The organism is Streptomyces sp. HUAS MS02, from assembly GCF_055702265.1.
Map to the genome: position 1 here is coordinate 1,188,978 of NZ_CM146747.1, position 112,518 is coordinate 1,301,495.

Below are 112,518 nucleotides of genomic sequence, written 5' to 3' on the forward strand. Positions count from 1 at the left end.
CTCGGGCAAGACCACGCTGCTGCGGACCATCGCGGGCGAGCTGGAGCCGGTGAGCGGCGAGTCGAGGACGCACGTCCCGACGCGGTTCCTGCCGCAGCGGCTCGACATCCTCGACGACGGGCTGACGGTCGCCGAGAACGTGGCCCGGTTCGCTCCGGACGCGACCAACAACCGGATCCGGGCGCGCCTCGCCCGCTTCCTGTTCCGGGGCGCCCGCGCCGACCAGCAGGCGGCCACGCTCTCCGGCGGGGAGCGCTTCCGCGCCGCCCTGGCCGCCCTGATGCTCGCCGAGCCCGCCCCGCAGCTGCTGATGCTGGACGAGCCGACGAACAACCTCGACATGGCGAGCGTGCGACAGCTGACGACCGCCCTGGAGGGGTACGAGGGCGCGCTGATCGTGGCCAGCCACGACCTGCCGTTCCTGGAGTCGATCGGGATCACGCGGTGGCTGCTGATGGAGGGGGGAGAGCTGCGGGCGACCACTCCGGAGGAGCTCTGGACGGCCGGCTGATCCGGGCGGCGCCGGGGGCGGCCGACCTGGGCTCTCGCCGGCCGGTCGGCTACCGCCGAGCATCTCAGGAGGGCCACAGCCTGCCCACGGGGGTTTTGTCCTGGTGGGCCGGGGCTGCATGATGGCGGACCGGCGTCGCTTCACGGGCGCCGGGAAGCCGTCGTTCGATTCGGAGTCACCCACGTGCCCAGCAAGAAGGCCCTCGTCCGCCGCCCCAGCCCCCGCCTGGCCGAGGGCCTCGTCACGCACGTCGAACGCACGGAGGTGGACGTCGACCTGGCGGTCGAGCAGTGGGAGGCGTACGGCGAGGCCCTGCGCGACCACGGCTGGGAGACGATCGAGGTGGACCCGGCCGACGACTGCCCGGACTCGGTGTTCGTCGAGGACACCGTCGTCATGTACAAGAACGTGGCGCTGATCGCGCGCCCCGGCGCCGAGTCCCGGCGGGCCGAGACCGAGGGGATCGAGGAGGCCGTGGCCGCGCTCGGCTGCTCGGTGAACTGGGTCTGGGAGCCGGGCACGCTGGAGGGCGGCGATGTCCTGAAGGTCGGCGACACCGTGTTCGTGGGCCGGGGCGGGCGCACCAACGCGGCCGGCGTCCAGCAACTGCGGGCCGCGTTCGAGCCGCTCGGGGCGCGGGTGGTCTCCGCGCCGGTGAGCAAGGTGCTGCATCTGAAGTCGGCGGTCACGGCGCTGCCCGACGGCACGGTCGTCGGGCACATCCCGAAGATGGACACCCCCTCGCTGTTCGGGCGCTTCCTGCCGGTGCCGGAGGAGGCCGGGGCGCACGTGGTGCTCCTCGGCGGCGACAAGCTGCTGATGGCGGCGAGCGCGCCGAAGACCGCCGAGCTGTACTCCGACCTCGGCTACGAGCCCGTCGTGGTCGACATCAGCGAGTTCGAGAAGCTCGAGGGCTGTGTGACATGCCTCTCGGTGCGGCTGCGCGGACTGTACGCCTGACGGGTGGTCGCCTCACCCCTTCGACCCCGGGACCTGCGAGTCCGCGGGGCCTTCGGCATGCCCGCCGAGCCCTCGGGGGACGCCGCTGATCAGCGGTCTTTACAGCACACTTAACCTACGGCATCGTAACCTACGGATTCGTAGCCTACGATGCCGTAGGTTCAGGCCGCCCGCCCGCGGCAGCACCGAACGTCCCGTTCCCTGCACGTCCCCCTGGAGCACCTGTGTCGATCACTTCTCCCCACCTCGGCAGCCCGTCCGGCGAATGGACCGACGCACGGCTGCTGTACGCCCTGGAGGAAGTCGTCGAGAAGGAACTCAACCGGCACCTGAAGGTCACCAAGGACTGGATGCCGCACGAGTACGTGCCCTGGAGCGACGGCCGCAACTTCCCCGGCTTCTTCGAGGACGGCGAAGCCTGGGAGAAGGGGCAGTCGAAGGTCTCCGAGGTGGGCCGGATCGCCCTCGTGGTGAACCTGCTGACCGAGGACAACCTGCCCAGCTACCACCACGAGATCGCCACCCTCTTCGGCCGGGACGGCGCCTGGGGCACCTGGGTGCACCGTTGGACCGCGGAGGAGGGCCGGCACGGCATCGTGATGCGCGACTACCTGCTCGCCTCGCGCGCCGTGGACCCGGACAAGCTCGAAGAGTTCCGGATGTCCCACATGAGCGAGGGCTTCGAGTCGGACAACCGGCACTCGATGCTGCACACGGTCGCGTACGTCGCCTTCCAGGAACTCGCCACGCGTGTGTCGCACCGCAACACCGGCCACCACTCCGGTGACCCGGTCTGCGACCGCATGCTGGCGCGCATCGCGGCCGACGAGAACCTGCACATGATCTTCTACCGGAACCTGCTGAAGGCCGCGTTGGAGTTCGCCCCCGACCTCACCATGCAGGCCGTCCGCGACGTCGTCGTGAACTTCCGGATGCCGGGCCACGGGATGCCCGGTTTCGAGCGGGCCGCCGCGCAGATGGCCATCGGCGAGGTCTACAACATGCGCATCCACCACGACGACGTCCTCGCGCCCGTCATCCGCTTCCTGAAGATCATGGAGATCGACGGCCTCGGCCCCGAGGGCATGAAGGCGCAGGAGGAACTCGGCCTCTACATGGGCGGACTCGACGCGGAGGCCCGCAAGTTCGACGAGAAGCTGGCGGCGCGCAAGGCCCGGATGGCGGCGCGAGCCGGGGCCTGACGCCTCGCAACGCCGGGCGCGGTCACCGGGCGGCGCGAGACGGTCCGCGGGGCGGCGCAGGGGGCGGGGCGGGGCGGCTGGATTCGAACCAGCGTGTTCCGGTTTTGGAGACCGGCGCGTCTGCCTCTGCGCTACGACCCGCCCTTGAGGGGAGCCTAGTCGTTCCCCTCACCACTCCGCCTCCCGATAGTCCTTGAGGAACACTCCCGACACCGGGTCGCCCGCCTCGCCGCGCACGATCGGGTCGTAGACGCGGGCCGCACCGTCGACGATGTCGAGCGGGGTACGGAAACCGGCGCCCGCCATCCGGTGCTTCTTGGGGGCTGGGTTCTCGTCGGTGATCCAGCCGGTGTCGACGGCGCACATGTGGACGCCCCGCTCCGCGAGTTCGGCGGCGCTGGTGCGGGTGAGCATGTTGAGGGCGGCCTTGGCCATGTTGGTGTGCGGATGCCCGGCCGTCTTGTTGCGCACGGCGAAACGGCCCTCGACGGCGGTCACGTTGACCACGTAACGGCGGGGGCGCGGAGCGGCGAGCAGCAGCGGCAGCAGGCGGTCGCAGAGGAGTGCCGGGGCGAGGGAGTTGACCAGCTGGGTCTCCAGGACCTCCGCCGGGTCGAGTTCGCCCAGCCGAGCCGACCAGGAGTTCTCCGGAGCGGGGTCGGGCAGCAGCCCGGCCTCGTCGGCCTCGCGCAGCACGACGGGCAGGGTGGCGGCGCCGGCCCCCAGCATCCGCATCGGGGTGAACCCCGGTGCCTGCCGCGCCCCTTCGGGCAGCGCGTCGTACTCCCCGGCGGCCAGCAGCGCGTACGACTCCGGCGGCCGGCGTACGGTCTGGGCCGCGTTGTTGACCAGGATGTCGAGCGGTTCGCCCTCCTGCCGCAACTGCTCGCACAGGCCCAGCACCTGGCGCGGGTCCCGCAGGTCGACGGCAACGACGGTCAGCCGGTCGAGCCACTTGGCGCTGCCGGGCTCGGCGCGGAAGCGGCGCACGGTGTCGTGCGGGAAGCGGCTGGTGACGAGCAGTTCGGCGCCGTCGCGCAGCATCATCAGCGCCAGCTGGAAGCCGATCTTCACCCGGCCGCCGGTGAGCAGGGCGCGACGGCCGCTCAGATCGGTGCCGAGGGTGCGGCGTGCGGTGTTGTCGGCGGCGCAGTCCGGGCACAGGCGGTGGTAGAACGGGTCGACCTGTCGATAGGACGCCTTGCAGACATAGCAGTGCCGCGACTTCCGCAGAACTCCCCCACTGCCCGGCGCCTGTTCCGACAGCGGGGCGTCCTCGCGCCGGTCCAGGGCTCCGGTGGCGGTCGCGGCCATCACCGCGGCGTCCGCGGCGGACTTCTCGGCGGCGAGTGCCTTGCGGCGACGCTTCCACCCGTCGCGCGCGAAGGACGCGGCGACCCGCTCGGTCCGTAGCCGCACGGGGTCGTCCACGGGCAGCGCCTTCAGCCGGCCCACCGTACGGTGGAAGGCCGCGAGTTCGTCCTCGGTGATGCGGGCGTCCTCGGTGATGCCGCCGTCGGCGCCGGTGCCGTCGTCGTCGCTCATGCGTGCCCCCGCCCCGCGTGTCCCGTGCCGTGTCGCGGCTGTTCCCGCGGCCCACGCGGCCTCCGAAGCAGTGCGGCGCCATGCGTCGGGCGCGGTGCGCCACCGTGAAGCGCGGTCCGGACGACCGGACTCGAACCGGCGTTTCCGCCCTGACAAGGCGGTGCGCCTGCCTCTGCGCTACATCCGGACCGCGCACCCGGATCCTATGCGGCGGCTCCGGGCGAGCCCCACCGATTTTATGACCGGACCGACGGGTGACCGCGCCGAGCCGCACCGCGTTCACCAGCGGCCCGCTCAGCCGTTCTCGGTGCGCCGCAGACGCAGTCTCTCCTTCTCGGAGAGCCCGCCCCAGACGCCGAACCGTTCGTCGTTGGACAGCGCGTACTCGAGACACGCGGTGCGCATCTCGCACATACCGCATATGCGCTTCGCCTCACGCACCGAGCTGCCGGGCTCGGGAAAGAAGAAGTCTGCCCCCGTCTGCGCACACAGCGCCCGCTCCTGCCAGGCACGGTCGATCGGGGTGATCGTGTCGTTGTGCATGCCAGCATCGTGCCGGGCACCGAAAAACGTTCGATCAACGCGTCATCAACGCGGCACTCCGGGGCTCGGGGGCTCCATGGTCCCCTCCCTGACCGGGGGACACACGGCGGCGCGCGGGAGGAGGCTCACGGGAGGCGGCGTGCGCCTGCTTCCACGGCGCATCCGGGGCGCGTCCGGCCGATGCGCGGGGCGGTCACGCGTACGCGGTGCCAGACTCGGCAGTACGGGCACCGGGCCCCTCGGACCTCTGCAGAGGAGCGCAGTCATGCTCACCACCCGCCATGTCACCTTATGCAGAATCCCCCGGAGCAGGGCCCGCCGTCCTGGAACATCTACGTGGGCGGCGGCAGCTACCGAACGCTTGCCCAGTGCTCCAGCCTTCAGGGTGGAGGTGTAGGGCTTCCTTTCCTAGCCGGCCCGTAGGGGCGCAGCGCCGCTGCTGAAGTCGCTCTGTCCGACAACGTGGTTGGCGGACCTGCCGCCGGACGGGCGGGAAGTCAGGCCTGTGGAGGCCTTGTAAGACCACCTCCGGGTGGCAGGGGCCCGTGAAGCAGGAACCCGAGGTGGCACCGCGTGGTGGTGCTGACCGGAATCGCGTGCGTTCACGCAGGCGAGGGAGTCAAACCTGTGTGAGCCCGGCGGGCGCCGAACCGGGGTCGATGTTCGCCGGCATCGTGCCATCGACGAGGACCCGAGCGAGGCGGGGTCCGGACCGTACTGGCTGCCGTACTTCGAGGTGGAGGACACGGACGCGGCGGTGAGCCGGGCGCTGGAGCCCGGCGGCGGCTGTCGGTTGCCGGCTGCCGGCCAACGACCTCCCGGGCGCGGGGCGTTTCGCCAAGCTCACCGACCCGTACGGGGCGCGGTTCGCGGTCATCAAGAGCGAGCAGCCGCAGGGGTAGGACCGCCGCGAGGCCGGGGCTCCTGCTCAGGGTGAGGCCGAACGCCGTTCGACTTGTCGTCAGTTCATGAACCCTGCCATGTTCTTGAGAGCGCTCTCAGTCATAAGTCTTGACGCCTCAACTTCCCCTGGGAACAGTGGGGGAACCACAGCAGGGGCCCCGTCCGCTGTGCCTCCACTCCCCCACGTCCCAGGAGGCCATCGTGATCTCCCGCCGTACGTTCCTGTCCACGACCGCCGCCGCCGTCGGCGCCACCGCCGTCGGGGGTGCCCTCGGCTCACCCGCCCAGGCCGCGCCCGCGACCTGCCAACTCGCCCTGCGCAACGCCTCGTTGCCGGGCACGGTCCGTGCATACGTCACCGGGCACGAGCAGTCGACGGGCGCCTGGGTGCTGCTGCGGGCGGACGGGAGCGTCTACCGGCCGACCTCACCGTCGGCACCCCAGACGCCGCTTCCGGTCGACTGCGCGATACCGCTCGGTGCGGCGGGCTCGGCACCCAAGGTGCTGACGCTCCCCCAGATGTTCGGCGCGCGTGTCTACTTCGTACGGGACAGCACCCTGGAGTTCTTCCTCAACCCGGGCCCCGCCCTGGTCGAGCCCGCCTTCGCGACGCCCGCAGACGCCAACTACGGCAAGACATGGTCGTTCTGCGAGTTCACGTTCAACCCCACGCAACTGTTCGCCAACATCAGCTATGTCGACCTGGTGACGGCCCTGCCGATCGGACTGACACTGGAGGGCGACGGCACGCACACGGTCGCCCCGCTGCCCGACGGGGCGGTGGAACGGATCGCCGCCGATCTGGTGGCGCAGGCGGCGCGGGACGGTCAGCCGTGGGACCGGCTCGTCATCCGGCGCGGTGACGGCAGGGTGCTGCGGGTCGTCTCACCGCAGAACCTGATGGCCCCGTACTTCGACCGGCCGGACCAGATGCCGTTCCGCTCCTACTGGAACTCCTACATCGACCAGGTGTGGGCGAAGTACCGGACGCAGGACCTGAGGATCGACCTCCAGGGCGGCCGGGGCGTCCTCGCCGGGCGGGTCTCGGGCGACACCCTCACGTTCGCCGGCGGCCACTCCTTCGCCAAGCCGACCTCGAAGGACATCTTCACCTGCAACCACGGCCCGTTCGCCAACAACCCCGGTGACCCCGACACCAGGAAGGCCCTGCTCGCCCGGCTCGCCGCAGGCTTCAACCGCTCGATCATGCTCACCCACCCCACCCAGCCGAACGGCGTGACGGCCGCCGACTACTACCGGGGGACGGTGACGAACCACTGGTCACGCGTGGTGCACGCCAACTCGCCCATCGGGTACGCCTTTCCGTACGACGACGTACGACCCGACGGGCAGCCCGACGTGTCGGGCGCGGCCCACGACGGCAATCCGCGCCGGTTCACGGTGACGGTGGGGGCCTGAGCGCTCGGCCGGCGCCGTAGGCGATCCCGCTCGCGGCGGCGACGCCGTGGCCGGGTGCGCGGGTCGGGTGCGCGGGTCGGGTGCGCGGGTCGGGCACACGGGCCGGGTGCGTGGGCCGGGCGTCCTACGCGGAGGCGCGCCGTACCAGGGTGGTCGGCAGGACCACGCTGGACGGCGTGCCCGCCGGGCCCTGACCGCCCTGCTCGTCGGGGGCTCGCCGTTCGAGGCCCCGCAGCAGCAGTCGGGCCATCAACCGGCCCATCTCCTCGATGTCCTGACGGACCGTCGTCAACGGGGGGTCGGACTGCTCGGCCACCGGCAGCATGTCGTCGAAGCCCACCACGGCGACGTCCTCGGGAACCCGGCGCCCGAGTTCCCGCAGGACCCGCAGCGCGCCGGACGCGGAGACGTCGTTGGCGGCGAAGACCGCGTCCAACTCGGGGCAGCGGCCGAGGAGTTCCCGCATCGCCCGCTCCCCGCCCGCCGGGGTGAAGTCGCCCTCCACGATCAGCCGGGGGTCGGCGTCCACCATGACGTCCCGGAACCCGTCGAGCCGGTCCACGGCGGAGGTCTGGTCCAGGGGCCCGGTGATGTGGGCGATCCGGGTGCGGCCGAGGCCGACGAGATGGCGTACGGCGTCCCGCGCGCCGCCCCGGTTGTCGCTGTCGACGTACACGGGGGTCGTGTCGCCGCGTGCGCCGTCCGCCCAGCCGGGACGGCCGCCGAACACGGTCGGGACGCCGGCGCCCCGGATCAGCGCGGGCAGCGGATCGTCGAGGTGCAGCGAGAAGGCGAGCGCCCCGTCGACGTGTCCGCCCGCCAGATACCGCCCCACCCGGGCGTAGTCCTCGGGTCCCTCGGTGAGCAGCAGTACGAGCTGGGAGTCGTGCGCGGTCAGTTCCTTGCTGATGCCCCGGAGTTGCAGGGCGAAGAAGGGGTCGGCGAAGACCCGGGTCTCCGGCTCGGCGATCACCACGGCCACGGCGTCGTGCCGTCGGGTGACGAGGCTGCGGGCGGCCTGGTTGGGTACGTACCCGAGCTCCTCGACCGCCTGCCGCACCCGCTCGACCAGGGGCTCCCGCACGCCTTCGCCGCCGTTGACGACCCGCGACACCGTCGCCCTGGACACCCCGGCACGCGCGGCCACGGCCTCCAACGTGGGACGCGACGCTGTCTCGGTCACTGCGGAACACTCCTCGGGGCGGCTCCGCCCAGGATAGCCCCGGGCAGGAGTCCCCTGAGAGCGCTCCCGGCGTAGGCCGTCCGCCGAGGTCTCAGTGGTGGTGCGCCCCGCCGGACCCCGCCGCCTCGTCGGCTCCGTCCGTCCCGTCGACCCCGTCGGCGCCGCCCGCCCGTTGCTCCCCGTGCGGCGTGTGCGGCTCGTATCCCGGGATCGTGCCGTCCGTCCTGCGCACCAGGAACAGGCCGACCATGCCCATGTCGGAGTGGCTCTGGACGTGGCAGTGGTACATCCAGGCGCCCGCTCCCACCCCTTCGCCCGCGATGACCTGGAAGCCGAAGGAGTCGGCGGGGCCGACGATCTTGTTGTCGATGACCTGGCTGGGGTCGTCGGGACCGGTGAGCATGCCGGTGCGGTTGTCGGCCCAGCGGTGACCGTGCATGTGGAAGGTGTGGTAGTACTCGCCGTGCGTGATGACGACGAACTCGACCCGGTCGCCCACGGTCGCGTCGAAGTTGGGCCCGGAGTGCGCCGGCTTGTTGTTGATGAGCAGGTCGTTGAAGACGACGGTGACGGTCTTGTCGGGCAGCACATCGCCCTTGCGACGGACGACGACAGGGCCGTAGAGACCCTTGCGGACGCCGACCGTGCCGTGTTCGGTGCCGACGACATGGTCGTGGTAGTGCCAGTAGCCTGCGCTGCCCGCACGCCAGGTGCCGTCCTTGCGGGCGCCGGGGGCGTGGGTGCGCCAGGTGTAGGTGCGGGTGCCTCCGGGTTCGACGTCGCTCCGGTTCTGCCTGGTGCCGTCGCTGGAGATCTCGTAGTCCAGGCCGTGGACGTGCAGGCTCGCCGCCACGTCCATCGTGTTCTCGAACTCGATGTGCAGGGTGTCGCCCTCGTTGAGCTCGATCAGCGGGCCCGGTATCGAGGCCTTGCCCTTCTCCAGGCCGTAGCCCATCTGCCCGTCGGGCAACTTCTCGGCGTACATCTTGATGTGCCGGACCACGCCGCCCGCCGGGGCCGTCCTCGCCTGCGTGGCGGCGCTCGCGGACCCGGAGGTGCCGACGGTCTCGACGGCCACGGACAACGATGTCGCGGCGGCCGCTCCACCCAGCAGCATCCGCCGGTTGAACCCTCGTCTGTCCATTCCGTCCATGCGGAACTCCCCACGCCGATACGGATCTTGCGGAGACGCAGCTGTGATCAACCTGTGAGACGGTAGCGGCCGCGCGACCGTTTATCCACACCCAGGACAAAGTTCAGACCATTCCGGTCATAACTCTTGGCGAGTCGCGTCGAAGCGGGCTAGCTTCCTTGGCGCTGTTGCTGTGACCGAGGAGGTGCCCATGTACTTACGAGGGTTGAGCGACGCGAAGAGACGGGCCTGGGCGGCCACCCTGACCGCCTCGGTCGTCACCGCGGGACTCCTGTCGGGTCCCGCGGCCCAGGCGCGACCGGCGCCGGAACCACCGCTGACAACGATGTCGATCAAGTCTCCGCCGGGCGGCTCCGGCCCTCGGGTGCTGATCTTCCACGGCTCCGCGGCTCCCGGGGAGGAGTCGCCCGTGGTGAACGCCGGGATCGAGGCGATCGAACGGATCGGGCTGTCCGGACCGGAAGCTGAGCGCTTCGGGGTCGTCGCCACCGACGACGCCTCCGTCTTCACCGACGAGACCCGGCTGAGCGGCTTCAACTCCGTCGTCTTCCTGACCGGCGGCGGTGACGTCCTGGATCCCGAGCAGGAGGCGGGCCTCGAAACCTATATGGAGGCGGGCGGCGGTTTCGTCGGCGTCCATGACGCGGCCCGCGCCGAACCGTACTCGGACTGGTTCACCGGGTTGATCGGTGCCCGCCCGGCGGCGTCCAGTCCCACGGCGGTGCAACGGGCGACGGTCGAGGTCGGTGACCGGCGCCACCTGGCCACCAAGAACCTGCCGACGCAGTGGAAGCGGCCCGACAAGTGGCTCAACTGGACGAAGAACCCGTCGGGTTCCGTGCACACCGTGGCCCGGGTCCGCGAGTCGACCTACCAGCCGGGCACCGGCGCCAACGGCTGGGACCACCCGGTGAGTTGGTGCCGCGACTACGACGGCGGCCGCTCCTTCTACACGGGCATGGGCGGGACCGTCTCCGCGTACGACGAGACCGACTTCCGTACGCATCTGCGCGGCGCCCTGCTGTGGACCTCCCGCCTCGCGCGGGCGGACTGCAAGGCGACCATCACCGCCAACTACAGGGCGGAGCGGCTGACGCAGCCCAACCAGCCCGGGCAGAACGACCAGATCGGTGAACCGCACGGCCTGGTCACCGCACCCGACGGGCGGGTGCTGTACATCGGCCGGGGCGGCGCCGACTCCTCCCAGCCCGTGGTCACCGACTGGAACGACCCCGACATCGGCAAGGGCAAGGGTGAGATCCACGTCTACGACCCGAGGACGAAGAAGGTCACCCTCGCGGGCGCCCTCACCGTCTTCGGCAACAAGGGCGGCGGCGACGAGCTGATCAAGGTCGAGGAGGGCCTGCTGGGCATCGAGCTGGACCCCGGCTTCCAGCAGAACGGCTGGGTGTACCTGCACTACACACCGCACGCGCGGATCGATCGTGACACCCGGACGGCCGAGCGCCGCGTCTCCCGCTTCACCCTCGACCTCGCCAGCAACAAGCTGGACCTGGGCAGCGAGAAGGTCCTGCTCAAGTGGCCGGTGCAGATCCACAGTTGCTGTCACGCGGGTGGCGGGATGAGCTTCGACTCCAAGGGCAACCTGTACATCGCGACCGGCGACAACAACTCCAGCGGCTTCAGCGCCGGTTACTCGGGCAACAACCCCCAGCCCAACTACAAGGGCCTCTCCTTCGCCGACGCGCGCCGCACCGCCGGCAACACCAACAACCTCAACGGCAAGATCCTCCGCATCCACCCGGAGCCCGACGGCACCTACACCCTGCCCGCGGGGAACCTCTTCACCGGCAAGGAGACCGCCGAGGGCGGCGGCAAGACCCGGGGTGAGATCTATGTGATGGGGGTCAGGAACCCGGCGCGGATCTTCGTCGACCGGCAGACGGACGTCCTCTACGCCGGCTGGGTCGGCCCGGACGCGAGCGCGCCGTCGACGACCTGGGGGCCCGCCAAGTACGACACCTTCGCCGCCATCACCGAGGCGGGCAACCGGGGCTGGCCGTACTGCATGGGCAACAAGCAGCCCTACCGGGACCGCAACCTGCCGGACCCGTCGAAACCGCTCGGCTGGTACGACTGCGACCACCCGAAGAACGAGTCCCCGAACAACGACGGGCTGGTCAACCTGCCCCCGGTGACCGGCAACAACATCTGGTACGCCCCGCAGGGCGGCGCCCCGGACTTCCCCCGGGACGCGAGCGGCATCCCCTCCTACAAGAACGAGGAGGCCACGTACCTGCTGCCGTGGCTCAAGGGCGGCGGCCAGGCCACCATGAACGGTCCGGTCTACCGGTACTCCGAGTCGGGCGACAACTCCGTCCGCTGGCCCGCCTACTGGGACGGCAAGTGGTTCGTCGGCGACTTCTACGACGCCGACCAGCCCCGCCACGCGGTGGTCATGGACCCGAAGAACCAGGGCGGCGGAGGGCTCCCGGTCCACGCGGAGTCCCTGAAGAAGATCGTGCCGGTCGGCGCCGACGGCATCAGGAACCTCATGGACTGGAAGTTCGGTCCGGACGGCGCACTGTACGTCCTGGACTACGGACGCGGCTTCTTCACCTCGGACGCCAAGTCGGCGCTGTGGCGCGTCACCTACACGGGCGGCGGTCCGACGCCGGCGGCCGACGAACTGGCGAGGAAGGCGGAGTGATGCGGGAAAGACGTATGTGGGCGGCCCTGGTGGCGGCCCTGCTGATGGTCCTCGGGCTCACGTCGACGCCCGCGTCCGGCCGGACGGACGGGGCGCGGGAGCAGGCCGCCGCCCAGGTGCTCACCTGGACCGCCGGCGACGACATCACCAAGTACCTGACGGCACCGCGCACCGCGGTGGCCGGTCCGGCCACCCTGGTGTTCGAGAACAGCAAGGCGACCGGCAACACCATGGGGATGCCGCACACGTTGACGTTCGACGTCTCCGACCCGGAGTACAACAACGACGTGCCGCTCAACATCCTCGCCAACCCCGGCGACGACCAGGGCGGCCGCCACACCGCCGAGGTCACGCTCACCCCCGGCCGCTACCGCTACTACTGCACGATCCCCGGGCACGGACAGATGCAGGGCATCCTCGTGGTGACCGAGGGCACCGGCGAGGACACCACCGCGCCGGAGACCTCGGCGAAGATCACCGGAACCCAGAACGCCCAGGGCGCGTACGTCGGTTCGGCGTCCGTGACGGTGAGCGCGACCGACGCGGGCGGCTCGGGTGTCGAACGGGTCGAGTACGCCGTCGGTGACGCCGGGGCCTGGCTGCCGTACACCACGCCCGTCGTGATCGACCAGGTCGGCACGCACAAGGTCCGCTACCGCGCGGTCGACAAGGCGGGCAACACGGCGGCCGAGAAGAGCGTCGGGTTCACGGTCGTGGCACCGCCGACCGACGACACGACCGCGCCGGAGACGTCGGCGACGGTGGCCGGTGAGAAGAACCCCCAGGGCGACTACGTGTCCATGGCGACGGTGACCGTCTCCGCGTCGGACACCGGGTCCGGGGTCAACACCGTCGAGTACGCGCTCGGCGACTCGGGGGCCTGGCAGCCGTACACCGCGCCCGTGATGGTGCACGAGGTCGGCACGCACAAGGTGCGCTACCGCGCCACCGACAAGGCGGGGAACGTGTCGGCGGAGAAGAGCGTCGGCTTCACCGTCGTCGCCCCGCCCGCCGAGGACACCACACCCCCGGTGACGGGCGTGACCGTCGAGGGCGACCGGAACTCCGCCGGCGCGTACCTGAGGAGCGCCAAGGTCACCGTCAGCGCCACGGACCACGGCGGGTCGGGTGTCGCCGCCGTCGAGTACTCGCTGGACGGCGGTCCCTATCTCGCGTACTCCGCGCCCGTGGTGGTCGACCGGGCGGGCACCCACACGGTCGTGTACCGGGCGAGCGACAAGGCGGGCAACACGGCCGCCGCGCGCTCGGTCAGCTTCACCGTCGTCGCGGGCGGCGGGGTCCCGGCTCCCAACTGCGCCGAGTACGACGAGCGGTTGACGGTCTTCGTCGGCATCGTCGACTCGGGGGTGCCGAACCGGGTGACGAACAACCGGTGCCGGATCAACGAGTTGATCGAGGACGAGAAGGAGTGGACGTCCCACGCGCTGTTCCTGAAGCACGTCGACACCGTCCTCGACAAGCTGTTCCGGGAAGGGGTCGTCGACCTGCGCGAGTACACCGCCGTGCAGGAGGCGGCTGAGGAGTCCGGGATCGGCAAGCCCGGCCAGACCGAGGGCTACCGCACGATCCTCGACGGCACGGCCGAGTCGTTCGCCAAGTGGCAGCAGGTGGGCGGCGGTTCGTTCGGCCTGAACGACGACGGTTCGATCACCTCCGGCACGACGAGGGCCGGGCTCGGCATGCTGTGGTTCCCCGAGCGGAAGTACGGCGACTTCTCGCTGCGGCTCCAGTGGCGGGACGACGCGCCCGGGACCGGCAACGCCAACTCCGGGGTGCTCGTGCGCTTCCCGTCGGTCCACGACCATCCGGAGGAGTCGCGGCCGGAGTGGGTGGCCATCAAGTACGGCCATGAGGTGCAGGTCCTCGACCGGCCCGACGGCGACATGTACAAGACGGGGTCGGTCTACGGCTTCGACCGGGTCGGGCTCGCCGGTGCGGGCGTCACCCAGAAGGGCACCTGGAACGACTACGAGATCAGGGTGGTAGACCAGCACTACTCGGTCTACCGCAACGGTGTCCTGATCAACGAGTTCGACAACACCGGCGGCCAGGACTTCGCCCCGCCCCGCTCGGACGACCCGGGCACGGACGGGCGACGGTTCGCCTCCGGCTACGTCGGACTTCAGGTGCACGGCACGACGGACGTCGTCTCCTACCGGGACATCCGGATCAAGGAACTGTAGGAACGTCGGCGCCGAGGCACCGTAGGGAACGTCGGCGTCAAGGAACTGTGGCGGACGTCGGTGGCCCGTACCCGCGCCGGGTGCGGGCCACCGTCACGCCTTCTTCGCCCTGCTCGGCTGCACCCGCTTCGGCTCCCCCGGCATCTTCGGGTACTCCGGCGGATACGGCAGGTCCCCCAGCCCGTGGTCGTGTTCGTCCCGCGCCGCCAGCTCCAGCAGCGCCTCCAGGGAGAACGCGTGCTCGTCCATGTCGGCGTGGACGTCACCGACCTCGGCGAACCGCCCCGGCATCGTCCCCAGGTCGAAGTCGCGCGGTACGGCGACCCCCACCTCGTCCCAGGTGAGGGGCGCGGAGACGGGGGCGTGCGGGCGGGGGCGCACGGAGTAGGCGGAGGCGATGGTGCGGTCGCGGGCGGTCTGGTTGTAGTCGACGAAGATCTTCGCGCCGCGTTCCTCCTTCCACCAGGCCGTGGTCACCTGCTCCGGCATCCGGCGCTCCAGTTCACGGGCGACGGCGATGGCCGACCGGCGTACCTGGGTGAAGGTCCAGTCGGGCCGGACCGGTACGAAGACATGCAGACCGCGGCCGCCGGAGGTCTTGGGCCAGCCGCGCAGGCCGCCGTACTCGTGCAGGACCTCGCGCAGCTCGTGCGCGGCGCGGACCGCGTCGGCGTAGTCGGTGCCGGGCTGCGGGTCGAGGTCGATGCGGAGTTCGTCGGGACGGTCGACGTCGGTGCGGCGGACGGGCCAGGGGTGGAAGGTGAGCGTGCCGAACTGGGCCGCCCAGACGACGGCGGCGACCTCGGTGGGACACATCTCGTCCGCGCTGCGGCCGCTGGGGAAGGTGATGTGCGCGGTGGGGATCCAGTCGGGCATGTTCTTGGGGGCGCGCTTCTGGAAGAAGTTCTCGCCCGTCACGCCCTCCGGGTAGCGCTCCAGGGTGGTGGGCCGGTCGCGCAGGGCGCGCAGGATGCCGGGGCCGACGGCGATGTAGTACCGGGCGAGGTCCAGCTTGGTGAAGCCGCGCTCCGGGAAGAAGATCTTGTCCGGGCTGGACAGCCGTACCGTCCGCCCCGCCGCCTCCAGTTCCACCGCTTCGCCCATGCGAGCCACGGTAGGCGGAAGGATCGAATGCCGCATACCGGGATCCTCGGCTCGCTGAAGGTCCCGGTATGCGCCGAAGTTCGCCGCGCGGCGACTCCCTGGCGGTCGCAGAATCGGAGGCATGGATCTTCCGGTGATGCCGCCCGTGAAACCGATGCTCGCCAAGTCCGTGGCGAAGATCCCGCCGGACATGCACTACGAGGCGAAGTGGGACGGGTTCCGGGCGATCGTGTTCCGCGACGGGGACGAGGTCGAGCTCGGCAGCCGTACCGGCAAGACGCTGACCAGGTACTTCCCCGAGCTGGTGGCGGCCCTGCGGGAGCGGCTGCCGACGCGCTGTGTACTGGACGGCGAGATCGTGATCGTCCGCGACGGGCGACGGCTGGACTTCGACGCCCTCACCGAGCGGATCCACCCCGCGGACTCCCGCGTCCGGATGCTGGCGGGGACGACCCCGGCCTCCTTCATCGCCTTCGACCTGCTCGCACTGAACGACGAGTCGCTGCTCGACGTCCCGCTCACCGACCGTCGCGCCCTGCTGGAGCTCGCCCTGGCCAGGGTGAGCGCCCCGGTGCACCTCGCGCCGGCGACCACGGACCGCGAGCTTGCCGAACAGTGGTTCGAGCAGTACGAGGGGGCGGGTCTGGACGGGGTGATCGCCAAGCCGCTCACCCTGCTCTACCGGCAGGACGAGCGGGCCATGTTCAAGATCAAGCACGAGCGGACGGCTGATGTGGTGGTCGCCGGGTACCGCTTCCACAAGAGCGGGCCGGTGGTCGGCTCGCTGCTGCTGGGCCTCTACGACGACGGGGGCACGCTCCAGCACATCGGCGTGTGCGCGGCTTTTCCCATGAAGCGGCGCGCGGAGCTGGTGCAGGAGCTGGAGCCGCTGCGGCTGGAGGACGTCTCGGAGCACCCCTGGGCCGCCTGGTCCGAGGAGACGGCGCACGAGACGGCGCGGCTGCCCGGCGCGCCGAGCCGGTGGTCCACGAAGAAGGACTTCTCCTGGGTGCCGCTGCGCCCCGACCGCGTCGCCGAGGTGGCGTACGACCACATGGAGAACGGTGTCCGTTTCCGCCACACGGCCCGCTTCCGGCGCTGGCGTCCGGACCGCACGGCGGAGAGCTGCACCTACGCGCAGCTGGAGGAGCCGGTGAACTACGACCTGGCGCGGATCCTCGGCCCCGGCGCGAACCGGTGACGCTCAGGGCTCCATCAGCACCTTGACCGCCCCGTCCTGCTTGCGCTGGAACATCTCGTAGGCGTGCGGGGCGTCGGTGAGCGGCACCCGGTGGGTGGCGAAGTCGTCGACGCCCAGGGGGTCGTCGTCCGTGAGCAGGGGCAGGATGTCGTCGCTCCAGGTACGGACGTTCGCCTGGCCCATGCGCAGCCGGATCTGCTTGTCGAACAGGGTGAGCAGGGGCAGCGGGTCGACCTTGCCGCCGTAGACGCCGGAGAGGGAGATCGTGCCGCCGCGGCGTACCAGTTCGATGGCGGTGTAGAGGGCGGCGAGCCGGTCGACGCCGAGGCGTTCCGTGAGCCGTGAGCCGATGGCGCGGGGCAGCATTCCGGTCGCGTTCTGGGCGAGCCGGGCGGCCGCGCTGCCATGGGCCTCGGTGCCGACGGCGTCGATCACGGAGTCGGGTCCGCGCCCGGCGGTCCGGTCCCGGATGGCGCCGACAAGTTCCTTCTCGTTGTCGAAGTCCCTGAGGTCGAAGGTCTCCACGCCCCGCTCGCGCGCCCGGCGCAACCGCTCGGGCACCAGATCCACCCCGAACACCTGCTCGGCTCCGCGCTGGAGAGCCACCCGGCAGGCCATGTCGCCGATGGGTCCGAGACCGAGCACCGCGACGCTGCCGCCGGGCGGGACGTGCGCGTACTCGACCGCCTGCCAGGCGGTGGGAAGCACGTCGGAGAGGTAGAGGAAGCGGTCGTCGGGCGGCCCCTCGGGCACCTTGATCGGTCCGAACTGGGCCTGCGGGACGCGCAGGTACTCGGCCTGGGCCCCGGGGACCGAGCCGTACAGCCGGGTGTAGCCGAAGAGGGCCGCGCCCATGCCCTCGCCGGTGCACTGGGTGGTCTCGCACTGGGTCGGGAGCCCGGTGAGACACATCCAGCAGCTGCCGCAGGCGATCTGGAACGGTACGACCACCCGGTCACCGGCCGCCAGATCGGGGACCCCGGCACCGACCTCCTCGACGATGCCCATGGGTTCGTGGCCGAGGATGTCGCCCGGCGTCATGAACGGGGTGAGCACCTCGTACAGATGCAGGTCGGAGCCGCAGAGGCCGGTGGAGGTGATCCGGATGATCGCGTCGGTCGGCTCCTTCAGCACCGGATCGGGCACGGTCTCCACACGCACGTCCCGCTTGCCCTGCCAGGTCACTGCCTTCATCGTGCCCACACTCCGTTCCCACGCCTCGGTCAGCAGGTTTCCGCCCGAGTACCCGACCCCTCACCCCCGAACCAGTCAGAAACAATCCACTATGGCCATCCATAAACAGATAAGTGCACAATCAGATGCATCATGGGCAGGATGAGTGGGATGAGCTGGATGATCGGGATGGGTGGGACGGGCACGGGGCACAAGGGGTCCCGGACGCGACGGGCCCGCCGCCGCGGCACGACCGCGGGGGCACTGCTCGCCGCCGCGGTCGCGGGCACCCTGCTGGCGGGGTGCACCACGAGCGGGAGCGACAACGACGACGGACGGGGACAGGGCACCGATCGCCGGGACGACCGGACCAGCGCCCCGCCGACCGGATCCGTGCTCGCCGTGAAGATCGACAACGTCTCCGCCGCCCGCCCCCAGACCGGCCTCGACGCCGCGGACATCGTCTACACCGAGCAGGTCGAGGGCGGCCTCAGCCGGCTGATGGCCGTGTACGCCACCCGGTTCCCCGAGGTGGTCGGACCGGTGCGCAGCGCCCGCGAGTCCGACCTGGAGCTGCTGCGCCAGTTCGACGAGCCGACCCTGGCCTTCTCGGGCGCGCAGAGCAAGCTCCTGCCGCTGATCGGCAGGGCGCCCCTGCACGCGAAGACCCCCGGGGACGCCGGCGCCGCCTACTTCCGGGGCGACGACAAGCCCGCGCCGCACAACCTGTACCTGCGCCCCGGGAAGCTCCTCGGCACCCCGCCCGGCGCCGACGCCCTCACCACCGGTTTCCGCTACGGCCCCGCCCCGTCGGGCGGCACCCCCGAGGACTCCCGCACCGTCCGCTATCCGGCCGCCCGCTTCACTTTCACCTGGTCCGCCGACAGCCGCCGCTGGCAGGTCTCGATGGACGGCAGACCGACGGTCACCACCGACGACGTCCGCGTCGCCCCGGCCACGGTGGTCGTCCAGCACGTGACCGTCCGCGCGTCACAGTTCCGCGACTTCCTCGGCAACAACACCCCGTACACGGAGACGGTCGGCTCGGGCCGCGCGGAGGTCCTGCGGGACGGCAAGGTCTTCGACGCGGACTGGGAGCGGAGTACGGCGACCGACGGCACACGGTTCACGACGACGGACGGCGAGCCGATGAACTTCGCCGAGGGCCAGGTATGGGTGGTGTACACCGCCGACCGCTCGTAGCCGAGCACCTGCCGGAGCCGACGAAAAGCGTGGCGGAGCCAGCGGAGGGTTCGTCGGAGCCAACAGGCTCGGCGGAGCCGACAGACTCGGCGGAGCTAGCGGAGTGGCGCCTCCGCCGGGCTGCGCAGTTCCTCCGCCGCGTCGGCCACCCGCCGGATCAGCTCGAAGAACACGCCCTGCTCCTCCGCCGACAGCGGGGCCAGGAACACCTGGTTCATCCGCGCCGTCCGCACCGTGAGCCTGCGATGGGTCCGCAGCCCGTCGTCCGTGAGCCGCAGCAGGAACCGTCGCCCGTCCTGCGGATCGCGCACCTTGTCGAGCAGCCCCCGGCGCCCGAGCCGACTGATGACCTCGGACATCGTGGACCGGTCGAGCCCCACCCGCTCCCCCACCGTGCGCTGGTCGAGCCCCGGTTCGGCGACGAGGCTGTTGAGGACCGCGAACTGCGGCGAGGTGATCTCCTCGGAGACCATCACGTTCCACAGCAGATAGTGGGCCTGCTGCAGCCGTCGGGCCAGGTGCCCGGGGTGGGTGGAGAGGTCCACCGCGGCCATGTGCGCTCCTCGAGTCGGGCTCGGCAATTCGTCCGTGCACTGAACGATACCTGCCACGCCTCGACGTCTGTCCATACAACGTACGGATCCGACCTGGCCTTTTCGCAGGTCTTGACGAAGGAGCTGACGAGTGGCAGCGTGAAGGAAACTTCACCCAAATACTCAGTGCCCTGATTAACCGGTCACCGGGTGTGCGGACGAGATGGGGCCTCACGGATGGACAAGGTGGTCGCCACAGCCCTGAAGGCGGTGGCCGATGCGCCGGACGGCGCGACACTCGCCGTCGTCGGCGGATTCGGGCTGAGCGGTGTGCCGAACGTGCTCATCCAGGCGCTCCACGAGCGCGGCGTCGCGGGCCTCGGAGTCGTCTCGAACAACTGTGGGGCCATGGAGTCCGGCCTCGCGGTCCTGCTCGCTGCCGAGCGGCCGCGCGCCTGCGGCGCCGGCGTCCCCGCGCTCCACACCCCGGCCGGCGTCGGCACCCAGGTCGCCGAGGGCGGGCCCTGGCGCCACGACGGCCACGGCGGCGTCTCGCCGGGCTCGCCGTTCAAGGGGGTCCGCGAGTTCGTCGGGGGCGCGACTGGCCGGAACCGCCGCGCACGAGCCGGCCCGCAAGGGCTCGGGCGTCGGTGTCGCCACGCCGTGCGTCGGCGTGGGGCAAGGACTCGCCCTCGTTCTGGACCGCTGAGCCGTGCCTGCGGCTGCCGACCGTTCGTCGCCGGTCGCGCAGCTCCCCGCGCCTTCAGGGGCGCCGCATCCATCCCGCCTTTTGACGTGAACGTCAGGAACCCCCAGGGACACCACTCATGACTCTCACCCAGCACGACATCGACCAGGAAATCGCCGCCGAACACGCGGCCTACGAGAAGCGGGTCGCCGACGGGGCGCCGGTGGAGCACCATCCGCGCCGCGACTACACGCCCTACCGCTCCTCGGTGCTGCGGCACCCGAAGCAGCCGCCGATCTCCATCGACGTCACCAAGGACCCGGAGCTGGTGGAGCTGTTCTCCCCCGCCTTCGGGGAGCGGGACATCACCGAGATCGACAACGATCTGACCCGGCAGCACAGCGGCGAGCCGATCGGTGAGCGGATCACGCTCACCGGCCGCCTCCTCGACCGCGACGGCCGCCCGCTGCGCGGCCAGCTGGTGGAGATCTGGCAGTCCAACTCGGCGGGCCGCTACGCCCACCAGCGCGAGCAGCACGACGCGCCGCTGGACCCGAACTTCACCGGCGTGGGCCGCACGCTGACGGACGACGACGGCCGTTACCACTTCACGACGATCCAGCCGGGCCCCTACCCGTGGCGCAATCACCTCAACGCCTGGCGGCCGGCCCACATCCACTTCTCGATGTTCGGCACGGCGTTCACCCAGCGGCTCGTGACGCAGATGTACTTCCCGAGCGACCCGCTCTTCCCCTACGACCCCATCATCCAGTCGGTCACCGACGACGCCGCCCGGCAGCGACTGGTCGCGACGTACGACCACAGCCTGTCCGTACCGGAGTTCTCGATGGGCTACGTCTGGGACATCGTCCTCGACGGCCCGAAGGCCACCTGGATCGAAGAAGGGCGCTGACCTGCCATGACGAAGATCGACACCAGTCACCCGGAGACGGTCCTCCCGACCCCGTCGCACACGGTCGGGCCCTTCTACGGCCACGCCCTGCCCTTCCCCGGCGGCGACGACATCGCTCCCGTCGGCCACCCCGACACCATCTCCCTCCAGGGCCACATCCTGGACGGCGAGGGCAACCCGCTGCCGGACGCCTTCCTGGAGCTGTGGGGTCCCGACCCGGACGGCAACGTCCCCCGCGTCGACGGATCCATGCGCCGCGACGCCGCGAGCGGCGGCTTCCTGGGCCGCAACGGCGTGGAGTTCACCGGCTGGGGCCGCGTCCAGGCCGACGCGAGCGGTCACTGGACCGCGCGTACGCTGCGGCCCGGCGCGCGCGGGCGGAACGCGCCCTACCTCAGCGTGTGCGTCTTCGCCCGGGGCCTGCTGGTCCACCTGTTCACCCGGATCTACCTGCCGGGCGACGACGCCGCACTGGCCGCGGACCCGCTGCTGTCCCGTGTGGACGAGGCGCGCCGGGGCACGCTGATCGCCGAGGACCGGGGCAACGGCACCTACCGTTTCGACATCCGCCTTCAGGGCGAAGGCGAAACGGTCTTCCTGGAGTTCCAGTGACTTCTGCTGACGCCGACACCGGTCTGCTCTCCCCCGGGTGGGCCGGTTCCCCGGCCGCGGCCGCGACGAGCGACACCGCTCATCTGCGGGCGCTGCTCGACGCCGAGGCCGCGCTGACCCGCGCCCAGGCCGCGCTGGGGCTGGTCCCCGCCGCGGCCGGGCCCGCGGTGACCTCGGCGGCGGACGCCGCGACCCCCGACGTCCGCTCCCTCGCGGAACGCGCGCGCGGCGGCGGCAACCCGGTGATCCCGCTGGTGGCGGACCTCACCGAGGCGGTCGGCCCGGAGTACGGTCCGTATGTGCACCGGGGTGCCACCAGCCAGGACATCATGGACACGGCGACGATGCTGGTCGCCGCGCGCACCCTCGACCTGGTCCTGGGCGACCTCGGCCGTACGGAGTCCGCGCTGGCCGCGCTCGCCGCCGCGCACCGGGACACGGCGATGCCGGGCCGCACCCTCACCCAGCACGCCGTGCCCACGACCTTCGGCCTGAAGGCCGCGGGCTGGCGTTCCCTGCTCCTCGACGCCCGGGACCGGCTTGCCGTCGTACGGGCGACGCTGCCGGCCCAACTCGGGGGCGCGGCAGGCACCTTGGCGGCGTTCACGGTCTTCGGGGCGACCGACACCCAGGCCCTGACCGCCGCCTACGCCCGTGAACTCGGCCTCCACGCCCCCGAGTTGCCCTGGCACACCCTGCGCACCCCCATCGCGGACCTGGCCGGAGCGCTGGCGTTCACCGCAGGCGCCCTGGGGAAGCTCGCGGTGGATGTGCTCGCCCTGGCCCGTACCGAGATCGCGGAGGTCGCCGAGGGCAGCGGCGGCGGTTCGTCGGCGATGCCGCACAAGGCGAACCCGGTACGGTCGACGCTCATCGCGGCGGCGGCCCGGCGGGCGCCCCACCTGGCGGCGACGCTGTACGGGGCGCTGGCGGCCGAGGACGAGCGGCCGGCCGGAGCGTGGCACGCGGAGTGGGAGCCGTTGCGCGAGCTGCTCCGGCTGGTCGGGGGCGCCGCCCGGGACGCGGTGGAGCTCACGCGGGGGCTGCGGGTGAACCCCGGCGCGATGCGTCGGCACCTGGACCTCACCCACGGGTTGATCGTCTCGGAACGGCTGGCCGCAGAGCTGGCGCCGGTACTGGGCCGGGCCCGTGCCAAGGAACTGCTGACCCGGACCGCCGAGCGGGTCTACGCGGAGGGCCGCTCGCTGGGCGAACTCCTGGCCGAGGAGCCGGAGTTGAAGGACCTCGACCTCGCGGACCTCACGGATCCCACCCGTTACACCGGCTCCGCCGGATCCCTCACCGACCGTGCACTGGAGCGACGTTGACCGACAAGCTGCTCAACCACCGTGCGGAAGGCCCGACCTCCGCTCCTCCTCTGCTGCTGGGCCCCTCCCTCGGCACGTCCACCCGGCTCTGGGACAAGGTGGCGCCCGAGCTGTCGATCACGCACCGGGTTGTCCGCTGGGACCTGCCGGGGCACGGTGGCTCCTCCGCCGGGCTGATCGGGCCGGGGGCGACGGTGGCCGACCTGGGCGCCCTGGTGCTGGGCCTGGCGGACGCGCTGGGTGTCGAACGGTTCGCGTACGCGGGGGTGTCCCTGGGCGGTGCGGTCGGTCTGTGGCTGGCGGCGCACCACCCGGAGCGGGTCTCCTCCCTGGCCGTGCTCTGTTCCTCGGCCCACTTCAACGGTGCCAAGCCGTGGCGGGAGCGGGCGGAGCTGGTGCGCCGGGAGGGGCGGCAGGGACTGGCCGGGCTCGCGGAGACGGCCGACTCACGGTGGTTCACACCCGGGTTCACCGTGCCGGAGCTGGTGGAGGACCACCGCCGGGCCGACCCGGAGGCGTATGCCGCGTGCTGCGACGCGCTCGCCGCGTTCGACATCCGCGAGGAGCTGGCCGGGATCACCGCGCCCACGCTCCTGGTCGCCGGCCGGCAGGATCCGGCGACGCCGCCCGCGCACCTGCGGGAGATCGCGGACGCGGTGCCCGGGGCGACGCTCACCGAGATCGCGGGGGCGTCGCATCTCGCCCCGGCGGAGCGGCCGGAGGCCGTACTGGCCGCGCTGCGCGGGCACTTCGACGGGTACGCGCGGCGCGGCATGGAGGTGCGGCGCCAGGTGCTCGGCGATGCGCACGTGGACCGCGCCCAGTCCCGGCAGACACCCTTCACGGCCCGTTTCCAGGATTTCATCTCCCGCTACGCGTGGGGAGAGATCTGGACCGATCCGACGCTGTCCCGCCGCGAACGCAGCATGATCACACTGACCGCGCTGATCGCCCACGGCCACTACGACGAACTGTCCATGCACATCCGCGCGGCCCGCCGCAACGGCCTCACCCCGGAGGACATCGCCGCCGTCCTCCTCCAGTCTGCAGTCTACTGCGGCGTCCCGGCGGCGAACTCGGCGTTCGCGGCGGCGCAGCGGGTGTTGGCGGAGGAGGAGGGGCAGGACTGACCGGGCCTCGGCCGGGACCTCGCCCGCCCTACCCGAGCAGGGCGAGTTCCTCCCGTGCCTGCCTGACAAGTCCGTCGGCACCGCAGGACTCGGCGAGCGTCAGGCCGCGGTCGAGTTCGGAGACCGAGCGGGTGGCGATGCCGTACTCGACGCGGGCGGCGGCGTGCTCGTAGGCGGAGGGCGAGGCCGCCAGGTACGTGACCGCCTGGGCGTAGAGGGAGGCGGCCGTGCGGCCGGTGGCGAGGGACGCCTCCAGGCGCAGGGCCTCGCCGATGGCGGTGTCCGTACCGAAGCGTTCGGCACGGCGGCGGACGCTCGCGGCGAGTTCGGCGGCACGGCGCGGGTCCTCGGTGGCGAGGGCCCGTGCGAGGGTGCTGCCCCAGGTGGCGGAGACGGGGTTGTGGTGGCCCCGGGCCGCCGTCGCCTTCTCAGCGGCCTCCAGTTCGTTGATGCCCTCCTTGATGCGCCCCTTGGCAATCAGCAACCGCCCTCGTACGGAGCGCGGTTCGGGCAGCACGATGGTGGACGGGTACGGCGGCGCGAAGTTGTACTGCTCGGCGATCGCCCAGGCCTCGTCGACGTGGCCGCGCACGAGCAGCGTGTCGACGAGGTTGCAGGTGGTGGTCCAGTACAGGGGCAGTCCGCGGCCGACTCCCTCGGCGAGCACGAGGGACTGGCGCAGCGAGGCCTCGGCGTCCCTGAGCCGGCCCCGCATGCGGTGGCCGAGCCCGACGTAGGCGTGGGCCAGCGCGAGGTGGCCTCCGCTCCAGCCGGCGGACTCGTAGGTGCGCAGGGCTTCGGTGTACAGGCTCTCGGCCCGGTCGAGGCGGTCCGCGTAGGCGTACGCGGTGGCCAGCATCAGGAGCAGTTCGATGCCCCACTCGGTGTCGGTCCAGCCGAGTCCGGGCGCGAGGCGGCCGTTGACGAGGGCTCGGTCGCAGAACTCGACCACCTCCTCGGCGTTCTCGCCCCGTGTCATCGCGTCGAAGCCCCGGAGGATGAGCAGCGCGCGCTCGGAGTTGTCCCGGCCGGTGCAGGTCGCCGCGAGGGCGGCGAGTTCCTGGGAATGGGTCGGTGGGAGTTCCTCGCCGGCGTGGACGCCTTCCCACATGTAGCGCGCGGCCTGCAGCCGCATCCGGGAGGGTCCGGGCTCCAGCCGGCCGATCTCCGCGTCCAGCGTACGGACGGCCTCGTGCAACTGGTCGTTGTGGAGCAACACCTGGGAGAGGCGGAAGACCGCGTCCACGCGCTCGGCGCTGTCGAGGCCCGGCTCGGCGAGTGCCGAGCGGAGGTATTCGATCGTGGTGGAGGGCGAGGTCAGGAGGCCGGCGCAGCCCAGTTCGTAGAGCACGCGGACCCGGACGTCCGGCTGCGGCGGCTCCTTCAGGGCACGCTCCAGACAGCGACGGGCGGCCTCGGGGGCGCCCACGGCCAGATGTTCCGCCGCGGCGGCACGCAACTGCTCGACCAGCTCGGCCTCGCCGTCCGGGTGCACCTCGATGAGGTGGCGGGAGGCCGCGGCGGCGCCGCGCCCGGATTCGGCCACGGCCGTCGCGGCGACTCCGTGGAACGCGGTGCGGATGCCCGTCGGGATCGAGTCGTAGACGGCGGTGGCGATCAGCGGGTGGACGAACTCCAGGTCCCCGGCGTCCGCCTGACGGTTGGCCGGATCCGGCTCGGTGAGGATGCGGGCCTGGGTCAGCAACTCGGCGCACTCCGCGGCCGAGTCCCGGGGCAGGCTGGCGAGACGGGCCACGATGTCGACGGTGATCCCGGTGTGGAGGATGGCCGCGGCCCACGCGAACCGCGTGGCCTCGACCCCCAGTTCCTCGAGGCGGGCGACAAGGCCGGTGCCGCGCGCCGAGCGGTTCAGGGCGCGCAGTTCGCCGGCCGAATCCTCGACCGGCTCCAGTCCGCAGTCCTTCACCTTGGCGAGCAGTTCGACGGTGTTGTACGCGTTGCCACCGGTGACCGCCCACACCTCCCGGCAGAACGGGTCGTCGGCGTGCCGGCCGACCGTGGCACGGGTGAGTCCCGCCGTGGCCTTCGGGGTGAGGGCGTGGAGTGTGGCGACGGGGCGTGCCTTGGCGGCGATCCGGCTGAGGTGGCGAGCGCGTTCGCCGGTGGCCTCGCCGGGACGGCGGGCCACCACGACCAGGACGCACATCTCGGTCAGACGGTCGGCGAGGGCGGACAGCCAGTGCAGCGTCTCCTGGTCGGCCCAGTGGATGTCGTCGATCAGCAGGACGAGCGGCCAGGCACGGCGCACGAGTCGGTTCACGGCGGCGACGAGGCCCTCGCACACGCCCTGCGGGTCCGCCTGGCCCTCGCCCGGCTCGGCCAGCCCGAGGGCGGGTCCGGCGATGTCGTACCAGTCGCCCAGGTACTCGCGGGTCTCCTCCTCCATCAGCCCCATCAGTCCGGGCTGCAGCAACTGCCGTACGACGTGGAAGGGAACGGAGGTGACGGTCTCGCCGCCGCGTGCGTACCAGACGTGGCAGCCGCGCTCCTCGGCTATCCGGCGGGCCTCGGTGAGCAGAGCGGTCTTGCCGACGCCCGCCTCACCCGTGAAGACCAGCACACTGCCGGGGGACGCCTTGTCGACGCACAGTTCGTCGATCGCCTCCGTGACGGCGGCGATCTCCGCGTCGCGCTCCCACAGGGAAGCCGAGGCTGCCCCGTCGGGCCGAGCCTCCGTCATTCCGCTACCTCCCCGTGTCGCCCAAAACGATGCACAGGTCATTGAGCGTAGCCCTCCGGCAGCCGAAGTGGAGGCCGGTCGGGGTACCTATGGCCGTGTCGGGTGACATCGGGCGGCCGGGTGGCGACGCATCCAGCCGCCCACCTGGCGCGTTGAAGATGATGGCCAGTCAACTTCCCGTGATCGAAGGCGGATTTTCCGGTTTTCGGTGGCGGGCCGTTCCCACCCCGCGAAGGAGACGGCATGAGCGCGCCCCACCCCGGCCCAGGACCCCGTTCCGGGCGGGCCGGGGGGTCTCGCAGGGCCCTGTTCGCGGGGGCCGTGGGGAACTTCATCGAGTGGTACGAGTTCGGGGTGTACGGGTACTTCGCGACGATCATCGCGGCGCACTTCTTCACACCGGAGGGCGGCGGCGAGGCCGAGGCACTCGTGCGGACGTACGCCTCGTTCGCGCTGGCGTTCTTCTTCCGGCCGGTGGGCGCCGCCCTGTTCGGCAGACTCGGTGACCGCGTCGGCCGCCGCCCGGTGCTGGTGCTGGTGATCGTCCTGATGACGGTCGCGACGACGCTGATCGGCGCGCTCCCCACGTACGACACCGTCGGCGCGGCCGCCCCCTGGCTGCTGACGCTGCTCCGGGTGGTCCAAGGACTGTCGGCGGGCGGGGAGTTCGGCGGCGCGGTGTCGGTGCTGACGGAGTTCGCGCCGACCGGCAGGAGGGGACTGTACGGGGCGTGGCAGTCGTTCACGGTGGCGCTGGGGCTGCTCGGCGGGGCAGGGGTCGCCGCGTTCCTCGCCACCGTCCTCTCCCCCGCGGAACTGGAGGCGTGGGGGTGGCGGCTGCCGTTCCTGGCGACCCTGCCGCTCGGCCTCGGCGCGCTGTGGCTGCGGTTGCGGCTGGACGAGACGCCGGCCTTCCGGCGGGAGAACGAGGAGGGAACGCCGCCGGTCCGGCCGCCGGCCCGCGAGACCGCCCGGGCCATCGCGCTCGGTGCCGGTCGCGTCATGGGCTGGGCGGCGGCCGGCTACACCTTCCTGGTCGTGCTGCCCTCCTACCTCCAGAACAGTCTGGACGCCACCTTCCGGCAGGCGCTGCTGGCCACGGTGTCGGCCAATCTCGGCTTCGCGGCCACGATCCTCCCGGCCGGCCGGCTCAGCGACCGGGTGGGCCGGCGGCCGGTCATGCTCGCAGGCGCGCTGTCCGTGACCGTGCTGGCGCTGCCGCTGCTCAACCTCCTCCAGAACCCGGGTACTTCGACCGTGGCGAAGGGGCTCGCGGTCTTCGCGGCGGGCGCGGTCGTCGGGCTGATGGCGGGGCCCGGTCCGGCCATGCTCTCCGAGATGTTCCCGACGAGCGTCCGCTACACCGGACTGGGACTCGCCTACGCCCTGTCCAATGCGGTGTTCTCGGGCTGCGCGGGCCTCATCATCACGGAGACGATCAAACGGACGGGCAGCGTGGACATCCCGGCGTACTACGCGGCCGCGACCTGCGCGGTGAGCGCGGTCGCGCTGCTGACGCTCGGTAAGTCGACTTCTGGACAGGGGAGTTGAGTGGCTATGCGGGTGATCGGACTGATGTCCGGGACGTCGTACGACGCCGTCGACGCCGCGGCGGCGGACCTCGACCTCGACGGCGACACGCTCGTCCTCAGGCCGCTGGGGCGGATCAGCCGGGCGTACGACGACGGCCTCCACGGCGCGTTGGCCAGGGCGCTGCCCCCGGCCGCCACCACCGTCGGCGAGGTGTGCCGGCTGGACACCCGCATCGGACAGGCGTTCGCGGCCGTGGCGGTCGAGGCCGACCGGCAACTCTGTGACGGAAAGGCTGAGTTGATCGCGTCCCACGGGCAGACGGTCTACCACTGGGTCGCGCGTGGCGAGGAGGGCGGGGAGGGCGCGCGGGAGAGGGGCGCTCTCGCGGGCACGGCGGGGGCGGTGGCGGAGCCCGGGACCACCGTGCTCGGCACACTGCAGCTCGGGCAACCCGCGTGGATCGCCGAGGCGACGGGGCTGCCCGTGGTGGCCGACTTCCGGGCCCGGGACATCGCCGCCGGCGGCCAGGGCGCGCCCCTGGTGAGCCTGGTCGACCTGCTGTGGCTGCGCGGTCGCCCCGGCACCCCGGTCGCCCTGAACCTGGGCGGCATCGCCAACCTGACCGCACCCGACGGCACCGCCTTCGACACCGGGCCCGCGAGCGCGCTGCTCGACGCGGCCGTGCGGGAGTCCACGGGCGGGCGGCTTCCGTACGACGTGGACGGCGCCCTGGCCGCTCGCGGCACCGTCCACCAGCCGCTGCTGCGACGCCTGCTCGACGAGCCGTACTACGCGCTGCCCGCGCCGAAGACGACGGGCAAGGAGCTCTTCCACGCCGGTTATCTGCGCGCCGCGCTGGCCGGGTTCGCGGAGCTGTCCCCGGCGGACGCCGCGGCCACCCTTACGCGGCTCAGCGCCCGGACGGTGGCCGACGCGACCCGCGCGGTGGGGGCCACGGAGGTGATCGCGTCGGGGGGCGGCACACGCAATCCGACGCTGATGCGGATGCTGGGCGTCGAGCTGGCGGGCGTACCGCTGCGGGTATCGGACGAGTTGGGGCTCCCGGCGGACGCGAAGGAGGCGTACGCCTTCGCCGTGCTGGGCTTCCTCACCGTCCACGGACTGCCGGGCACCGCGCCGCCGAGCACGGGCGCCCGCCACCCGAGCGTCCTGGGGTCGGTCACACCGGGCCGCCGGGGCTTTCCCCGCCCGGGCCGCGACGCCGAGTTCGGGCACGGGACGCCGCGGGGGCATTCGGCTCCGCCCCACGCCCCTCGACGGCCGACGCGACTCGTCGTCGAGACAACCTGAGCCGCCAACGGCCGGACCGCTGGACCGCCGGCCCCCCGAGCGCCCCCCGAACGCCCTCCGCCGAAACCGCGGCGGGCGCGTGAATATCCGCCCCTCTCATCCGGTTTTCACTCCGGCCTCATACGGTTGCCCCATGACGCAGGTGACTCCTCCCGGCTGGTACACCGACCCCGGCCAGACAAGTGACGCGCCCGCCACCGAGCGCTGGTGGGACGGCAAGGCGTGGACGGACCAGATCCGCCCCGCCGGTTCGGCCGCGGGGTTCGGTCCGCCGGCCTACCCGCAGGGCGCCGGGCCCTACCCGCAGGGGCCCGGGGGCCACCCCGGATACCCCGCATACCCCGGCCACCCGGCCCCGGCTCCCACCCCCAGGCGCGGCCTGCGTACCGGGATAGCCGTGGCCGTGGCCGCCGCGGTGCTGGCCAGCATCGGCGTGGGCGTGTACGCGCTGACCAGCAACGACGGTGGCAGCGAAGGCAGTACGACGTCCCAGGGAACCGGCGGGCAGGACGGTGGCCGGGGCGACGACGGCGGACCGGGCGGCAACTCCGGCGGCCAGGGCGGACCCGGCGGCTCCGGCGGATCCGGCGGTCAGACGCCGACGCCGGACAGGTCGGGGCAGCCGCCGCAGGAGGAGGGGTACGCCACCGACACGACCAGCGGCATCAGCATCCCCGTGCCCGAGGGCTGGGTCACCTCACCGTTGCAGGTCGGCGCGCAGGTGACGACCGAGGCGTCGTACGACTGCCCGGCCGACCCCACGAAGACGTGCACGCGCGGCGGCGCCTACTCGACACCCGCCGAGCTGCTGAAGCTGAAGGCCACGACGGCCGAGGCGGCCGCCAAGGAGGACATCGCCCAGGCCGCCGAGGACGCCTACGGCACCGAGGGCTACGGGAAGATCACCTCGCACGAGGAGCTGGCCTCCAAGGCGGTGACCGTGGCGGGCGAGAAGGGCTACTACGTCCGCTGGAAGGTGATCACGGGCAAGGGTGACGACGGCTATGTCGAGTCGCTCGTCTTCCCCTCCCCCGCCGACTCCTCGCGGCTCGTCGTCGTCCGCTTCGGCATCGACGTGAGCGACAAGGCACCCGAGCAGTCGGTCATCGACGAGATCACCAAGGGCATCAAGAAGGCGTCGATCGGCGGGGGCAGCGGCCAGGACGTGTGAGCCACCGGCCGCAGTCCGGCCCCGGCGGAAAACAGGGGCGGAGAACAGTCGGCCGGGTGGGGTTCCTCTCCGCTCCAGAGGAACCCCACCCGGCCGGGGTTACGCGCCGCCCCCGTCCCCACGGTGCGGCGCGATCAGGTCGTCGTCCGGTCGGTTCACGGACGGCGGCCTGAGCCCTATACGAGGCCGAGCGTCGGGAGCACGGCCGCCTCCATGAACTTGATGATGTACGTCTCGTCCGCGTCCCGACCCTCCAGGACCGGCCGGGCCCGCAGGACGCCGAAGATCTGCGCCGGGACGAACTCCAGCGCCGGGTGGTCGGCCGGGACCTCGCCCCGTGCCACCCCGCGGGCGATCATCGCCCGGAGCGCTTCGATCTCCGGCTCCACCAGCGCGTCGCGCAGGGCCGCCTGGAGCTCCTCGTCCTGAACGACGGCATGGCCGAGGGCCTGGAAGAGCCGTCCCTCCAGAACGTAGCCCTCCCCGGCGTGCCGGGCCACCTCACGCAGGTCACCGGCGAGGGTGCCGGTGTCGATCCCCGCGAAACGGACACTGCGGCGCGCGCGCAGCGCGGCCGCCACGAACTGCGGTTTCGTCCGCCACTGCCGGTAGAGGGTCGACTTGCTGCACCGGGTGCTCGCTGCGACGCCCTCCATGGTGACCGAGTCATAACCGCACTCACGGATCTGTTCGAGCACAGCGTCGAAGAACTCCTGCTCGCGCTCGGGCGTGAGCTTGGAGCGGCGCGAGGCGACGGCCGTCTCCGGCCCGTCCGCTGCCTGCGACGTCATGACTCGTGTCTCCTTCGGTCGTCCCCATGCCGAAAGGCCTGTCGAAACGCCACTGTACCGGAACGGCCTCGTATCGGTACAGTGCCGTATCGATACCCCACCGTTTCGGTACAGTGCCGTATCGGTACACTCTCGTATCGGTACCGGCACGTATCGGTACCACGGCGTATCGATCGCCGAAGGAACCAGCGCCAGCGAGCGCCGTCAGCGAAAGGGCCGGGGATGGAATGCCGCACCGCGCCTGCGGAAGAGCCGGCAACCGCGATACCGCGGCCGCCCCTCGTCCGTGAGTTCCTGCTCGTCGCAGGGCTCTTCCTCGTCTACAAGTTCGGTCGGCTGCTGGCCAACGGGCACACCGCCGAGGCCTTCCGCAACGCCCACGACATCTGGGACTGGGAGCGCGCCCTGGGACTGCCGGGCGAGGGCTCCGTGCAGTCCGCGCTGCTGCACGGCGACCTCGTCCACATCGCGAACGTCTACTACGCGACCGTCCACTTCCCCGCCACCGCGGCCTTCCTGGTCTGGCTGTACCTGCGGCGCCCCGGGCACTACGTCTGGGCCCGCCGGGTCCTCGCCGCGCTCACCGCCGCCGCGCTGCTGCTGCACCTCGCGTTCCCGCTGGCCCCGCCGCGGATGCTGGACGGCGCACACCTCATCGACACCGGACAGGTGTACGGGCCGACGGTCTACTCGGCGACGCCGGCGACCGACTCGCTGGCGAACCAGTTCGCCGCGATGCCCTCGCTGCACTTCGGCTGGGCCCTGATGGTCGCCGTCGGTCTTATCGCCGCGACCCGCTCCCGCCTGCGCGGGCTGTGGCTGCTGCACCCGCTGGTGACCCTGGTGGTGATCGTCGGCACCGCGAACCACTACTGGCTCGACGCGATCGTCGCCGGTGTCCTGCTGGCCGCCGTCCTCGCCGTGATCCAGCTTCCGCACCGCACGGCCGCCACCGCCGGGCAGCGCTCCGGGGCCCTCGTCCCGGCCGAGGAGCCCGTCCTGGTCGGAGCGGGACGATGAACGCCACCCTCGTCGCCGTCGCCCTGTCCCTGGTCTCCGCCGTCGCCTACGCGGCCGCCGCCGTGGCCCAGGAGCGGCTCGCCGCGCGCAGCGCCGACTCCGGGGTACGGCGGATGCTCGCCAGCGGTGCCTGGTGGAGCTCGGTCGCACTGAACGCGGGCGCCGCGCTGCTGCACGTCGTCGCCCTCAAGTACGGCCCCCTCACGGTCGTGCAGCCGCTGGGCGCGCTCACGCTCGTGGCCGCGGTGCCGCTGGGCGCGCGGGTGGCCGGACGCCGGGTCACCCGGGCGGAGTGGCGCGGTACCGCGCTCACGCTGGCCGGTCTCGCCGCGATCCTGGTCGTCGCGTCCGGGCCCGCCCCGGACGACGTGCTGAGTCTGCCGGAGGCGGTCGCCGTGGCAGGCGCTGCCGTCGCCCTGGTCGGCCTGCTCTCCCGGCCCGGCGCCAGGCCCGGACTGCGCCACGCCGGCGCCTCCGGCATGGCCTCGGGTGTCGCCTCCGCGCTCACCCAGACCGTCACGGTCGCCGCGACGGACCGCTCGGGGACCCTCCTCGATGTGGAGGTCGTCGTGGTGGCCCTGCTGGTCGCCGCGTTCGCCGTGGGCGGGCTGCTGCTCTCCCAGACGGCGTACCGAGGGGGTCTGGGTGCGCCACTCGCGGTCGTGACCCTGTCGAACCCGCTGGCCGCCGCCGTGATCGGCCTCTCCCTCCTCGGGGAGAGCCTGCGGGGCGGGGCGGCGGGGGCGCTGCTCGCGGTGGCGGGGGCCGTGGTGGCGGCGCGGGGTGTGGTGCTGCTGACCCGGGCGACACCGGAGGCCGGGACGCGGCCGATGGACCCGGCCCGGCTCCCTGGTCCCACTCCGGCGGAGGACGACCACCCGGTGGCGGCCGTCCTCGCCCTGGAGCCCCGGGCCCCGACGGAACCTTCACTGCTGCCCCGCCGCCCGGGCTCCCCGTCACCTGGGCACCTCACCCCTCTCTGAGCGGGACGGGGAGGCGCTTACCGGCGCCGAGACGCGACGGGCGAGCGCGCCCCGGGGCCGCAGGCCCTCAGGGGCGCGGGGAGCTGCGCGACCAGCCACACACGACCGCCGCCCGCCCGACCACAGATCCCCCCGAGCTACTGGGCGCGGCGTTCCTACCTCCACCCCAACGCCGGATCACTCACCCCGCCCCGCCCGTTCTCCACGTGTCCGGCGAACCTCCGGAGGAAACCCCCCTCGCCGGTGACCGTCAGGTCGTACCACCGGCGGCTGGACCGGAGGTCCACGACCTGCCGGACGCTCGCCCCGGCCCGCACCCGGACCGTGCGGGACCGCCCGCCGTACGCGCTCACGACCTTCAGACTCACCGCGGCGGACCCCTTGTTGGTGAAGGTCAGCTCCACGTCGTCGCCGACGTGCCGCGCGGTGACCTCGGGCCCACGCGTCTTCCCCGGCCCCTCGAAGACCCGCAGGAAGCCGTTCGGCCCGTGCACCGTCAGGTCGTACGCGCCGCCGGAGACGGCGGAGTCCCACGTGTCCGACACGGTCCGGCCCGCCCCCGTGGTGTACGTCCACGGCCCGTCCGTACGGTTCCCCGAGGTGACCAGGAACGCCGCGCCCGCCCTGCCGCCGGAGGCGAACGTGAGGGTGAGGGTCCCGGCCTTCGGGTCGGCCGAACCGTCCACCCGGGGCGCGTACTTCAGCGGCCGGGCGGGACGCAGCCCTCGTTCCTGCCGCGGCATGCTCGGGTCCGCCGGCACGGTGGGCCGGTAGTCGGGGTGCCGTTCCCGGTCCGGCGGCTCGTACGCGTCGGTGTCCGGCAGCGCGGCGGGCCGGCTGTCCTTGCGGGAGAAGTCGAAGGCCGAGGTCAGGTCACCGCAGACGGCCCGCCGCCACGGCGAGATGTGGGGCTCGCGCACCCCGAACCGCCGCTCCATGAACCGCAGGATCGAGGTGTGGTCGAAGGTCTCCGAGCAGACGTAACCGCCCTTGCTCCAGGGCGAGACGACCAGCATCGGCACGCGCGGGCCGAGCCCGTACGGACCGGCGACATGGGTGGGGCTGCCCCCGAAGAGGTCCGGGCCGACCTCCACCGTCGACTTGCCGCGGGAGGCGTCGCGCGGCGGCAGCGGCGGCACGAGGTGGTCGAAGAAGCCGTCGTTCTCGTCGTACGTGATGAACAGCGCGGTCTTCGCCCAGACGGCCGGGTTGGAGGTGAGGGCGTCGAGGACCTGGGAGATGTACCAGGCGCCGTAGTTCGAGGGCCAGTTGGAGTGCTCGGAGAACGCCTCGGGCGCGGCGATCCAGGAGATCTGCGGGAGCTTCCCCGCCTTGACGTCGGCCCGCAGCCGGTCGAAGTAGCCGTCGCCGGCCTTGACGTTCGTGCCGGTCCGGGCCTTGTCGTACCAGGGGTCCCCGGGCTCGGCGTTGCGGTACTTGTTGAAGTAGAGCAGCGAGTTGTCGCCGTAGTTGCCCCGGTAGGCGTCGGCTATCCAGCCCCAGGAGCCGGCCGCGTCCAGGCCGTCGCCGATGTCCTGGTAGATCTTCCAGGAGATCCCGGCCGCTTCGAGCCGTTCGGGGTAGGTCGTCCAGTCGTAGCCGACCTCGTCGTTGCCGAGGACGGGGCCGCCGCCCTTGCCGTCGTTGCCCGTGTGTCCCGTCCACATGTAGTAGCGGTTGGGGTCCGTGGAACCGATGAACGAGCAGTGGTAGGCGTCGCAGACGGTGAAGGTGTCGGCGAGGGCGTAGTGGAACGGGATGTCCTCACGCGTCAGGTACGCCATCGTCGTGGTGCCCTTGGCCGGTACCCACTTGTCGTACTTGCCGCCGTTGTAGGCGGCGTGCCCGTCGGGCCAGCCGTGCGGCAGGCCCTCCAGGAACTGCATGCCGAGATCGTCGGCCTCGGGGTGGAACGGCAGCACGTCCCTCGTGCCGTCCGACTGGTGCCACACGCTCCTGCCGTTGTCCAGCGTCACCGGATGCGGGTCGCCGAAGCCCCGAACACCTCTCAGCGAGCCGAAGTAGTGGTCGAAGGACCGGTTCTCCTGCATGAGGACGACGATGTGCTCGACATCCTCGATGGTGCCGGAACGATGGTGCGCGGGCAGCGCCGCGGCCCGCTCGATACTGGCCGACAGTGCGCTGAACGCCGTAGTGGCGCCCGCGACCTGGAGGAATCGCCGCCGGTTGACTTCAGGCATGGGTGGATGACCTCTTGTCCTGACGTGGTGCGTCGGATGTGACCTGCGCGCAAGGAATGGTCCAAGAGGAACGAACGACGGGGAAGGGTCCGTGGCGCGGGTGTGACGCGGCGGGGGCCGCCGCGCGAACAGCGTCGGGCGGCTGCGTCACGGCCGGGCAAAGCGGTACTTCCGTCTGGCGGAAGCGGTATTGCCCGGGGTCGTGCGCGGTCTGGAGTGTGGTGGCACGCGGGGTGACGTGGCTCCGCTCACAGGGTTATCAGTGTTCTCAGGGACGGGACCGCCATGCCTCACATGACCGCCTTCGCCAGGAACCAGTGGTACAGCTAGCGCACCTTTCTGACCTGCGCTTGTGTGGGGGCGATGAGGCTGTGACCTGCTAGGACGGGTTGCGGAGGCGATCGGAGGCAGTCAGAGGAAACCGCTCTGATTCGACCCCGGTTCGACCCGGGTCGCTCAGAGGCAGTCAGAGGCAGCGGCCTCTGCAACAGGCTTCTGAGGGACCTGAGTTGGCCGGTGTGGATCAGCAGTGGGCCTCTCTGGCGGTGCTCTGTTTCGACCTCGGTCGAGCTGCGATGGGGACGCCTGCCTCCACTCGGGGCCAGGCATACGAGGGCCTCCAGGACGGCCATCCTGGGGACCTTTCTGGCGCCGATGGAGGTCGGTTCCGGACACCACCCGTGGTTTTAGCGGGCCTGGGTGGCGTCCACGTTCTTGCGAGACGACCCCACCGTGCCAAACAGCACCCATCACGCCCTCCCCCAACGAAACTCCACCGAATTCCGCGGCATTCTCAGCCCCGCCCAACTGCCGTCGGCCGCGACCGATCTCATTCTGCTCGGCGACCTCACCGGCCGCTACGCCACCGGCAGTTACAGCCGACTCGCCACCGACGGCCGGACGGTGGCCTTGCGCACGGACCGGCAGGGGGCGGCTGAGCACGGGCACCGGATCACCGCGGCCATCGCCTGCCACGTGGCCCGCGCCGGCGGCACCATCGACCAGCTGACGCAGCTCCTGCTGCACCCCGACCACGAAGGCGGCCGACACGCCCGCAACATCGCCCTCCGGTCCGGTCAGACACGCGCCCTGGACTACATCCGCCGGGTCTGGGCCAACGCCACGCAAGCGGTCAGCACCACCAGGGCGCTGGACTCCCGGCACGACGCGTACGAGGTGCTCGCCGGGCTGCGGGACCGCATCGAGACCACGCCTTGGCGCGGGGAGCGGGGACGGACCGCGCTGCGGGTACTGCGCGCGCACCTGAACTTCGCCGAGATCGCGGGCGGCCCGCTGCACCACGCCAGTGAGCGGCAGACCGCGGAGGAAGCCGGGATCTCCCGCACGACGTTGCGGGTCGTCTACGACACCGTCCTCAAGCCGCAGGGCTGGCTGCGCCGGCTGCGGGTGGGCCACGGCCGGGAGGGCTCCACGTGGAACCTCGACTACGGCAGCGCCCCCGGCCACGGTGTCCCTGCTTCGCTGTCTCGTTTCCGGACCACTCAGTTCCCCCCCGACCTGGCACTTGAGGAGTGGCCCACCCCTGAGACGGCCACGGCGGCCGACATCGACTCCGCCGTCCTCGGCCGCCTGATGGGTCACGACGCCTTCGCCCACCACGGCCTCGGCAGCGCCGCCCTCATGCTCATCAGCGCTCTACACCAGCGCCCCAACCAGACCATCGGCGAGCTCATCGGTACCTCCTCGGTCTCCCGGGCGACCACCTATAGGACCCTGCGCCGCCTAGCCGACCACGGGCTCGTCAGCCACACCGGGGAGACCTGGGCCCTGGAACCGCGTGCTCTGGAGGGCTTCGGCAGCAGCCTCCCGGACGGGGATACGTGCCTCGCTGCAGAGCTGGCCCAGGGCTGGGACAAGGTAGCCGAGCATCACGGCACCGCAGGCGTGGCGGCTCGCCGGAAGGCCCTGCACGCGGCCCAACGCGCCACATATCGACAATCGTTGGACCGGCTCGCGGAGCACCGCAAGAAAGCCGTGGTGATCGTCCGCGACGGCCACCAGGTCCTGGTCCCAGCGCCGCGTCCCGACGAGATCCCGCCGACGTGGCACGCCCCGGACGGGCGCGCCCTCGACCCCGTCACAGGTCGTCCGGCCGCCGACTGGCGGGTCGCCACGGACGGCCGCCTGATCCTCATCACCCCTGCCGACCAGCGCAGTTACGACGAGCTGGCCGCCGCCCATGCCCAAGCCCTCAGCGAATGGGAGTCCGTCGCATGAACCAACGTCCCCCGGTCACCTCTGACGCGGGCGAGACAGTGACACCCGAGGCCCTGCGCAAGCAGTACGAGTCCGGTGCCACGGTCGACGAACTGGTCGCCGCCAGTGGGCTGTCGTACGGCACGGTCCTCAACCGGCTGCACGAGGCCGGGACGGTGATGCGCACGTCGTGGCAGACCCGTCGGATGCGCCAGGATCCGCAGGCGCGACAGCGTCTCGCCGCCCGGCTTCGCACCCTGTACGAGCAGCACGGCGCGACGCTCACAGAACTCGCCGCGGCCGCAGGAGGGACGAGGCGTGCTGCCCGGCACCTGCTGATCGAGGCCGGTGGGACCGTGCGCACCACCCAGCAGACGCTGCGGATGCGCGCCGCAGCGCGGGCCGTCGAGCGGCACAAGCTCGCGCTGTCCCTCCGAACGCGGTACGAGGCTGGCGCCACGGTCCCGGACCTCGCCCAGCAGTGCAACTACTCCGTGCCCACGGTCTACCGGCTCCTGCACCAGGCAGGCACCCGCATGCGGCCCCAGCACCGGCATGGCCCCACTCGCCCCGAGGGGAAACGGCCATGACCGCAACAGATAGAGATCTCGAACAGATACGAGACCTGCCCGAAGGTCATCCCGGCCACAGCCCGGCAGCACGCGCACCCCCTTCATCGGCACCTAGCCGCCACCGAACGACGGCCTTCCGCTGACCCGCACCAGTCAACGCACCCTTTCCAGTTTCAGGAGATCAAGCACACGTGAACGAGAACACCCGTACCAAGACCCTGGCGGCGGCCACAGCCCGCGCCTGGGACGCCTTCGTGATCGTCGTCGGCATGCTCAAGGGCGGCACCGGCAAGACCACCTCGGCCTGGTTCATCGCCCTCTACTACGCCGTCGTCCTGGAGCTGCCGACGCTGCTGCTGGACGCGGACGCGACCAGCCAGTCCGCCTACGACTGGTTCAAGGTTGCCCAGGCCGAGGGTTTCGAAATTCCGGCCAACCTGGTGGTCGAGCGGTACCCGTTCGACGACATCGCCGAGTACATCCGTGAGAAGCGGTCTGAGTTCGGCGCGATCGTGGTCGACGCCGGCGGCGGCAGCGCCCGCCTCTTCCACGAGGCTGTTACCGAGGCGAACCGGCTGATCGTCCCGGTCGCCCCCACCAAGATCGAGCGCCGCAAGCTCGTGGCCACCTTCGACGAGGCCGAGCGCGCCGCTGCCCGCAACGAGCGCGACGTCACGGCCCATGTGGTGCTGGTGAAGGCCGACGACCGCACCAGCCTGCCCCGCACGGCGAAGGACAAGCTGCTTCAGCCCGCCCAGGGCGAAGGCATCGGCCCGGACCGCGACGAGCCGTTCCCTCTCGCCGAGACCGTCATCCACTCCTGGGTGCACTACATGGAGGCCTTCGGCGAGATCCCGACCGAACTGAGCGAGTACGCCGAACTGATGAAGGAGCTCACCGCATGAGCGAGCGCATGAAGCCCCCAGCCCGCCGCACCGGCCGCACCCTGGGCGGCGGGACCAAGAAGGCGCCCCCGCCGCCCCCTCCCCCGGCCGCCGAGCTCACCCCCGAGCAGTACGCCGCCGAACAGGCCGCCGCCCAGGGCGAAGGCCGCCCCACTGCGAGCAAGGCGCAGGGTCAGCATGCTCCATCCAGCGCTCCTGTCGAGGCATCGGTGCGGGACCTGACCGAGACGATGGCCGAGGTGCCGCAGGCGCCCGCGGCACCATCCGCCCATCCGAGCGTCGAGGCCGCGCCGCGCAGCCTGGCGCAGGGGCCAGCTCCCCGTCAGCCGGCTCGCCCAACCGTCGCCTCCGAGGCGGGAACAGAATCTGCTGTGGAGTCGGTGATGCGGCAGGCGCTGGGACAGACCGCGGCCGCGGCCGCGGAGCCTGCCGCACCTGTGGTTCAGCCCACGCAGTCCGCCGAGCACGTCTCGCCGCGTGGGGCGTTCCAAGACACGGGCACTGCTCCGGGTGCGGCACACACCGCTGAGGTGGCGGTTCACTCGACAGTTCTTCCCGTTGCGGGAGCCACTGCGTTCCCTGTGAGTACTAGCGCAGCGAGTCCTCACCACGAGCAGCAAGCCGGTGCGGATACGCCGCCCAGTAAGGGGACGTCATGGGAGCAGGGATCGGGGCGCCCGAAGGACATCCCGGAGGTGGCAGTCGTCCTTAATCAGCGCATCATCGCGCGCGAGAGCCTGGACGCCTCGGTCCCTGCTGCGCTGAAGCTGAAGAAGCGGATCAAGCGCTTCGCGCTGGACAACGAACTCGACCACCTGCCCATGGGCGACATCGTCTCGGTCGCGCTGGACGAGTGGCTCACCACCCGCGGGTTCTGACCCGCCGTACAGCACAGGGGGGGGCGGCAGCCAGCTCGCGGAGTGCGCGACCGCCCCTTCCGCCGACTATTCCAATAGCCCAATAGGCGGCTAACTAGCCGCCTAGCCGCACTGACCGGAGCAACGTTCGTGCCCGACCTCTCCCACCACGCCCGTCGGCTACGCGACGTGGCCGACGCACTCGATGCGCAGTCCGAGCCCGCCGACGATCCGCTCACTCCCCATCCCGATACTCTCGCGGTGATCGGCAACCGCCACATCAAACGCGGACAGCTCAACTACGCCGTCCCTGACGTCCTGCAACTTCAGAGACGCATCCGTCGCTACAACGCCGACCAGGACGTTCCCCACGGCGACGTCGTCGCCCTGGCCCTCGATAGCTGGCTTCGTGCCAAGGGTTACCCACCCGACCTCGCCCTGCCCCAGGCTGAAACGCCGTGAGCGGGCAGTCGGACCAACTGCCGAGCAATGCTCAGGACTTGTGGATCAGCTCCTCTGGAGGACGCGCGAAGGGCGTACCTTCCCGAGTGAGTGATCGTCAAGTCACCGAGTAGGCCCGCGCTGCGAACGCGGGTCGGGAAGGCACGCCCGTGCTGAGCGTAGTCAATGAAGACGGCACCACCGAGGCCGGTTCCCTGATCGACGAGATCGTCCGTGAGGGTGCTCGGCGGATGCTGGCCGCTGCCCTGGAGGCGGAGGTGGACCAGTACATAGCCGAGCTCGCCGGGCAGCGTGACGAGGCCGGTCGCCGACTGGTGGTCCGCAACGGCCCGGCACCGGCCGCGGACCGTGACCACGACTGCCGGACCGGTCGAGGTGGCCGCGCCGCGCGTGAACGACAAGCGGGTCGACGCGACGACGGGTGAACGTCAGCGGTTCTCCTCGAAGATCCTGGCCCCGTGGTGCCGGAAGTCCCCGAAGATCAGCGAGGTGCTGCCGCTGCTCTATCTCCACGGCCTGTCGTCGGGCGACTTCGTGCCCGCGATGGAACAGTTTCTGGGCTCCTCGGCCGGGCTGTCGCCGGCCACGGTGACCCGGCTGACGCAGCAGTGGACCGCCGACCACGCCGAGTTCCAGCGCCGTGACCTGGCCGGATCCAACTACGTCTACGTCTGGGCCGACGGCGTCCATCCCAAGATCTTACGTCGGGATGTGGGTGACCGCGGACGGATTCATCCGCCAGGAACTGCTGCCGAACGGCCGCTACGACGAGGCCCGCGGAAACTGTCGGAGTGCCTATACCGGCCGCTACACCGTGACCGGCAACCACATCGACTACGTCGACGACATCGGCTTTACCGCCACCGGCGACATCCGCGACGGCGTTCTCTTCCACGAGCACCTGGTGCTCTACCGCGAAGGCGACGAGCGTGCCCGGCAGGGAGACATCCGGTCGCGCGGTTGACGGGTCACGCCGAATTGGTGGTGTGGCTGAGCGAAGCGGGTCCAGGAGTCTGCCGGCCCTGAGGGCGGCGAAGTCGGCGTGGGCCCGCTCGACCGCCTCAGAACCCGCCGGGCGCTCGGTCTGCCCGGCGAGTGCCGACGGTGGACGGGCTCTGCCCCTTGCGCTTCCCGATGGGAATGATCAGGTCGGGTCGAGTACCCTCTCCGGCCCCGTCGAGTGCCCGGTCTGGAAAACGTCGTCGGTGGTGAGAGGGGCAACCCGCCGTGTTTGCACCGCGGGCTGCGGTGCCGAGCCCTTCGAGCGTCGTGTGTGGATCAGCGGTGGGTCTGTGCCGGACGTTCGACGGGCTCGAGCGGCGCGGCGCGGGGGGTTTCGTTCTCAGGGTGTCGGACCGGTCTCGGGTCTTGCGGCGCGGGCGTAGCGGGCGGCGAGGTCTGCGAAAGCGGTGGCCAGCTCGGGCTGGCCGACGACGTCGATGTCGGTGTCGAAGCGGCCGATGGTCGCGGCGAGTCCGGTCCACGACCAGGAGCCGAGGACGAGTCGGGAGCGGTGCGAGTCCAGTTCCTCGACGATTCCGTCCGGGGCGAAGGGTGCGACCTCGGCGGCCGGGAGGTGGAGGATGACCTTCGCCTCGGCAGGGCCAGTCGGTGGTGCCGTCGTTGCCGCGGAACCGGCTGGTGATGAAGGCCGACACGTTGCCACCGGGGAGTTCGCGCGGCGTGAAGCGGGGGCCGGTGGGCGTGCGGGGTCGGATGCGGTCGACCCGGAAGGTGCGCCAGTCCTGGCGGTCGAGGTCCCAGGCCACGAGGTACCAGTGATGACGCCAGGTGACCAGGTGGTGGGGTGCACCCGGCGGGGATCGCCGGTTGAGGTGCTGGGGGCTGGGGTGTAGTCGAAGCGAAGTTCCTCGCAGGCGTGGATGACGCGGCTCAGGTCCATCAGAACCTGGGTGTCGACCTGGGAAGTGTCGCGGGCCACATCTGTGACGGCACGCGCGTATGCGCCCGGTTCAGTCTGCGTCCCGCCAGGACGTCGTAGCAGCACCCAATACCACCGGCGGCCTCGGTGCCCGCCACCGCGCAAGCGCCCCACACCACCAGGGATCCGAAGCGCTCCAAGGCCGGTAGCGCCCACGATTGCGCGGCGGCGACAGTTCGGCGGCGATCGCCATGGATGTGGGTTCGTGCGCGATCCCGTTCTGGCGTGTCGACGCAGACAGCGCATCCGAGTCGGCGAACGACTCGTCGGTCTGAGTACTTACCACATGGATCCGTCGGGAACGCACGGTGTGCGGCGTGGACCGGCCTCGCTGACACCGCCCCGGTCAGTCGCACTCACGTGATCCCCCGGCGGCTCCTCGCGGAAGCGACGAAGCATGAGGTATGCCTTGAAAGTGCGATCTCACCCCCACCGTCCAGGCCAGGACCGGCAGTTGTCCCCATCGGCATGGGGTCGCCGTGAATCGCCGCTGAGCAGGACCTTTCGACCCCTCTCGAAAGGATGGTTGGACGTGCAAGCCAGAACGCCGCACGCCTGGAGAAGTTCGGCGACCGGATCCGGTTCCTGGGAAAGACACCCGACGAAGCACAACTGCGCAAACTCATGAAACGCAGCGATCCGCGGATCTATACGGGCACGTTCGTCACCTGCAGCGACAACCCCGACCGCCGTCTTTGCAGGCCACCGGCCGACAGCGCCCAGGCTCCTGCACTGAACAGCTGCCAGCCCCTGGCCTGCAACAACGCCGCCTTCACCGAAGACAACAGGGCGGCCTGGCGCCATCGACTCGCCCTGCTGGACGTCCAGTTGGCGCGCGGCGACATCCTCGCTCCACTCGTCCGCGACCGGCTGGTCCGACGCCGCGACGAGATCGCCTCCTTTCTCGGCTATCCCACCCCAGCACCAGATCAACAGGCGCGGACATGAGACGGCACGACCTGACCCTCCAGGCCGTCGATGCTGCCGTCGAGGCTCTGCTGGAAGACGCCGCAGACGGGCCCCGGGCCACTGTCTCCGCTCTTGCCCGCCGCCTCAACGTCCCCCGCCAGACCCTCTACCGGGACTTCCCCGATCAGATCACCCGGCTCCAGACGGAAGCAGCCTGCTCGGCGACCCAGCCCCGCGCCCGTAACACCGACAAGGACCAGCAGACCATTGCCCGCCTGCGCGCAGAGAACGAGAACCTCACCCGTCACCTGTACATCTACGAAGACCACATCCGGCGCCTGACCCTGGAGAATGAGGCCCTGCGCGTCGCCCAGCAGGCTCACAGCGGCGTCACCCTGATCAGCCCGAGAACCGGAGACACCGTTCCCGGCCACCCCTGACCCTGACAGCTCGGGACATTGGTCCGTACACAGATGAAGAGCGGCCGAACTTCAGATGTGCGCCCCGCTGGCTCGGACTCCTGTCTGACCGCTGCGTGACAGCAGCCGACCTGGGTCAGCGACGCGCACGCGCGAGCAAGGCCGCATGCGGCAACGCCAGTAGACCGTCCTCGCTGGCAAACTCGGCGCTGAACAGATCGAAGTGACGCTTGATCTCGGCCCGGATCCGAGGCGTCTGGCTCTGCACCAGCTGCCCGCCGAAGGCCACTCCAATAGCCGCACCGCGGCGTCCAGTCGCAGATCCGGCGCCGCGCTGTTCGCGGCCTCCCGCAGGGCAGTCGGCAGGGGATCCGACAAACGCCTGCACGCATGCAATGGTTGCATGGAACGCTTCCAGCGTGCAACCATTGCATGCGCGCAAGCAGTCACGGTCATCCTCTCGTGCCACGTCCTCCGCACGAGCGGTCGCTGACCGCCTTCCCCCTGTTGTGGCCCGAGGTGAGGTTATGAGCATCCAGTCCGGAGTGGACCAGGCAGTCCGCGAGGAGCTTCTCAAACGCGCCGCCGCGTTGGCCCCCGCGCTGAGGCAGCGCGCGCAGGCCGCGGAAGACGCCTCGCAGGTCTCCCAGGAGACGATGCAGGACATCATCGATGCCGAGCTGGTGCGCATCGGTACCCCGATCAAGTTCGGGGGCCTCGACGTGGACGTCGCCACCATGTACGAGGTCGCCATGGAGTTCTCCCGCTCCTGCCCGTCCACGGGCTGGGTGTACGTCCTGCAGGCGCTGCACGCCTACTGGATGGGCTTCTGGTCGATGGAGGCCCAGGAAGAGGTCTTCGCCGACGGGCCCGACATGCTCTCCGCCAGCGTCCAGCTCGGCGTGAAGTCCGAGTGGCGCAAGGTCCCGGGCGGGTACCGGGTCTCCGGCCATGGGAAGTTCGCCAGCGGCTGCGACCACTCCCAGTGGATGTTCGTCGTGGCCCCCGGACAGGAGGGCATCCGGCAGTTCATCCTGCCCCGCAGCGACTACACCATCGACGCCGGCAGCTGGGACGTCTCCGGCCTGCGCGGCACCGGCAGCAAGGACGTCCTCATCGAGGACGCCTTCGTGCCGGAGCGCCGGGGCAAGATCCCGCGGCCCCCGGTGGACTTCGAGCGCGACCCGGACCTGGAGCGCGCGTACGGCTACCACCAGCAGCGGCGCTACCTCGCCCCGATGTCGACCTTGCAGGACCTGACCTGTGTCGCGATCGGCGGCGCGCAGGGGGCGGCGGAGGAGCTCATCGCCCGGACCCGCGGCACCTCCGGCAGCGTGAAGAGCGCCGACTCCACCATGGTGCAGACCCAGATCGCGGAGGCCACGGTGGAGGTGGCGGCCGCCCGGTCCATGCTGCTGGAGGACATGGAGGTGGCCCAGCGCATCGGCGAGGCCGGCGACTACCCCTCCATCGAGCACCTCACCGCCCACCTGCGGAACCGCGGCTACGGCTGCAAGCTCTCGGTGCAGGCCGTCAACCGCATATTCGACCTGGGCGGCGCCCGCTCGCTGTCCACGAAGGACCCGCTGCAGCGCCTCCACCGCGACGTCCACGCCGCCACCCACGGGCCGTTGGGCAACTTCAACATCGCCTCCCAGCCCTACGCCCGCGCGGTGCTGGGGCTGGACCCCCTCGGGCTCCGCCTCTGACCCCGACCCGCGGCGCGGCACGCCTCGGCGGCCGCCGCCCTCACCTTCGATAGGAGTGACCGACATGACCATCGAACGCAAGCCGCCGAGCGGCCCGCGCCACACGGCACAGGAGGCCTGGGAGGCCAACGCCCTGCCCATGCCCGCCCACCCCCGCGTCGCCGTGAAGGTCAGCCGGGAGTCCGCCCTCGAGCCGGCCGCGGCCGTGCAGCGGGTCCTGGCCGCCGTGCCGGAGGGTGCGGAGTGAGCGGGGAACAGCCCACCCTGCGCTTCGACGACCGCGTCGTCGTCGTCACCGGCGCCGGCGGCAACCCGGGCCTGGGACGCTCCTACGCCCAACTGCTCGCGCGGCGGGGCGCCCGGGTCGTCGTCAACGACCTGGGCGTGGGCCCGGACGGCCGCGGCACGTACGCCGCGAGCGCCGAGACCATCGCCGCCGAGATCCGCGCCGAGGGCGGCGAGGCGATCGCCGACACCCACTCGGTGGCGACCGAGGACGGCGCGAAGGGCGTGGTGGGCACCGCCCTGGACGCCTGGGGGCGGGTGGACGTGCTGATCAACAACGCCGGCGTGTTCCGGGTCGGGGAGTTCGACCGCCTCCCCTCCGACGCCATCTCCGCGCTCGTCGACGTGCACCTCATGGGCACTATCTGGATGTGCCGGGCGGTGTGGCCGCACATGCGCGAGGCCGGCTACGGGCGCATCGTGAACACCACCTCCGGGGCCATGACCGGGGCGGGCTACTCCTCGGTGTACGGCGCCGCCAAGGCCGGCGTGTGGAGCCTGACTCGCACCCTGGCCCTGGAGGGGCACCGACACGGCATCGTCGTCAACGCCCTGGCCCCCGGCGCCACCACCGGCTCCGTCCGGGTCGCTCCCGGCACCCCCGCGCCGCCGGAGACCGGCCACCCCGCGCCGCCGGAGATCGGCACCCCCGAGATGGTCGCCCCGGCAGCGGCCTACCTCGCCCACGAGTCCTGCCCCTGCTCGGGCGCCGGCATCCACTCGGAGTCCGGCCGGGTCTGGGAGAGCTACTTCGCCCAGACCGAGGGCTGGGGCGACCCCGGCATGACGGTCGAGGACCTGGCGGCCCACTGGCATCGGGTGGTCGACCGCAAGCAGTCCCGCGACTACGGCGACCCCGTCCGGGACGGCTTCTGGCCCGGTGGGCCCCCCGAGGACTCCCGATGACCGACCGCGTGCCGCCCGCGCACCCGCTGACCGACGGGCCCGGCACGGTCCGCGAGGCGGCCTTCACGGTGCTGCGCCGGCTGGGCATGACCACGATCTTCGGCCGCCGCCCGGCCTGAGCCCCACCCGCCCCGACCCCCGCACACCGCACGAATCACCCAGCACGAAGCACGAAGGAGGACAGCGTTGTCCCGATATGACGCCACGCTGGCCGAGACCATCACCCTCACCAGCCAGGACGGCGAGCCCATCGAGGCCTACGTGGCTCGCCCGCTCACCGACCGACCGCTCGGCGGCGTGGTGGTGCTCCACCACGAGCCCGGCTACGACGAGGCCAGCAAGGAATACACCCGCCGGCTCGCCGTCTATGGCTTCAACGCCATCTGCCCCAACCTCCACCACCGCGAGAACCCGTGGGGTGATCCCGACGACGCCGCCGCCGAGATGCGCCGCCTGGGGGGCGCGCCGGACGACCGGGTCGCCACCGACGCGGCCGGCGCCGCCGCGTACCTGCGCGCCATGTCCAACGCCAACGGCCGGGTGGGGCTGATCGGCTTCTGCTCGGGCGCCCGGCAGGCCTACTACATCGGCTGCACCTCCACCTGGGCGGACGCCATCGTCAACGGCGGAGGCGGCGTGATCGTGGACAAGCCGGACAAGCCCCCGGCCCTTCCCGGCCCCCCGCCGCCCGGCGCCTCGCCCATGCTCGTCGAGCCCATCGCCCACCTCACCCCCGGCCTGTCGGCCCCGCTGCTGGGCCTGTTCGGCTCCGAGGACCTGGTCCCCTCGCCCTCGGAGGTCGCCGCCCAGGAGAAGGTGCTGCGGGACGCCGGCAAGGACTTCGACTACCACCTCTTCGACGGCGCGGACCACGACTTCTTCGACTGGTCCAGCGGCGGCTACACCCCCCAGGCGGCCGTCGAGGGATGGCGCCTGGTGCGCGAGTTCTTCACCCACCACCTGGCGACCCCGGCCGAGCCCGCCGACTGAGCGGCGACCGCACGGGACCCGACCAGCACAGGACAGCACAGCACAGCACAGCACAGGAAGGTGAAGTGCCGTGTGCGCGTACATCACCGAACAGCTTGAGGTCAACACCGTCGGCAAGGGGGGCGGCCGGCTGGTTCCGCGACGACGCCTTCTTCGAAACGGACAACCCCCGCAACCGCAGGGCCCTGACGCCTTGACCTGCTGACCTCCTGACTCCCACCCACGAAAGGGAGAGCGATCGCGTGACATTCAAGGCCGTGCTGTGGAACGAGTCGGGCGTGCGCGTGACAGAGTTGGAGCCCCTGCCGCTCCGCCCCCGCGACGCCCTGGTCCGGGTCGAAGCCTGCAACGTGGGCAGCGCCGAGGCCGCCGCGCTCCTGTTCATGCCCGGATCGCCGCCCCCGGAGAAGGGCCCACCCCCGGGGGACGGCCCGACCCCGGCGGCCCCTCCTCCCCTGCCGCCGCACATCCCCGGGCACGCCGCCGTCGGCGTCGTGGAGGAGACCGGCCCGGCGGCGCAGGGCGTGAAGGTCGGCGACCGGGTGCTGATGGTCGGCACCGCGAACTGCGGCACCTGCCACTTCTGCCAGCGCGGCCGGTTCGACCAGTGCGCCCGGATGGTGCAGTTCGGCCCCGCCACCGCCCGCACCCGGGACGGCGCCGAGGTGCACCCCCTCGGCTACCTCGGCGGCTTCGCCGAGCTGGCCGCGGTGCCCGACATCCAGCTCGTCCCGGTGACCACCGACCTGCCGGCCGACCAGCTGGCGTTGATCCCCAACCCGGTGTGCACCGGGGTGGGCGCCGCGCTGCGCACCGCCCCGGTCGAGCCCGGCAGCGTCGTCGCCGTGGTGGGCTGCGGGCCAGTCGGCCTGTCCTACGTGCAGGCGGCGCGGCTGGCCCTGGCCGCGCAGTTCATCGCGATCGACCCGCTGCCCCACCGGCGCGAGGCCGCCCTGCGCCTCGGCGCCACCACGGCCCTCAACCCCACCGAGGTCGACCCCGTCGAGGCCGTCATGGACCTCTCGGGGGACGCCGGGGGCATCAACCAGGGGCGCGGCGCCGACTTCGTCTTCGAGGCGGCGCGCGAGGCGCGGGCCGTCGAGCAGGCATGGGCCATGACCCGCTCGGCCGGGCACCTGACGCTGGCCGGGCTGAGCGAGGACCCCGGCGCCACCGTCACGTTCCCCATGAGGGAGTTCTCCAACCACGGCAAGACGGTGCACAGCTGCCAGCAGGGCTCGCTGCGGATGCGCCGCGACCTGCCCTGGATGGTGCGGCTCGCCGAGCAGGGGCAGCTCGACCTCAAGGCGATGGCCGAGCGCAGCTACGGCCTCGACGAGGTCGTGCAGGCCATGCGGGACGTCGGCGACTGCTCCGTGCTCGGCGCCAGCGTGGTCCCCGCCGGCTGAGCTCCCCTGCCCTACCCACCCACCCCACCTCACCAGACTTGCCCTGAGAAACAACGACGAGGAGAGCCACACGATGACTGAGGAGACGGCGGCGGTGCTGATCGAACGCGCCCAGAAACTGCGGAACCTGATCCGGGACCAGGCCGAGGAGGCCGAGCGGCTCGGCCACTACACGCCGGCGGTGCACGAGGCGTTCCAGGAGGCCGGGTTCTACCGGCTGCTGACCCCGCGCCGCTACGGCGGCCTGGAGGTGGACGTGCGCACCTTCGCCGAGGTCCTCATGGAGGTCGGGCGCGGCGACCCGGGCACCGCCTGGTGCCTGTGCCTGGGACAGGGCCACGCGCTCAGCGTCGCCGCGCACTGGCCGGAGCGGGCGCAGGAGGAGGTGTTCACCAACGAACACGGCTACTTCCGCGCCTCCCACGCGTTCAACCCCGCCGGCACCGCCACGCCGGTCGAGGGCGGCTGGCTGGTGAACGCCCGGTCCCGCTACCAGTCCGGCGTGCCATACGCCTCCCACGCCACCGTGTCCGTGCTGGTCGGCGAGGAGGGCGCGCCGCCGCCCGTGCCCGGCGAGCCGGTCGCGGGCGCCCGCCTCATGCAGATCCTCATCCCCGCCGGGCAGTTCACCATCGCGGACGACTGGGGCGGGGACCGCGTCCTCGGCATGCGGGCGAGCGGCTCGAACAGCGTCATCGTCGAGCAGCAGGTGGTGCCCGAGCACTACGGCATCGTCATGGACCCCGACGAGATCAACACCACCACCTCGCCCGGGGTGCGGCTGCACGGCAACCCGATGTACCTCGGGGCCGTCACGGGCGGCTTCTTCGTCCTGGAGCTGGTCGTCAGCGTCGTCGGCGCCGCCCGCGCCGCCCTCGACGAGTTCGAGCACCTGGCCCGGACCCGGAACACCACCGTCCCCGGCGGCGGCCCGCGCTTCAAGGACCCCCTGTACCAGCGCGACTTCGGGGAGGCGAGGCTGAAGGCCAACGCCGCCGAGGCCATCGTCTGCCACACCGCCGACCTCATGACCGAGTGGAGCCGCGAGTCCGTCGAGGGGCGGCGCACGATCACCGCGGAGATGGGCTCCGGGCTCGGCGCCACGCTCATGCAGGCCGGGCACCTGGCCGCCGAGGCCGTGGACACCCTGTTCAACTCCGCCGGCACCTCGGCGTCCGGGCAGGGCCAGCGCATGCAGCGCTACCTGCGCGACGTGGCCATGTGGCGGACCCACATCGGCGCGCAGTACCACACGTTCGCCCGGCAGTACGGGGCGCACAGCTTCGGGGAGGCGCATGCTTGGTCGTTCTGAGGGCCCCGCTCCCCCTCAGCCGCGACCGTCAGCCGGCGACCGTGGCGAGCCGGTCGCCGATGGCCGTGGCCGTGGCCACCGCCTTCGCGACGATCTCCGCCTCGGCCGCCGGCCCGACCCGCTCGGCGAGCGCCGCCACGCCCAGCGCCGCCACGACCTCGCCGCTCCCGTCGCGCACCGGCGCCGTGACGCCGGTCACCCCGGGATTCCGCAGAACGGCGGGCCGCGGACCGGACGACGTCTACTTGGCCCACGACTGCCACAGAGGAAGGTCAACGATGCCCCACCCTCACCCAACACCCCAGCAAGCCCTTGCCGGTCCCGATCCCGCGGGCGGCTCCCTTCGTGAGTATTTCGCGTCGCTGCGGAGCTACCCCCGGGGGGCGTGGATGGCGATCTGCGCCGGTATCATCGCGATGATCCTGGGCCCCTCGGTGGTGAACAATCTCACCACGTACATGCTCGCTCCGGTATCCGAGGACTTCGGCTGGTCGCAGTCACACACGGTGCTGCTCATGTCGTCCTTGCCGCTGTTCTCCTCGCCCTTCGTGCTCACTTTCGGTGGCTACCTGGTCGACAAGGTAAGCATGCGGACCGTCGCCGTGTGGTCCTCGCTGATCTACGGGGTCGCGTTCTGCCTGATGGTGGTGGTGTCAGCGAACGCGCTCTTCGGCGTCCTCGCCCTCGTCGCCCTGGCGGGCAGCCAGGTCTGCGCCCAGGTGGTGGGCTTCAAGACCGTGTCGATATGGTTCCCCCGCCACCGCGGGGTAGGGTTCTCCCTGATCAGCGCGGTGGCGAGCCTGTCCAGCGCCGTCTACTCGCCGCTGTTCGAGTGGTCCACCAGCTCCTTCAGCTGGCGGTACACGTATCTCGTGCTGGGCCTGTGCGTGCTGCTGCTCTGCGTTCCGGCCCAGATCGTCCTGCTCTCCCAGCCGGACGCGACACCGCCGGCCCCAGGGGCCCGCCCGGTGCCGGACAGCGGACCAGTCATCAAGGCCTCGGCGCCCGCGGGCCCGCAGGAACACCGTAACGCCCCCGGCGTCCCGCTGGCCGCGGCGCTCCGGTCGCGTGCCTGGCTCCTCCTCATGCTGATCATCCTGGTCCCGACGGGGGTCACGATGTCCGTACGGACCCTCGGTGTCGATCTGTTCGGCGAGCGCGGGTACGGGAGCGGGACCGTGTCGCTCGCGCTGTCGGTCTTCTGGCTCGCGTCGTTCGCCGGCCAGTGCGTCGCCGGGCCCGTGATGGACCGGTCGAAGTCCGCTCGGGCGGCCTTCCCCTTCTTCGCGAGTGTCCTGCTCGGAATGCTGATCGTGACGACCACCCACGGCACCACCTGGCTGCTGTTCGTCGCCCTTGCCCTGCTGGGCGGGTTCCAGGGGGCCGAGTACACGATCGCGCCCTATCTGCTGGGCCGGTATTTCGGCGACCGGTCCTTCGCGCCGCTCCTGGGACTGACCCTCGGCATCACCGGCGTCGTCGCCTTCGGCACCATCCCCTTGCTCGTACAGGTGGCCGTGGAGCAGGCCGGCACGTACGACGGCGTGCTCCTGGTCATGCTCGTCGCCATCGTGATCGCCACGGCCGTGGCCTTCTTCATGCCTCGCTACCCGGAGCCTGAGACCGAGGCCGCGAAAGAACTCACGGCAGACCGGGACGTTCCTGCCCCGGCCCCCGGCCGCGACGCCCATCCCTGAGATCGCTCCCCCCGGCGCTCCGCCGGTCGCTCCGCCCAGGTCTTAGTACTGCAACGGTGCTTACCGTGACTGCTGGCCAGCTGGGTCGTTGGTGTGGTTATGGGTGGGGACCTTGCTGATGTCAGGTTGTGGGCCGGTGAACTGGATGTGCTGCACGAGCGGTTCGTGCACCGGTTCAACCGGGAGGAGTCCCGTCAGTCGGCGCTGGCTTACATGCGGGGGCTCGTTGCGCCGCTGGAGCGGAAGAACGGCTGGACGCTGGCGGAGGAAGCCGGGCACGCGGGCCCCGATCGCATCCACCGGTTGCTGAACCGAATCGAGTGGGACGCCGACGAGGTCCTGGACGACGTACGCGACTACGTGGTGGAACACCTCGGAGACCCCGAGGCCGTCCTGATCGTCGATGACACCGGTTTTCTGAAGAAGGGCGTCCGATCGGCCGGCGTCCAGCGGCAGTACTCAGGCACGGCCGGACGCACCGAGAACTGCCAGATCGGTGTGTTCCTCGCCTACTCCACCGGCTACGGACGCACGCTGATCGACCGGCGGCTGTATCTGCCCACCTCCTGGACGGACGACCACGAGCGCTGCCGCCTGGCCGGCATCGACGAGACCGTGGGCTTCGAGACGAAGGTGGCCATGGCCAAGGCAATGGTCCGAAAGGCCATCGCCGACCGGATCCCGTTCAGATGGGTGACGGCGGACGCCGCTTACGGCTACAGCAAGGGCTGGCGGTTCGAGCTGGAGCAGGCCGACGTCTTCCATGTCATGGCCACCACCCGCCACGACACGGTCGTCACCCGCTGGTCCATCGATCACCCCGTGCACGAGCTGTTTCCGGGCCTGCCGCGGCAGAAGTGGAAGCGCCGTTCCTGCGGTGAAGGAGCCCACGGCCGGCGGATCTACGACTGGGCCCGCGTCGAGGTGCGGCCCTGGCACCGCGAGGACCGCCGGCACTGGGTTCTCGCCCGCCGCAGCGTGAGCAGGCCCGAGGAGATCTCCTACTACATCGCCTACTGCCCCGCCGGCACCACGCTGGATGAGCTGATCCGCATCGCGGGCAGCCGGTGGGCCGTTGAGGAGTGCTTCCAAAGCGCGAAGCAGGAGTGCGGCCTGGACGACTATCAAGTCCGCCGCTATCCCGGCTGGCACCGCCACATGACCCTCGCCATGGCCGCCCACGCCTGCCTGACCGTCCTGCGGGCCCGGGAGCTGAACACCGAGAAAGCAGAAACGGATCCTCCCAGCTCATCCACCTCAGCCTCGCCGAGATCCGACGACTGATCACCCGCCTCACCGGCCGGCGCCCCACCCCGGTCGACGACGTCCTGCACGGGTCACACTGGCGACGACGACGCCAGCACCAAGCCCGCATCAGCCACTACAAACGACGCGGGCACAGTCCCTGACAACTGCCCAGCACTCAGAACAAACACCGTTGCAGTACTAGGGTGCGTTTCGAAAGTGCTGGTCACAGCCACTCGTTGATGGCTGCGACCAGCACGGTCGCCTCGTAGCGGACGGCGAGTTTGTCGTATCTCGTCGCCACCGCGCGGTGGCGCTTGAGGCGATTGATGCCGCACTCCACCGCGTGGCGCTCCTTGTAGTCGGCCGTGTCGAACTTCGGCGGCCGGCCACCGCGGGAACCGCGCTTCTTGCGGTTGGCGATCTGGTCCCGCTTCTCCGGAATGGTGCAGCGGATACCGCGCTTGCGCAGGTAGACGCGGTTCGCGCGGGAACCGTATGCCTTGTCGGCGCGCACCTTGTCCGGCCGGGTACGCGGGCGGCCCGGCCCGAGCCGAGGCACCCTGATACGCCCCAGAACCACCTGGAACTGCGGCGAGTCACCGCGCTGCCCGGCCGTAATCACCAGCGACATCGGCTTCTGGGCCTGCTCGACTGCCAGGTGCAGCTTGGTCGTCAGCCCGCCCCGCGAGCGTCCGAGACCGTGGTCGTCGGGCTCGGCGAAGACACCACCGGGCGGCTCGACCTGCAGATCCCCTTTTTGCGGGCACCGGCCGCATGCTGGTGGGCGCGGGCGATGGTCGAGTCCACCGAGACGTCCCAGGTGATCAGTCCCTCCGCGTCGGCCCGGGCCTGCAGTTGCTCGAAGATACGATGCCAGGTGCCGTCCCGCTGCCAGCGCCGGAACAAGCCGTAGACCGTCTCCCACGGACCGTACCGCTCGGGCACGTCCCGCCACGGAGCACCGGCGCGGGTGCGCCAGCGTATGCCGTCTATCAACTGCCGCTTGGTGTGTACCGGTGGCCGTCCAGGCTTCTTCCCGAGCGGCAGCAGCGGCTCCAGCTTCGCCCACTGAGCATTCGTCAGATCGTGCCTCGCCACGAAGTGGATCTTGCCACATCAAGATCCACTTCTGAAACGCACCCTAGGGGCGTTCGTCACGGAGACGATCCGACTCGACGAGGTGGAGCAGGCATTCGAGCAGATGTACCACGGCGACGTGCTGCGCTCGGTGGTGGTGCTGTGATGACCGCCCGCATCGAACGCCTCGTCACCTCCGGCCAGTTCACCCTCGACGGCGGCACCTGGGACGTCGACAACAACGTGTGGCTCGTCGGCGACGACCATGAGGTGATCGTCATCGACGCCGCCCACGACGCCGACACCATCGCCGAGGCCGTGGGCGACCGCCGCCTGACGGCCATCGTGTGCACCCACGCCCACAACGACCACATCGACGCCGCTCCCGCCCTCGCCGAGCGCACCGGCGCCCTCGTGCTGCTCCACCCCGACGACCACCCTCTATGGAAACAGACGCACCCCGATCGGGCACCGGACGCCGACCTGGCCGACGGCCAGGTCCTGACCGTCGCCGGTGCCGAACTCACCGTCCTCCACACCCCGGGTCACGCACCGGGCGCCGTGTGCCTCTACGCGCCCGCGCTCGGCACCGTGTTCACCGGCGACACACTCTTTGCCGGTGGCCCCGGGGCCACCGGCCGTTCCTTCTCCCACTTCCCGACGATCGTCGACTCCATCCGCGATCGTCTCCTCACCCTCCCGCCCGGCACGGTCGTACGTACCGGCCACGGCGACTCGACATCGGTCGCCGCCGAGGCCCCTCACCTGGACGCATGGATCGACCGCGGCCACTGACGGCGCAAGCACCCGACAAGGAGAAGTGATGGCTCTGAGGATTGTCGTCTGCGTGAAGTACGTGCCCGACGCCACTGGCGACCGGTACTTCGCCGATGACCTGACCGTCGACCGGGACGACGTGGACGGTCTGCTCTCCGAGCTCGACGAGTACGCGGTCGAGCAGGCGCTGCAGATCTCCGAGAACTCCGACGACGACGTGGAGATCACCGTCCTCACGGTGGGCCCCGAGGACGCCAAGGACGCGCTGCGCAAGGCGCTGTCCATGGGCGCCGACAAGGCCATCCACCTCCAGGACGACGACATCCACGGCACCGACGCCATCGGCACCTCCCTCATCCTGGCCAAGGCGATCGAGAAGGTCGGCTACGACCTCGTCATCTCCGGCATGGCCTCCACCGATGGCACCATGGGCGTCGTACCCGCGCTGCTCGCCGAGCGCCTAGGCGTGCCGCAGGTGACCCTGCTGTCCGAGGTCTCCGTCGAGGACCGCACGGTCAAGGGCCGCCGCGACGGCGACGCCGCCTCAGAGGACCTGGAGGCGGCGCTGCCGGCCGTCGTGTCCGTCACCGACCAGTCGGGCGAGGCGCGCTACCCGTCCTTCAAGGGCATCATGGCCGCCAAGAAGAAGCCGGTGGAGTCCTGGGACCTGTCCGACCTGGACATCGACGCCGATCAGGTCGGTCTTGAGGGCGCCTACACCACGGTCGACGCCGCGGCCGAACGCCCGGCCCGCACGGCCGGCACGATCGTCAAGGACGAGGGCGAGGGCGGCAAGCAGCTCGCCGAATTCCTAGCAGGCCAGAAGTTCATCTGAAGCTGGAGTTGCTTTCCCATGGCTGAAGTTCTCGTCTACGTCGACCACGTGGACGGTGCCGTCCGCAAGCCCACCCTGGAGCTGCTGACCCTGGCCAGCCGCACGGCGAGCCCGTCGCCGTGGCACTCGGCAACGGCGCCGCCGCCACGCTCGCCGAGCACGGCGCGGTCAAGGTCCTCACCCACGAGGCGTCCGAGTACGCCGAGTACCTGGTCGTCCCGAAGGTGGACGCGCTGCAGGCCGCCGTTGCCGCTGTCTCCCCTGCCGCCGTTCTCGTCCCCTCCTCCGCCGACGGCAAGGAGATCGCCGCCCGTCTGGCGCTGCGCATCGGCTCCGGCATCATCACCGACGCCGTCGACCTGGAGGCGTCCGAGGAGGGACCGGTGGCCACCCAGTCGGTGTTCGCCGCGTCCTTCACCACCAAGTCCCGCGTGTCCAAGGGCACCCCGATCATCACGGTCAAGCCCAACAGCGCGGCCGTGGAGGCCGCCCCGGCCGCCGGCAGCGTAGAGGCCCTGAACGTGTCCTTCTCCGACAAGGCCACCGGTACAAAGATCACCGGCCGGACGCCGCGTGAGTCGACCGGGCGTCCGGAGCTGACCGAGGCCGCGATCGTGGTCTCCGGCGGCCGTGGCGTGAACGGCGCGGAGAACTTCGCGATCATCGAGGCGCTCGCCGACTCCCTGGGCGCGGCCGTCGGCGCCTCGCGCGCCGCCGTCGACTCCGGCTGGTACCCGCACACCAGCCAGGTCGGCCAGACCGGCAAGTCCGTCTCGCCGCAGCTGTACATCGCCTCCGGCATCTCCGGCGCGATCCAGCACCGCGCCGGTATGCAGACCTCGAAGACCATCGTCGCGATCAACAAGGACGCCGAGGCCCCGATCTTCGACCTCGTCGACTACGGCGTGGTCGGCGACCTGTTCGACGTCGTCCCGCAGCTCACCGAGGAGATCAAGACCCGCAGCGGCTGATCCTGTACACACCGACGGATGGGACCGCCATCCCTTCAGGATTCCCGTCCGACGACGGGGAGGACGACGCGGGAGGGCCATGCAGCGTCGTCGCCGGACTCCCGGCGAGCCGGGTACATGTCGGCTGGTCAACGGGATGCCCTCGGCGCGGGGCCGGTCCGATGACCGTACAGTCCCTTCCTCGATGCCCAGCGGACACCGGCGACGCGGACGAGTTCGTACAGGGGCACCTCGGTGCAGGGCTTGATCAAGTTCCGTAACTGTCCGGTTCGTTGGTGATGCCCAGGATGGGGAGTGCTCGTTCGGGCTCGTCGCGGATCGCCCGGGTGGTCTTGGCGATGTTGTCGGCTCCGAGGGTTTTCAGCACGCCGATGGCGAGGTTGCGGAGGGTTGCCATGGCCCGTCGTGCGGTCCCGGCGTGGACGGTGGAGGCGTCCTCGGCGAAGGTGACGTCTCTGATGTGGTGCGAGGAGTTCTCCACTCCCCAGTGCCCGCGGATCGCGCCGGCCAGGTCGGCGGGGTCGGCTTGGTGGACGTCGAGGCTGGTGACGGCGTAGACACTCTCGCGGGTCTCGCGCTTGCCGGTGGGCTTGCGGCGGCGGTGGACGCGGATGGCCAGGCGGGCGTGGGGAAAGGTGATTCCGCCGAGTTCGTCGGCGATCCCGCAGGTCTTGATCGAGCGGGACTCTCGGCGTCCGTGTCTGGTCCCGGAGGCGGTGTGCTGGACTGCGATGGACGGCCAGGGCAGAGCGGCGAGTTGGGTGTAGGCGGTGGGCTGGTTGGTCTTGATCACGGCGATGTAGTGGGCCTTCTTGGTTTCCACCAGCCAGGAGATGTTCGCCTTGACCGAGTGCAGGGCGTCGAAGGTGACGACGGTGCCGGTCAGGTCCAGCGGTGCCAGCAGCGGCCGGAAGTGTGTGGTTTCGTTCGTCTTCGCGCCGACCTCCACCTGGGCGAGGGTCACGACGGTGCCGTGGGTGACCGCGGAGAGCAGATGCCGGCGCGTCGCGGTGAGACGGGCTGATCCCTTGAGTGCTTTGCCGTCGACGGCGATCGCGCGCGAGCGCCCGGACGCGGAGGGCGACGGCGCCCGGGCGGGTTGGGTGGCGGCGCGGTGCCGGTCGGCCAGGTAGGCGCCGACGGCCCGGTCCAGGGCGTCACCGTCAACAGCCCCCAGCACACGGCTGATCGTGGCCGACGCCGGAGCGCGCCGCCATCTGAGCAGGTGACGGCGGATCCCGATCACTGTCAGGACTGCTTTCGAAGCACGCTGGCCCCACTCGGCGAGTTCATCGATGCTCCTCGCTCCCGAGACGGCCGCGCACGCACATACCAACAGGATCGCCGTGAGTGAGTACCACCGGCCCCGGCGGGCGCGCGGGTCGGGCACCGAGTCGAAGTAGAGGCGCAGGTCGGCGATCCGGCCGGTGTCCAGCGGACCCAGTTTCACCAGCACGGCAGGGATGGGAGAGGATGCAGCAGCAGGCACGGGCCACCTCATGATCATCGGGCTTAGACACCACAATGATCACGAAGCCCGTGCCTGCTCTGCCTATGCACCCCAACCGGTCACACCCCGACCAGCCGCACGACCCCGGAACTTGCAACCGCCCTGACCCGGCCTTGGGTCAAGGCTCCACCGCCGACATCCGGACATGGCTCGGCAGACACCCCCGCTTCCACGTCCATTTCACCCCCACCGCTCCTCCTGGATGAACCAGGAGGAGCGGTGGTTCGGCCTGATGACCGACAAGCTCATCCGCCGCGGCGTCCACACCTCCGTCAAGGCACTGGAGGACGACATCACTGCGTGGATCGACACCTGGAACGAGAACCCGCGGCCCTTCACCTGGACCAAGACAGCCGACGAGATCCTCAACTCTCTCGCCGACTACCTCACCAAGGTTGGAACGACCAGCCAGAAAACCGAGCAGAACTACTAACCGGTACGCCTCGACGATCTGGAGCCTGAGGAACAGGACCGCGTGCGCATGCGGGTGGCTCATGTCCTGGAGGCGGAGACGGGCTACCGCAGCGGGACGCCGCACGTCACCCTACCGGGAGAGCCGCGACCGGCCTATGACCCGCAGGCCACCACGCTCGGGCAGCGGCGCTGGGCGAAGGCCGCGGAACTGGCCGCGATGGACCGGGACGAGGCACGCATGCTCGGCCTGTCCTACATGGGACTGAGCACCCTGAACCATCTGGGACCGCTGTCGCGGACGCCGGCCCTGGTGACAGCTTGCATCGACCGCCGTCATCTGCCGCGCCGCCGCGGGCACCCGAGCATCACCGAGGATCTGAAGAAGGCCATCTTCGCGGTCCGCGCCGAGACGCTGCACCGCTCCCGCATCAGCATGGCGACCCGGGTCCGGCTCATCCACCAGTACATGACCGCACCACGGCCCCGAGGTCGAGCTGCCGCACTACACAACGCTGGCGAAGGTGTGGAAGGAGTGGTTCGGCCCGGGAGGTTCCCGGCCGAAGTACGACCGTTCCGAGGCGGCGGTGGAACCTTCGGGCACGCACGTGGTGATCCACCGGCCCGGGCAGGTGGTGGCCCTGGACACCACCGTGCTCCCGGTGAAGGTACGCGAGACCGTCTTCGGGGAGGCGGTCTCGGTACACCTGACCTTGGCGATGGACCTGTTCACGCACTCGCTGGTCGCCTTCCGGCTGACCCTGGTCAGCGACACCTCCACGGACGTGGCCATGGTGCTGCGGGACATGACGATGCCGCTGCCCATGCGCGAGGGCTGGGGCGATGACATGGAGTGGCCCTACCCCGGTCGCCACCGGCACGTGGGCCGGCAACCGCGCCACCAAGGTGGCCGAATGGCCCGCCCGGAACGTAGGCTTCGTGCGGATCCAGGTCAACGCGGCCACCGGCGCCCACGCCAACATCGGCGGCGTCAGGATCGGCGGCCGGACGGCCGAGCCGGCCCTGGTGTCCACCACGCTGCCCGGCGACGGCACCGTCTACCGGCTCGTCGCCCGGCACAGCGGCAAGGCCGCCGACGTGCAGAGCGGGGGCACCGCCAACGGCACCAACGTCCTGCAGTGGCCATGGCTCAACGGTCCGGTCAGCCCCCCAGAGGAGACCGACCGGAGCCACTACTCAAGGATTAGGACCCCTTGGCCACGCACGCCCCCCGCGGCTCGGCCCGGTCACTCGGCGTTGATCAGCGTCCACGGTGTGGGCCGACCGAGCGCCTGGCGTGGCTTGCTCTGCGCCCAGTGCCGTACCGATGCCGCCATCACCCCACCCGGGTCGGCCACCCGACGGGTGGGCGGGAACGGCTCGCTCATGCTGGTGTAGCTCTGGAACATCGCCAGCAGCTTCACGGCCTGTTGCTGGACCGGGGAGAGCCACTGCTCGGCCAGCGGCAGGAAGAAGCGGTTCCAGCTCTCGGTGGACACCGTCGGAGGCTTGGCGATCGGTTCGACGCCGTGTTCGGCCCGGAACGCGTTGAGGGTGTCGCAGGTGATGTCGACGAGGGCGTCCAGACGCAGGCTGTCCTGGCCTGCGGCGATCACCTCGGTGCGAGGCGCGGACGGTGCCGGACCCAGAGCCGCGGCGGCGATCACCTCGGCGACCTCGTCCACGGGGCTGATCTCGGCATAGCCGGCCGGGTCGCCGACAACGACGGCCGCGAGGCCGGAGACGAAAGCGGGGAAGAGGCTGTAAGGGCCGGAGAAGCGGGCGATGCGCCCGTCCTGGCGGCGTCCCATGACCAGTGGTGGACGGACGATGGTCACCGGTCCGCGGTGCTCGGTCGTCACGATGTTCTCGCATACGGCCTTCGACCACTCGTAGCCGTTGCGGTAGCCCTCGAACTCGGCGCCCCGGAGATCCTCCGGGGCACGCACGCCACCGACGTAGGCGGTGGACACATGCACCACATGGGTGTCGGGACCGGCCAGTGCGAGCACCTCGCGCAGCGTGCGGATGTTGGCGTCGGTGGCCTCGTCACGGGTCATGGTCCAACGAGTGGAGGCCGCTGTGTGCACGATGACGTCCCACGGCCGGGCGGTCAGGGCATCGGGCGCCGGCTCGGCGCCGATGCCCCAGCGCACGGGCGAGTTCCCGGTGGGGCGGCGTGCGGTGGGGACGATCTGGGGGCCGCTGCGGTCGGCGGTCCCGGCGGCGAGAAGCGAGGCGACTTCGGCGCCGACGACACCGGTGGCACCAGTGAGAAGGATGCGCATGGCAGGAGTTCCTCAGAAGTTCACGTGGCGGGCAGCAGGACCAGGCAGACGTTCTGTCCGCCGAAACCGAAGGAGTTGGACAGCACGGGGGCACGGTCCACGCTGCGTGGAGCACCGAAGACCACGTCGATCCGGTCGGCCTCGGAGGGCTCCGTGAGGTTGGCGACCGGCGGCACGATCCTGCGCTCCGCGCAGACCAGGGAGATGGCGGCCTCCAGCGCCCCGGAGCCACCGATGAGATGCCCGGTGACGCCCTTGACGGCGGTCACGGGCGGCGCCTGGCCGTCGAAGCACCGGTGTATGGCGGTGGCCTCCGAGCTGTCGTTCGCCGGCGTTGAGGTGCCGTGGGCGTTGATCTGGCCGATATCGGCCGGCAGCAGTCCGGCGTCGGCGATGGCGTCGGCCATGCACGCGGCCGCGACGATCCCCTCGGCATGCGGTGCGACGATGTGGTGGGCATCGGCGTTCGTGGCGTACCCCGCGACCTCGCCGAAGATGTGTGCCCCGCGGGCGAGCGCCGATTCGCGTCGCTCCAGTACGAGGACGGCGGCACCCTCGCCCATGACGAAGCCGTCACGCTGGGCGTCGAAGGGGCGACTCGCCTGCTCCGGAGCATCGTTGCGGGTGGACAGCGCCTGCATCCTGGAGAAGCCGGTGAGCATGAAAGCCGTCACCGCCGCATCGAAGCCGCCGCCGACGGCGACGTCCAGCTCCCCGTACTGGATCCGGCGGGCGGCCTCCCCGATGGCTGTGGCGCCGCTGGCACAGGCCGTGTTGTACGTGACGCACGAACCACGGAAGCCGTAGCGCATCGCCACCCGGGCGGCGGCCGAGTTGGCCATGGTCCGGGGCACGGCGTGCACGGGCATGCGCCTGGAGTCCCCGTAGTGCTCACGCACGCTCGACTCCATGGTGGGCAGCCCCCCGATACCGGTGCCGAGATGGACGCCCACCCGTGCCGACGGCGGGCCGGACAGTGCGGCCTGTTCGACGGCGTCAGCGGCGGCGCACAGCGCCAGTTCGGTGGGGCGGTCGATCTGGCGGCGCTCCCGGCGGGTGACGTAGGGCTCGGGGTCGAACTCGGGCACACGGCAGGCGAAGTGCACCGGAGAGCCACCTTCGGCCAGCTCGTCGTGGAGCGCGGCGGTGGAGCGTGCTGCCAGGACAGCGCTCATGACCTCATCCAGGGTGAGGCCTGCCGGGGTCTTCACACCGATCCCGGTGACGACGACGCGCGGGCGTTCGGACGGCCATCGGCCGGCCGTTGAGTGGTGCTGTTGCGGAGTCATTCCCGCCCCGCCTTCCGCTGCGCGAGGAGTTCGACGGCCTGGCCGACGGTGTCGGCCCCCATCAGGTCCTCGGCCGATATCGGAACGTTCAGTACGCGTTCGAGCTGGGCTCCGATCGCCATCAGCTCCAGGCTGTCGATGCCGTACTCGGTTCGCAGGTCGGTGCTGTCCACGATGGCGTCGGGCGTGGTCCCGAGGACCTCCGCGATGGTCTCGCGGACCACGGCGGACAGGTCGGCAGAGGACGTGTCAGAAGAGGACGGTACGCCGACAGAGTCAGCGGTCCTGGTGCCCGCGGGGCCGTTGTGCGTCAACTCGGTTCCTTTGATGCTGGTATGAGTGAGAGGAGGTGATGGTTCATCTCCGGAGGGTGAGTTTCCGGAGTCGTGCGGTGGAGCGGCAGCGCTCGCGAGACCTGCGGTCAGTCGTGGACCGCCGTGCCGGCCGCCGTCAGCGCGGTGTCGAGGATGTCCATGGCCTCGTCCAACTCCGCATCGGTGGTGACGAGCGGCGGGAGGAGACGCACAGTGGTCGGGCGGCCCAGGCACGGGGAGACCAGCAGCCCGTTGTTGGCCAGCGAGACCACGGTCTCGCCCGCCGCCGCGGGTGTGGTGAAGTCGATGCCCCACAGCAGTCCCCGGCCGTGGTATCCGCTCATCACGCGGGGATGACGCTGCCGGAGGTCACGCAGACCGTCGACGAGCGCCTCCGACAACTTCCTGCCGTGTTCGGCGAGTTCCTCGACGGCGTCCAGCGCGGCGGGGAGAGCGGCACAGCTCAGCGGGTGCCCTCCGAAGGTCGCCGAATGAAGGAACGGGTCCATTTCCAGCGGCCGGTACAGCTCCTGGGTGCATGCGACGGCGGACAGCGGCATCACGCCGCCGCCGAGCGGCTTGCCGACGAGCACGGCGTCGACGGGCAGGCCGTCGGCAAGGGCGACCGAGCGCTCCCCGCACCGCCGCAACCCGCACTGGATCTCGTCGGCGATCGCGAAGGCACCGTGGGCGCGGGCGTCCTCGCACCATTGCCGCAGGACGTCCGTCGGCAGCGGAACCGCGCCGTTCTCGCCCTGCACGGGCTCAAAGACGACGGCCGCGACGGGGCCTGCCGACACCTGTTCGCGGACGGCATGCGGGTCGTGGGGGTCGAGATGGACGACATCCACCACACAGCCCCGCAGTCCGGCCCGGAACATCGGACTGTGCGTGAGGGAGAGCGCCCCGAGCGTCTTGCCGTGGTAACCGCCGGTCACCGCCAGCACCCGCTCCCGCCCGGTGGCGAGCCGCGCGAGCTTCACCGCCACCTCGACGGCGTCGGCCCCGTTGAGGCCGAAGTAGACCTTGGGCAGTCCGCCCCCGAGGTAGTCGGCGAGCCGCGCCGCCGCCTCGGCCGCCACGGGATTGGCCAGACTGCGGGTCGACGTCGGCATGACGCCGAGCTGTCGGCCGACGGCTTCCACCACACGGGGATGACGGTGGCCGAGCAGGGTGACGGCGTAGGAGCCGAAGTCGAGCACGGAACGGCCGTCGGAGAGGGTGACACGGGCGCCCAGCGCACTGGACTCCACGGCACCCTGCCCCGCGAGCTTGCCGGTCAGGGCGAGTTGCGGAGACTGGTGACGGCGGAGTGTGTCGAACACCCGGCTGGCGGCGTGGGCGCTGGTCATGGAGCTGGTTCCCAACGGGAACTCCTGTGGAAAGGGGCGGCCGGACCGGGCCGCGTTGGACGGGGGACGAACAGCCGGGTACGTGGTCTTTTCGGGACGGCATCGGTGAGGGGACGGCGGCGGCGAGCACCGGCTCAGCCGTCGACAGCGGCGGTGAGCCGCCGCTCCAGCGCCTGGAGCATCTGCCGGGCGTTGTCCCGCAGCGCGGCGGCGGCGACCGGGTTGAGCATCTCCGCGAGGAGGGGGATACCGATCTCGAACTCCACCGTCAGCGACACGAGGCTGCCGCCGCCGTCGGAGGGGCGAACCGCCCAGTGACCCACGAAGTGGGCGAGGTCGCCGCTGACCTGGTGGAAGTCGAAACGCCGGGACGCGTGGTCGAGCTGCTCCGCTTCCACCCACTCCAGAACGGAGCCCTTCAGACGGACGGACCACGCCGTCGTCCTGCGGTCCTCACCGGAGCCTTCGAGGACCACCACGGACTGGACGCTGTCCATGCAGGCGGGGTAACTCTCGACATCGACGACAGCCTTCCAGCTGTCCTCGGGCGGGGCAGCGATGGTGATCTCGACCTGGACAAGGGGCATGGCGGTCTCTTTCTCGTAGGGGGTGGCAGGGGGCGGCCGTCGGCAGGCACGTCGCGGTCAGGACTTCGGGGCCAGCGCCTGTTCGCGTGCGGTTTCCAGCGCCCGTGGCAACAGCAGACGCAGCACGGCGCGGGGCAGCCGGCGGGTGTGGGTCATCGCGTAGTTCTGCTCGACCAGTTCGCAGCCGAGTTCCCGTTTCGGCTCGTAGGCGGTCTGCGCGAAGCGGATGTGGCGGCAGCCGCGGGTGATCGCCAGCTCGATCGCCGCGTAGTGGAGGTTGTGGTAGAGCCGCGCCCGGTGGGCCAGCCGGTAGTCCAGACCGATCCGGGCCCCGACCGCGCCGCGGCCACGGAACAGGCAGTGCAGATAACCGACAAGACGGTCGCCCTCGAAACAGGCGACCAGCCGCTGATCGGCGTCCGGGCTGTTGGCCAGGCGCCGGACGAATGTTTCGTCGAGCACGTCGAGCGTCTGGTCGGCGCGGTCCATCACCTGCCGGTACAGCCCCATCATGTCGGGGACGAGGTCGCCAAACTCCTGAAGCACCTCGATCCGCAGTCCCTCCTGTGCCCGGAACTTGCGTATCTTGTTGCGGGCGTTGCGGCGGGGCTTGGCCGGCAGCGAGACGAGGTACTCCTCGAAGTCGCGGTGGCCTAGCGGGAGTTCGGTGTCGGGCAGACCGGCGACGATGAAGAACCCCTCGCCGTCCAGCGCCGGGCGCAGCGCGTCCAGGTCACGGGGGGCGAAGTCCTTGAAGACGACAGTGCCCAGGCGGTGCCGCCGGGCGAACTGCAGTACTTCCCGCACCAGCAACTCGGCCGCCTGCGGCGCAAGCGGGTCCTCGCCCGGGATGTGCCCCTGCCCGAGGAAGTTGCCGCAGAAGAGCATCGGCACCCGCAGCAGCCGGGGGAACAGCCGGGCCACTGGGGCGAGCAGGCGCCGCTCGCCGGGACCCACGACCCGCTCCAGCCGCAGACCGTGAACCGCGCTGAGGGGCAGCACCGCCACCGGCCGATCGCCAAGGCGTACGAGAAGGTAGGCGTACGCGTCCGGACCGATGGCCGCCCCTTCCATGGCCGCGAAGACCTCCCGGCCCCACATGGGATCGTGGGCCGGCGCCAGTGCGTCCCACAACTCCCGCGGCAGGTCGTCGACGGTGGTCAGACACTCCACCGTGTACCGCGGGGCCATCTGGACCACCTGTCCGCCCGGAGCGGAGGGCCGCGGGTCGCCGTCCCCGGGTGAGCCCTCAACCGACATGCAGCGGCTCCCCGTCCAGGGTCGCGCACAGCGACTGCGCCATCCGGCCCCGCGACGGCGGGTGGAAACTCAGCCCCGCGGCCGCCGACGCCAGGTACGTCCCCTCGTCCGAGGTGATGAACGACATTCCGCCGAGCGCCTCCAGCGCGGTTCGCGTGGTGCGCGCGATGGCGTCCTGCGCTGCATAGCGCGCCGTGAGTGCGTCCACGAGCAGCGATTCGTCCCATGCCTGCGACTCCCGCATGGCGCGGGCCACGGCCTCGACCCCGAGCATCGCCGCGTTGACGTCCGTCACCAGTTCCGCTCGCACCGAGGCGGCGGAACGTCCGTGCCGCAGCACCCGTTCCACCAGGGCGCTCGCCGTACCCAGGTAGCCGGCGGTCATCAGCAGCTCGAACCAGAGGAATCCCGCGATGTGAAGCGAGTCCAGTACGGCGTCGGCTCCGACATCGGTGAGCACGACCAACTGCGGGTCCAGCACGACGTCTTCGAGGACCACTTCCTCGCTCTCGGCACCGGCCAGCACCGTGCTGCGCCAGAACGGGCGTACGGACACGCCCTTGGTTTCGGCCGGGACGATGGCCACCGCCAGTCGTTCGACGCCGCTGTCGTCCGTCATCACCACCGAAGCGGTCAGCAGATCCATGGAGCGGGCCAGGCTGCACGGCTTCTTGCTGCCGTTCAGCACCACGTCGCCACCGCGCCGCTCGGCGCGGATGGCGGGCCGCAGGATCGACTGACCGGTCTGGCCCTCCGCGAATCCCGAGGCCAGCAGCATCCGCTTGCCGACGATCGCCTCCAGCAGCATCCATTCGAAGCCCGCCCCGTGCTTGGCGGTCTCCACGAGGCTCGCCACGGAGAAGTGATGCATCGTGGTGGCCACGGCCAGGGACGGGCAACGTGCCCCCACGGCCCTCTGCAGCCGCACGGCCTGGAGCGGGTCCGCCCCGATGCCGGTGTTCTGCGCCGGCACCAGCAGGGCCGGACCACCGGCCTCCCGGAACGCCGCGATGGCGGGGCCGCCAGGCCGCTCCAACTCCGCCAGCGAGTGGCGGGCGAGCGCTGCGTCCAGACCGGGGAGCAGTGATTCGAGCACCTCGCGCTCGGTGCCGAGGAAATTCATGACGCCGTCACTCCTTCGCTGTCGTGGCGGGTGATGGTGGTGGCCCGGTCCGGGGACGTCACAGAGCCGTGGGCCGTCAGGGGGAGGTGCTCGTACACCCGGAGGCTGAGGGACTCGCGCCGCACCGGGACGCCCGACACGGCGAGCTCGGGGAAGCGGGCGAAGAGGCGGCGCACGGCCACCGTGCCCTCCAGACGTGCCAGAGCGGCGCCCAGGCAGTAGTGGGGACCGGCGCCGAAGCTGAGCACCTTGGTTCCGGAGCGCCGCACGTCGAAGCGGTGCGGGTCGGGGAACTGGGCGGGGTCCCGGTTGGCCGCGGTGAGGACTGTGGTGACGTTGGCACCCACCGGGATGGTCACGCCTGCGATCTCGGTCCGCTCGGTGGCGATCCGCTCGGTCATCAGGACGGGCGAGTCCCAGCGCAGCGCTTCCTCGACCGCCTGAGCCGCGAGCTCGGGGTCGCCCGTCACGAGGTCCCGCTGGTCCGGGTGTGTCAGCAGTGCGTGGGTGACCAGTCCGAGCGTGGCCGCGGCCGTCTCGAAACCGGTGACGAAGACAAGGAGCAGTGTGTCGACCAACTCCCGCCGGGTCAGACGCTCCTGTCCCTCCTGGGCCTCCAGCAGCACCGTCGCGAGATCCTCGCGCGGCTCACGCCGACGGCGCTGGAGCAGTTCCTCGAAGTACGCACGCAGTTCGGTCACCGCCGCGTCGGCCCGTGCCCAATCCTCCGGGCTGCGCACCGGCTCGAGCAGCCGGCTGGCGTCACTGCCCAGCCTGCGGAACCGGGGGCGGTCCGCCGCCGGGACACCGATCAACTCCCCCGCCACCGCGACGGGCAGGGGGTAACCGACCAGTTCCTGGAAGTTGACCGCACGGCCGTGCGCGGAGGCGTCGGCCAAGGCGTCGAGATGGCCGTCGGTCAGGTCCTCGACGGCGGATTGCAGTGCTGCCACGCGGCGAGGGGTGAACCCGGCATTGACCAGTCGGCGAAGCCGGCTGTGGTCGGGATGGTTGGCGCGGAGCATCGAAGCGTAGAAGAAGTCGGCCGCGGGATGGTCGCGCCAGTCCGGGAGATGCTCCTCGCACCAACTCAGATCGGGGGTGCGGAAAGCCGTGTCGGTCAGCACGGCCTGGCAATGCGCGTACGTGGTCAGGAAATAGGTGTCGAGGTCTTTGTCGTAGTAGACCGGGGCGGTCTCGCGGAGCGCTTCAAGCGCCGGGAACGGGTTCTCCCGCCCCTCCGGCGTGAAGATGGAGAGAAGCAGAGTTTGCGGGTCCAAGGGAATCCTCGGTAGATCGACTCTTTGCGAATGACGTGAAGTGCGGCTGAAGGCAGCGCGATTCAGCTGCTACGGATTCAGACAGCCGAAGCAGGTATGGTGAAGGCGTGGTGAGGGGTAGATGCTGGAGGTGAAACCGGCCGGCGTATTCCGCGGAGTTGGACAGCGCACAGTAGATCTGCTCGACCCCGAACACCCTATTTGACTCGTCGATTGACGCTACGAGCGAATTGACGACCGGTCGAGCTCGCAAAGCCGACGTCGCCTTCGAGTCATACAGCCGACGTCCAACTGAGTGCAGGTCATGCTGGATCAGCGCCGCAGGGCCGTCATAGCCTGCGCCGCCTGCCAGAGTTGCATCCATCAGACGCAGATGGCCAGATCATTCATTGGTAGGCGCGCGGTGGTTCACGGGGTGAGGACGAGGCGGATCGGGTTGCCGGCCTTCTTCTCCAGCCGGGTGACGGCGTCGGCCGCCTCCGCCAGGGGAATGTGATCGGTGATGGAAGGCGCCAGGTCGAGCCTGCCGGTGGCGGCCAGGCGGATGAGCTGGGTCACGTGTTCTGGTCCGGAGCCGTAGTGACCTCGGATCTGGTTGCCGCGGTAGCTGAACCCTGTGCTGTCGGTGACGGTGAGCGGTTCCGGGGTGAGGCCAGCCAGGACGAGGACACCGCCGGCGCCCAGGACCGCGGCAGCCTGCTCGCGGACCGCGGGGAAACCCGCGAAGTCGAAGGCGACGTCGAGACCGTGGCCGCCGGTGGCCAGGTTCACGGCTTCGGTGAATCCCGGGTCGGCGGGGTCGAGTGCGATGTCGGCACCGAAGGCGAGGGCCCGTTCACGGGCCTCGGGCAGCGGGTCGACGGCGATGACGGGCGCGGCGCCGGCCAGGCGGGCAATCCGGATGCCGTGGGCGCCCAGGCCGTCGGCGCCCCAGACGCCGACGGACTGCGCCGGCCGGACCATCCCGGACTCGGTGATCGCGGCATAGGGGGTGGAGACCGCGTCGGGGATGATGGCGGCCTGGTCGAAGGGCAGGTGTGCGGGAAGGGGGGCGAGGGTGTCCTCGCGGGCGACGGCGTACTCGGCCCAGCCGCCGTCGTAGTCGACACCACGGGTGAGCGGCCGTGGACAGGGGGAGCGGCGCATGCAGTCGGTGCATGCTCCGCACGCCTGGCCAGCCTGCAGGGCGACGCGCATGCCGGGGGCCCAGTCCCCCAACAGGCCGCGGCCCAGGGTGTGGATGACGCCCGCGACCTCGTGGCCGAGGGTGACCGCGCCCGAACCGGTGACCGCCTCGACGGGAAAGGCAGGGGTGAGGCCGCCGTCGATCAGGTGGACGTCGGACAGGCACACTCCGGCGGCCCTGACCTCGATCAGCACCTCTCCGGGACCGGGGACGGGAACGGGGACCTCTTCGACCGCGAAGGTGCGGGTGTCCAGGTGGAGACGTCCGGCCAGCATGGTGGTGGACATGATCGGAACCTCGGTTCTCTGGGTGAGGGCGGATCTCTGCGAAGGGCGCGGGCCGGGTTCGCCGAGGACCCGGCCCGCAAGCGGCGGGCGGCCGCTGACCTTCGTCACCGTCAGCCGGTGTTCGTGTCCTCGGATCGCAGCAGGGTGTTGAGGTTGGCCATGGAGGTGCGCATGCCGGCGCGCATCGAGGACTCCTGTATGGAGTCGAGGAGCTGGCCCAGGGGGCCGAGGCCGATGGTGTACTCGACCTGGTAGAGCATCTCCGTCGCCTCCCGGCCGTCGGCATTCTTGACCGGGCGGAACTCGAAGATGTTGGTGACGTCCTGGAGCGGGGCGAATCCGACGCCGGTGTCGACGCGGCGCTTCAGGGGCACGATCTCCACGACGGTCCAGACCGAGTCGGTCTTGAGCGGGCCGAGGGTGCGGTTGCGCTCGGAGTAGGTCTTGCCGACGGTGGCGACGCCGTGGTGGTCGGTGACCTCGATGGCTCCGGCGACCCACTCGGCGTACCGGTCGGTGCGGGAGATGACCTCCCAGACCCGCTCGACGGGGGCGTCGATGACGGCGGTCTCGGCGACGACGAAACGGTTCATGACAGGGTTCCCTTGCTTGTCGGTGCTCGGTGCTTCGTGCGTTCAGCTCTGGTGGAGGAGGACTTCGGTGGCGGTGTGGCGGCCGGAGCGGACGGCGCCGTCCATGTAGCCGTTCCAGTAGGGGGAGAACTCGGCGCCCGCCCAGTGCACGCGGTGGTGGGGGCGGTCCCTCCACTGGCCGAAGTCGGTGAGCACGCCGGGGGCGGCGACGGAGGTGGGGCCGCCCTGGGTCCACTGCTCGGCGGTCCAGTCCTGCTCGACGTATTCGACGGTGTCGAAGGCACGGTCCCCGACGACCTGGGCGAAGCAGCGCAGGACGGCGCCACGGCGCTCGGCGGCCGGGCGGTGGGCCCACTTGCGCCATTCCCTGCCGCCCAGGAAGCCCATCAGCACGCCCGGTCCGCCGTCGGGCGGGGTGTTGTCGAACATCTCGCGGATGGGCGAGCCGCCGCGCAGCAGGCCCATGCCGGACAGTCCGTCCTCGCGCCAGAACGGCTTGTCGTAGACGGCGACACACTTCATGAGGGTGCCGAACGGCAGCCGCTGGAAGAGCTGGTCCTGCTGGGCCGGCAGCAGCGGGTCCCACACGATCCGCGAGGCCACCAGCGGCGGTACGGCGACGATCACCCGGTCGGCCCGCCAGTCGCCGGCGTCGGAGACCACGGTGACACCGGTGGAGTCCTGGCTGACGCGCCGCACTGGCGCGGACAGGTGGACCCGGCCGTCGAGTTCCTCGGCGAGGCGCTGGGCGACCAGCTGTGACCCGCCGACGAACCGGCTGTCCTGGGCGCCTCCGGTGGTGCCGGTGCCGCGCTCCATGGTGCCGGGGTGCGTCTCGTTGCCGAACGTCGAGACGTACCAGAGGCTGAACAGGGCGGAGGCGTCACGGGCCTCGCCGCCGTAGGCCGAGTTCAGGAACAGGCTGATCATGTCGACGGCGTCGCCGGTGATCTCGGCCTTGCGCAGCCATGTCTCGTAGGTCATGGCGTCCAGCTCACGGGCGTTCGGGGCCTTCCACGGGGCGGCCGGGTCCACCTTGGCCGCGGCCTGGCCGACCCGGGCCAGGGCAATCCCCATGTCCGGCAGCGCGAGCAGGTCCGGCGGGGTGTGCCCCGTGAACCGCTTGGCCTTGCCGTCGTTGACGTAGACGGCCTCGCCAGGAATGGCGGCCTGGTAGGTGTCCACGCCGACCTCCTTGGCCAGCGCCAGGATGTGGTCCTGGGTCGGGCCCACGTACTGCCCGCCGATCTCGGTCACCTGACCGTCGCCGAGATCGTGGTTGAGCAGCCGACCGCCCACCCGGTCACGGGCCTCCAGCACGGCCACCGACTTGCCCGCCGCGACGAGCTCCCGCGCCGCGGCCAGACCGGCCAGCCCCGCACCGACCACCACCACATCCACCCTGCGGGCGTGCTGCGCCGTGGCGATGTCCTTGTTCTGCCTATCAGTCATGATCTTTCCTTCGGTCAGCGATGTGAGGTATCGGTTGAGCGGCCGTGACCGGCCACGAGCGGCGGCGCCCGGCTGTGGGTCAGCCGGCCCAGACGTCCTCGACGTACGTGCCGGATTCCGTCATGGCGGTCAGCCAGGCGGCGGCCTCGTCGGCGCCGGCTCCGGTGTGCTCGCGGTAGACGGCCTGGAGGGCCGCGCGTACGCCGGGGGCCATGCGGCGCCCGTCGCCGCAGACGTACACCCGTCCTCCGGCCTGCAGGACCGACCAGACCTCGGCGCTCTCCTGAGCGATGCGGTCCTGGACGAAGCGGGCGCCGTCCTCGGGGGTGTAGCTGAAGACGGGGCGCAGGCTGACGGCTCCGGCGTCCTCGGCTGCCTGGAGTTCGTCGCGGTGGAGGAAGTCGGCGTCGGGGTGGTCGCAGCCGAAGTAGCACAGCAGTGTCCCGGTCGCCTTGCTGTGCAGCCGGTCGAGGACGGCGCCGCGGAAGGGTGCCACTCCGGTGCCCGCGCTGATGAGGATCACGGGGGTGGCCGGGTCCTGCGGCAGGCGGAAGGCTTCGCTGCAGGGGAGCACCCGCGCCTGGAGGGTGTCGCCCGCGCTGACGGTCTGCAGGTAGTGGGAGGCGATGCCGTGGAAGGTGCCCTCGCCGCTGCGGTGAGGGGCTTTGAGGAGCGACACCATCAGGTCCACTGCGCCGGGCGCGGCCGCGGCGGACGAGGAGATCGAGTAGTGCCGTGGCCGCAGCACGGGCAGCAGTTCCAGGAAGTGCTCGAACGGCAGCTCGCAGGCCCGGTAGCGCTCCAGCAGGGCCAGGAGGCTGCATCCGGCGTCGGTGACCTGCTCGCGGAAGACGTCGGGCTTCGCGTCGGCGAGTTCCGCGAGGGGGCGGTGCTCGGGCGGGCAGGCAGTGTGCTCGGCGAGTACGGCGACCTGCTCCTGGGTTGCGGTGTCCTGAAGCTCCACGAAGTCCGTGAGTAGTTGACGCAAAGTCAGCGGGCGGTCGACGGGCAGGGCGTTGCGGCTGCGGCGGCGTGCTTTCAGCCGTACGGTGCGGTCCAGGTCGAGGCCGAAGCGGTCGGCGACCCGCTGCACGAGGGCGGCCGGGTTGCGTGGGAGCACCGCGAGGTGGTCGCCGGTGCGGTAGGTGACGCCGTCGGGCAGCCGCAGCCGGATGAAGCGCTTGGAGCGGCCGAGCGGGTGGTCCATGTCGGCCAGTTCGTAGGCGTCCAGCACCTCCATGGGCTGTACGCCGTGCCGTGCCGCGAGCGGGCCGGTGACCGACTCCGTGGCGTCCTGCAGCTCGTACAGCCCCTGGTCGGTGTCGGCTTCGCCGCTTTGTCCGGTGGGTTCGGCGCCGGCTTGCACCGGGCTCCCGTACTTCTCCAGCAGGGTGTTCCACAGGTCGCCGGTCCACCGGTCGACGGTGCCGCCGAAGTCCCCCGCGGCGTCGGCGGCGCCACGCTCCTGCAGGGGCGTCGCACCGGCGGCGGCGAGCCGCTCGTCGATGAGCGTCGGGATGCGCTGGTAGGTGGCGGCCCAGTTGCGGTCGCCGACGCCGAGAACCGCGTACTCGACGCCGTCGAGCGAGCCGGGCTCCAACTCCTCCAGCCATGACACGAACCGGGCGGCGTCGTCGGTGGGCCTGCCGTTGTAGGAGGCGGCGACGATCACCAACGGGCCGCCGGTACCGGTGAGCTGCCCCACGGCGTCGTCGAGGGAGGCGACGGCGGTGGCGAAGCCGTGCTCGTCGCCGTCCACGGCGAGATCGGCGGCGATGCCGGAGCAGGTCCCGAGATTCGAGCCGTGCAGCACGGTCAGCGTCGTACCGGTCGCACGCCGGGCGGCGGGCCGCGCCTGTTCGGCGGGTGCGCTGACGGCGACGCCGGCGGGCAGGCGGCGCTCGCCGCCGACGCGCCGGGCCAGGTTCAAGGTGAAGGCGTCGGGCTTGAGGGTGAGGGACTGCTTGATCTTGAGCTGGTAGTCGGTGTGGTCGATCAGGCGGAACCGGTGCACCAGCAGGGCGAGCACCAGCGTCGCCTCGTGCAGCGCGAACTGGCGGCCGATGCAGGCCCTTTCGCTGTTGCCGAACGGCTTGAACAGGTGGACCGGGCGTGCGGCCTCCCGCTCGGCCGAGAACCGCTCCGGGTCGAACAGCTCGACGTTGTCCCCCCAGGCGGGATCCCGGTGCAGCTGCGGGATCAGCACCATGAGCGACTCGCCCTGGCGCACGGCGTACTTGCCCGCAACGACCGTGTCGGCCAGGGGCTCGACCGCGTACGACGGCGCCGTGGGCCACAGGCGCAGGCTCTCGCTGAGGATCTGGCGGACGTAGGTGAGCTTGCGGATGTCCGCGTACTGGGGGTCGGGGTCGGCCGCATCGCCCCACAGCGCGTCCACTTCCGCCTGGGCGCGGGCCAGTACCTCGGGGTGCTTGGTCAGGTAGTACAGCGCGAACGACAGCAGGCCACTGGTGGTCTCGTGACCGGCGACGAGGAAGGTGATCGCCTGGTAGCGGATGTTGACGTCGTCCAGCGGCTCACCGCTCACCTCGTCGCGGGTGTGCAGCATCCGCCCCAGCAGGTCGTCGGTGCTCTGGTCGCCGTCCGCCCTCCGCCGTCGGATCACATCGTCGACCAGGTCCTTCATCAGGGTGACGTCCTTGCGGAACTGCTCCGCCTTCTTCCACTGGAACAACTCGGCCCCGGGGATGGACTCGCCCTTGGCCTGGGCGAAGTCCAGTGCCCTCGCGAGCGCCGTGATGAAGGGATGCGGCTCGTCGCGGCGGAAGGACTCGAAGTCGTAGCCGAAGCCGCACAGTCCGATCGTGTCGAAGGTCAGCCGGGTCATGTCGGCGGCCACGTCCACTGCAAGCTCCCCCGCCGCCCGGTCCCACTTGGCGATCAGCTCCCGGGCGACCTTGAGCATCGTCGCGTGGTAGCCCCTCATCGCGCCCCCGGAGAACGCCGGCATCAGGACGTCGTGCGCCTTGCGCCAGTTGGGCTCGTCGCCGTAGGCCGTGAACAGCCCGTCCCCGCCGATCTCGCGGAGGATCACGAGGACGGGGTGGACGTTCTTGCGGAACCGGGTCTCGTCCGCCAGCTCGGAGACGAGATCCAGGCCGGAGACAAAGTTGATCTCGGTTCCGAAGATCCGGAGCTTGAACAGCGGCCCCAGCTCCTTGGCCTCCTGCATGACGTAGGCGAGGCCCTCGGCCCCGTCGGGGACGTCGAGCGCATGGCCGACGAGGGGAAGGGCCGGGCGCTCGGGGATCCGCTCGGTTCCAGAAGACGTGTTGGACATGAACATGACTTTCGATCGCGGCCGTGAAGCGAGGAGCGTCAACCTATCGCAGACTTTGTCGACTGACAATGTCGTGTGACTTAGTTGAAAGACATGGAAGCGTGTGACGCCTCGGCGCAGTGCCTTCCGCCCCGGCTGGAAGCCTCAGGTCGGCGAGGAAAAGCGACGCGAGGAGCGCGTCGGCCTGGCCCGCGGAGTTCCTACTCCGCGGTACTCGGTCGGGTCGCTGCGGAAGACGGTGATGATCCCCGCTGGGACGTCCCAGGGCGGCCTCGGAGATGAACCGGTGAGGCCTGCGTTCCCTGGAGTCATCAGCGAGACCGGGGCCTTACTGGGAAGGAGAGGCAATCCGCGTCGTGCATCACCACGTATCCGCAGGTGGTGCGCGCGTGCCGGCGCGCGAGGGGACGGGCGTGCTCAGGCGCTCTCCATTAGCGAAACCGGAACGCACGGCAGTCCGGTGGCGGGTGCGTCGAGGCCCGCCGCATACCCGCGGTGAGTCCCACCGTGACGTGGGGAGAGCCGGAGACCGCTGACCAGACGTCCGCCGGCGCCTCCCGTCCACCGCTGATCCGCTCGAACACCGGGGTGGCCGACGCACACACCGAATCGCGGTCTGTTCGGTGGCCGGGCCGGGGGACATGGTCGGGAGAAACTAGGGCGGCGGTTCCGCTGCGCTCTGCCCCTGGTCCTGCCGAGTGTCCCGCCGCGCCATGCCCGTGGTGACCGGCGGGGGCAGAGGTCCTCCGGTGGGGCGTCCACGGCGCGCGACGGCCATGGGCGCGCAACCGGTGGGACGGCGTGCGCTTCATACGGAGAAGCATCTACGCCTGGCCTGTTCCTGACTATGGGTAATTTTACAGGGGCCCACGGGACCCTCGGGATGCAGGAATTCTCCGGAGTCCCGGCTCCGACCCATGAGTTGGATGCATACCCGAGCAGGACGCTCACGATGCGCTCGTACACCGTGTGAGCCAATGCCGACTGCTCTCGGACGGCCCACCGGCCCGCGCTCCTGGTCGCCACTGCGGCTCCCTGCCGCGACCGGAACCGCGGGCAATAAGCTGTCGGCTCACGGACGTCGGCGTCCTGGCCACGGGGCGGTCTCCATGGCCTTCCAGGGCAGGCGACTGCCTGCACGCGGTGTCACTCGTGGCACAGTCGGCGGTGAGGCCACGGCTGTCGACCTCCGCTCAGGTGACCGTTGCGGCCTCAGGGACGGGGAACCTGCCCGCGCCGCTGACCACTTTCATCGGCCGACGGCGCGATATTGCCGAGATCCGTCGCCTCCTCCGCGCCGCGAGGCTCCTGACGCTCACCGGGCCGGGCGGTATCGGTAAGACCAGGCTGGCGTTGGAGGCGGCCACCGCAGTCGGCCATGCTTTTCCGGACGGGGTGTGGCTGGTGGACCTGGCACCCGTACTGGACCCGAAGGCCGTGGTCGGCGCGACGGCGGAAGCTCTGGGCGTGGGGGACGTCGGCTCCAGCCCCGTGGTCGAGAAACTCGCGGCTCATCTTTCCCGGCGCCATGCCCTGATCTTGCTGGACAACTGCGAACACGTCGTGGACGCCAGTGCGGAGCTGGCTCAGGCGCTTCTGCCAGCAGCTGCGCATCCTCGCGACGAGCCGCCGGACGCTACGCATCGTCGGCGAGCAATGCGCCACCGAGCGCCGACAGCTCCAGAAGCTGATACCAGTCCCGTCCCGAGCGTGCCAGAGGCGACATCTCCGTGCCCAGCACCAAGCCGACATGCCCCAGGGAAATTTCCGCGACCAGCCGCTGAAAGCCCTCCCGGTGCTCCGAGCGTGCGCCGGACTTGCCCAGGTCATCGTCGATGACCAGCACCCGCGACGCCTCCTAGCCCAGCGTCACGGCCCGGTCGACCAGCGCATACTGCCGCCGCGTCGACTCCTGATGCCCCTCGACCTGCTGCCGCGTCGACTGCCGCACATAGACGACGGCCAGCCGCTCACGATGCCTGGATGTGATCTTGCTTCCCATGCGTTCCCACGGCATCACCGCGGCCACGGCTCACCGCCCGTGTCCGCGAGCGGCTGATCCTGCACACCCTCCGCGGTGAGCTCCTGGGTGTGGCGGAACATCACCGCCAGCCAGTAGACCGCTACCTCCCGACGCGCCGGGGGAAGGCTCTCCCGCACCGCCTCCATCCGCGGACTCTGGGGCCGTCGTCGACGCCGTCGTCCCGCTGCCGCCTCACTCCGGCAGCCCGGACGGATGCCTCCCGTGGCCGCTGCACCGCAGCGACCAGCCGCAGCAAGCCCGCCCGGTCCACCAACCGTCCCTGATTTACGTGCTGTTGACTACCCGTGGGCGCAGTCTGCTCGGCGCATCTCGATCACCCATCGCTTCAGCAGGGGCTGCCGTGTTTCCTCGCACTGGCCCGGCCGACGCCGTCGCCCGGGTGGAGAAGAAGACCGGAGGCCCCGCCCGCCTCGTCCTCACCCGTGAACACCGACGGCGGCCGGAGGGGGCGGTCTCCCCGCAGACCGCCGCTGAACGACAGCCCCGCACCGCCATGTCGGCCGGCTGCCGCCGGTCGCGGTGGCCCCGACGACCCGGCGTGACGCCCCGCCGGTCGCCGGACTCGCGGCTACCGGGTCCAGTCACCGAGATAGGCGCGCAGCATGTTCTTGAGCTGGCCGAGCAGTTCGGCGTCTCCGGTGGCGTCCGTGCGGAAGGCGTCCTGGGTCACCGCGTCGGCGGCGAGGAAGGCGGTGTAGCAGGCCGTCGCCGCCTCCCTGTCGTCGGGCAACAGGCGCTGTGCGACCAGGATGCGGTGCAGCCCCGCCGCCATGACGCGCTTGTGCCTGCTGTCGGCCTGCCTGGTCCATTCGGTGAGGTGGCGTCCGAACCACAGGGCCCGAAAGCCCGGTTCGGAACGGTAGATGTCCGCGAAGGCGTCGACGAGCACGGTCACCGGATCGCTCCATGTCTCCGTGTGCGCGCGTTCGACGAACGACTCCATGGCCGCTTCCAGCCGGGTCAGGTACAGATCGGCCAGGGCCTCGACGATGGCCTCCCGGTCGGGCAGGTACTGGTACAGCGCACCCACGGAAACCCCCGACTCGGCGGCGACGCGGGTCGTGGTCAGCACGTCCGCGCCTTCCGCGACGAGCAGCCGTTCGGCGGCCTCCAGCACCCGGGCCACCTTCTCCCTCGCCCGGGCCTGGCGGGGCATCCGCCGCAGCCGCAGCGCCGCGACCTGCACCATGTCGCTCCCGTCGGGTTCGTCCGTCGCGGGCATCCGTCGCACCCTTCCGTAAAATCAAATGTGACTTTGTTTCATGTTCAGGGTACCTTCGCGGCATGGCTGACGCGAACGAGTTGCTGCCAGAACCGCGGCGCGCCGTGGCGGAGGCGTGCCACCGCCTCGCCGACGAGGGACTGCTGATCGGCACGGCGGGCAATGTGAGCATGCGCGACGGCGACCGGATCGCGGTCACCGCCACCGGCGCCGTCCTCGGACAGTGCACGCCCCACCAGGTGACGGTGGTGGACCCCGACGGCGGGACACTCGCCGGGAACCTCGAACCGACCTCCGAACAGGCGGTGGCCGTGGCGGAGGCACACGGGGAGCGACTGTGCCGCGCCTACGCGCTGTGGGCACTGGGATTAGACGCCTGGATACGAGGCGACAACGCCGCCGCCGAACAGTCGACGCGTGCCGGACTGGAGATTCAACGGGGGTTCAACGACCCCATAGGAAGCGCGATGCTGGTGGGCCTCCTTGCCTGGATCGCCGGCTCATACGGCGACCACCGGATGGCGGCCCGCCTGGAGGGCGCGGCACGTTCTCTGTGGCGCGTCCTCGGCACGTCCATCGGCGCGTTCGGCCCTCATATTTCCCGGTTCCAGGCCCGCTTCGAGCAGGAAACCGTGGCGGCCCTCGGCCCGACGGCGTTCGAGAAGGCCATCGCGGAAGGCGGTCAGTACGATAGTCCGGCCTGTGCCGTCGAGTTGGCCCTGGTCGCGTCGGCCAGCACCCAGTGGAGTGCCTCAGTTGGCTCGTGTTCCCTGACGCGCCGGGAACTGGAGGTGGCCGCGCTCGTGGCGGAGGGCATGAGCAACCGGCAGATCGCCTCATCGCTCGACCTGTCACCGCGCACGGTGGACCGCCATATCGAGCACATCCTGGCCAAGCTCGGATTCCGCTCCCGCGCCCGGGTGGCTGCCTGGTGGGTGGCGAATCACCACCCACCAGGCACGCTTCCGTAGCGGAGCGCGGCCGGATCGCACCCCCAGTGGTGAGTCCGTTCGATCACCCATCGCTTCAGCAGGGGCTGCCGTGTTTCCTCGCACTGGCCCGGCCGACGCCGTCGCCCGGGTGGAGAAGAAGACCGGAGGCCCCGCCCGCCTCGTCCTCACCCGTGAACACCGACGGCGGCCGGAGGGGGCGGTCTCCCCGCAGACCGCCGCTGAACGACAGCCCCGCACCGCCATGTCGGCCGGCTGCCGCCGGTCGCGGTGGCCCCGACGACCCGGCGTGACGCCCCGCCGGTCGCCGGACTCGCGGCTACCGGGTCCAGTCACCGAGATAGGCGCGCAGCATGTTCTTGAGCTGGCCGAGCAGTTCGGCGTCTCCGGTGGCGTCCGTGCGGAAGGCGTCCTGGGTCACCGCGTCGGCGGCGAGGAAGGCGGTGTAGCAGGCCGTCGCCGCCTCCCTGTCGTCGGGCAACAGGCGCTGTGCGACCAGGATGCGGTGCAGCCCCGCCGCCATGACGCGCTTGTGCCTGCTGTCGGCCTGCCTGGTCCATTCGGTGAGGTGGCGTCCGAACCACAGGGCCCGAAAGCCCGGTTCGGAACGGTAGATGTCCGCGAAGGCGTCGACGAGCACGGTCACCGGATCGCTCCATGTCTCCGTGTGCGCGCGTTCGACGAACGACTCCATGGCCGCTTCCAGCCGGGTCAGGTACAGATCGGCCAGGGCCTCGACGATGGCCTCCCGGTCGGGCAGGTACTGGTACAGCGCACCCACGGAAACCCCCGACTCGGCGGCGACGCGGGTCGTGGTCAGCACGTCCGCGCCTTCCGCGACGAGCAGCCGTTCGGCGGCCTCCAGCACCCGGGCCACCTTCTCCCTCGCCCGGGCCTGGCGGGGCATCCGCCGCAGCCGCAGCGCCGCGACCTGCACCATGTCGCTCCCGTCGGGTTCGTCCGTCGCGGGCATCCGTCGCACCCTTCCGTAAAATCAAATGTGACTTTGTTTCATGTTCAGGGTACCTTCGCGGCATGGCTGACGCGAACGAGTTGCTTCCGGAACCGCGGCGCGCCGTGGCGGAGGCGTGCCACCGCCTCGCGGGCGAGGGACTGCTGATCGGCACGGCGGGCAATGTGAGCGTGCGCGACGGCGACCGGATCGCGGTCACCGCCACCGGCGCCGTCCTCGGACAGTGCACGCCCGAGCAGGTGACGGTGGTGGGCCCCGACGGCGGGACACTCGCCGGGAACCTGGAACCGACCTCCGAACTGGAGCTGCACCTCGGGATCTACCAGCGGTACGGCGCCGGCGCGGTGGTGCACACCCACTCGCCCCAGGCCACCGCGCTGTCCCTGGTGCTCGACGAACTTCCGTGCGTCCACTACCAGCAGCTGCTGCTCGGCGGGTCCGTGCGCGTGGCGCCGTTCGCCGTCTTCGGCACCCCGGAGCTGGCCCGGCACGTCCTCACGGCACTCGACGGCAGGTCGGCGGCGCTGATGGCCCACCACGGCGCCGTGGCATTCGGGCCGACGCTCGCCAAGGCTGTGGAGAACGCGCTGCTGCTGGAGTGGCTGTGCGGCGTGTACCTGCGCGCCGCCCACATCGGCCGGCCGCGGGTCCTCGACCACGACCAGCAGACCGCCGTCGTTACCTCCGCCTTGCGACGCGGCTACGGCACCACCCGCCCCAGAGGAGAGGACGGCACCCGATGAGCCAGACAGTCATAGCCCTCGGCGCTCACGTGTTCGACGTGCAGGTCCGGCCCGTCGAGGCCATCCCGGACGGGCAGGGCGCGACCCTGGTGGACCAGATCCGGTTCAGCCCGGCGGGCACGGCCGCCGGTACCGCGCTGACCCTCGCCAAGCTGGGAGCGGCGGTGCGCACCGCCGGCGCGGTGGGCACGGACCCGATCGGTGACCTGCTGCTGAGCATGCTGGCCGACTACGGCGTGGACACCTCTCTCGTCCTGCGCCGCGACGACTCCCAGACCTCGGCCTCGGTGCTGCCCATCCGCCCCGACGGCAGCCGCCCCGCTTTCCACGTCCTGGGCGCGAACATCAGCTACGGGCCGGACGACGCCCCGCACACAGAGATCGCCGAAGCCACCCATCTGCACATGGGCGCACCCGAGTTGATGGGCGGTGAGGCCGCGGCGAAGATACTCGCTCCCGCACGGGCCGCGGGTGTGGTCACCTCCGCCGACCTGCTCGTCGCCGGCGACAGCGGCTTGTTCGACTGGTTCGCGCCCGCACTCCCGTATCTGGACCACCTGTTGCCCAACGAGGAGCAGGTGCTCGGACTCACCGGTGCCGCGACGCTGGAGGACGGTGCGCGCAGGTTCCTCGCGGAAGGGGTCGGGTGCGTCGCCGTCACCCGGGGCGCACGCGGTGCGCTGGTGGTCACGGAGGACGAGGTGATCGAGATTCCGGCCTTCGCGGTCGACGTGGTGGACACCACCGGCTGCGGCGACGCCTTCTCGGCCGGCTTCCTGCGCGGACTCGGCCTGGGCCGCGGACTGCGGGAGTGCGGCGTGCTCGGTTGCACCGCCGCCGCGCTGGTGGCACAGGGCCTCGGCAGCGACCACGGCGACTTCGACCTCGCCACCGCCGACGCCTTCGCCACCACGGCCGCGATCCTGGAGAGCTGCTGACATGGACACCATCGACACCACCCGGGCGCCCGGTACCGAAGCCGCGGCCACCGTTGCCCGACTGCGTACCGTCTTCGCATCCGGCCGCACCAGGCCCGGGGCCTGGCGCCGCGCCCAACTGCGGGCCCTGCGCACCCTGTTGACGAACCACGCCCAGGAGCTGGGCGAGGCTCTGAGAGCCGATCTCGGGAAGAGTCCGACGGAGGCGTTCACCACCGAGATCGGGTTCACCGTCAACGAGATCGACCACACGCTCGCCCACCTGAAAGCATGGCTGCGCCCGCGTCGGACCGGTGTACCGCTCGCGCTCGCGCCCGCCCGCGCCCGGCTGGTCCGGGAACCCCTGGGCACCGTCCTGATCATCAGCCCGTGGAACTACCCGGTGCAGTTGGCGCTGGCCCCCCTGGTCGGCGCGCTGGCCGCGGGCAACTGCGCCGTCGTCAAACCCAGCGAACTCGCCCCCGCCACCTCCGCTGCCCTCGCCCGGCTCCTGCCGCTCCACCTCGACCCGCAGGCGGTGGCCGTTGTCGAGGGCGGCGTCCCCGAGACCACGGCCCTGCTGGAACAGCGCTTCGACCACATCTTCTACACCGGCAACGGCGCCGTCGGCCGGATCGTGATGGCCGCCGCCGCACGCCACCTCACCCCGCTGACCCTGGAACTGGGCGGCAAGAGCCCCGCCGTGGTGGAACCCGGCACCGACCTGGCCACGGCCGCCCGCCGCATCGTCTGGGGCAAGTTCATGAACACCGGCCAGACCTGCGTGGCACCGGACTACGTCCTCGCCGTGGGCGAGACGGCCACCGCACTCGAACCGCACCTGGCCTCAGCGGTCCGCGAGATGTACGGCGACGACCCGGCCACCAGCCCCCACTACGGCCGCATCGTCAGCACCCGCCACTTCGACCGGCTCGTCGGCTTCCTCAAGGACGGACGCACCGTCGTCGGCGGAGACCACGACCGCGACAGCCGCTACATCGCCCCCACCGTCCTCGCCGACGTCGACCCCGGCGCGCCGGTGATGAACGAGGAGATCTTCGGCCCCGTCCTGCCCGTCGTCGCCGTCCCCGACCTGGACACGGCCATCTCCTTCATCACCGAACGGGACAAACCCCTGGCCCTCTACGCCTTCACCGCCTCCGCCGACAGCAAGCGACGCCTCACCGCGGAGACCTCCTCCGGCGCCCTGGCCTTCGGCGCCCCCAACGCCCATCTGACCGTCCCCGGCCTGCCCTTCGGGGGCGTCGGCGAAAGCGGCTTCGGCCGCTACCACGGCGAGCACTCCATCGACACCTTCAGCCACACCAAGGCCGTCCTCGACAAGCCACTCTTCGCCGACCCGCTCCGGCTCGCCTACCCGCCCTTCACCACCTGGAAGGACCGACTGCTGCGCCTCCTGCTGTGAACGACGCATGCTCCGCCGGTGGCTGCGGAGTGATTACGGGTGCTGTGTCATGGTCCTGAGGGCACGGCCAGGCCGTGACGAGGGCGAGCAAGCGGTAATCCACCGCGTGGGCGGCGAGGGGCGGGGCGGCTGACGCACGTGCTTCGCAGTGCCCTCCGCCACGAGCGCGGCCACCTCCGTTTCCCGGCGTCCAGGGGACACGGGGCAACTGCGGCACTCCGCCGGGCGTCGGCCGACGCCACCAGGGCCAATTCGACGGCACAGGCCGGACTGTCGTACTGACTTCCTTCCGCGACGGCCTTCTCGAACGCCGTCGGGCCGAGGGCCGCCATGTTTTCCTCCTCGAAGCGGGCCTGGAACCGGGACATGCCTGCGATCCAGGGGAGGTCATGACCAGCGCCTACCCGGTACGGACCGCCGGTGACCCACATCAGCGCTACCCGGCAGTAGTACGGCCGCGGCTGACGGTTGGCCAAACAATTCCTCAAACTTTGAACATGTCCGGCGTGGGAGCCGTATGCAAGAACACCGTGATTCCCTCCCCCGTGGTGGGCTCCCCCGTGCTGGGCTTCCGTCCAGGAGGCTGCGATCCAGCTCGATCCGGCCCCCGAGGAGACGACGGACAAGCCAAAACGGCTCTACACGCCGCGATAACTGGGGAAGCGATTCCCCCACCGGCTGAAACTGGTGGCCCCTTCGCCAGGAGACTGATGGCGTCAATGGAAGGACGCGCAGAGGTATGGACATGCAACATTCCTCATATATCGGCACTAACCGCCCTCCGGCCCCGTCGCCTTGCCACGACCGCCTGCCTCACCCTTTGGGCCGCGAACTGACCGTCGGCCTCGCGTGTGCCGAAGACGACTGGCCGTACTCGGAGTGGCCCGCCAAGAACGGTCTGGTCCGGACCCGGTTTGTGCTCCCGCCGTATGACCAGCTGCACTCCGGCCACCGGGACGGCCCGGACGCCGTGGTGTTGCGCTGCGACGATCCTGTGGACGCCTTGATGCCACTGCTCGACGCCATGCGGGGCAGGACCATCCCGGTGATCGTGAGCAGCCCGGTATGGCAAGCCGACCGGCTCGCTGAGGCACTCCGCCACGGAGTGAGTGGATACCTGGTCGACGGCGACCACTGCTCATGCATGCTCAACTCGGCGGTCCTGAACTGCGTGGCCGGCAACACCTATCTCTCCCCCATGGCCTGCACGGCTCTCAGAAAGGGAGCGTTCCCCGTGGCGGCCGTGGGGAGCGGGGACCCGGGACCCGCGGAGGCGCTGAGGGTCGGCCTCTCCCCCAGGGAACGGCAAATCATCGAGCTGCTGTCCTCTGGCTACGGAGCGCCCGAGATCGCCAAACGGCTGCATCTGGCAGAGAAGACCGTGCGCAACAACCTCAGCAACATCTACGCCAAGCTGGACGTCCGGAGCGGGACGGAGGCGGTTCTGCTGTGGCTGGGCGCCAGTCGAAACCCTGCGGGGGCCACGGTAGCCGAGAGACAGGACCCGCGGTTCGGGCAGGCAACGCTTCCTGCTGCGCACTCCAACACGGGCTGACAATTCCCGCTCACATAAAGTGGTCCCCCGGCAAAGCCCGGAGGGCCCCTGCTTCGCGTCGGGCATCGAACTTTCGACGCTGGCGGCGTTGCTGAACCTCACTGTCGATTCCCGGGATATTTGACCCTGGCGGTAATCGGCGCAGCAGAGGAAATTTGAAATCCGTAACGTCCTGCTGCGGCCTGGCACCCCCGGTCAGTAGTTGACGGCCAGGACATCGACTCTGAGCCCCTGGCCGAGAAAACCACGCTGTGGCCGACCGCATAGTCTCCGGAGGCGATCTTCTAATGGCCGGTCCATCCGATCCGGTTATCGAGACCAAGGCCCTGACAAAGGTGTACAAGAGTAAGACCGGTTCACACGTTGCGGTGGACGGGGTGAACCTGCGGGTCGACAAAGGAGAGTTCTTCGGACTGCTCGGCAGCAATGGAGCCGGCAAGTCCACGCTCATCGGCCTGCTGACCACGGTGATCAAACCCACCCGTGGCCGCATGCGGGTGGCCGGCGCCAGTGTCAAGCACCGCCCGGTGGCGGTCAAACGGGCCATCAGCGTGGTCCCACAGCGCAATTCCCTCGATCCGCAGCTCACGCTGGCGGAGAACCTCGAGTTCCACGGGCGAATGTTCGGGCTGGGAGCTCGCCAAGCGCGGCGGCGTGCCACACGCCTGCTCCAGGAGTGTGGCATCGAGGATGTCGCGTCGAGAACGATCAGGAAGGTGTCGGGCGGCCAGGGCCGACGTGCCCTGATCGCCCGGGCACTGATGCACCAACCACAGGTGCTCTTCCTCGACGAGCCGACAGCCGGCGTCGATATCAAAGCCAGGCGGCTGGTGTGGAATCTGCTGCGCGGAGTCCACGCGGCCGGGACCACCATCGTGCTCACCACCCACTATCTGGAAGAGGCGCAGGAACTGTGTGGTCGCATCGGCATACTGAACCGAGGGAAGATCACGGCCATCGGTTCGCCCGACAAGCTGCGCTTGGAGGCGGGGTTGCAGACGGTGGTGACCGTCCAGCTCAGCGGGGACGCCGGGGCTGTCGCCGCAGCGGCGGACCAGCTGCCCGAGGTGACCAAGGCCGAGCATCACGGTGACACCCTGCGGCTCTACACCCACAAGCCGGATGGCCTCATCAGAGAGGTCGTCTTCCTCGCCGAGTCCGCGGGACTTCACGTCACATCGGCCACCACCGCGGCGCCGAGCCTGGACCGGGTGTTCCTCACCCTGACCAGCAAGACCCAGCCGGGTCCGAGTGTGCCGGTATAGCGGCCGGGCCACACCGCCCCGCTGATCACCCAGGCCGAGCGTGATATTTTCCGGCACCGAGTGTGCCTGGGCGTCGACGCCTGCATGTAATGCCTCGTCGGCTATATCGGCCGGCTCCCCTACGAATTCGCGCTGGAGAACGGCCTGCCAGTCGCGTCGGAATCCTCGACGCCTGTTGCCATCACGGTCACGTTCTCCCTTGGTCCCCTACGCATTATCCATGACCGATGTTTCCCTCCGAGAGCTCTTTACAAGGACTCGGGATATTTGACCCTGGTCGGGACCGGCTCGGTAGCGCACACTCGATTTCAAGACGGTTGATCAGCAAGTCTGGTCCAGTCCATTTCACTCGTTCCCGAGTTTCGATCAAGACGTATCGAGCGAGGGGCCATCGAACTACTTTTGATGCTCCCTCACTATGGAGGTTGACGCATGAAAGCGTGGACCACGGTCCTCGAAAAGGCCAAGGAATTCGAGGGTACCCAGGTGGGGTCCGGGCCGGAGTCGACGATATCGGCGGTGGAGCGGCTGAATGCGGTATGCGCGCTCGTCGGGGCTTTGGAGCAGTTGAGCCGCATCTCCGACTACCGGGACGACGGTACGGTCTCATGGCAGGTGATGCGGGAGCGGTTCCCCGATCAGGACCACTGGAAAATGCGGGTCATGGACCGGATGTTCAGCTATCCGGGAGTGGCGGGTGTGACCATCGTGCGGGGCCTGGCCGCGGCACGGCTGCTGCTGGGCCGGCCGGGGCCGGCGGAGCGGAAGCTGCTCGACGGTGTGCTGGTGGCCGCAGCCAGTGTGGGCAACGCGCGTACGCACTACGGCGGTGACGGTTCCGATCACATCTCCTACGTGGGTCTGGTCACCACGTTCCTGGCCCGGCTGTTCCCGGACGACGCGCGTGCGCAGCGGGTGTGCCTGAAGTTCCTGTCGTTCCAGGCGTGTCTGTCGTACCCGGTCTCCGGTGCGGTGAAGGTGTCCTCGCCGACGTGGCGCAGCGGCCGGGCGATCACCGGGATCTTCCGTACGAGCACCTACGGCGACAAGTGGCTGTACGAGTTGACGAAGAAGCATCCGGCGATTCCGGTGTTGCTGGCGTGGATGGTGATCCTGGGGGAGTTGGCGTTCCCCCTGGTGCTGGTCGCGCCGAAGCCGGTCGCCCGTGCGGTGCTGACCACGTCGACGATGTTCCACCTGGCCAACGGCCGGTTCATGGGATTGAACCGGTTCGTGTGGGGATTCGCCTCCAGCTACCCGGCGGTGGCGCACATGTCCCGCGGGCTGGGCCCGGCCGCGCCGGTTCGTCTCGAGTCGGGGGTGCGGTGATGCGGGCCACGTGGAATGCGCTGTCGGGATGGTCCCGGCGGTGGGGTACCGCGGAAACGGTCGAGAATCTGGTGATCGGTGGCACCCTGACCGCGGTCACCGCCGCGATCGCCATCCGCGAGGTGCGGGGCCCCAACTCCCGGGTACCGGGACGGATGGCCGGGGGTGGCGGGGTCCATGTGATCACCCGTCCCGGTGGCGGCCCGACGGTGCTCTTCGAGAACGGCCTGGGCTACCCGGCCACGATGTGGTCGTGGGTCCAGCGGGGATTGCCGGCCCAGACCGCCTCGATCGCCTACGACCGGCCCGGTATCGGGTGGAGCCCTGCGCAACGCCGGTCGACCGCTCTGGCGTATCCCGAGAGCCTGCGTGCGACGGCGCGGTCGGTGGCCGCCTACGCGCCGTTCATCCTGGTGGGTCACTCGGTGGGCGGGCTCCTCACCCGGATCTTCGCCCGCCACTTCCCGGAGCTGATCGGCGGGATGGTGTTCGTCGATTCGGCCCACCCCGCGCAGTATGTGCGCTCGCCCGGGCAGGCCGCCGCGCTGGAGCAGCTCCGCAACGACCTCGACCAGATGATCATGCGCGGCCGGCTGGGCATGCCCCCGTCGTGGAACAGCACCATGCCGCTGTACCAGCTGCCCCCGGACGTGGCGCAGATCACGAGCAAGGTGACGTTCCAGCCCCGCAACCTGCGGGCCGCCCGACGCGAACTCGATGTCGCTGAGCGGGAGTGGAGCGCCCACGCCGACGAACTGACCGCACTGGGGAGGCCGGTCGCGGTGATCAGCGCGCAGCAGTCCCTCGCCAAGGACCCCGTCATGGACGAGCTCCACCAGGAACTGGCCGACCTGTCCCCGGTGAACCGGCGAGTGGTCGTGCCCGGCGCCGACCATCTGACCGTGCTGACCCACCAGCCGTTCGCGGCGCACGTCACCGACGCCATCACCTGGATCATCAACGAACTGTCTCCGGCCACGGCGAAGCCGGCGGCGCAGCAGGGAGGACAGAAGTGACCACCGACCCCCTCTCCCACCGAATTCCGCAGCTGCGGCCCCGGGTCACGCGCACCGCGTCGTGGACCGCGCTGTACTCCGCCTTCGCCGTGTGGGGAACGTTGACCGTGCTGCGCAACCTGGACGTGTCCCCCGCGCTGCTGCACAAGTTCACCCGGTACGGCCTGGCGGTACCCAACTACCGGTTCTTCGGCCCCAACCCGGGCACATACGACTTGAACCTACTGATCCGCCACCGGAACCGTGACGGCTCTCTCACCGAATGGCAGGAAGTGGTCGTCGGCGAGGAACGGAACCTGCTCCACGCCGTCTGGGCCCCGTTCCGCCGCCCCGAGAAAGTCATCAACGACGCGGTCCGCGACGTGTACCGGACCGGTAGCACCGTCCTGAGCAATGACTTCCTGCCGCAGACGACAGGCTACAAACTCCTGCTGAACGTGGCACGGAACCAGGTACCCCACGACAGCACCGCCACCGACGTCCAGTTCGCGGTATGTCAGCTCGCCGTCTACGAGCCACTACTGACCCCGCAGATCACCTATGTCTCCGCGTTCCACGACCTGGCCACCGCGGACATGACTGCTGAACACGTCCCGCAGCCGACAGCGGCCACGGCTGAGCCATCGTGACCGCACCCGGCCAGAACGATCGCTCCGGCCGTCATGCCGAGCTGCTCTACGACAACGACTGCGGATTCTGTACCCGCAGCGTGCAATGGCTGCGCGACCACAACGCCCTCGGCCACACCCGCACCGTCGCCTGGCAAAGCCTCGACCCACGTCGCCTCCCCGTTGCCCGACAACGACTCGAACGCGAGATCATCCTCGTCAGCGACGGCGACATCCACGGCGGCGCCACCGCCCTCGCGCACACGGTGAGCAGCGGCTCCCTCCCCTGGCGACTGACCGGCCGCGCGCTGCGCCTGCCCGTCATACGCACCCTCGCCGCATACGTCTACCGGAACGTGGCCGCCAACCGGCACCGCATGCCCGGCGCCACCGCCGCCTGCGAGATCCCCACCCGAGTCGCGCCTTCACCGAAGTCGGGAACCTGACGGCCCGACCGGCCCAGCCGCACGCCCGCGCCAGACAGATGAGCAGGCGGCCCATTGTCCGCCCCCGCAGTCCCCTGCCCGGCGACGTCGTGCGCGACACGTACGTCAAGCCTGGCCCCAGAGCCACCGGCGGAACGATCCGACGGAAACGAGAAGGGAAGCAAAGATGTTTCAACTGAAGAAAACCAGGGCGGCCGATTACGCCGACCTGTCCCCGGTCAACCGCACCGGGTTCATCTCAGCGGCCGACCCCATCAACTGCGTGGTCGAGGCGGGTGCCGTCGTCGCTGAAGGGGCGGTTGAGGCGGGGGAAGCGGCGGCGGAGGCCGAGGGGGAGGCGTTCGTCGAGGCCGAGGCCGAACAGTTCGCGCAGGCGGAGTTCGGGCAGGCCGCACAGGAAGTCGCCGAGGCGGAGGTCGCAAACGCACCCGCGGCCGCCGAGGGCGGCGTGAACGCGGCTGGCGCGCAGGTCGCCGAGGCGGAAGCCGCCAACGCACAGCAGCAGGCAGTAGCCGCGGCACAGGCCGATGGCCAGCAAGTAGTCGACGGAACCCCCGCAGGCCAGATAGTCAACGGCGCCCAGGCAGAGGCACAAGCCGCGGCAGAGGCCAATGGCGTGCAAGTAGTCGACGGAACCCCCGCAGGCCAACTGGCAGCAGCCCAGCAGGCGAACCAACTAGCCGCGGTCGGGGCGGGAGCGGGAGTCATCGGTGCCGTAGGTGGCACGGCAGCCGCCGGCAACGCTGTGGCGCAGAACGTCCAAAACGGCTAGTTGGCTCTGTGCAGGGCCGCCCCTCACGGTGATCTCGGCAAGCCTTGATCACCCCCGAGGGTACGGCTTCCACACCGCCGACGCGTCAACCCACTTGTCATGCTTGCCCTCGAGGCGACCGCCCCCGAGGGCAGGCATGACACCAACTCGTTCCAGTCTGACTGACACATCGCGAACATGGCGAATTCTTCGGCCTGCTGGGCAGCGACGGAGCCGGTAAGTCGACCTCGATCGGCACGCTGACCGCCGTGCACTGACCAGACGCAGTCCACCGGCCACCGCAAGCCGGTGGCCACGACCGAAGACGGAAAACCATGGCATTCACAGCGACCCGAGCCAAAGATGTCAAACTGACCATCTGGCGGCCATTCCTCGTACTCGTGCTCCGCGAGATCCGCCGGCTCCGCAAGGAAGCGGCAGGGTTCGTCATGAAGATCGCCATCATCACGCTGTCCACCGTCTTCGTCTTCGACTTCGTCCTGCCTCAACTCGGAGGCCAGAGCCTCGGCGTCACCCAGGGGTACGCCACGGTCCTGGCGCCGGGAATGGTCGCCGTCGCCACCTGCAACCAAGCGTTCACCGCCGCTCTCACCGCCGTCAGCCTCGACTTCGGGCCGCTGCGCCGCATCGACCAGGCACTCATGGCCCCGCTCCCCGTACCGCTCATCGCCCTGACCAGGATCGTTGACGGCACCCTGCGCGGAGTCCTCGCCGCATGCGTCGCCCTGCCGATCGTCGCTTTCGTGCACGCCCCCGGCGCACCACCAGCGCTCGACCTGACCCGATGGCCCTTTCTGCTGGGCACCGTGGTCGGAGCCGCCATCCTGTTCGCCGCGTTGGGGATCGTAGTCGGCACCGCCGTCAACCCCGGCAAGGTGTCCAACGTCCTGCCCTTCGGCCTGCCCGTCATGATCATGCTCGGATGTGTCTACTACCCCTGGGCGGCGCTCGGCCCCCTCCCCTGGCTGCAGTACGTCGTACTGGCCAACCCGGTCGTCTACATCACCGAGGCCACTCGCTTCGCCATCACTCCCCAACTGGGGCACCTTCCCGAATCCGCCCTCCTCTGGACGATCGGCGTCGGCCTGATCCTGACCACCGCCGTCGGACTGACCCGTTTCACCATTCAGGCCCGCCCGTGAACGGCGTTCGGGCATGCCCGGGAACGCCGTTCAGCAACGGCGGTATCCAAAGAGCCGGGCACGCCCGGCCCCTTCCTCCCCCGTCTTGGGTGCCTCACACGGCGCCGGTGATGAGGCTGATCAGCGTCCCAGCAGCCGCATCACCGGAACGAAGGCCGCCGCCATCCTCACCGGCACCGTGACAAGAGAGAATCCCCACCGCTCCCGGCGGGTCAGCAACTCCTGCGCGACCTGCTCAGCGGTGCCGACCAGATACGGCACAAGGCGCGGCACCGTCTGCGGAGAGCAGCCCCAGCGCCGGGCGAGCGCATCGGTCACCGCAGCCGGGTCCTGGGTCACGAAACACCCCCACAGCAGATGATTGAGGCGTGGCGGTACGTCCCGTCCGGCCGCCCCAGCACGCACCCAGGCCAGTTGTGCCTCGACGCTGTCGTCAAGCATCCCGGTGTATTCCGTCGGTCCGTCCGGTCCCATCGGCGGGAGCAGGCTCACGATGTCCGCCTCCTGCCCGGCCAGCTCCAGCATCCGGCGACGGGCTCCACCCAGGAGCAAAGGAGGGGGTGACGTGCCGTCCGCGGCGGCTGCCGCGGCCAGGACTTCCCGCACCTTCGGCAACGCCGCCCGCAGCCGGTCGAACCGCGACACACCGGCTTTCAGTTCCACGCCGGCCTGCGCGTAGTCGTCGCGCATCCAGCCTGCTCCCAGGCCCACCACAGCCCGGCCCCCAGCGAGGGTGTGCACCGTCGCCATCTCCGAGGCCAACAGGGCCGGACTGCGTAGATCGCTGTTCAGAACATAGGTGCCCAGCCGGATCCGACTGCTCACCCCGGCAGCCAGGGCCAATGCGGGCACCGCAGCCAACCGCAGCCGTAGATGATCGGTCACCAACAGGGCGTCGTAGCCGAATTCCTCGCTTTTGCGGATCACCGTCAACCATTCTGCGGCACCGTAGTCCGGCTCCGCCACGACGGCGAATTCGAACGGTAGAGAATCTGCCACGTCACCCTCCCCGCTCGCCATGGCCGGCATTTCCGGCCCCGGGCAGCATGCTACTTGCTGATCGCCTCCGACTGCCGGGCGGTAACCAGCACGTCGGAGCGGACTACTCCGGGACATTTGACCCTGTGATTTCGCCAGCCGGTCGACTAGCGTCTTCCGGTACTTGGGCAACCTGCATGCGAAGAGGGCAGAGGATGGTCACCACATGAGCTTGACTTTCGTCGTCAGCACGGGACGCTGCGGCTCAACTCTGCTGTCGCGACTTCTGCGTGCGCACCCCGATATCCTGAGCATCAGTGAATTATTCGGCCTCGTCCCCATCAAAGACCGGCTGGCCGGGCACCTGGACGGGGACGATTTCTGGCGACAGATCGCTGATCCCGTACCCTTCATTGACGCCATGGTGCGCGACGGCCTCACCCTTCCGGAATTTCTCTACCCCTACACAACAGGACGGTTCAATCCGGAAACCGGTGTGCCCTTCATCAGCCACATGACCCTGCCGATGCTGACCGATGACCCGGACAGCGTCTTCGACTGGCTGGCGGCGATCGTGCCGGACTGGCCGGCCCGGCCAGTCCCCGACCACTACCGCCACTTGTTCTCCCTGCTTTCCGACAGGTTCGGCGGTACGGCGACCGTGGAGCGCACCGGCGGTTCCATCCGGGCGGTGGCGCACCTGCACAGCGCGTTTCCGGAGGCCCGCTTCATCTATCTCAGCCGGGACGGGATGGACTCCGCCCTGTCGATGAGCAAGCACGCCGGTTGCCGGATACCCGTACTCGTCGAGAGGGAGGGCTCCTGGACCCGAGCAGTCCACAATGCGGCGGATCGAGCCACTGGACAAGGTGGACGATTCCCGGCAATCGCCGCAGAACGGATCATGGAATGTGAGATTCCGCTGGCCTCGTTCGGTGACTTCTGGTCGACCATGACCCTGCAAGGCGCCGCGGAGCTGGCCCGGATACCCCTCGACCGCTGGACCACCGTTCGCTACGAACAGCTCCTGCTCGACCCCGTCGCCGGCCTCCGCCGGCTTGCACGGTTCCTCGGCGTCACTTCCTCGCCCGACTGGCTCTCTTGGGCAGCGAAGCAGGTCAGACCGGAAAGAATCGGAACATCCGTTGATCTTGCCTCGGCGGACGTGGCCGAGCTGCGCGCCGCATGCTCCCCGGGCTACGCCGCTGACGAAGCACTCCACGCCCAGCATCCGCCTACGGCTGCAGGCATCGAACACGGTCGGTCAAAGCGGTGACGACGCCACCGGGACGAGAGACCCGCCGTGACACCGCTCCTGGTTGCGGCATCATCCCGGCATGGGCGAGAGTCCGTCCTGCCGGGGCTGAGCAGACCGAGGCAACCAGCTCACCCGGGGGAAGTCGTGTCCGGTTCGATTCCGTCGGCCGGAGGCGGTAGCGTGCCCAGGTGGGCCTCGACACGGGAGCGCAGGAGTTGGTACTCCGCCCAGTGGCGGGGCAGCGGTCCAGCAGGACGCCAAACCACACAGGCGGCGCTGACCACCTGACCGCGCTGGAACTGCTCGCAGGTCAGATCGATATGCACGACCTTGATGTCCTGCCAGGAATGCTCACCGTCTGGCGACCTGCGCCCGCAGGACCGCACTCCACCCCCTGGACACCGGATCCACGGCCGGCGTCGTACCTCCAGGAGGCGCACATCAGGGAAGCATGCATCACCGGCCCCGGCCCGCGCCCGCCTCCTGGCTGGCGACCGTCTTCGAACTGCCCGGGGAACTGAACGCCGGGGCGCTGGAGCGGGCACTGCTCGGCTGGATCGACCGGCACGAATCGCTGCGCAGCCGACTGCTCCCCCACGGCGGGCCTGGTGCCGGGCCCAGGGGCGGTCGGTGAGCCGGGCGACGCTGCGGGGCGGGGACGGTTGCCATGCTGTAGCGAGGCCGTCGGCGATGTCACCGGTCAGGATCCGGGCCACGGACACGCCGGGGACCGGGCACAGGTCGGCGGCTGCGAGTGGCTCCTCGACGAGCAGGGGGCGCAGGCATTCCAGGACGCCTGCGTCAGCAAGGGCGGGAACTTCTTCGCCTGGGCGCTCGCGTGCCTGGCGATCGTGGCGCACGAGAACACCGGGCAGCAGTTCGTGCGATCGCACCGTTCCACACCCGGACCGATCCGCAGTGGGCCCAGTCGGTCGGCTGGTACGTCGGACTGGCGCCGGTCGGATTCGCGGTGCGCGGCACCGACGCCTTCCGTGAAGTGATGGCGGAAGCCGGCCTGGCGCTGAAACGCGCGAAACCCCTGGCGACTGTGCCGCTTCCCCGCATCACCGAATTGCTCGGGATGCCACTCGAACCACGGTTCATGGTCTCGTACATGGATATACGGAGAACTCCGGGCGCGGAACAGTGGGGCGAATGGCGGGCGTTCGCGCTGCGCAGCCGCCGGATACATCCCCACGAAGTGTTCCTCTGGATCATGCGCTCACACCGCAGCGTCTACCTGAGTTTCCGATACCCGGACACCGAGGGCATCAGAACCGCCGTTCCACGCTATATCGAACAGACCGGATGGCTCATGGAACAGATTGCCAATGAAGGCAGCGAAGACTGCCGAGGAAAGGAATCCGCGACATGCTGATGACACCGATCCTCGAATACGCTCCCGAACCCGGTGAACTGGTCGAATTCCCGGCACCCGCCGCAGTACTGGCGGCCACCGCCACGGCGCCCGAGCACCCGGCCCCGCCGTCCTATGTACAGGAGAACCATATCTGGCGGCGGCTGGCCAACCAGATCGCGGGCAAACGGCACTCGGGGTGGCTGGGCTGAAGTTTCCCCGTGATCTTGGACACTCGATGGTTATGCGGCGAGGGCGTGCTGTTGCCGCTGCCTGGTCTCAGCTGGGGTGAGGTAGCCGAAGATCTTGTGCTTGCGCAGGCGGCGGCGGTTGTAGAAGGTCTCGATGAAGGTGAAGACCTCGGCGCGGGCAGTGGCCCGGTCGGGCCAGGTCCGGGTTCCGATCTCCTCCTTGAGCAGGGCCCAGAAACTCTCCGCGGCGGCGTTGTCGAAGCATGATCCGGTGCGCCCGCAGCTCTGCCGCAGTCCCAACTCACGTATTCGATCCTGGAATTGGGTCGATGTGTACTGGGCGAGTTCAACTGGTGGTTGCAACACCGGGCCGTTGTAGCGAGCGTAGCTGTTCCTCGAACACCTCCGCCGGGGTCTTCCAGCCGAGGATTTTGCGGGGCCGGTTGTTGATGGCCAGGGCGACGGCTTCGAGGTCCGCGGACGACCACCGGGAGAGGTCTGTGCCTTTCGGGAAGGGGACCTGTCCCCGAGTGGTGGACAGGTCCCGTTGACGATGGTTCCCGAGCGCTGCGCCGGCATGTGCGGCAGGACCAGCTGGGGCAGGCGCGCTGCGCCGAACACGTTGACCTCGAACTGTTCCCTGGCCTCCTGCAGGGGGACGTCCTCGACGGCGCCGTAGGAACCGTAGCCGGCGTTGTTGACGAGGACGTCGAGCCGGCCGGTGTCGGCGATGAGCGTCTCGACGCCTTCCCGCATGGAAGTGTCGTCGGTGACGTCCATGGCCAGCAGCCGGATCCCCAGCTCGGTCAGGTGTTGCATGCGCTGCACACGCCGCGCCGCGCCGTAGACGGTGTAGCCGGACTCGCGCAGGTGCCGCGGTCAGGCCCGGCCGGCTGCTACGGCCTTGTTGGGGGTGCGGGTGGCGGCGCGGGTGGTGCTCGTGGCCGGGGCGGTGCGGCGCAGGCTCTTGAGGCCGATGGTGAGGGCGGTGGTGGTGAGGACGCCTGCGGCGACGGCGGCGGCGAACAGCAGCGGCTCGCCGATTTGATCGGCGGCGAAGACACCGCCCTTGGGGTAACTGATCGTGTTGCCGAACTGCATGACCAGGGCGCCGGTGACGGCGCCTCCCGCCATGGAGGCCGGGATCACCCGCAGCGGGTCGGCGAGGGCGAAGGGGGCCGCGCCCTCGGGGAGGAAGGCCGCGCCGAACAGCCAGGAGATTTTGCCGTAGCGCCGCTCGGACTCGGTGAACAGACGGCGGCGCACCAGGGTGGCGAGGGTCATGGCCAGCGGGGGCACCATGCCAGCGGCCACGATGGCGGCCATGACGGTCATGTCGAGCGGGATGAACCTCGTCGGGTCGGGACCGCTCAGTTGCTGCGCGCCGAAGATGAAGAACGTTTTGGTGAACAGCCCTCCGAGGTCGGAGCAGGCCGTCAGGCCGAGGAGCAGGCCGAGGAGCAGGGTGTTCTGGAACTCCAGCCTGGCCATCTCGTTGTAGAGAAGGTTGGTCAGGACGTTGAGCAGCGACCCGACGACCACGACGGTCACGAGCGCGGTGACCAGGGCGGCCAGCAGGGGGATCAGCACGGTGGTGGTGCGCCGCAGTGCCCGCGGGAGGGGGATTCGCTGCAGGGTCAGCACGGCGGCACCGGCGGTCACACCGGCTATCAGACCGCCCAGGACGCCGCTCTGGGTGATGATGACGGCGATGCCGCCGAGGAGGCCGGGGAAGACCGCAGACCGGTCTGCCACCTGGCAGGCGACGTAGCCCGCGATGAATACGGGGAGGGTCATCAGGGTGGTGTTACCGGTCATGTACAGCATGGCGGCCCACGTCTGGGGCAGCGTCCAGTCGCCGTTGTCGAGGGCCGGCTTGGCCCACTCGACGACGTGGGGACCCTGGATGGCGTAGGCGAGGACGATCAGTCCGGCGGCGAGTGCGGTGAGGACGGCGAGGTGTGGGGTGCCGGATGCCAGGCACCGGCCGAGTCTGGTGTGGAAGTGCCGGTCCCGCACGTCGCCGCTGTCCGTCGGGTTGGCCGGGTTGGTGGTGGGGTTTGCGGAGTGGGGCATGGTGAAGCTCCAGGTATGCGCGTCTGCCGGATTGGCCGGCGGGGGCGATGCGATGGGCTGGTGTGAGGCCGGCGTCCGGGGCCCGCGCCGCCACAGGAGCGGGGCGGGCCCCGGACGTGCGATGGGGGTCAGCCTCTTTCGAAGCACGGCCTGGGTGTCGGCCGCCCAGGAGGCGGCCGACACCTTCAGCCCTGCGGCAGTCCGCCGGGCGGGGCTGTTCCCGGGGGCCTGGTCCCGAACTCAGCGGTCCGATGCATAGACGAGGTCGGCGTTTGCGGACTCGAGGACCGGGCCCAGCCTTGGGCCGAACATCGTCCAGCAGCCGCAGTTCCTCGAATTGAGGAACCGGCCTGAGTGCATGCCGGCGATGAAGGCGGCACTACCGGATCTGTCGGTCGCGTAGACGGGGGCCCCGGAGTCACCCGGGTCGGTAGTTCTGCCCGTCCAGGTCCCATTGGAGTTCCGGGTGCCTCCCTGGTCGTACGCGAACCCATTACCACCGGTAATAGTTGGTGACGCGGAGAATCTCGTGTTGCTGACGGGGTGGCCGCAGTGATTGAACGTCGTTTGACCGCTCACACACACCTTCATACCGCGCCAAACGGAAGTGCCTCCCTCGATCCACTTCTCGGTGGTGCTCGTACTGGAGCCCCCGGCCCAGATCCAGCCGCGGAAGCCGCCAGCGTTCATGACGGCCGTGTCGAGGCCGCGGAGCTCGCTTATCGTCCGGCCGAAAAAGGCGCCCGCATTGCCGTTTGACTGCCTCTGCTGATAGACATCGCCGAGTCTGCCGCAGTGCGCCGCGGTCGTCATGTACCTCGTGCCCGTGAAGACGTGCTTGATGGGGACTCCGGCCGTGCAAGTCGCATTACTGCTGCTGTTGACGATTGATGCCCCACCGTTGTAGGGCGACCCGTCGTTGAACCGATTTTCCTGGGTCTCGAAGCGGGTCCGCTGCACCTCGATCTTGCCGGGGTGGGCGTCGGCCAGCGCCTGCGTGTCGGATTCCGGAGCATCGGTGGCGACCTCCACCACGTCATCCTTCGCGTTATAGGAGACGCCGATGTGGTATTCGACCGTGCTGTCAGCGATCCAGCCTTTCGCCATGACCTCCTCCTCGAGCTGCTGCTCCTCGTCCTTGGTGAACTGGCTGATATAGCCCAGGACGTTCATACCGGCCGGGAACTCCGACTGCATCTCGCTCCCGTCGGCGGGGGGTGTGTCCGCAGGCAGCGCGACCACCGTCAGGGTGTAGTCGTCGTTTCCGTAGACCCCGAGGGGGTGGTACTTCTGGGTGACATCGTAGAGAGCCTTGAACTGATCCTGGCTCGGCGTTGCGGTGCCGTCTGTGTCGTCTGCGTATGAGACGGCGGGTGATGCCAGGGACACCGCGGCAGTCGCGGCGGCCGCGACCAGGACCGCGGCGAGGCGCCTTCTACTCGTTGTGATTCTCACTTTTCCTCTTTCTCGCAGAGGGAACCGACGGCCGGATCGGCAGGGTCGGCTCACGAAGGAGATGAATTGTGCGAACGGCGTGCGGGCCGTCGCTTTCGACCCATTGGGCCCCGGTCACCGGAGGTGACGGGGGCCGCCCGGCGGGTCGGACCGGCTCAGAAGAACGGGAGCGCTCTCATCCAAGGAGGGGCGGAAGTGCTCTCACCGGTGTCGTTCATCCGCGTGTGGCCTTAAGGGCGTGTGGCTCTCGGTGCCCGGGACGGTCTGAGCGGCACCGGCGCGCAGGTTGCGCTGTTACGAGCCCGCCCTGCGTGCTGTGCTTCATACCGCAAAGCATCGTTGCGCACCCGCTGGCGCACATGCGTAGTTCTGCGGCGGGGGTACCCAATTTCCTACAGTGTGGGTACCTGGTTCGCCCTCTGCCAGGCCGCGACCTGGGTACGGCGGCCGTAGCCGAGCTTGGCCTTGATGCTTTCCATGTGGCGGTCGACCGTGCGCGGCGACAGCACCAACTGGGCGGCGATCTGCCGGTTGGTCATGCCCTCGGCGACCAGCGCAGCGACCTGCCGCTCCCGGCGGGTGAGCGGGCACGGCGCGGTGGCGGCCGGGGCGCTGCGCCCGGTGTCGGCCGCGGTGCTCGTGTCCAGGGCGAGGGCGATGGCCCGGGCCGGGCTGTCGTGCCGGGCGCCTTCCGCAAGGGCCTTCTCGTAGCCGGCCGGGCCCAGCGCGGAGATGGCCGCTGCCTCGCACCGGGCGCGGTTCCCGCCGAATGTGGAGTCGGGGCGGGCTCCGAGGCCCCGGATCCCGCCGTGACGGGTCAGGGCGTGCACGGCGCCCAGCAGCTGTGCCGCGCGTTCGTGGTCGCCTCGGGACGCGGTGATCCAGGTGAACACTTCCAGCGCCGCCGCGGTCCCGGCGTAGTCGTTGAAGCCCCGCAGGATCTCCAGCGCGCCCCGCGTCAGCGCCGTGCCCTCTTCCTCGTCGCCATGTGCCCAGAGCACGTAGCCCAGCGCCCCCTTCGTGTAGGCCGCGTACAGGCGCTCCCCGGATGCTTCCGCCAGCAGCGCCGCGCGCCTGCCGGCCTCCTCCGCCGCGCGCGCGTCCCCGAGGATGACCTGGGCGATCACCACTTGGCACAGCCAGAACAGCCCCTGCGGTCCTTCGCCTGCCTTCTCGTGGGCGGCCAGTGCCTCCTCGTACAGGGACACGGCCTCTGCCATGCGTCCTTGGAAGGCCGCCGACGAGCCGCGGTAGCCCTGGATGTACGGCCGGACCGACGCGTCGCCCAGTCGTTCGCCCAGTTCGTCGGCCTCGTCCAGCCAGCGGTCGGCCGTCGCGAGATCTCCCTGGAGTATCGCCACCCAGGCGGCGGCCCACAGTGCCCGGGCCCGCACGGCAGTGGGTTCGGGTGCCGCCACGAGGAGACGGTTGAACTGACGACGCCCCTCGCCGAGGAACCCGTCTGCGCACCAGTGGAAGCGCAGCGCCGCGGCCAGGCGCAGCGCAGCCTGTGCATCGGCGGGATCCCCGCCCCCCTGCTCCGGCGGGTGCTGCTCCGCCGTCCCTGGCCCGGCCGGGACGGGCCCGGGCACGGCTGGGCGAGCGCTCGTCCCGAACTCCAATGCCACCCGCAAGTTGCTGTGCTCGGCACGCATCAGGGCCATGGCTTCTTCCTGGCCGGGCCCGAACCATGCCGAGACGGTGCGCTCGGCGAGGGCGAGGAAGAAATCGCGGTGCCGCCGCGACAGCCCCGGCTCATCACCCGTCTCGGCCAGCCGGGCCCGGCCGTACGTGCGGATGGTTTCCAGCAGCCGGTAGCGGGACAGTCCCTCGCGTTCACAGGTCACTACGACGGACTGGGACACCAGTCGGTCGAGGAGGTCCAGTACCTCATGGGCCGCGATGCCCTCCCCCGCGCAGACGTATTCGGCCGCGTTCAGGCTGAAGCCGCCGGTGAAGACCGACAGCCGGTTCCACAGCAGCTGTTCGGCGGGCGTGCACAGCTCGTAACTCCACTCGATCATCCCGCGCAACGTGCGCTGGCGTGGGAGCGTGGTCCTGCAGCCGCCGGTGAGCAGCGCGAAGCGGTCCTCCAGACGCTCCACGACCTGCCCGACACTCAGCGACCGCAGCCGCGACGCGGCCAGTTCGATGGCCAGGGGCAGTCCGTCGAGATCGGCGCACAGCCGGGCGGCCTCAGCCCGGTTGGCGTCGGTGACGCGGAAGTCCGGCCGGATGGCGACGGCCCGCTCCTGCAGCAGTTCGACCGCCTCGTCCGGTATCGACAGCGCGGGGACGACGAAGACGTGCTCGCCCGTGACCCCCAGCATCTCGCGGCTCGTCGCCAGGACACGCAGATGCGGACAGGCCGACAGCAGCGCCTTTGCCAGCCCCGCCGACGCGTCGATCAGGTGCTCGCAGTTGTCCAGCACGATCAGCGCCCGGTGCCGGGCCAGATGATCTGTGAGCTGTTCAAAGCAAAGCCTGTCTCCGCGGTCCGGAATCCGCAGCGCACCCGCGGTCGCGGCGGCCACCGCCGACGGGTCGCGCACCGCGGCCAGGTCGACGATCCACACGCCGTCAGGGAACGCCTTCCCGGAGGCCTCGGCGGCCGCCAGCGCCAGCCGCGTCTTGCCCACGCCGCCCGCTCCGGTGAGCGTCACCAGCCGACCGACGCCCACCAGACGGCGGATCTCGGCGACCTCGCGGCGTCTGCCGACGAAGCTGGTCAGGGCCGTGGGCAGGTTACCCACCACGGGAATCACAGTGGCCAAGGGGCGCCCCTCACACATTGACGTGCCAATTGGTTCAGAGGCTAGCAAAATGAAGAGATGCCTTGAATGTGACATTTATGGCACGGCAGTCGTGAGGTGGACACTTCGCATGATGAGGTCAAACCGCACCTCATGGTTCCGGGTGCCAGGTTCTCCCACACGGAGGGTCGGGGGCGGGCGCCATCGCCCGGCCGGGGAAGAGCAACGAACTCAGACCTCGGCCGCGACACCTTCAGCCGCCTGCTGTACGGCGGACGCATCACGCTCTTCCTACGCGGCGGTGGTCACGGCCGTGGCCCTGGTCGTGGGTGTGGCTGCGGGATTGCTCTCGGGCTATCTGGGCGGCTGGACCGACCGGTCGGTGATGCTGCTCGCCGACATCGGAATGTCGATTCCGGTGCTGGTGGTCGTGATCGTCATGCTCTCGGTGTTCCGGCAGGCCTTCGTGGTGGCCATGGCGGCGCTCGGACTGCTCATAGCTCCATCGATCGTCCGCAGCGTCCGTGCCCCGGTCCTCGCCCTGCGGGGAGAGCTCTTCGTCGACGCCGCCCGGATATCCGGCCTGTCCGCGACCCGGATCATGCTCCGGCACATCCTGCCGCGGGTGGCCGGCCCGGTGCTGGTGCAGGCGACGCGGGTGTCGACGGTGGCCCTGCAGCTCACCGTGGGCCTGGCCTAGGGCTTCGGCCCGCAGCCGCCGAATCCGACCTGGGGCTCGGTGATCGCCTCGGGTGCGCAGGTGCTGTCGTCGAGCGGATGGCTGCTGCTGTCCTCGGGCGGAGTCGTGGCCCTGGTCACGGTCTGCCTGGGTTTCGTCGGCGACGCGATCCGCGACACGGCCTGCAAGCGTGGACGGGGCGATGTCGCCGCGGGGCGGCGGCGCGCGCGGCGGGCCGCCCCGGATACGCGGGGCATCGCTTCGGCCGCACCGGCGACGGTGACCGTGCCCGAGTCGGAATCCCGTGCCGCCACGGCGCTACTGGAGGTGGCCTGCCACCGCACGCTCAGGCCCAGCCGCGGCCGGTCCCGCAACTTCGGCCACGTGGACGACGAGTCCTGCATGCACACCGAGACCAGCGGCGGCGCCATGGACACAGAGGTGAACGAGCTGACGGCCATGCCGACCGGCTCGCCGTCCACCAGGCTGGCGACCGCGGTCACGCCGCCGGGAAAACAGCCGAACGCCTGGCGCAGCCGCTGCGCATCCAACTCTTCTCGCTCGATGGCGATCGTGGTGGTGGTCATCGTCGACTCCTGGTAAGTACAGCTCGGCTTCCCGCTCCGGGGTAAGGCGGGTCCGTCTGCCGGTCTGCGAAGCGACGTTGCTGGGCATCGGCTTCTCTCCGAATGGGAATAGTTTCGTTTCGAAACTAGCCGCCCCCGCGCATTGCAACGCCCCGGTCCCCGCGACGGACTCTCGGGGTCCTCGCAACACCTGATGGCCTACGTGGTCGTCAGTAGATCACGCATACGCCGTGGCCCGGTTCACCCCGACCGCCCGGGCAGCACCCGAGATGCTGCCGTTCTCCCGGTCCAGCGCCCGGTCGTCCTCCAACTGCTGCGGGAGGTCGGCTACGAGGCGCTGACCCTGCAGGCGGTCGCCAGCCGCGGCCGGTGCAGTACGGCCACGCTCTACCGGCAGTGGCAGGGCAAGCCCAAGCTGGTCGTCGCCGCGCTCCAGCACCAGCGGATCCAGCCGGTCCCGGCGGAGCTGGACGCCCACACGGGCTCGCTGCGCGAGGCCCTGCGCGAGATGGTCCGCTGCGTCCGCCGTGCGGCGCCACCGGAGCACCAGCTCGTGGCAGGGCTTTCCCACGCCTCCCTCGGAGACCCCGAGCTGGCCACGGCAATGTGCGAGCAGTTCACCAAGCCCGCCGCGGAGATCCTGAAGCCGCCCGAGCGCGTGATGCAGAAGTCCTGACAGCCGGGACCCATGTCCCCGGGGCACGACAACCCGTCCATCGAAACGGTTGAATTCGAGCGGCGGCGCCCTACGGTAATCGAAATAGATAGGTTTCGTTTCTGTGATACCGCGGCTGCTCCCGGGCCGAGAACGACCACCTCACAGAGCCAGTGCGCACAATCAGCGACCACATGCGTTTTTCCTCCGCCGGTTAGTGGCGCTCGACGAGGCCGATGACGTGGCCTTCGGGGTCTTCGAGCAGGGAGAGCGTCGGTCCTGTGCCCATCCGCGCGGGCGGTCGGACCGTGCGACCGCCGAGGCGCTCGATCTGCTCGAGCACCGCCGCCGGGTCGTCGACCTCCACGTAGAAGGTCAGGTGACCGGCCCGGTCTTGCGGCGCGGGACCGACTCCGACATGCAGGATGCCGCGGTCGGCGTCCGGGTCGGCGAGGACGTGGTACGCACCGTCGACCACGTCCTGCACCTCCCAGCCGAATGCCGCCGTGTAGAAGCGCTGCAGTGCGTCGACGTCTTTGGCGAGGATCTCGCCGTGAGTTACTGGGTTGGACATCCTTACCCTCCGGTGGAGTGGCTTGGATCGAATCAGAGGAAGAACGGCTGCGGGTCGCCGAGGCTGCCGGCGCCGGATCGCCGCACGAACGGGTCGTACTGCGCGCCGATGTGAGTGCGGTACATCCAGACGTCGCGAAGGTAGCGCTGCATGCGCTGGCCGCGCCCGGATGCGGAGGTGCCCGCGGAGGCGAAAAGGATGTCCACGGCCTCGGCAGCCAGGTGGCCGGCCTGCATGAGCATGCAGCCGAGTTCGATGTCCATGTCGGGCGTGAAGGATATGGTGCCCGCGATGGCCTCACTGCTCAGCTCGGTGATCGTGTCGGCGACGTAGCATGCGATCGCAGTTGCCGCATCCGTCTTCGTCTTGGCGGCGCCGAAGTCGCGCTGGTAGAACGGGTCCTTGTTGCGCAGGCCGCCGCCCTGGTATGCGGTGGTCCTGGTGCGGGCGAGCCTCTCGTACTCGTCGAGGGCGGCGCGGGCTGCGCCGATCACGCTGACCACGAGCTCGAGTTGGAAGAACGAGCCGGTCGCCGCGCCCAGGTACATCGGGTTGCCGTGCAGCTTCACGCCGTGCGAGGTCGTCGAGGCCAAGAGGTCCGGGGACATGGTGATCGCGTAGTGCTCGGGCACGATCTGGTTCTCCACGGTGATGCTGTTGGAGCCGCTCGCGCGCATCCCCAGCACCGCGTCGGCGCCCCAGTTCTCGACGATCGTGAACTGGTCCTTGGGAATCAGCACCTGGAGCATCTGGGAGGGCGGAACGTCGCCGTGAGGCATCGGCGGCGCACCGGCGGGAGCACCCGGTGGGGGCCCGGACGGCGCGCCGACCGGAGCACCCGGCGGAGGACCGGGAGGCGCGCCGGGCGGTGCGTCGGCGGGTCCGCCGTCCTCGTCGACGAGCACGACGGAGACCGTGGCGTGCGTGGCGTACGGAACCCCGGACTGGTAGCGGGAGTTCGCGTTGATCAGCAGCCCGCCGGGCACGCGCTTGGCGGTGCCCGCGGGGTTGAACGCGTGGGAGGCCCGGAAGTAGCCGCTCGCGTTGTTGAACACCTCGTCCTGGGCCTTCTCCGGCCACAGCGCGGCGGTGGTCAGAGCGTGCCCCTGCCCCAGGCACAGGCACCAGGCGGTGCCTGGATCACCGCGGCCGACCTCCATTACGATCTTGGCGAAGGTGCGAAGGTCCACCTCGAGGCCGCCGTAGCGGCGCGGGGTGAGCAGCTGGTAGAAGCCCGCCTCCAGGAAGGCCTTGTGCACATCCTGGTTGTAGTGGCCAAGGGCCTCGGCCTCCTCGGCCTGGTCGCTTATCAGTTCCTGAAGCTGGGCGGCGTGCGCGACCAGCTCGGCCGGCGAACGCTCGATCGAGCGGGTCGGCGTCTGCGCTGTCATGGCGTTGATCTCCTAAATGCCGGTCAGGGTGCGGTGCGACGATCACAGCCGCGGGTCGACGGTCGCGCCGAGGACGTTGCACTCGGCGACGTCGCGGAGGGCCTCGCCGACTGCCTTCAGGGGGTAGGTGCGTTCGGCCAGCGAGGCCAGGTCGAGCTGTCCGCGCTCGGCGAGCCTGACCATCCACGGCAGGTCGCGGCGCATCAGCAGCGAGCCCATCTGGCAGCTGTGGATCGTCTTGCCGAAGTTCGAGAACTTCACCATCGGGAAACTGACCCTGGCTCCGGGCCTCGGATCGAGCCCGGCCAGCGTCAGATCGCCCGCCGACCGGGTCATGGCCCAGGCCTGCTCGGTCGCCGACGCATCGTTCGCCGCGTCGAAGACGTAGTCGGCGCCACGGCCCTGATTCACCCCGCCGGCATCCCCGGACAGCTCGCACACGGCCTCGACCGGATCCGTCTCAGCGGGGTCGATGACGGTGGTGGCGCCCATCCGCAGTGCCGCCTCCCGGCGGTGCGCCAGCGGCTCGATGGCGATGATCTGATCGGCCAGGGCCAGTCGCGCCGCCTGGATGTAGGACAGGCCGACCGGCCCGCAGCCGACGACGGCGACCACGCTGCCCGGCTCGATCCTGGCCGTGCGCAGCGCCGCGCCGACACCGGTGCACACCGGGTTGCCGATCAGCGACAACTGGTCTGCGGGCAGGTCTGTGCGCACGGGCACGAGCAGGTTGTCGAGCACGACGGCCCACTCGGCGAGGCTGCCGACGTAACCCAAGGGGTGCACGTCTACGCCGTTCGCGGTTCGAGCGGTGGCCGGGCCGAACAGGGCCATCTCGGCGCACTGGTCGTAGCGGCCCCGCTGGCAGAAGTGGCACACGCCGCAGTTGTTGTTGCCGGTCATCAGGACCCGGTCGCCCACCTTCACCCCCTCCGCGGAGGGGCCGACCTCCTCGACCACACCGACTGCGGAGTGGCCCAGGATGTGCAAGGGCAACGGCGGCAGAGCAAGGCCTGGGGGAAGGTCGGGCGGTAGGTCGGCGGGGGCGGAGGCGGGGCCGAGCAGGGTGCTCGCCTCCGAGCTGGCCACATTGGACGCTTCGATCCTGACGAGTACGTCACGCGGATGTCGCTCGAGAAGTTCGACTTCCTCCACACGAACGCCGTCCGCGTGGTCCCACACCGCTGCTGAGAACTTCACGAAAACTCCCTTGTTGCGAAGGTGGATCGGGTGACGTTCGCCCGCAGCGTTGGCGGACCGCGAGCGAACATCACGTCATGCGCGGGCCGCTCCGGCCGACGGCGCCGGGGGCGGGCCGCCGACCCAGGTGGCCGCCTCAGCGGGATCGCCGATGTCGTGCGCGTCGGATCGATCGACGACCTGGCGCAGTGAGTCGTTGAGTTCCTCGATCGTCGGCGCGACCTTGGCGTACCCGGCGGTCTGGCGGTAGCAGGTCTCTGATACTCGACCGGGATCCGCCGTGATGTTCTTGCCCGAGAACGGGCAGACGCGGTGCGCGAGCAGGGCGGCGGTCGGCGCGATCAGATCCGGACTCATGTCCTGTGCGACCGGGCCGTCCATCGCCTCCTTGCCGGGGGCCTGAACGACGTCCCACGCGATCGTGGCCGCCAGCGGTGCCAGCGCGTTGGCTCTGATGCCGAACGGGTCACCCTCGATCGCCAGCGATCTGGTGAGGCCGTAGCTGCCCGCCTTCACAGCGCCGTAGACGGAGCCGTAGCCGGAGCCGAGCGTCCCGGGCGACGTCGTGTTCACGATCCGCCCGTAGCCGGCGTCGCGCATGTGCGGCCACACCGCACGGCACATGTCATCAGCAGTCTTCCCCGGTATCTCCGGGTGCTTCCTGATTTGATCACTTGATACTCCCTGGTCGCGTCGTTGCGTTTGGGAAGAGTGGCCGTTCGGTGCGTTCAGGCGGATTGGTCGCCGGGGGCCAGTCGGCGGAATCGACTTGCGTGGAACACCAAGGGGGCACCGCCCGCGACAGTTCGCAGCCCTCTGATCTCTAGGAGGGCTATGGTGTGATCGCCCGCAGGCAGCTGGTTCCAGACACTGCAGCTGAACCAGCCGACCGCGTCGTCCAGGTACACTGCGCCGTCGTCGGCGGCGTGCCAGCTCACTCCGGCGAACCGGTCGGTCTCAGTCGAGGCGAGCTGCCGGACCTCGCGATGCTGCTGTTCGGCCAGCACACTGAGTCCGAGCCGTGCCCGCTCGCGCAGGATCGGCCAGGTCGTCGATGTGTTCTGCATACTCACCGACACCAGCGGCGGGTCGAGCGAGACGGTGGTGAACGAGCTGACCGCCATTCCGGCCGGCACGCCGTCCTGCGCCAGCGCGCAGAGCGCGATCACCCCGCTGGGGAAGCAGCCGAACGCGTCGCGCAGCCCGCGTGAATCCAACTGCTCGGAACCGGTCGGCGTCAACCAGTCATCGGGCGAGGCCAATGCACCCGTCGCGCACTCACGCATCACCGGCTCCGATTCTGCGCGCGCACCTCGCGCGCGAGGTCGAGCACGCCGGTCACCGTCGTCCAGTCACGAGCGGTCGCGGGCACCGGAAGGCCCATGATCCCGCCGATGAGCCGCGAACCGGCGAATCCGTCCGGGTACCATCCGTACAGCTCGCGTCCGATCACCGCGACTCGCTCCCGCCCCGTGGCGAGCACGGCGAGCTGTTCGACTTCGGCCTGATCGAGCGTCGTCTCCAGGAAGGCGACGTTGTAGTGCTCGGCGTCGGCGGCGGCTTCGGGGAACGGATCGCGCGCCACCGCCTCGGAGAGCTCGTCGAGGCTGCGCACGATGACGTGGATGTCCCGGTCGAAGCGCTTCTGGAGGATCTCGCCGACGCGAGCGGCCAGAACGCCGGGCTCCCCATCGTCGAGCAGCACGACGTTTCCGCTGTCCAGGTACGTGTGCACAGCGGCGAAGCCCGCCTCGGCGAGCGCCTCGCGCAGCGCCGGCATGTCCAGCATGTCGCCTGGACCGTGTCCGACGCCGCGCAGGAACGCGATCTGAACGTTCACGCCGACCTCCCGGGCTCGTCCCCGGCAGCGGGCTTGCGACCGTCGACGATCGCCATCCCGCGGTGCTGCCACGCCGTCACGTCTGTCAGGCAGCGGGCCGCCGCGTCGCGCACATCATCGACGCTGACGGCGAGCCAAGCGGCCTTCTTCCACTGAAACGCCGAGTCCAGCGGCACCTCACGGGAGCCTGCGAAGGTGATGAAGAAGCTCAGCAGCATGTCCAGCCAGACATCCTGCTCGGCCAGCGCGAATGTCGCCGCGGTCGGGCCAGGATGGAACAGCAGGATCCTGCCGCCGGGGCGGACCAGCCGACTGAGCGCCTTGAGTTCCGCGTCCGGGTCGAGCAGGTGCTCCCACTGGGAGGCGATGACGACGTCGAACGCCTCCGGCTCGTGCTTCGCGGCGATCTCGGTGTAGGGGTCGAAACGCCCCACGTGGTGGGCCTCGATCATCGGGACCATGTCGACGTATTCGGCGGTGCCTCCGGGCTGCACCTCGGCGCTGATCAGGTCGACGAATCCGACCTGATCGAGGAATTCGCCGAGCACGAGCGCCCGCTCACCGGCTTTCAGCGCCGCCTTGTCCAGCAGCACCCGCGTGAACTCCGACTGCCGCATCTGCATCCAGTTCGGCATGAACCGGTCACCGAACGGCGGGCGGGAGCTGTAGAAGTCCTGACGCAGTTCCTCGGTGGAGAAGCACTGCTTCTCCGCGGCCTGCGCGGGCGGCGGCATCGGAACGGCGATCGCCGTCCAAGCCTGCTCAAGGGTCATCGGCGGCTTCGGCGCCGGCATCGGGGGTTCGGCTATGGGGGGCGCCGACGTCTGGGGCTTGGGCATGTTCTCGTTCTCCTTTTCTCCGGTAGCCGCGGGGATCACCCCAGGGCCGGTCCAGTCCAGAAGTTGACCTCGCGCGGGTCGAGCCCGAGCAGGGAGCGGCCGTACGGCTGGGAGGCCATCGGGAACTGGCCGATCGGTCCCGGGTGGGCCGTCGCGTGCGCGTCGCGGTGCGCGCGCTGAAGCGGGTCCTTTCGCGACAAGCTCCGGCCGCCGCCCAGGGCGTACATTCGGTTGACCACCCCGACAGCCAGCTCGTGCGCGTAGGACTTGTTGGCCATGTAGCGGGCGTAGTCGACCGGCGCGAGGGTCTCGCCCCGCTCGCCCTTGCCCTGGCAGTCTTCAAGGTCGCGGTGCAGCAGCGTGCGTGCGACATCGAGTTCCACGGCGGACTGCGCGATCTGAGCCTGGATCACCGGCGAATCCGCGGCGCGCACCGAGCCCTTGGTGCCGTGCATCCGCCGCACGATCTCGTCGTACGCCCCCTGCGCCGCACCGATGGCGACGGCCGGGAAGTCCCAACCCTGGATGGCGAACAGGGGAACCGAGTACCGGCGCTGCCGGTGCTGGTCGTACGGGAGCGGACCTTCGGGTGCGAAGTCGATCGGCGGTGCCGGCCGGATGACCCGGTGCGACGGGATGAACGCGTCCTGCACCACAACGTCCTTACTGCCGCTGCCGCACAGGCCGGCCACATCCCACGTACCGTCGAGTACGGCGAAGTGCGTGCGCGGAACAAGGAACTGGAGAGGTCCTTCCGCCCCGACTCCGAGCGCGAAGAGCCACTGCGAGGGATCCGAACCACTGGCGAACCGTCCGCGGCCGGAGAGTCGGTAGCCCCCGGGCATCCGCTCGTAGTCGCATGACACGCTTAGCTGAACGCTCGCGCTCAGCATGTCGGGACCGTCGGCGAAGACCTCCTCCTGCGCTTCGAGCGGCCAAAAGCCCATCCAGTAGCAGTGCAGCGCCCACAGCTGGAAGCACCAGGCCGTCGAGGCGCAGGCTCGGGCCAGCTCCATTGTCATCTCGTGCACGGTCTCGAACTCGACGTCGTAGCCGCCGAAGCGCCGTGGCGTGCCCGCGCGGACAAGCCCGGCTGCGACGATCTCGCGCACCGACTCCTCCGGGACCCTGCAGCCCTCCTCCGTCGCGCGCGCCCGTTCTCGCAGGGCTGGCACAAGCTCTCGCGCGCGCCGAAGGAGTTCCTCTCGGTCGACTGATGTGCCGACCATGGCCTCGACAGCCACTTTTGCCTCCTGCTGTTCTCGCCCGCCGCATCTAAGGCGACGGGCCTGATGTTTGTGGTGCAACGTCACGCGCCCGACTGAAGCCGCGGCAGACAGCCGGCGATCTCCGGTCTCTCCATCAGTGGGGGCAGAGCCGCCGCGAGCCGCTCGCGTTCGGCGCTCGGAAGCGCCTCCACGAACCGGTCGATCATGTCCCTGTTCACAACCTCGGGAGGTCCTCACGTCGCTCGAGGTACCCGCGGTGCACCAGGCTGTCCACCGCCCGGCTGACTGCCGCCATCGACATCACCACGGATTCTGCTGCCTCCGTGCAGCACTCGGACCTGGGTCATGGTCAGGTCGAGCGCGTCGACGGCGCTGAAGATGCCGGCGGCACCCTCCATACCGAAGAAGGCCACGATCGCGCTTAAGCCGGCCGAGATCGGAGCGCACGGCCCTCTCGGGCCCGGTGTGTCCGCCGCCACTGACTGCTTGCACGCATGCAATGGTTGCACGTTAGAAGCACACATGCAACCATTGCATGCGTGCAAGCGTTTATCGAGGATGCCGATGCCGTTAGGCGTGGAGGTGCCATGAAGACAGTCGCAGCGATCTCGACACCGGCCGGCCTGCAGGTCGAGGAAATCGAACTGGGCGAGTTGCAGGCCAACGATGTGCTTCTGCGCGTCAGCGCAGCCAACGTAGGCTCGGCCGACATCCCGCTGGCACCACCGGGACTGGACGGCGCGGGCACGCCTCCCGGTCCCCCGCCCGGAGGTCCCGGAATGCCCCCGGGTCCCTCGGCGGCTGGTCCCAGCATGCCGCCCGGCGGCGCGGGATTCGACGTAGGCGGCCCGGCGATGCCCACCCACCTCGTCAACGGCCACGGCGGCGTCGCGGTCGTCGAGGCGGTCGGGTCCGCGGTCGACCGCGTCCGGCCGGGGCAACGCGTGATCGTGGTGAGCACGCCGAACTGCGGCTCTTGCAGGTATTGCGTCCGTGACCTCCCGCAATTCTGCGCGAAGCTCGTCCCGTTCGGCCGCGCCTACGCGAGAACGGCCGACGGAACGCCGGTGCACGGCAACAGCAACGTCGGGCTCTTCGCACAGCACACCATCACCACCGAGTACCACTGCACCCCGGTCGAGACGGACCTCCCCGACGATCAGCTGGCACTGGTGGCAAACCCCATCGTCACCGGGGCGGGCGCCGCGCTGATCACCGCTCCGATCACGCCGGGCAGCGTCGTCGCCGTCGTCGGGTGCGGCCCGATCGGACTCGGCTACGTGCAGGCGGCACGGTTCGCGGGCGCCTCCAGGATCGTGGCCGTGGACCCGCTCCCGCAGCGCCGCGCCGCCGCAGAGCGGTTCGGCGCGAGCGACGTCTTCGATCCCGGAGCCGTCGACCCCGTCGCCGAGGTGCGGAAGATCGA

General features: G+C 70.3%; 104 protein-coding genes, 2 tRNA genes and 10 pseudogenes (2 of these 116 running past the window's edge). 63 read left to right on the forward strand and 53 right to left on the reverse strand.

The annotated features are described in order from the left end of the window. The 3 genes from ACZ9QC_RS05045 to ACZ9QC_RS05055 form a co-directional block, all read left to right on the forward strand. Positions 1–511, forward strand: the 3' portion of a protein-coding gene (locus tag ACZ9QC_RS05045) for an ABC-F family ATP-binding cassette domain-containing protein (RefSeq protein WP_472919022.1). The gene continues 1,121 nt to the left of window position 1, outside the view; 511 of the gene's 1,632 nt are visible here — the last part of the coding sequence; the start codon falls outside the window, past its left edge; it ends in the stop codon at positions 509–511. A gap of 183 nt (positions 512–694) precedes the next feature. After that, a complete protein-coding gene (ddaH, locus tag ACZ9QC_RS05050) occupies positions 695–1,471 on the forward strand; it encodes a dimethylargininase (RefSeq protein WP_472919023.1) in 777 nt (258 codons plus the stop codon). A 224-nt stretch (positions 1,472–1,695) separates the two neighbouring features. Further along, the gene (locus ACZ9QC_RS05055; protein ID WP_472919024.1) at positions 1,696–2,673 is read left to right on the forward strand and encodes an acyl-ACP desaturase; all 978 of its coding nucleotides are present in this window, start codon (positions 1,696–1,698) and stop codon (positions 2,671–2,673) included. Positions 2,674–2,740: 67 nt separating this feature from the next. Here ACZ9QC_RS05055 and ACZ9QC_RS05060 read toward each other — a convergent pair. From ACZ9QC_RS05060 to ACZ9QC_RS05075, 4 genes are all read right to left on the reverse strand, one after another. Then, positions 2,741–2,815, reverse strand: a tRNA-Trp gene (locus tag ACZ9QC_RS05060). A 26-nt stretch (positions 2,816–2,841) separates the two neighbouring features. Continuing rightward, complete coding sequence (locus ACZ9QC_RS05065; RefSeq protein WP_472919025.1) at positions 2,842–4,218, reverse strand: SDR family NAD(P)-dependent oxidoreductase; 1,377 nt, start codon at positions 4,216–4,218, stop codon at positions 2,842–2,844. A gap of 115 nt (positions 4,219–4,333) precedes the next feature. Beyond that, positions 4,334–4,405, reverse strand: a tRNA-Asp gene (locus ACZ9QC_RS05070). 107 nt (positions 4,406–4,512) lie between these two features. Next, on the reverse strand, positions 4,513–4,761 hold the full coding sequence (locus tag ACZ9QC_RS05075) for a WhiB family transcriptional regulator (protein WP_302184970.1): 249 nt from the start codon (positions 4,759–4,761) through the stop codon (positions 4,513–4,515). A gap of 1,104 nt (positions 4,762–5,865) precedes the next feature. On the opposite strand from ACZ9QC_RS05075, the gene ACZ9QC_RS05080 reads away from it, so the two are divergent. Next, on the forward strand, positions 5,866–7,083 hold the full coding sequence (locus ACZ9QC_RS05080) for a glycoside hydrolase family 64 protein (RefSeq protein WP_472919026.1): 1,218 nt from the start codon (positions 5,866–5,868) through the stop codon (positions 7,081–7,083). 124 nt (positions 7,084–7,207) lie between these two features. Here the strand turns inward: ACZ9QC_RS05080 and ACZ9QC_RS05085 are convergent, their stop codons facing one another. Beyond that, on the reverse strand, positions 7,208–8,266 hold the full coding sequence (locus ACZ9QC_RS05085; RefSeq protein WP_472919027.1) for a LacI family DNA-binding transcriptional regulator: 1,059 nt from the start codon (positions 8,264–8,266) through the stop codon (positions 7,208–7,210). Between the two features lie 91 nt (positions 8,267–8,357). Continuing rightward, positions 8,358–9,410, reverse strand: a complete 1,053-nt coding sequence (locus ACZ9QC_RS05090; RefSeq protein WP_472921602.1) for a multicopper oxidase domain-containing protein — start codon at positions 9,408–9,410, stop codon at positions 8,358–8,360. 199 nt (positions 9,411–9,609) lie between these two features. Between ACZ9QC_RS05090 and ACZ9QC_RS05095 the strand changes: the two genes are divergently transcribed. After that, positions 9,610–12,090, forward strand: coding sequence for a ThuA domain-containing protein (locus ACZ9QC_RS05095; RefSeq protein WP_472919028.1), 2,481 nt, complete (start codon positions 9,610–9,612; stop codon positions 12,088–12,090). Positions 12,091–12,104: 14 nt separating this feature from the next. Further along, positions 12,105–14,294, forward strand: a complete 2,190-nt coding sequence (locus ACZ9QC_RS05100) for an OmpL47-type beta-barrel domain-containing protein (RefSeq protein ID WP_472921603.1) — start codon at positions 12,105–12,107, stop codon at positions 14,292–14,294. Between the two features lie 93 nt (positions 14,295–14,387). Here ACZ9QC_RS05100 and ligD read toward each other — a convergent pair whose 3' ends face one another. Next, positions 14,388–15,398, reverse strand: a complete 1,011-nt coding sequence (ligD, locus tag ACZ9QC_RS05105; protein WP_472919029.1) for a non-homologous end-joining DNA ligase — start codon at positions 15,396–15,398, stop codon at positions 14,388–14,390. 121 nt (positions 15,399–15,519) lie between these two features. Between ligD and ACZ9QC_RS05110 the strand changes: the two genes are divergently transcribed. Then, a complete protein-coding gene (locus ACZ9QC_RS05110) occupies positions 15,520–16,599 on the forward strand; it encodes an ATP-dependent DNA ligase (protein ID WP_472919030.1) in 1,080 nt (359 codons plus the stop codon). A 3-nt stretch (positions 16,600–16,602) separates the two neighbouring features. Here ACZ9QC_RS05110 and ACZ9QC_RS05115 read toward each other — a convergent pair whose 3' ends face one another. Next, positions 16,603–17,793, reverse strand: a complete 1,191-nt coding sequence (locus tag ACZ9QC_RS05115) for a zinc-dependent alcohol dehydrogenase (RefSeq protein WP_472919031.1) — start codon at positions 17,791–17,793, stop codon at positions 16,603–16,605. Positions 17,794–17,961: 168 nt separating this feature from the next. On the opposite strand from ACZ9QC_RS05115, the gene ACZ9QC_RS05120 reads away from it, so the two are divergent. Beyond that, positions 17,962–18,975 carry a DUF3048 domain-containing protein gene (locus ACZ9QC_RS05120; RefSeq protein WP_472921604.1) on the forward strand — a complete coding sequence of 338 codons (1,014 nt, stop codon included), beginning with the start codon at positions 17,962–17,964 and terminating at the stop codon, positions 18,973–18,975. Between the two features lie 95 nt (positions 18,976–19,070). On the opposite strand, the gene ACZ9QC_RS05125 is transcribed toward ACZ9QC_RS05120, so the two are convergent. Continuing rightward, on the reverse strand, positions 19,071–19,529 hold the full coding sequence (locus tag ACZ9QC_RS05125) for a MarR family winged helix-turn-helix transcriptional regulator (RefSeq protein ID WP_472919032.1): 459 nt from the start codon (positions 19,527–19,529) through the stop codon (positions 19,071–19,073). 216 nt (positions 19,530–19,745) lie between these two features. On the opposite strand from ACZ9QC_RS05125, the pseudogene ACZ9QC_RS05130 reads away from it, so the two are divergent. From ACZ9QC_RS05130 to pcaDC, 6 genes and pseudogenes are all read left to right on the forward strand, one after another. Further along, positions 19,746–20,105 (forward strand): annotated as a pseudogene (locus ACZ9QC_RS05130) (CoA-transferase); the annotation flags it as partial. Next, positions 20,095–20,217, forward strand: a pseudogene (locus ACZ9QC_RS05135) (3-oxoadipyl-CoA thiolase); the annotation flags it as partial. The pseudogenes ACZ9QC_RS05130 and ACZ9QC_RS05135, both read left to right, overlap by 11 nt. Before the next feature lie 118 nt (positions 20,218–20,335). Next, positions 20,336–21,109, forward strand: coding sequence for a protocatechuate 3,4-dioxygenase subunit beta (gene pcaH, locus ACZ9QC_RS05140; protein ID WP_215454177.1), 774 nt, complete (start codon positions 20,336–20,338; stop codon positions 21,107–21,109). Positions 21,110–21,115: 6 nt separating this feature from the next. Continuing rightward, positions 21,116–21,721 (forward strand): protocatechuate 3,4-dioxygenase subunit alpha, encoded by a 606-nt coding sequence (gene pcaG, locus ACZ9QC_RS05145; RefSeq protein ID WP_472919033.1) that lies wholly within the window; start codon positions 21,116–21,118, stop codon positions 21,719–21,721. Next, positions 21,718–23,049 carry a 3-carboxy-cis,cis-muconate cycloisomerase gene (pcaB, locus tag ACZ9QC_RS05150; protein ID WP_472919034.1) on the forward strand — a complete coding sequence of 444 codons (1,332 nt, stop codon included), beginning with the start codon at positions 21,718–21,720 and terminating at the stop codon, positions 23,047–23,049. The genes pcaG and pcaB overlap by 4 nt, the downstream gene beginning before the upstream one ends. Continuing rightward, positions 23,046–24,179: a bifunctional 3-oxoadipate enol-lactonase/4-carboxymuconolactone decarboxylase PcaDC gene (gene pcaDC / locus ACZ9QC_RS05155; RefSeq protein ID WP_472919035.1), complete on the forward strand. Its 1,134-nt coding sequence runs from the start codon at positions 23,046–23,048 to the stop codon at positions 24,177–24,179. The genes pcaB and pcaDC overlap by 4 nt, the downstream gene beginning before the upstream one ends. A gap of 28 nt (positions 24,180–24,207) precedes the next feature. On the opposite strand, the gene ACZ9QC_RS05160 is transcribed toward pcaDC, so the two are convergent. Next, entirely contained in the window at positions 24,208–26,880 is a 2,673-nt protein-coding gene (locus ACZ9QC_RS05160; RefSeq protein WP_472919036.1) for an ATP-binding protein, read from the reverse strand. A gap of 243 nt (positions 26,881–27,123) precedes the next feature. Between ACZ9QC_RS05160 and ACZ9QC_RS05165 the strand changes: the two genes are divergently transcribed. The 3 genes from ACZ9QC_RS05165 (at position 27,124) to ACZ9QC_RS05175 (ending at position 30,895) form a co-directional block, all read left to right on the forward strand. Beyond that, entirely contained in the window at positions 27,124–28,431 is a 1,308-nt protein-coding gene (locus ACZ9QC_RS05165; protein ID WP_472919037.1) for an MFS transporter, read from the forward strand. 6 nt (positions 28,432–28,437) lie between these two features. Then, entirely contained in the window at positions 28,438–29,724 is a 1,287-nt protein-coding gene (locus ACZ9QC_RS05170) for an anhydro-N-acetylmuramic acid kinase (protein ID WP_472919038.1), read from the forward strand. A gap of 133 nt (positions 29,725–29,857) precedes the next feature. After that, the gene (locus ACZ9QC_RS05175; RefSeq protein ID WP_472919039.1) at positions 29,858–30,895 is read left to right on the forward strand and encodes a DUF2510 domain-containing protein; all 1,038 of its coding nucleotides are present in this window, start codon (positions 29,858–29,860) and stop codon (positions 30,893–30,895) included. Positions 30,896–31,071: 176 nt separating this feature from the next. On the opposite strand, the gene ACZ9QC_RS05180 is transcribed toward ACZ9QC_RS05175, so the two are convergent. Continuing rightward, on the reverse strand, positions 31,072–31,686 hold the full coding sequence (locus tag ACZ9QC_RS05180) for a TetR/AcrR family transcriptional regulator (protein WP_472919040.1): 615 nt from the start codon (positions 31,684–31,686) through the stop codon (positions 31,072–31,074). 222 nt (positions 31,687–31,908) lie between these two features. Between ACZ9QC_RS05180 and ACZ9QC_RS05185 the strand changes: the two genes are divergently transcribed. Further along, positions 31,909–32,706 (forward strand): phosphatase PAP2 family protein, encoded by a 798-nt coding sequence (locus tag ACZ9QC_RS05185; protein ID WP_472919041.1) that lies wholly within the window; start codon positions 31,909–31,911, stop codon positions 32,704–32,706. Then, on the forward strand, positions 32,703–33,689 hold the full coding sequence (locus ACZ9QC_RS05190; RefSeq protein ID WP_472919042.1) for a DMT family transporter: 987 nt from the start codon (positions 32,703–32,705) through the stop codon (positions 33,687–33,689). The genes ACZ9QC_RS05185 and ACZ9QC_RS05190 overlap by 4 nt, the downstream gene beginning before the upstream one ends. Before the next feature lie 155 nt (positions 33,690–33,844). Here the strand turns inward: ACZ9QC_RS05190 and ACZ9QC_RS05195 are convergent, their stop codons facing one another. Continuing rightward, positions 33,845–35,890, reverse strand: a complete 2,046-nt coding sequence (locus ACZ9QC_RS05195; protein WP_472919043.1) for a phosphocholine-specific phospholipase C — start codon at positions 35,888–35,890, stop codon at positions 33,845–33,847. Positions 35,891–36,622: 732 nt separating this feature from the next. Here ACZ9QC_RS05195 and ACZ9QC_RS05200 point away from each other — a divergent pair. From ACZ9QC_RS05200 to ACZ9QC_RS05230, 7 genes and pseudogenes are all read left to right on the forward strand, one after another. Further along, on the forward strand, positions 36,623–38,128 hold the full coding sequence (locus tag ACZ9QC_RS05200) for a helix-turn-helix domain-containing protein (RefSeq protein WP_472919044.1): 1,506 nt from the start codon (positions 36,623–36,625) through the stop codon (positions 38,126–38,128). Further along, entirely contained in the window at positions 38,125–38,697 is a 573-nt protein-coding gene (locus ACZ9QC_RS05205; RefSeq protein ID WP_472919045.1) for a helix-turn-helix domain-containing protein, read from the forward strand. Before ACZ9QC_RS05200 ends, ACZ9QC_RS05205 begins: the two co-directional genes overlap by 4 nt. Positions 38,698–38,870: 173 nt before the next feature. Then, positions 38,871–39,584 carry a ParA family protein gene (locus ACZ9QC_RS05210; protein WP_472919046.1) on the forward strand — a complete coding sequence of 238 codons (714 nt, stop codon included), beginning with the start codon at positions 38,871–38,873 and terminating at the stop codon, positions 39,582–39,584. Further along, the gene (locus ACZ9QC_RS05215) at positions 39,581–40,462 is read left to right on the forward strand and encodes a hypothetical protein (RefSeq protein ID WP_472919047.1); all 882 of its coding nucleotides are present in this window, start codon (positions 39,581–39,583) and stop codon (positions 40,460–40,462) included. Before ACZ9QC_RS05210 ends, ACZ9QC_RS05215 begins: the two co-directional genes overlap by 4 nt. A gap of 168 nt (positions 40,463–40,630) precedes the next feature. Further along, positions 40,631–40,903 carry a hypothetical protein gene (locus ACZ9QC_RS05220; protein ID WP_472919048.1) on the forward strand — a complete coding sequence of 91 codons (273 nt, stop codon included), beginning with the start codon at positions 40,631–40,633 and terminating at the stop codon, positions 40,901–40,903. A gap of 149 nt (positions 40,904–41,052) precedes the next feature. Next, a pseudogene (locus ACZ9QC_RS05225) lies at positions 41,053–41,602 on the forward strand (transposase); the annotation flags it as partial. A 10-nt stretch (positions 41,603–41,612) separates the two neighbouring features. Next, the gene (locus ACZ9QC_RS05230; protein WP_472919049.1) at positions 41,613–41,867 is read left to right on the forward strand and encodes an Atu4866 domain-containing protein; all 255 of its coding nucleotides are present in this window, start codon (positions 41,613–41,615) and stop codon (positions 41,865–41,867) included. 378 nt (positions 41,868–42,245) lie between these two features. Here ACZ9QC_RS05230 and ACZ9QC_RS05235 read toward each other — a convergent pair. Next, positions 42,246–42,842 (reverse strand): annotated as a pseudogene (locus ACZ9QC_RS05235) (helix-turn-helix transcriptional regulator); the annotation flags it as partial. A gap of 525 nt (positions 42,843–43,367) precedes the next feature. Here ACZ9QC_RS05235 and ACZ9QC_RS05240 point away from each other — a divergent pair. After that, on the forward strand, positions 43,368–43,793 hold the full coding sequence (locus ACZ9QC_RS05240; RefSeq protein WP_472919050.1) for a hypothetical protein: 426 nt from the start codon (positions 43,368–43,370) through the stop codon (positions 43,791–43,793). Continuing rightward, positions 43,790–44,194 carry a transposase gene (locus tag ACZ9QC_RS05245; RefSeq protein WP_472919051.1) on the forward strand — a complete coding sequence of 135 codons (405 nt, stop codon included), beginning with the start codon at positions 43,790–43,792 and terminating at the stop codon, positions 44,192–44,194. The genes ACZ9QC_RS05240 and ACZ9QC_RS05245 overlap by 4 nt, the downstream gene beginning before the upstream one ends. 115 nt (positions 44,195–44,309) lie before the next feature. Here ACZ9QC_RS05245 and ACZ9QC_RS05250 read toward each other — a convergent pair whose 3' ends face one another. After that, positions 44,310–44,462 carry a hypothetical protein gene (locus ACZ9QC_RS05250; protein ID WP_472919052.1) on the reverse strand — a complete coding sequence of 51 codons (153 nt, stop codon included), beginning with the start codon at positions 44,460–44,462 and terminating at the stop codon, positions 44,310–44,312. Positions 44,463–44,700: 238 nt separating this feature from the next. Between ACZ9QC_RS05250 and ACZ9QC_RS05255 the strand changes: the two genes are divergently transcribed. The 7 genes from ACZ9QC_RS05255 (at position 44,701) to ACZ9QC_RS05285 (ending at position 50,784) form a co-directional block, all read left to right on the forward strand. Further along, the gene (locus tag ACZ9QC_RS05255) at positions 44,701–45,882 is read left to right on the forward strand and encodes an acyl-CoA dehydrogenase family protein (protein WP_472919053.1); all 1,182 of its coding nucleotides are present in this window, start codon (positions 44,701–44,703) and stop codon (positions 45,880–45,882) included. A 64-nt stretch (positions 45,883–45,946) separates the two neighbouring features. Next, positions 45,947–46,129 (forward strand): hypothetical protein, encoded by a 183-nt coding sequence (locus tag ACZ9QC_RS05260; RefSeq protein WP_472919054.1) that lies wholly within the window; start codon positions 45,947–45,949, stop codon positions 46,127–46,129. Continuing rightward, entirely contained in the window at positions 46,126–47,073 is a 948-nt protein-coding gene (locus tag ACZ9QC_RS05265) for an SDR family NAD(P)-dependent oxidoreductase (protein WP_472919055.1), read from the forward strand. The genes ACZ9QC_RS05260 and ACZ9QC_RS05265 overlap by 4 nt, the downstream gene beginning before the upstream one ends. After that, positions 47,070–47,192 (forward strand): hypothetical protein, encoded by a 123-nt coding sequence (locus tag ACZ9QC_RS05270; RefSeq protein ID WP_472919056.1) that lies wholly within the window; start codon positions 47,070–47,072, stop codon positions 47,190–47,192. The genes ACZ9QC_RS05265 and ACZ9QC_RS05270 overlap by 4 nt, the downstream gene beginning before the upstream one ends. A 67-nt stretch (positions 47,193–47,259) precedes the next feature. After that, on the forward strand, positions 47,260–48,063 hold the full coding sequence (locus tag ACZ9QC_RS05275; RefSeq protein WP_472919057.1) for a dienelactone hydrolase family protein: 804 nt from the start codon (positions 47,260–47,262) through the stop codon (positions 48,061–48,063). A 242-nt stretch (positions 48,064–48,305) separates the two neighbouring features. Beyond that, positions 48,306–49,472, forward strand: coding sequence for a zinc-binding dehydrogenase (locus tag ACZ9QC_RS05280; protein ID WP_472919058.1), 1,167 nt, complete (start codon positions 48,306–48,308; stop codon positions 49,470–49,472). A gap of 73 nt (positions 49,473–49,545) precedes the next feature. Continuing rightward, the gene (locus ACZ9QC_RS05285) at positions 49,546–50,784 is read left to right on the forward strand and encodes an acyl-CoA dehydrogenase family protein (RefSeq protein WP_472919059.1); all 1,239 of its coding nucleotides are present in this window, start codon (positions 49,546–49,548) and stop codon (positions 50,782–50,784) included. A 28-nt stretch (positions 50,785–50,812) separates the two neighbouring features. Here ACZ9QC_RS05285 and ACZ9QC_RS05290 read toward each other — a convergent pair whose 3' ends face one another. After that, entirely contained in the window at positions 50,813–50,983 is a 171-nt protein-coding gene (locus ACZ9QC_RS05290) for a hypothetical protein (protein ID WP_472919060.1), read from the reverse strand. 217 nt (positions 50,984–51,200) lie between these two features. Here ACZ9QC_RS05290 and ACZ9QC_RS05295 point away from each other — a divergent pair, with 217 nt between their 5' ends. Together ACZ9QC_RS05295 and ACZ9QC_RS05300 are read left to right on the forward strand one after the other, a co-directional pair. Then, the gene (locus ACZ9QC_RS05295) at positions 51,201–52,481 is read left to right on the forward strand and encodes an MFS transporter (RefSeq protein ID WP_472919061.1); all 1,281 of its coding nucleotides are present in this window, start codon (positions 51,201–51,203) and stop codon (positions 52,479–52,481) included. 99 nt (positions 52,482–52,580) lie between these two features. Then, complete coding sequence (locus ACZ9QC_RS05300) at positions 52,581–53,765, forward strand: IS701 family transposase (protein WP_472919062.1); 1,185 nt, start codon at positions 52,581–52,583, stop codon at positions 53,763–53,765. Positions 53,766–53,952: 187 nt separating this feature from the next. Here the strand turns inward: ACZ9QC_RS05300 and ACZ9QC_RS05305 are convergent. Beyond that, positions 53,953–54,827 (reverse strand): IS5 family transposase gene (locus ACZ9QC_RS05305; protein WP_472919063.1). Its coding sequence is split into 2 segments (ribosomal slippage): positions 53,953–54,435 and positions 54,438–54,827, totalling 873 coding nucleotides; the frame shifts between segments, so codons are not numbered across the junction. A 10-nt stretch (positions 54,828–54,837) separates the two neighbouring features. Between ACZ9QC_RS05305 and ACZ9QC_RS05310 the strand changes: the two genes are divergently transcribed. From ACZ9QC_RS05310 to ACZ9QC_RS05325, 4 genes and pseudogenes are all read left to right on the forward strand, one after another. Further along, positions 54,838–54,972: a hypothetical protein gene (locus ACZ9QC_RS05310; protein WP_472922002.1), complete on the forward strand. Its 135-nt coding sequence runs from the start codon at positions 54,838–54,840 to the stop codon at positions 54,970–54,972. After that, positions 54,972–55,601 (forward strand): MBL fold metallo-hydrolase, encoded by a 630-nt coding sequence (locus tag ACZ9QC_RS05315; RefSeq protein ID WP_472919064.1) that lies wholly within the window; start codon positions 54,972–54,974, stop codon positions 55,599–55,601. The genes ACZ9QC_RS05310 and ACZ9QC_RS05315 overlap by 1 nt, the downstream gene beginning before the upstream one ends. A 28-nt stretch (positions 55,602–55,629) precedes the next feature. Beyond that, on the forward strand, positions 55,630–56,418 hold the full coding sequence (locus ACZ9QC_RS05320) for an electron transfer flavoprotein subunit beta/FixA family protein (RefSeq protein ID WP_472919065.1): 789 nt from the start codon (positions 55,630–55,632) through the stop codon (positions 56,416–56,418). Positions 56,419–56,436: 18 nt separating this feature from the next. Next, positions 56,437–57,389 (forward strand): annotated as a pseudogene (locus tag ACZ9QC_RS05325) (electron transfer flavoprotein subunit alpha/FixB family protein). 247 nt (positions 57,390–57,636) lie between these two features. On the opposite strand, the gene ACZ9QC_RS05330 reads toward ACZ9QC_RS05325, so the two are convergent. Next, the gene (locus ACZ9QC_RS05330; RefSeq protein ID WP_472919066.1) at positions 57,637–58,845 is read right to left on the reverse strand and encodes an ISAs1 family transposase; all 1,209 of its coding nucleotides are present in this window, start codon (positions 58,843–58,845) and stop codon (positions 57,637–57,639) included. Positions 58,846–59,027: 182 nt separating this feature from the next. On the opposite strand from ACZ9QC_RS05330, the pseudogene ACZ9QC_RS05335 reads away from it, so the two are divergent. Next, positions 59,028–59,332 (forward strand): annotated as a pseudogene (locus tag ACZ9QC_RS05335) (IS630 family transposase); the annotation flags it as partial. A gap of 483 nt (positions 59,333–59,815) precedes the next feature. Here ACZ9QC_RS05335 and ACZ9QC_RS05340 read toward each other — a convergent pair. Further along, positions 59,816–60,160 carry a hypothetical protein gene (locus ACZ9QC_RS05340; protein ID WP_472919067.1) on the reverse strand — a complete coding sequence of 115 codons (345 nt, stop codon included), beginning with the start codon at positions 60,158–60,160 and terminating at the stop codon, positions 59,816–59,818. A gap of 11 nt (positions 60,161–60,171) precedes the next feature. Between ACZ9QC_RS05340 and ACZ9QC_RS05345 the strand changes: the two are divergent. After that, positions 60,172–60,465, forward strand: a pseudogene (locus tag ACZ9QC_RS05345) (RICIN domain-containing protein); the annotation flags it as partial. 92 nt (positions 60,466–60,557) lie between these two features. Here ACZ9QC_RS05345 and ACZ9QC_RS05350 read toward each other — a convergent pair. The 12 genes from ACZ9QC_RS05350 to ACZ9QC_RS05405 form a co-directional block, all read right to left on the reverse strand. Then, the gene (locus ACZ9QC_RS05350) at positions 60,558–61,598 is read right to left on the reverse strand and encodes an SDR family oxidoreductase (RefSeq protein ID WP_472919068.1); all 1,041 of its coding nucleotides are present in this window, start codon (positions 61,596–61,598) and stop codon (positions 60,558–60,560) included. 20 nt (positions 61,599–61,618) lie between these two features. Beyond that, positions 61,619–62,887 carry a beta-ketoacyl-[acyl-carrier-protein] synthase family protein gene (locus ACZ9QC_RS05355; protein WP_472919069.1) on the reverse strand — a complete coding sequence of 423 codons (1,269 nt, stop codon included), beginning with the start codon at positions 62,885–62,887 and terminating at the stop codon, positions 61,619–61,621. Beyond that, positions 62,884–63,111 carry an acyl carrier protein gene (locus ACZ9QC_RS05360; RefSeq protein WP_157873318.1) on the reverse strand — a complete coding sequence of 76 codons (228 nt, stop codon included), beginning with the start codon at positions 63,109–63,111 and terminating at the stop codon, positions 62,884–62,886. The genes ACZ9QC_RS05355 and ACZ9QC_RS05360 overlap by 4 nt, the downstream gene beginning before the upstream one ends. Before the next feature lie 197 nt (positions 63,112–63,308). Next, positions 63,309–64,553 carry a class-III pyridoxal-phosphate-dependent aminotransferase gene (locus ACZ9QC_RS05365; protein ID WP_472919070.1) on the reverse strand — a complete coding sequence of 415 codons (1,245 nt, stop codon included), beginning with the start codon at positions 64,551–64,553 and terminating at the stop codon, positions 63,309–63,311. 134 nt (positions 64,554–64,687) lie between these two features. Then, complete coding sequence (locus tag ACZ9QC_RS05370) at positions 64,688–65,140, reverse strand: type II toxin-antitoxin system RatA family toxin (RefSeq protein WP_107468046.1); 453 nt, start codon at positions 65,138–65,140, stop codon at positions 64,688–64,690. A 57-nt stretch (positions 65,141–65,197) separates the two neighbouring features. Continuing rightward, positions 65,198–66,400 carry a GNAT family N-acetyltransferase gene (locus ACZ9QC_RS05375; RefSeq protein ID WP_472919071.1) on the reverse strand — a complete coding sequence of 401 codons (1,203 nt, stop codon included), beginning with the start codon at positions 66,398–66,400 and terminating at the stop codon, positions 65,198–65,200. Then, positions 66,390–67,523: an acyl-CoA dehydrogenase family protein gene (locus ACZ9QC_RS05380; protein WP_472919072.1), complete on the reverse strand. Its 1,134-nt coding sequence runs from the start codon at positions 67,521–67,523 to the stop codon at positions 66,390–66,392. The genes ACZ9QC_RS05375 and ACZ9QC_RS05380 overlap by 11 nt, the downstream gene beginning before the upstream one ends. Further along, complete coding sequence (locus tag ACZ9QC_RS05385) at positions 67,520–68,803, reverse strand: cytochrome P450 (protein ID WP_472919073.1); 1,284 nt, start codon at positions 68,801–68,803, stop codon at positions 67,520–67,522. Before ACZ9QC_RS05385 ends, ACZ9QC_RS05380 begins: the two co-directional genes overlap by 4 nt. 408 nt (positions 68,804–69,211) lie before the next feature. After that, positions 69,212–70,276, reverse strand: a complete 1,065-nt coding sequence (locus ACZ9QC_RS05390; protein WP_472919074.1) for a zinc-binding dehydrogenase — start codon at positions 70,274–70,276, stop codon at positions 69,212–69,214. A gap of 110 nt (positions 70,277–70,386) precedes the next feature. Beyond that, positions 70,387–70,869 carry an SRPBCC family protein gene (locus tag ACZ9QC_RS05395; RefSeq protein ID WP_249829859.1) on the reverse strand — a complete coding sequence of 161 codons (483 nt, stop codon included), beginning with the start codon at positions 70,867–70,869 and terminating at the stop codon, positions 70,387–70,389. Positions 70,870–70,911: 42 nt separating this feature from the next. Further along, complete coding sequence (locus ACZ9QC_RS05400; protein WP_472919075.1) at positions 70,912–72,321, reverse strand: flavin monoamine oxidase family protein; 1,410 nt, start codon at positions 72,319–72,321, stop codon at positions 70,912–70,914. A 79-nt stretch (positions 72,322–72,400) separates the two neighbouring features. Then, a complete protein-coding gene (locus ACZ9QC_RS05405; RefSeq protein ID WP_472919076.1) occupies positions 72,401–75,622 on the reverse strand; it encodes a bifunctional cytochrome P450/NADPH--P450 reductase in 3,222 nt (1,073 codons plus the stop codon). 1,197 nt (positions 75,623–76,819) lie between these two features. On the opposite strand from ACZ9QC_RS05405, the pseudogene ACZ9QC_RS05410 reads away from it, so the two are divergent. Then, a pseudogene (locus tag ACZ9QC_RS05410) lies at positions 76,820–77,149 on the forward strand (LuxR family transcriptional regulator); the annotation flags it as partial. Between the two features lie 109 nt (positions 77,150–77,258). Here ACZ9QC_RS05410 and ACZ9QC_RS05415 read toward each other — a convergent pair. The 4 genes from ACZ9QC_RS05415 to ACZ9QC_RS05430 form a co-directional block, all read right to left on the reverse strand. Further along, positions 77,259–77,468 (reverse strand): recombinase family protein, encoded by a 210-nt coding sequence (locus tag ACZ9QC_RS05415; protein WP_359703391.1) that lies wholly within the window; start codon positions 77,466–77,468, stop codon positions 77,259–77,261. A gap of 12 nt (positions 77,469–77,480) precedes the next feature. Continuing rightward, positions 77,481–77,624: a hypothetical protein gene (locus ACZ9QC_RS05420; RefSeq protein WP_472919077.1), complete on the reverse strand. Its 144-nt coding sequence runs from the start codon at positions 77,622–77,624 to the stop codon at positions 77,481–77,483. Between the two features lie 14 nt (positions 77,625–77,638). Next, on the reverse strand, positions 77,639–77,791 hold the full coding sequence (locus tag ACZ9QC_RS05425; protein WP_359703387.1) for a hypothetical protein: 153 nt from the start codon (positions 77,789–77,791) through the stop codon (positions 77,639–77,641). 443 nt (positions 77,792–78,234) lie between these two features. Beyond that, positions 78,235–78,888 carry a TetR/AcrR family transcriptional regulator gene (locus ACZ9QC_RS05430; RefSeq protein WP_472919078.1) on the reverse strand — a complete coding sequence of 218 codons (654 nt, stop codon included), beginning with the start codon at positions 78,886–78,888 and terminating at the stop codon, positions 78,235–78,237. A 62-nt stretch (positions 78,889–78,950) separates the two neighbouring features. Here ACZ9QC_RS05430 and ACZ9QC_RS05435 point away from each other — a divergent pair, with 62 nt between their 5' ends. Next, on the forward strand, positions 78,951–79,859 hold the full coding sequence (locus tag ACZ9QC_RS05435; protein ID WP_472919079.1) for a LuxR C-terminal-related transcriptional regulator: 909 nt from the start codon (positions 78,951–78,953) through the stop codon (positions 79,857–79,859). Between the two features lie 298 nt (positions 79,860–80,157). Here ACZ9QC_RS05435 and ACZ9QC_RS05440 read toward each other — a convergent pair whose 3' ends face one another. Continuing rightward, positions 80,158–80,811, reverse strand: coding sequence for a TetR/AcrR family transcriptional regulator (locus ACZ9QC_RS05440; RefSeq protein ID WP_472919078.1), 654 nt, complete (start codon positions 80,809–80,811; stop codon positions 80,158–80,160). 62 nt (positions 80,812–80,873) lie between these two features. Here ACZ9QC_RS05440 and ACZ9QC_RS05445 point away from each other — a divergent pair, with 62 nt between their 5' ends. The 11 genes from ACZ9QC_RS05445 (at position 80,874) to ACZ9QC_RS05495 (ending at position 92,030) form a co-directional block, all read left to right on the forward strand. After that, positions 80,874–81,554, forward strand: a complete 681-nt coding sequence (locus ACZ9QC_RS05445; protein ID WP_472919080.1) for a class II aldolase/adducin family protein — start codon at positions 80,874–80,876, stop codon at positions 81,552–81,554. Further along, positions 81,551–82,492, forward strand: coding sequence for a carbohydrate kinase family protein (locus ACZ9QC_RS05450; protein WP_472919081.1), 942 nt, complete (start codon positions 81,551–81,553; stop codon positions 82,490–82,492). The genes ACZ9QC_RS05445 and ACZ9QC_RS05450 overlap by 4 nt, the downstream gene beginning before the upstream one ends. Position 82,493: 1 nt before the next feature. Next, positions 82,494–83,897 (forward strand): aldehyde dehydrogenase family protein, encoded by a 1,404-nt coding sequence (locus ACZ9QC_RS05455; RefSeq protein ID WP_472919082.1) that lies wholly within the window; start codon positions 82,494–82,496, stop codon positions 83,895–83,897. A gap of 820 nt (positions 83,898–84,717) precedes the next feature. Next, the gene (locus ACZ9QC_RS05460) at positions 84,718–85,452 is read left to right on the forward strand and encodes a response regulator transcription factor (RefSeq protein WP_063799256.1); all 735 of its coding nucleotides are present in this window, start codon (positions 84,718–84,720) and stop codon (positions 85,450–85,452) included. 251 nt (positions 85,453–85,703) lie between these two features. Continuing rightward, positions 85,704–86,717 carry an ABC transporter ATP-binding protein gene (locus tag ACZ9QC_RS05465; protein WP_472919083.1) on the forward strand — a complete coding sequence of 338 codons (1,014 nt, stop codon included), beginning with the start codon at positions 85,704–85,706 and terminating at the stop codon, positions 86,715–86,717. Between the two features lie 432 nt (positions 86,718–87,149). Further along, on the forward strand, positions 87,150–88,046 hold the full coding sequence (locus tag ACZ9QC_RS05470; RefSeq protein WP_472919084.1) for a hypothetical protein: 897 nt from the start codon (positions 87,150–87,152) through the stop codon (positions 88,044–88,046). A gap of 71 nt (positions 88,047–88,117) precedes the next feature. Next, on the forward strand, positions 88,118–89,062 hold the full coding sequence (locus ACZ9QC_RS05475) for an alpha/beta fold hydrolase (RefSeq protein ID WP_472919085.1): 945 nt from the start codon (positions 88,118–88,120) through the stop codon (positions 89,060–89,062). After that, the gene (locus ACZ9QC_RS05480) at positions 89,059–89,691 is read left to right on the forward strand and encodes a hypothetical protein (protein ID WP_472919086.1); all 633 of its coding nucleotides are present in this window, start codon (positions 89,059–89,061) and stop codon (positions 89,689–89,691) included. Before ACZ9QC_RS05475 ends, ACZ9QC_RS05480 begins: the two co-directional genes overlap by 4 nt. Further along, positions 89,688–90,116, forward strand: a complete 429-nt coding sequence (locus ACZ9QC_RS05485) for a thiol-disulfide oxidoreductase DCC family protein (protein ID WP_472919087.1) — start codon at positions 89,688–89,690, stop codon at positions 90,114–90,116. Before ACZ9QC_RS05480 ends, ACZ9QC_RS05485 begins: the two co-directional genes overlap by 4 nt. A 166-nt stretch (positions 90,117–90,282) precedes the next feature. Next, complete coding sequence (locus tag ACZ9QC_RS05490; protein ID WP_472919088.1) at positions 90,283–90,888, forward strand: hypothetical protein; 606 nt, start codon at positions 90,283–90,285, stop codon at positions 90,886–90,888. Between the two features lie 314 nt (positions 90,889–91,202). After that, on the forward strand, positions 91,203–92,030 hold the full coding sequence (locus ACZ9QC_RS05495; protein ID WP_472919089.1) for a hypothetical protein: 828 nt from the start codon (positions 91,203–91,205) through the stop codon (positions 92,028–92,030). Between the two features lie 120 nt (positions 92,031–92,150). Here ACZ9QC_RS05495 and ACZ9QC_RS05500 read toward each other — a convergent pair whose 3' ends face one another. Next, the gene (locus ACZ9QC_RS05500) at positions 92,151–93,029 is read right to left on the reverse strand and encodes an LLM class flavin-dependent oxidoreductase (protein WP_472919090.1); all 879 of its coding nucleotides are present in this window, start codon (positions 93,027–93,029) and stop codon (positions 92,151–92,153) included. 205 nt (positions 93,030–93,234) lie between these two features. On the opposite strand from ACZ9QC_RS05500, the gene ACZ9QC_RS05505 reads away from it, so the two are divergent. Next, positions 93,235–94,284: a sulfotransferase family protein gene (locus ACZ9QC_RS05505; protein ID WP_472919091.1), complete on the forward strand. Its 1,050-nt coding sequence runs from the start codon at positions 93,235–93,237 to the stop codon at positions 94,282–94,284. A 110-nt stretch (positions 94,285–94,394) separates the two neighbouring features. Here the strand turns inward: ACZ9QC_RS05505 and ACZ9QC_RS05510 are convergent, their stop codons facing one another. After that, positions 94,395–94,706: a YunG family protein gene (locus ACZ9QC_RS05510; protein ID WP_472919092.1), complete on the reverse strand. Its 312-nt coding sequence runs from the start codon at positions 94,704–94,706 to the stop codon at positions 94,395–94,397. 11 nt (positions 94,707–94,717) lie between these two features. On the opposite strand from ACZ9QC_RS05510, the gene ACZ9QC_RS05515 reads away from it, so the two are divergent. The 3 genes from ACZ9QC_RS05515 to ACZ9QC_RS05525 all read left to right on the forward strand — a co-directional run bounded on the left by ACZ9QC_RS05515 (position 94,718) and on the right by ACZ9QC_RS05525 (position 95,835). After that, positions 94,718–94,900 (forward strand): hypothetical protein, encoded by a 183-nt coding sequence (locus ACZ9QC_RS05515; RefSeq protein ID WP_472919093.1) that lies wholly within the window; start codon positions 94,718–94,720, stop codon positions 94,898–94,900. Between the two features lie 204 nt (positions 94,901–95,104). Beyond that, positions 95,105–95,644, forward strand: a complete 540-nt coding sequence (locus tag ACZ9QC_RS05520; protein ID WP_472919094.1) for a hypothetical protein — start codon at positions 95,105–95,107, stop codon at positions 95,642–95,644. Next, entirely contained in the window at positions 95,638–95,835 is a 198-nt protein-coding gene (locus ACZ9QC_RS05525; protein ID WP_472919095.1) for a hypothetical protein, read from the forward strand. The genes ACZ9QC_RS05520 and ACZ9QC_RS05525 overlap by 7 nt, the downstream gene beginning before the upstream one ends. A gap of 30 nt (positions 95,836–95,865) precedes the next feature. On the opposite strand, the gene ACZ9QC_RS05530 is transcribed toward ACZ9QC_RS05525, so the two are convergent. The 6 genes and pseudogenes from ACZ9QC_RS05530 to ACZ9QC_RS05555 all read right to left on the reverse strand — a co-directional run bounded on the left by ACZ9QC_RS05530 (position 95,866) and on the right by ACZ9QC_RS05555 (position 102,110). After that, positions 95,866–96,180 carry an integrase core domain-containing protein gene (locus tag ACZ9QC_RS05530; protein WP_472921605.1) on the reverse strand — a complete coding sequence of 105 codons (315 nt, stop codon included), beginning with the start codon at positions 96,178–96,180 and terminating at the stop codon, positions 95,866–95,868. Then, a pseudogene (locus ACZ9QC_RS05535) lies at positions 96,161–96,328 on the reverse strand (IS30 family transposase); the annotation flags it as partial. The pseudogene ACZ9QC_RS05535 and the gene ACZ9QC_RS05530, both read right to left, overlap by 20 nt. A gap of 92 nt (positions 96,329–96,420) precedes the next feature. Beyond that, positions 96,421–96,633, reverse strand: a pseudogene (locus ACZ9QC_RS05540) (SDR family NAD(P)-dependent oxidoreductase); the annotation flags it as partial. 60 nt (positions 96,634–96,693) lie between these two features. Continuing rightward, positions 96,694–97,890: a fructose-specific PTS transporter subunit EIIC gene (locus ACZ9QC_RS05545; RefSeq protein ID WP_472919096.1), complete on the reverse strand. Its 1,197-nt coding sequence runs from the start codon at positions 97,888–97,890 to the stop codon at positions 96,694–96,696. Between the two features lie 240 nt (positions 97,891–98,130). Next, complete coding sequence (locus ACZ9QC_RS05550; protein ID WP_472919097.1) at positions 98,131–99,345, reverse strand: chymotrypsin family serine protease; 1,215 nt, start codon at positions 99,343–99,345, stop codon at positions 98,131–98,133. A 392-nt stretch (positions 99,346–99,737) separates the two neighbouring features. After that, positions 99,738–102,110, reverse strand: coding sequence for a helix-turn-helix transcriptional regulator (locus ACZ9QC_RS05555; protein ID WP_472921606.1), 2,373 nt, complete (start codon positions 102,108–102,110; stop codon positions 99,738–99,740). 289 nt (positions 102,111–102,399) lie between these two features. On the opposite strand from ACZ9QC_RS05555, the gene ACZ9QC_RS05560 reads away from it, so the two are divergent. Beyond that, entirely contained in the window at positions 102,400–102,798 is a 399-nt protein-coding gene (locus ACZ9QC_RS05560; protein ID WP_472919098.1) for an ABC transporter permease subunit, read from the forward strand. Here ACZ9QC_RS05560 and ACZ9QC_RS05565 read toward each other — a convergent pair. Continuing rightward, positions 102,795–103,364, reverse strand: coding sequence for a flavin reductase family protein (locus ACZ9QC_RS05565; protein WP_472919099.1), 570 nt, complete (start codon positions 103,362–103,364; stop codon positions 102,795–102,797). The two genes, ACZ9QC_RS05560 and ACZ9QC_RS05565, sit on opposite strands and share 4 nt — an antisense overlap. A 193-nt stretch (positions 103,365–103,557) precedes the next feature. On the opposite strand from ACZ9QC_RS05565, the gene ACZ9QC_RS05570 reads away from it, so the two are divergent. Beyond that, positions 103,558–104,040, forward strand: coding sequence for a TetR/AcrR family transcriptional regulator (locus ACZ9QC_RS05570; RefSeq protein ID WP_472919100.1), 483 nt, complete (start codon positions 103,558–103,560; stop codon positions 104,038–104,040). A 193-nt stretch (positions 104,041–104,233) separates the two neighbouring features. Here ACZ9QC_RS05570 and ACZ9QC_RS05575 read toward each other — a convergent pair whose 3' ends face one another. The 9 genes from ACZ9QC_RS05575 to ACZ9QC_RS05615 all read right to left on the reverse strand — a co-directional run bounded on the left by ACZ9QC_RS05575 (position 104,234) and on the right by ACZ9QC_RS05615 (position 111,310). After that, positions 104,234–104,593, reverse strand: a complete 360-nt coding sequence (locus tag ACZ9QC_RS05575; protein ID WP_472919101.1) for a VOC family protein — start codon at positions 104,591–104,593, stop codon at positions 104,234–104,236. A 32-nt stretch (positions 104,594–104,625) separates the two neighbouring features. Next, the gene (locus tag ACZ9QC_RS05580) at positions 104,626–105,984 is read right to left on the reverse strand and encodes an acyl-CoA dehydrogenase family protein (RefSeq protein WP_472919102.1); all 1,359 of its coding nucleotides are present in this window, start codon (positions 105,982–105,984) and stop codon (positions 104,626–104,628) included. Positions 105,985–106,026: 42 nt separating this feature from the next. Then, a complete protein-coding gene (locus ACZ9QC_RS05585) occupies positions 106,027–107,184 on the reverse strand; it encodes a zinc-binding dehydrogenase (RefSeq protein WP_472919103.1) in 1,158 nt (385 codons plus the stop codon). A gap of 75 nt (positions 107,185–107,259) precedes the next feature. Then, positions 107,260–107,784: an SDR family oxidoreductase gene (locus ACZ9QC_RS05590; protein WP_472919104.1), complete on the reverse strand. Its 525-nt coding sequence runs from the start codon at positions 107,782–107,784 to the stop codon at positions 107,260–107,262. 128 nt (positions 107,785–107,912) lie between these two features. Further along, positions 107,913–108,470, reverse strand: coding sequence for a flavin reductase family protein (locus ACZ9QC_RS05595; RefSeq protein WP_472921607.1), 558 nt, complete (start codon positions 108,468–108,470; stop codon positions 107,913–107,915). Further along, on the reverse strand, positions 108,470–109,024 hold the full coding sequence (locus tag ACZ9QC_RS05600; protein ID WP_472919105.1) for a DUF1697 domain-containing protein: 555 nt from the start codon (positions 109,022–109,024) through the stop codon (positions 108,470–108,472). The genes ACZ9QC_RS05595 and ACZ9QC_RS05600 overlap by 1 nt, the downstream gene beginning before the upstream one ends. Then, positions 109,021–109,863, reverse strand: a complete 843-nt coding sequence (locus ACZ9QC_RS05605) for a class I SAM-dependent methyltransferase (RefSeq protein ID WP_472919106.1) — start codon at positions 109,861–109,863, stop codon at positions 109,021–109,023. The genes ACZ9QC_RS05600 and ACZ9QC_RS05605 overlap by 4 nt, the downstream gene beginning before the upstream one ends. Positions 109,864–109,898: 35 nt before the next feature. Further along, a complete protein-coding gene (locus ACZ9QC_RS05610) occupies positions 109,899–111,092 on the reverse strand; it encodes an acyl-CoA dehydrogenase family protein (protein WP_472921608.1) in 1,194 nt (397 codons plus the stop codon). Between the two features lie 80 nt (positions 111,093–111,172). Then, a complete protein-coding gene (locus ACZ9QC_RS05615; protein WP_472919107.1) occupies positions 111,173–111,310 on the reverse strand; it encodes a hypothetical protein in 138 nt (45 codons plus the stop codon). 321 nt (positions 111,311–111,631) lie between these two features. Between ACZ9QC_RS05615 and ACZ9QC_RS05620 the strand changes: the two genes are divergently transcribed. Then, a protein-coding gene (locus ACZ9QC_RS05620) for a zinc-binding dehydrogenase (RefSeq protein WP_472919108.1) crosses the window boundary here: on the forward strand, positions 111,632–112,518 show its 5' portion. 385 nt of this gene lie beyond the right edge of the window; 887 of the gene's 1,272 nt are visible here — the first part of the coding sequence; it begins with the start codon at positions 111,632–111,634; the stop codon falls past the right edge of the window.

Coding starts and splice junctions, on each gene's coding strand:
- ACZ9QC_RS05065 (WP_472919025.1), bottom strand. CDS start 4,218: ATGAGCGACGACGACGGCACCGGCGCCGACGGCGGCATCACCGAGGAC.
- ACZ9QC_RS05075 (WP_302184970.1), bottom strand. CDS start 4,761: ATGCACAACGACACGATCACCCCGATCGACCGTGCCTGGCAGGAGCGG.
- ACZ9QC_RS05090 (WP_472921602.1), bottom strand. CDS start 9,410: ATGGACAGACGAGGGTTCAACCGGCGGATGCTGCTGGGTGGAGCGGCC.
- ACZ9QC_RS05095 (WP_472919028.1), top strand. CDS start 9,610: ATGTACTTACGAGGGTTGAGCGACGCGAAGAGACGGGCCTGGGCGGCC.
- ACZ9QC_RS05100 (WP_472921603.1), top strand. CDS start 12,105: ATGTGGGCGGCCCTGGTGGCGGCCCTGCTGATGGTCCTCGGGCTCACG.
- ligD (WP_472919029.1), bottom strand. CDS start 15,398: ATGGGCGAAGCGGTGGAACTGGAGGCGGCGGGGCGGACGGTACGGCTG.
- ACZ9QC_RS05110 (WP_472919030.1), top strand. CDS start 15,520: ATGGATCTTCCGGTGATGCCGCCCGTGAAACCGATGCTCGCCAAGTCC.
- ACZ9QC_RS05115 (WP_472919031.1), bottom strand. CDS start 17,793: ATGAAGGCAGTGACCTGGCAGGGCAAGCGGGACGTGCGTGTGGAGACC.
- ACZ9QC_RS05120 (WP_472921604.1), top strand. CDS start 17,962: ATGGGTGGGACGGGCACGGGGCACAAGGGGTCCCGGACGCGACGGGCC.
- ACZ9QC_RS05125 (WP_472919032.1), bottom strand. CDS start 19,529: ATGGCCGCGGTGGACCTCTCCACCCACCCCGGGCACCTGGCCCGACGG.
- pcaH (WP_215454177.1), top strand. CDS start 20,336: ATGACTCTCACCCAGCACGACATCGACCAGGAAATCGCCGCCGAACAC.
- pcaG (WP_472919033.1), top strand. CDS start 21,116: ATGACGAAGATCGACACCAGTCACCCGGAGACGGTCCTCCCGACCCCG.
- ACZ9QC_RS05160 (WP_472919036.1), bottom strand. CDS start 26,880: ATGACGGAGGCTCGGCCCGACGGGGCAGCCTCGGCTTCCCTGTGGGAG.
- ACZ9QC_RS05165 (WP_472919037.1), top strand. CDS start 27,124: ATGAGCGCGCCCCACCCCGGCCCAGGACCCCGTTCCGGGCGGGCCGGG.
- ACZ9QC_RS05170 (WP_472919038.1), top strand. CDS start 28,438: ATGCGGGTGATCGGACTGATGTCCGGGACGTCGTACGACGCCGTCGAC.
- ACZ9QC_RS05175 (WP_472919039.1), top strand. CDS start 29,858: ATGACGCAGGTGACTCCTCCCGGCTGGTACACCGACCCCGGCCAGACA.
- ACZ9QC_RS05180 (WP_472919040.1), bottom strand. CDS start 31,686: ATGACGTCGCAGGCAGCGGACGGGCCGGAGACGGCCGTCGCCTCGCGC.
- ACZ9QC_RS05185 (WP_472919041.1), top strand. CDS start 31,909: ATGGAATGCCGCACCGCGCCTGCGGAAGAGCCGGCAACCGCGATACCG.
- ACZ9QC_RS05190 (WP_472919042.1), top strand. CDS start 32,703: ATGAACGCCACCCTCGTCGCCGTCGCCCTGTCCCTGGTCTCCGCCGTC.
- ACZ9QC_RS05195 (WP_472919043.1), bottom strand. CDS start 35,890: ATGCCTGAAGTCAACCGGCGGCGATTCCTCCAGGTCGCGGGCGCCACT.
- ACZ9QC_RS05205 (WP_472919045.1), top strand. CDS start 38,125: ATGAACCAACGTCCCCCGGTCACCTCTGACGCGGGCGAGACAGTGACA.
- ACZ9QC_RS05215 (WP_472919047.1), top strand. CDS start 39,581: ATGAGCGAGCGCATGAAGCCCCCAGCCCGCCGCACCGGCCGCACCCTG.
- ACZ9QC_RS05230 (WP_472919049.1), top strand. CDS start 41,613: ATGTGGGTGACCGCGGACGGATTCATCCGCCAGGAACTGCTGCCGAAC.
- ACZ9QC_RS05240 (WP_472919050.1), top strand. CDS start 43,368: ATGGTTGGACGTGCAAGCCAGAACGCCGCACGCCTGGAGAAGTTCGGC.
- ACZ9QC_RS05245 (WP_472919051.1), top strand. CDS start 43,790: ATGAGACGGCACGACCTGACCCTCCAGGCCGTCGATGCTGCCGTCGAG.
- ACZ9QC_RS05255 (WP_472919053.1), top strand. CDS start 44,701: ATGAGCATCCAGTCCGGAGTGGACCAGGCAGTCCGCGAGGAGCTTCTC.
- ACZ9QC_RS05260 (WP_472919054.1), top strand. CDS start 45,947: ATGACCATCGAACGCAAGCCGCCGAGCGGCCCGCGCCACACGGCACAG.
- ACZ9QC_RS05270 (WP_472919056.1), top strand. CDS start 47,070: ATGACCGACCGCGTGCCGCCCGCGCACCCGCTGACCGACGGGCCCGGC.
- ACZ9QC_RS05285 (WP_472919059.1), top strand. CDS start 49,546: ATGACTGAGGAGACGGCGGCGGTGCTGATCGAACGCGCCCAGAAACTG.
- ACZ9QC_RS05295 (WP_472919061.1), top strand. CDS start 51,201: ATGATCCTGGGCCCCTCGGTGGTGAACAATCTCACCACGTACATGCTC.
- ACZ9QC_RS05300 (WP_472919062.1), top strand. CDS start 52,581: ATGGGTGGGGACCTTGCTGATGTCAGGTTGTGGGCCGGTGAACTGGAT.
- ACZ9QC_RS05315 (WP_472919064.1), top strand. CDS start 54,972: ATGACCGCCCGCATCGAACGCCTCGTCACCTCCGGCCAGTTCACCCTC.
- ACZ9QC_RS05320 (WP_472919065.1), top strand. CDS start 55,630: ATGGCTCTGAGGATTGTCGTCTGCGTGAAGTACGTGCCCGACGCCACT.
- ACZ9QC_RS05340 (WP_472919067.1), bottom strand. CDS start 60,160: ATGTCATCGCCCCAGCCCTCGCGCATGGGCAGCGGCATCGTCATGTCC.
- ACZ9QC_RS05350 (WP_472919068.1), bottom strand. CDS start 61,598: ATGCGCATCCTTCTCACTGGTGCCACCGGTGTCGTCGGCGCCGAAGTC.
- ACZ9QC_RS05355 (WP_472919069.1), bottom strand. CDS start 62,887: ATGACTCCGCAACAGCACCACTCAACGGCCGGCCGATGGCCGTCCGAA.
- ACZ9QC_RS05365 (WP_472919070.1), bottom strand. CDS start 64,553: ATGACCAGCGCCCACGCCGCCAGCCGGGTGTTCGACACACTCCGCCGT.
- ACZ9QC_RS05370 (WP_107468046.1), bottom strand. CDS start 65,140: ATGCCCCTTGTCCAGGTCGAGATCACCATCGCTGCCCCGCCCGAGGAC.
- ACZ9QC_RS05375 (WP_472919071.1), bottom strand. CDS start 66,400: ATGTCGGTTGAGGGCTCACCCGGGGACGGCGACCCGCGGCCCTCCGCT.
- ACZ9QC_RS05380 (WP_472919072.1), bottom strand. CDS start 67,523: ATGAATTTCCTCGGCACCGAGCGCGAGGTGCTCGAATCACTGCTCCCC.
- ACZ9QC_RS05390 (WP_472919074.1), bottom strand. CDS start 70,276: ATGTCCACCACCATGCTGGCCGGACGTCTCCACCTGGACACCCGCACC.
- ACZ9QC_RS05395 (WP_249829859.1), bottom strand. CDS start 70,869: ATGAACCGTTTCGTCGTCGCCGAGACCGCCGTCATCGACGCCCCCGTC.
- ACZ9QC_RS05400 (WP_472919075.1), bottom strand. CDS start 72,321: ATGACTGATAGGCAGAACAAGGACATCGCCACGGCGCAGCACGCCCGC.
- ACZ9QC_RS05405 (WP_472919076.1), bottom strand. CDS start 75,622: ATGTCCAACACGTCTTCTGGAACCGAGCGGATCCCCGAGCGCCCGGCC.
- ACZ9QC_RS05420 (WP_472919077.1), bottom strand. CDS start 77,624: ATGGGAAGCAAGATCACATCCAGGCATCGTGAGCGGCTGGCCGTCGTC.
- ACZ9QC_RS05425 (WP_359703387.1), bottom strand. CDS start 77,791: ATGGAGGCGGTGCGGGAGAGCCTTCCCCCGGCGCGTCGGGAGGTAGCG.
- ACZ9QC_RS05430 (WP_472919078.1), bottom strand. CDS start 78,888: ATGCCCGCGACGGACGAACCCGACGGGAGCGACATGGTGCAGGTCGCG.
- ACZ9QC_RS05435 (WP_472919079.1), top strand. CDS start 78,951: ATGGCTGACGCGAACGAGTTGCTGCCAGAACCGCGGCGCGCCGTGGCG.
- ACZ9QC_RS05440 (WP_472919078.1), bottom strand. CDS start 80,811: ATGCCCGCGACGGACGAACCCGACGGGAGCGACATGGTGCAGGTCGCG.
- ACZ9QC_RS05445 (WP_472919080.1), top strand. CDS start 80,874: ATGGCTGACGCGAACGAGTTGCTTCCGGAACCGCGGCGCGCCGTGGCG.
- ACZ9QC_RS05450 (WP_472919081.1), top strand. CDS start 81,551: ATGAGCCAGACAGTCATAGCCCTCGGCGCTCACGTGTTCGACGTGCAG.
- ACZ9QC_RS05455 (WP_472919082.1), top strand. CDS start 82,494: ATGGACACCATCGACACCACCCGGGCGCCCGGTACCGAAGCCGCGGCC.
- ACZ9QC_RS05470 (WP_472919084.1), top strand. CDS start 87,150: ATGAAAGCGTGGACCACGGTCCTCGAAAAGGCCAAGGAATTCGAGGGT.
- ACZ9QC_RS05490 (WP_472919088.1), top strand. CDS start 90,283: ATGTTTCAACTGAAGAAAACCAGGGCGGCCGATTACGCCGACCTGTCC.
- ACZ9QC_RS05495 (WP_472919089.1), top strand. CDS start 91,203: ATGGCATTCACAGCGACCCGAGCCAAAGATGTCAAACTGACCATCTGG.
- ACZ9QC_RS05505 (WP_472919091.1), top strand. CDS start 93,235: ATGAGCTTGACTTTCGTCGTCAGCACGGGACGCTGCGGCTCAACTCTG.
- ACZ9QC_RS05515 (WP_472919093.1), top strand. CDS start 94,718: ATGCATCACCGGCCCCGGCCCGCGCCCGCCTCCTGGCTGGCGACCGTC.
- ACZ9QC_RS05525 (WP_472919095.1), top strand. CDS start 95,638: ATGCTGATGACACCGATCCTCGAATACGCTCCCGAACCCGGTGAACTG.
- ACZ9QC_RS05545 (WP_472919096.1), bottom strand. CDS start 97,890: ATGCCCCACTCCGCAAACCCCACCACCAACCCGGCCAACCCGACGGAC.
- ACZ9QC_RS05565 (WP_472919099.1), bottom strand. CDS start 103,364: ATGACCACCACCACGATCGCCATCGAGCGAGAAGAGTTGGATGCGCAG.
- ACZ9QC_RS05570 (WP_472919100.1), top strand. CDS start 103,558: ATGGCCTACGTGGTCGTCAGTAGATCACGCATACGCCGTGGCCCGGTT.
- ACZ9QC_RS05575 (WP_472919101.1), bottom strand. CDS start 104,593: ATGTCCAACCCAGTAACTCACGGCGAGATCCTCGCCAAAGACGTCGAC.
- ACZ9QC_RS05580 (WP_472919102.1), bottom strand. CDS start 105,984: ATGACAGCGCAGACGCCGACCCGCTCGATCGAGCGTTCGCCGGCCGAG.
- ACZ9QC_RS05590 (WP_472919104.1), bottom strand. CDS start 107,784: ATGCGCGACGCCGGCTACGGGCGGATCGTGAACACGACGTCGCCCGGG.
- ACZ9QC_RS05595 (WP_472921607.1), bottom strand. CDS start 108,470: ATGCGTGAGTGCGCGACGGGTGCATTGGCCTCGCCCGATGACTGGTTG.
- ACZ9QC_RS05605 (WP_472919106.1), bottom strand. CDS start 109,863: ATGCCCAAGCCCCAGACGTCGGCGCCCCCCATAGCCGAACCCCCGATG.
- ACZ9QC_RS05610 (WP_472921608.1), bottom strand. CDS start 111,092: ATGGTCGGCACATCAGTCGACCGAGAGGAACTCCTTCGGCGCGCGCGA.